Annotated in this window: 102 protein-coding genes and 3 pseudogenes (2 of these 105 cut by a window edge); 48 read left to right on the top strand and 57 right to left on the bottom strand. The window is 74.5% G+C overall.

The window, feature by feature from the left end; genetic code table 11:
• Positions 1 to 243 carry the start of an ABC transporter permease gene (locus ACFXMG_RS14200; RefSeq protein WP_383819538.1) on the bottom strand. It extends 711 nt beyond the left edge of the window, so only the first 243 of its 954 coding nucleotides appear in the window; the start codon lies at positions 241 to 243; its stop codon lies off the left edge, out of view.
• The gene (locus tag ACFXMG_RS14195; protein ID WP_383819535.1) at positions 240 to 1,877 is read right to left on the bottom strand and encodes an ABC transporter substrate-binding protein; all 1,638 of its coding nucleotides are present in this window, start codon (positions 1,875 to 1,877) and stop codon (positions 240 to 242) included. The genes ACFXMG_RS14200 and ACFXMG_RS14195 overlap by 4 nt, the downstream gene beginning before the upstream one ends.
• A gap of 265 nt (positions 1,878 to 2,142) precedes the next feature.
• Here ACFXMG_RS14195 and ACFXMG_RS14190 point away from each other — a divergent pair, with 265 nt between their 5' ends.
• A complete protein-coding gene (locus tag ACFXMG_RS14190; RefSeq protein WP_383819532.1) occupies positions 2,143 to 3,252 on the top strand; it encodes a LacI family DNA-binding transcriptional regulator in 1,110 nt (369 codons plus the stop codon).
• 164 nt (positions 3,253 to 3,416) lie between these two features.
• Here ACFXMG_RS14190 and ACFXMG_RS14185 read toward each other — a convergent pair whose 3' ends face one another.
• Positions 3,417 to 5,051, bottom strand: a complete 1,635-nt coding sequence (locus tag ACFXMG_RS14185) for an amidohydrolase (RefSeq protein ID WP_383819530.1) — start codon at positions 5,049 to 5,051, stop codon at positions 3,417 to 3,419.
• A gap of 168 nt (positions 5,052 to 5,219) precedes the next feature.
• Between ACFXMG_RS14185 and ACFXMG_RS14180 the strand changes: the two genes are divergently transcribed.
• Positions 5,220 to 5,948 (top strand): TetR/AcrR family transcriptional regulator, encoded by a 729-nt coding sequence (locus ACFXMG_RS14180; protein ID WP_383819528.1) that lies wholly within the window; start codon positions 5,220 to 5,222, stop codon positions 5,946 to 5,948.
• Between the two features lie 7 nt (positions 5,949 to 5,955).
• Here ACFXMG_RS14180 and ACFXMG_RS14175 read toward each other — a convergent pair whose 3' ends face one another.
• Positions 5,956 to 7,542 (bottom strand): IclR family transcriptional regulator C-terminal domain-containing protein, encoded by a 1,587-nt coding sequence (locus tag ACFXMG_RS14175; RefSeq protein ID WP_383819526.1) that lies wholly within the window; start codon positions 7,540 to 7,542, stop codon positions 5,956 to 5,958.
• 231 nt (positions 7,543 to 7,773) lie between these two features.
• On the opposite strand from ACFXMG_RS14175, the gene ACFXMG_RS14170 reads away from it, so the two are divergent.
• Together ACFXMG_RS14170 and ACFXMG_RS14165 are read left to right on the top strand one after the other, a co-directional pair.
• Positions 7,774 to 9,168, top strand: a complete 1,395-nt coding sequence (locus ACFXMG_RS14170) for an NAD(P)/FAD-dependent oxidoreductase (RefSeq protein ID WP_383819523.1) — start codon at positions 7,774 to 7,776, stop codon at positions 9,166 to 9,168.
• 71 nt (positions 9,169 to 9,239) lie between these two features.
• Complete coding sequence (locus ACFXMG_RS14165) at positions 9,240 to 9,899, top strand: HAD family hydrolase (protein WP_383819520.1); 660 nt, start codon at positions 9,240 to 9,242, stop codon at positions 9,897 to 9,899.
• 30 nt (positions 9,900 to 9,929) lie between these two features.
• Here ACFXMG_RS14165 and ACFXMG_RS14160 read toward each other — a convergent pair whose 3' ends face one another.
• On the bottom strand, positions 9,930 to 11,510 hold the full coding sequence (locus ACFXMG_RS14160) for a carbohydrate-binding protein (protein ID WP_383819518.1): 1,581 nt from the start codon (positions 11,508 to 11,510) through the stop codon (positions 9,930 to 9,932).
• A 118-nt stretch (positions 11,511 to 11,628) separates the two neighbouring features.
• Positions 11,629 to 12,354 (bottom strand): 2-phosphosulfolactate phosphatase, encoded by a 726-nt coding sequence (locus tag ACFXMG_RS14155; RefSeq protein ID WP_383819515.1) that lies wholly within the window; start codon positions 12,352 to 12,354, stop codon positions 11,629 to 11,631.
• Between the two features lie 157 nt (positions 12,355 to 12,511).
• Between ACFXMG_RS14155 and ACFXMG_RS14150 the strand changes: the two genes are divergently transcribed.
• Positions 12,512 to 12,943, top strand: a complete 432-nt coding sequence (locus tag ACFXMG_RS14150) for a VOC family protein (RefSeq protein WP_383819513.1) — start codon at positions 12,512 to 12,514, stop codon at positions 12,941 to 12,943.
• A 21-nt stretch (positions 12,944 to 12,964) separates the two neighbouring features.
• On the opposite strand, the gene ACFXMG_RS14145 is transcribed toward ACFXMG_RS14150, so the two are convergent.
• Positions 12,965 to 13,474, bottom strand: a complete 510-nt coding sequence (locus tag ACFXMG_RS14145) for a MarR family winged helix-turn-helix transcriptional regulator (protein WP_383819511.1) — start codon at positions 13,472 to 13,474, stop codon at positions 12,965 to 12,967.
• 170 nt (positions 13,475 to 13,644) lie between these two features.
• Here ACFXMG_RS14145 and ACFXMG_RS14140 point away from each other — a divergent pair, with 170 nt between their 5' ends.
• The gene (locus ACFXMG_RS14140; RefSeq protein WP_383819508.1) at positions 13,645 to 14,883 is read left to right on the top strand and encodes a GNAT family N-acetyltransferase; all 1,239 of its coding nucleotides are present in this window, start codon (positions 13,645 to 13,647) and stop codon (positions 14,881 to 14,883) included.
• 136 nt (positions 14,884 to 15,019) lie between these two features.
• Here the strand turns inward: ACFXMG_RS14140 and ACFXMG_RS14135 are convergent, their stop codons facing one another.
• Positions 15,020 to 15,421, bottom strand: coding sequence for an anti-sigma factor antagonist (locus ACFXMG_RS14135; protein ID WP_383819506.1), 402 nt, complete (start codon positions 15,419 to 15,421; stop codon positions 15,020 to 15,022).
• Positions 15,422 to 15,589: 168 nt separating this feature from the next.
• Between ACFXMG_RS14135 and ACFXMG_RS14130 the strand changes: the two genes are divergently transcribed.
• The 3 genes from ACFXMG_RS14130 (at position 15,590) to ACFXMG_RS14120 (ending at position 18,033) form a co-directional block, all read left to right on the top strand.
• Positions 15,590 to 15,949: an ArsR/SmtB family transcription factor gene (locus tag ACFXMG_RS14130; protein WP_383819504.1), complete on the top strand. Its 360-nt coding sequence runs from the start codon at positions 15,590 to 15,592 to the stop codon at positions 15,947 to 15,949.
• Positions 15,950 to 16,055: 106 nt separating this feature from the next.
• The gene (locus ACFXMG_RS14125) at positions 16,056 to 17,432 is read left to right on the top strand and encodes an MFS transporter (RefSeq protein WP_383819501.1); all 1,377 of its coding nucleotides are present in this window, start codon (positions 16,056 to 16,058) and stop codon (positions 17,430 to 17,432) included.
• A gap of 190 nt (positions 17,433 to 17,622) precedes the next feature.
• Positions 17,623 to 18,033 (top strand): RidA family protein, encoded by a 411-nt coding sequence (locus ACFXMG_RS14120; RefSeq protein ID WP_383819498.1) that lies wholly within the window; start codon positions 17,623 to 17,625, stop codon positions 18,031 to 18,033.
• A gap of 39 nt (positions 18,034 to 18,072) precedes the next feature.
• Here ACFXMG_RS14120 and ACFXMG_RS14115 read toward each other — a convergent pair whose 3' ends face one another.
• On the bottom strand, positions 18,073 to 18,687 hold the full coding sequence (locus ACFXMG_RS14115; RefSeq protein ID WP_383819496.1) for a hypothetical protein: 615 nt from the start codon (positions 18,685 to 18,687) through the stop codon (positions 18,073 to 18,075).
• 403 nt (positions 18,688 to 19,090) lie between these two features.
• On the opposite strand from ACFXMG_RS14115, the gene ACFXMG_RS14110 reads away from it, so the two are divergent.
• Positions 19,091 to 20,311 carry a S8 family peptidase gene (locus tag ACFXMG_RS14110; protein WP_383819493.1) on the top strand — a complete coding sequence of 407 codons (1,221 nt, stop codon included), beginning with the start codon at positions 19,091 to 19,093 and terminating at the stop codon, positions 20,309 to 20,311.
• Between the two features lie 133 nt (positions 20,312 to 20,444).
• Here ACFXMG_RS14110 and ACFXMG_RS14105 read toward each other — a convergent pair whose 3' ends face one another.
• From ACFXMG_RS14105 to ACFXMG_RS14080, 6 genes are all read right to left on the bottom strand, one after another.
• Positions 20,445 to 21,092: an L-threonylcarbamoyladenylate synthase gene (locus ACFXMG_RS14105; RefSeq protein WP_383819490.1), complete on the bottom strand. Its 648-nt coding sequence runs from the start codon at positions 21,090 to 21,092 to the stop codon at positions 20,445 to 20,447.
• A complete protein-coding gene (locus ACFXMG_RS14100; RefSeq protein ID WP_383819488.1) occupies positions 21,089 to 21,721 on the bottom strand; it encodes a carbonic anhydrase in 633 nt (210 codons plus the stop codon). The genes ACFXMG_RS14105 and ACFXMG_RS14100 overlap by 4 nt, the downstream gene beginning before the upstream one ends.
• 93 nt (positions 21,722 to 21,814) lie before the next feature.
• Entirely contained in the window at positions 21,815 to 23,143 is a 1,329-nt protein-coding gene (locus ACFXMG_RS14095) for a hypothetical protein (protein WP_383819486.1), read from the bottom strand.
• A 372-nt stretch (positions 23,144 to 23,515) separates the two neighbouring features.
• Positions 23,516 to 24,691 carry an MFS transporter gene (locus ACFXMG_RS14090; RefSeq protein WP_383819594.1) on the bottom strand — a complete coding sequence of 392 codons (1,176 nt, stop codon included), beginning with the start codon at positions 24,689 to 24,691 and terminating at the stop codon, positions 23,516 to 23,518.
• 35 nt (positions 24,692 to 24,726) lie between these two features.
• Positions 24,727 to 25,293 (bottom strand): Chromate resistance protein ChrB, encoded by a 567-nt coding sequence (locus ACFXMG_RS14085; protein WP_383819484.1) that lies wholly within the window; start codon positions 25,291 to 25,293, stop codon positions 24,727 to 24,729.
• Between the two features lie 46 nt (positions 25,294 to 25,339).
• On the bottom strand, positions 25,340 to 26,383 hold the full coding sequence (locus ACFXMG_RS14080; RefSeq protein WP_383819481.1) for an NlpC/P60 family protein: 1,044 nt from the start codon (positions 26,381 to 26,383) through the stop codon (positions 25,340 to 25,342).
• 358 nt (positions 26,384 to 26,741) lie between these two features.
• Here ACFXMG_RS14080 and ACFXMG_RS14075 point away from each other — a divergent pair, with 358 nt between their 5' ends.
• Together ACFXMG_RS14075 and ACFXMG_RS14070 are read left to right on the top strand one after the other, a co-directional pair.
• Positions 26,742 to 27,182, top strand: coding sequence for an SAV_915 family protein (locus ACFXMG_RS14075; RefSeq protein WP_383819479.1), 441 nt, complete (start codon positions 26,742 to 26,744; stop codon positions 27,180 to 27,182).
• Positions 27,179 to 27,838, top strand: coding sequence for an alanine racemase (locus ACFXMG_RS14070; protein WP_383819476.1), 660 nt, complete (start codon positions 27,179 to 27,181; stop codon positions 27,836 to 27,838). Before ACFXMG_RS14075 ends, ACFXMG_RS14070 begins: the two co-directional genes overlap by 4 nt.
• A 57-nt stretch (positions 27,839 to 27,895) precedes the next feature.
• Here the strand turns inward: ACFXMG_RS14070 and ACFXMG_RS14065 are convergent, their stop codons facing one another.
• Positions 27,896 to 28,900 (bottom strand): aminoglycoside phosphotransferase family protein, encoded by a 1,005-nt coding sequence (locus tag ACFXMG_RS14065; protein WP_383819474.1) that lies wholly within the window; start codon positions 28,898 to 28,900, stop codon positions 27,896 to 27,898.
• A gap of 119 nt (positions 28,901 to 29,019) precedes the next feature.
• On the opposite strand from ACFXMG_RS14065, the gene ACFXMG_RS14060 reads away from it, so the two are divergent.
• From ACFXMG_RS14060 to ACFXMG_RS14045, 4 genes are all read left to right on the top strand, one after another.
• Positions 29,020 to 29,322 (top strand): hypothetical protein, encoded by a 303-nt coding sequence (locus ACFXMG_RS14060; RefSeq protein WP_383819472.1) that lies wholly within the window; start codon positions 29,020 to 29,022, stop codon positions 29,320 to 29,322.
• A 120-nt stretch (positions 29,323 to 29,442) separates the two neighbouring features.
• Entirely contained in the window at positions 29,443 to 30,621 is a 1,179-nt protein-coding gene (locus ACFXMG_RS14055; protein WP_383819469.1) for an alpha-hydroxy-acid oxidizing protein, read from the top strand.
• A 141-nt stretch (positions 30,622 to 30,762) separates the two neighbouring features.
• Positions 30,763 to 32,223 carry a basic amino acid/polyamine antiporter gene (locus tag ACFXMG_RS14050; RefSeq protein WP_383819467.1) on the top strand — a complete coding sequence of 487 codons (1,461 nt, stop codon included), beginning with the start codon at positions 30,763 to 30,765 and terminating at the stop codon, positions 32,221 to 32,223.
• A gap of 88 nt (positions 32,224 to 32,311) precedes the next feature.
• Complete coding sequence (locus ACFXMG_RS14045) at positions 32,312 to 33,592, top strand: arginine deiminase (RefSeq protein WP_383819465.1); 1,281 nt, start codon at positions 32,312 to 32,314, stop codon at positions 33,590 to 33,592.
• 11 nt (positions 33,593 to 33,603) lie between these two features.
• On the opposite strand, the gene ACFXMG_RS14040 is transcribed toward ACFXMG_RS14045, so the two are convergent.
• Positions 33,604 to 35,187: a polysaccharide lyase family 1 protein gene (locus tag ACFXMG_RS14040; RefSeq protein WP_383819461.1), complete on the bottom strand. Its 1,584-nt coding sequence runs from the start codon at positions 35,185 to 35,187 to the stop codon at positions 33,604 to 33,606.
• A 410-nt stretch (positions 35,188 to 35,597) separates the two neighbouring features.
• Here ACFXMG_RS14040 and ACFXMG_RS14035 point away from each other — a divergent pair, with 410 nt between their 5' ends.
• Both ACFXMG_RS14035 and ACFXMG_RS14030 read left to right on the top strand, forming a co-directional pair.
• Positions 35,598 to 35,987, top strand: a complete 390-nt coding sequence (locus tag ACFXMG_RS14035; RefSeq protein ID WP_383819458.1) for a VOC family protein — start codon at positions 35,598 to 35,600, stop codon at positions 35,985 to 35,987.
• A 37-nt stretch (positions 35,988 to 36,024) separates the two neighbouring features.
• Positions 36,025 to 36,363, top strand: a complete 339-nt coding sequence (locus tag ACFXMG_RS14030; RefSeq protein WP_383819456.1) for a MazG-like family protein — start codon at positions 36,025 to 36,027, stop codon at positions 36,361 to 36,363.
• Positions 36,364 to 36,416: 53 nt separating this feature from the next.
• On the opposite strand, the pseudogene ACFXMG_RS14025 reads toward ACFXMG_RS14030, so the two are convergent.
• The 4 genes and pseudogenes from ACFXMG_RS14025 to ACFXMG_RS14010 form a co-directional block, all read right to left on the bottom strand.
• Positions 36,417 to 37,586 (bottom strand): annotated as a pseudogene (locus ACFXMG_RS14025) (SulP family inorganic anion transporter); the annotation flags it as partial.
• A 198-nt stretch (positions 37,587 to 37,784) separates the two neighbouring features.
• Complete coding sequence (locus ACFXMG_RS14020) at positions 37,785 to 38,264, bottom strand: carboxymuconolactone decarboxylase family protein (RefSeq protein WP_383819454.1); 480 nt, start codon at positions 38,262 to 38,264, stop codon at positions 37,785 to 37,787.
• Positions 38,265 to 38,380: 116 nt separating this feature from the next.
• Positions 38,381 to 38,845: an SRPBCC family protein gene (locus ACFXMG_RS14015; protein WP_383819452.1), complete on the bottom strand. Its 465-nt coding sequence runs from the start codon at positions 38,843 to 38,845 to the stop codon at positions 38,381 to 38,383.
• A 108-nt stretch (positions 38,846 to 38,953) separates the two neighbouring features.
• The gene (locus ACFXMG_RS14010; protein WP_383819450.1) at positions 38,954 to 40,957 is read right to left on the bottom strand and encodes an ABC transporter ATP-binding protein; all 2,004 of its coding nucleotides are present in this window, start codon (positions 40,955 to 40,957) and stop codon (positions 38,954 to 38,956) included.
• 311 nt (positions 40,958 to 41,268) lie between these two features.
• On the opposite strand from ACFXMG_RS14010, the gene ACFXMG_RS14005 reads away from it, so the two are divergent.
• Entirely contained in the window at positions 41,269 to 42,678 is a 1,410-nt protein-coding gene (locus ACFXMG_RS14005) for a TerD family protein (RefSeq protein WP_383819448.1), read from the top strand.
• A gap of 8 nt (positions 42,679 to 42,686) precedes the next feature.
• On the opposite strand, the gene ACFXMG_RS14000 is transcribed toward ACFXMG_RS14005, so the two are convergent.
• On the bottom strand, positions 42,687 to 43,928 hold the full coding sequence (locus tag ACFXMG_RS14000) for an ROK family transcriptional regulator (RefSeq protein WP_383819446.1): 1,242 nt from the start codon (positions 43,926 to 43,928) through the stop codon (positions 42,687 to 42,689).
• A 140-nt stretch (positions 43,929 to 44,068) separates the two neighbouring features.
• Between ACFXMG_RS14000 and ACFXMG_RS13995 the strand changes: the two genes are divergently transcribed.
• Positions 44,069 to 44,368: a hypothetical protein gene (locus ACFXMG_RS13995; RefSeq protein ID WP_383819445.1), complete on the top strand. Its 300-nt coding sequence runs from the start codon at positions 44,069 to 44,071 to the stop codon at positions 44,366 to 44,368.
• A gap of 125 nt (positions 44,369 to 44,493) precedes the next feature.
• Here the strand turns inward: ACFXMG_RS13995 and katG are convergent, their stop codons facing one another.
• A complete protein-coding gene (katG, locus tag ACFXMG_RS13990) occupies positions 44,494 to 46,683 on the bottom strand; it encodes a catalase/peroxidase HPI (protein ID WP_383819443.1) in 2,190 nt (729 codons plus the stop codon).
• Positions 46,684 to 46,923: 240 nt separating this feature from the next.
• Between katG and ACFXMG_RS13985 the strand changes: the two genes are divergently transcribed.
• The 8 genes from ACFXMG_RS13985 (at position 46,924) to ACFXMG_RS13950 (ending at position 55,981) form a co-directional block, all read left to right on the top strand.
• Positions 46,924 to 47,739, top strand: coding sequence for an alpha/beta fold hydrolase (locus ACFXMG_RS13985; protein WP_383819442.1), 816 nt, complete (start codon positions 46,924 to 46,926; stop codon positions 47,737 to 47,739).
• A gap of 118 nt (positions 47,740 to 47,857) precedes the next feature.
• Positions 47,858 to 49,690 carry an ABC transporter ATP-binding protein gene (locus ACFXMG_RS13980; RefSeq protein ID WP_383819440.1) on the top strand — a complete coding sequence of 611 codons (1,833 nt, stop codon included), beginning with the start codon at positions 47,858 to 47,860 and terminating at the stop codon, positions 49,688 to 49,690.
• Between the two features lie 188 nt (positions 49,691 to 49,878).
• Positions 49,879 to 50,151: a hypothetical protein gene (locus ACFXMG_RS13975; protein WP_383819439.1), complete on the top strand. Its 273-nt coding sequence runs from the start codon at positions 49,879 to 49,881 to the stop codon at positions 50,149 to 50,151.
• A 121-nt stretch (positions 50,152 to 50,272) separates the two neighbouring features.
• Complete coding sequence (locus ACFXMG_RS13970) at positions 50,273 to 52,537, top strand: MFS transporter (RefSeq protein ID WP_383819438.1); 2,265 nt, start codon at positions 50,273 to 50,275, stop codon at positions 52,535 to 52,537.
• Between the two features lie 95 nt (positions 52,538 to 52,632).
• The gene (locus tag ACFXMG_RS13965; RefSeq protein WP_383819436.1) at positions 52,633 to 53,121 is read left to right on the top strand and encodes a hypothetical protein; all 489 of its coding nucleotides are present in this window, start codon (positions 52,633 to 52,635) and stop codon (positions 53,119 to 53,121) included.
• A 77-nt stretch (positions 53,122 to 53,198) separates the two neighbouring features.
• Positions 53,199 to 53,816, top strand: a complete 618-nt coding sequence (locus ACFXMG_RS13960; RefSeq protein WP_383819434.1) for a TOPRIM nucleotidyl transferase/hydrolase domain-containing protein — start codon at positions 53,199 to 53,201, stop codon at positions 53,814 to 53,816.
• A 192-nt stretch (positions 53,817 to 54,008) separates the two neighbouring features.
• Positions 54,009 to 54,398 carry a hypothetical protein gene (locus ACFXMG_RS13955; protein ID WP_384338738.1) on the top strand — a complete coding sequence of 130 codons (390 nt, stop codon included), beginning with the start codon at positions 54,009 to 54,011 and terminating at the stop codon, positions 54,396 to 54,398.
• Positions 54,399 to 54,469: 71 nt separating this feature from the next.
• Positions 54,470 to 55,981 (top strand): SulP family inorganic anion transporter, encoded by a 1,512-nt coding sequence (locus ACFXMG_RS13950; protein WP_383818030.1) that lies wholly within the window; start codon positions 54,470 to 54,472, stop codon positions 55,979 to 55,981.
• Here ACFXMG_RS13950 and ACFXMG_RS13945 read toward each other — a convergent pair.
• Positions 55,965 to 56,534, bottom strand: a complete 570-nt coding sequence (locus ACFXMG_RS13945; protein WP_383818038.1) for a TetR/AcrR family transcriptional regulator — start codon at positions 56,532 to 56,534, stop codon at positions 55,965 to 55,967. The two genes, ACFXMG_RS13950 and ACFXMG_RS13945, sit on opposite strands and share 17 nt — an antisense overlap.
• A gap of 53 nt (positions 56,535 to 56,587) precedes the next feature.
• Between ACFXMG_RS13945 and ACFXMG_RS13940 the strand changes: the two genes are divergently transcribed.
• Complete coding sequence (locus ACFXMG_RS13940) at positions 56,588 to 57,061, top strand: DUF1707 domain-containing protein (protein WP_383818028.1); 474 nt, start codon at positions 56,588 to 56,590, stop codon at positions 57,059 to 57,061.
• A 108-nt stretch (positions 57,062 to 57,169) separates the two neighbouring features.
• Positions 57,170 to 57,733, top strand: a complete 564-nt coding sequence (locus tag ACFXMG_RS13935; protein WP_383818027.1) for a hypothetical protein — start codon at positions 57,170 to 57,172, stop codon at positions 57,731 to 57,733.
• Between the two features lie 49 nt (positions 57,734 to 57,782).
• Here the strand turns inward: ACFXMG_RS13935 and ACFXMG_RS13930 are convergent, their stop codons facing one another.
• The 4 genes from ACFXMG_RS13930 to ACFXMG_RS13915 all read right to left on the bottom strand — a co-directional run bounded on the left by ACFXMG_RS13930 (position 57,783) and on the right by ACFXMG_RS13915 (position 62,671).
• A complete protein-coding gene (locus tag ACFXMG_RS13930) occupies positions 57,783 to 58,991 on the bottom strand; it encodes a nitric oxide synthase oxygenase (protein WP_383818025.1) in 1,209 nt (402 codons plus the stop codon).
• A gap of 125 nt (positions 58,992 to 59,116) precedes the next feature.
• Positions 59,117 to 59,515 carry a hypothetical protein gene (locus tag ACFXMG_RS13925; protein ID WP_383818023.1) on the bottom strand — a complete coding sequence of 133 codons (399 nt, stop codon included), beginning with the start codon at positions 59,513 to 59,515 and terminating at the stop codon, positions 59,117 to 59,119.
• A 56-nt stretch (positions 59,516 to 59,571) separates the two neighbouring features.
• Complete coding sequence (locus ACFXMG_RS13920; protein ID WP_383818022.1) at positions 59,572 to 60,735, bottom strand: PP2C family protein-serine/threonine phosphatase; 1,164 nt, start codon at positions 60,733 to 60,735, stop codon at positions 59,572 to 59,574.
• Positions 60,736 to 60,868: 133 nt separating this feature from the next.
• Positions 60,869 to 62,671: a SpoIIE family protein phosphatase gene (locus tag ACFXMG_RS13915; RefSeq protein ID WP_383818037.1), complete on the bottom strand. Its 1,803-nt coding sequence runs from the start codon at positions 62,669 to 62,671 to the stop codon at positions 60,869 to 60,871.
• A gap of 221 nt (positions 62,672 to 62,892) precedes the next feature.
• On the opposite strand from ACFXMG_RS13915, the gene ACFXMG_RS13910 reads away from it, so the two are divergent.
• From ACFXMG_RS13910 to ACFXMG_RS13890, 5 genes are all read left to right on the top strand, one after another.
• On the top strand, positions 62,893 to 63,711 hold the full coding sequence (locus ACFXMG_RS13910; RefSeq protein ID WP_383818020.1) for a polysaccharide deacetylase family protein: 819 nt from the start codon (positions 62,893 to 62,895) through the stop codon (positions 63,709 to 63,711).
• 68 nt (positions 63,712 to 63,779) lie between these two features.
• Positions 63,780 to 64,652, top strand: a complete 873-nt coding sequence (locus ACFXMG_RS13905; protein ID WP_383818018.1) for an ABC transporter ATP-binding protein — start codon at positions 63,780 to 63,782, stop codon at positions 64,650 to 64,652.
• Positions 64,649 to 65,635, top strand: coding sequence for an ABC transporter substrate-binding protein (locus ACFXMG_RS13900; RefSeq protein WP_383818017.1), 987 nt, complete (start codon positions 64,649 to 64,651; stop codon positions 65,633 to 65,635). Before ACFXMG_RS13905 ends, ACFXMG_RS13900 begins: the two co-directional genes overlap by 4 nt.
• A 21-nt stretch (positions 65,636 to 65,656) precedes the next feature.
• Positions 65,657 to 67,720: an iron ABC transporter permease gene (locus tag ACFXMG_RS13895; protein WP_383818015.1), complete on the top strand. Its 2,064-nt coding sequence runs from the start codon at positions 65,657 to 65,659 to the stop codon at positions 67,718 to 67,720.
• Positions 67,721 to 67,770: 50 nt separating this feature from the next.
• Complete coding sequence (locus ACFXMG_RS13890; protein WP_383818013.1) at positions 67,771 to 68,442, top strand: adenosylcobinamide amidohydrolase; 672 nt, start codon at positions 67,771 to 67,773, stop codon at positions 68,440 to 68,442.
• A gap of 13 nt (positions 68,443 to 68,455) precedes the next feature.
• Here the strand turns inward: ACFXMG_RS13890 and ACFXMG_RS13885 are convergent, their stop codons facing one another.
• From ACFXMG_RS13885 to ACFXMG_RS13845, 9 genes are all read right to left on the bottom strand, one after another.
• Positions 68,456 to 69,397 (bottom strand): aldo/keto reductase family oxidoreductase, encoded by a 942-nt coding sequence (locus ACFXMG_RS13885; protein WP_383818012.1) that lies wholly within the window; start codon positions 69,395 to 69,397, stop codon positions 68,456 to 68,458.
• Between the two features lie 32 nt (positions 69,398 to 69,429).
• A complete protein-coding gene (locus ACFXMG_RS13880; protein WP_383818011.1) occupies positions 69,430 to 69,657 on the bottom strand; it encodes a hypothetical protein in 228 nt (75 codons plus the stop codon).
• The gene (locus ACFXMG_RS13875; RefSeq protein ID WP_383818009.1) at positions 69,654 to 70,583 is read right to left on the bottom strand and encodes an adenosine kinase; all 930 of its coding nucleotides are present in this window, start codon (positions 70,581 to 70,583) and stop codon (positions 69,654 to 69,656) included. The genes ACFXMG_RS13880 and ACFXMG_RS13875 overlap by 4 nt, the downstream gene beginning before the upstream one ends.
• 166 nt (positions 70,584 to 70,749) lie before the next feature.
• Complete coding sequence (locus tag ACFXMG_RS13870; protein WP_383818008.1) at positions 70,750 to 71,988, bottom strand: cytochrome P450; 1,239 nt, start codon at positions 71,986 to 71,988, stop codon at positions 70,750 to 70,752.
• A complete protein-coding gene (locus ACFXMG_RS13865; protein WP_383818006.1) occupies positions 71,985 to 73,214 on the bottom strand; it encodes a cytochrome P450 in 1,230 nt (409 codons plus the stop codon). The genes ACFXMG_RS13870 and ACFXMG_RS13865 overlap by 4 nt, the downstream gene beginning before the upstream one ends.
• Positions 73,211 to 73,840 carry an ATP/GTP-binding protein gene (locus ACFXMG_RS13860; RefSeq protein WP_383818005.1) on the bottom strand — a complete coding sequence of 210 codons (630 nt, stop codon included), beginning with the start codon at positions 73,838 to 73,840 and terminating at the stop codon, positions 73,211 to 73,213. The genes ACFXMG_RS13865 and ACFXMG_RS13860 overlap by 4 nt, the downstream gene beginning before the upstream one ends.
• Positions 73,821 to 74,177, bottom strand: coding sequence for a DUF742 domain-containing protein (locus ACFXMG_RS13855; RefSeq protein ID WP_189978806.1), 357 nt, complete (start codon positions 74,175 to 74,177; stop codon positions 73,821 to 73,823). Before ACFXMG_RS13855 ends, ACFXMG_RS13860 begins: the two co-directional genes overlap by 20 nt.
• A complete protein-coding gene (locus ACFXMG_RS13850) occupies positions 74,174 to 74,575 on the bottom strand; it encodes a roadblock/LC7 domain-containing protein (RefSeq protein ID WP_043225763.1) in 402 nt (133 codons plus the stop codon). Before ACFXMG_RS13850 ends, ACFXMG_RS13855 begins: the two co-directional genes overlap by 4 nt.
• Positions 74,572 to 76,128, bottom strand: a complete 1,557-nt coding sequence (locus ACFXMG_RS13845) for a sensor histidine kinase (RefSeq protein ID WP_383818002.1) — start codon at positions 76,126 to 76,128, stop codon at positions 74,572 to 74,574. The genes ACFXMG_RS13850 and ACFXMG_RS13845 overlap by 4 nt, the downstream gene beginning before the upstream one ends.
• 321 nt (positions 76,129 to 76,449) lie before the next feature.
• On the opposite strand from ACFXMG_RS13845, the gene ACFXMG_RS13840 reads away from it, so the two are divergent.
• From ACFXMG_RS13840 to ACFXMG_RS13805, 8 genes are all read left to right on the top strand, one after another.
• Positions 76,450 to 77,223, top strand: coding sequence for an SDR family NAD(P)-dependent oxidoreductase (locus ACFXMG_RS13840; RefSeq protein WP_383818000.1), 774 nt, complete (start codon positions 76,450 to 76,452; stop codon positions 77,221 to 77,223).
• 273 nt (positions 77,224 to 77,496) lie between these two features.
• Positions 77,497 to 79,287, top strand: a complete 1,791-nt coding sequence (locus ACFXMG_RS13835) for an NAD-binding lipoprotein (RefSeq protein ID WP_383817998.1) — start codon at positions 77,497 to 77,499, stop codon at positions 79,285 to 79,287.
• Positions 79,288 to 79,398: 111 nt separating this feature from the next.
• The gene (locus ACFXMG_RS13830; protein WP_383817996.1) at positions 79,399 to 80,685 is read left to right on the top strand and encodes an ATP-grasp domain-containing protein; all 1,287 of its coding nucleotides are present in this window, start codon (positions 79,399 to 79,401) and stop codon (positions 80,683 to 80,685) included.
• A complete protein-coding gene (locus tag ACFXMG_RS13825) occupies positions 80,682 to 81,608 on the top strand; it encodes a Rossmann-like domain-containing protein (protein ID WP_383817994.1) in 927 nt (308 codons plus the stop codon). Before ACFXMG_RS13830 ends, ACFXMG_RS13825 begins: the two co-directional genes overlap by 4 nt.
• A complete protein-coding gene (locus tag ACFXMG_RS13820) occupies positions 81,605 to 82,753 on the top strand; it encodes a PLP-dependent cysteine synthase family protein (protein ID WP_383817992.1) in 1,149 nt (382 codons plus the stop codon). The genes ACFXMG_RS13825 and ACFXMG_RS13820 overlap by 4 nt, the downstream gene beginning before the upstream one ends.
• Positions 82,750 to 83,847, top strand: coding sequence for an enolase C-terminal domain-like protein (locus tag ACFXMG_RS13815; RefSeq protein WP_383817991.1), 1,098 nt, complete (start codon positions 82,750 to 82,752; stop codon positions 83,845 to 83,847). The genes ACFXMG_RS13820 and ACFXMG_RS13815 overlap by 4 nt, the downstream gene beginning before the upstream one ends.
• A gap of 138 nt (positions 83,848 to 83,985) precedes the next feature.
• Positions 83,986 to 84,729: a class I SAM-dependent methyltransferase gene (locus ACFXMG_RS13810; protein WP_383817990.1), complete on the top strand. Its 744-nt coding sequence runs from the start codon at positions 83,986 to 83,988 to the stop codon at positions 84,727 to 84,729.
• A 178-nt stretch (positions 84,730 to 84,907) separates the two neighbouring features.
• Entirely contained in the window at positions 84,908 to 86,218 is a 1,311-nt protein-coding gene (locus ACFXMG_RS13805; protein WP_383817988.1) for a hypothetical protein, read from the top strand.
• Positions 86,219 to 86,221: 3 nt separating this feature from the next.
• Here ACFXMG_RS13805 and ACFXMG_RS13800 read toward each other — a convergent pair whose 3' ends face one another.
• The 10 genes and pseudogenes from ACFXMG_RS13800 to ACFXMG_RS13755 form a co-directional block, all read right to left on the bottom strand.
• Entirely contained in the window at positions 86,222 to 86,380 is a 159-nt protein-coding gene (locus ACFXMG_RS13800) for a hypothetical protein (RefSeq protein WP_383817986.1), read from the bottom strand.
• Positions 86,377 to 87,867: a glycosyltransferase gene (locus ACFXMG_RS13795; protein WP_383817985.1), complete on the bottom strand. Its 1,491-nt coding sequence runs from the start codon at positions 87,865 to 87,867 to the stop codon at positions 86,377 to 86,379. The genes ACFXMG_RS13800 and ACFXMG_RS13795 overlap by 4 nt, the downstream gene beginning before the upstream one ends.
• Positions 87,855 to 88,670 carry a PHP domain-containing protein gene (locus ACFXMG_RS13790; RefSeq protein ID WP_383817984.1) on the bottom strand — a complete coding sequence of 272 codons (816 nt, stop codon included), beginning with the start codon at positions 88,668 to 88,670 and terminating at the stop codon, positions 87,855 to 87,857. The genes ACFXMG_RS13795 and ACFXMG_RS13790 overlap by 13 nt, the downstream gene beginning before the upstream one ends.
• Complete coding sequence (locus ACFXMG_RS13785; RefSeq protein ID WP_383817982.1) at positions 88,667 to 89,815, bottom strand: ATP-grasp domain-containing protein; 1,149 nt, start codon at positions 89,813 to 89,815, stop codon at positions 88,667 to 88,669. Before ACFXMG_RS13785 ends, ACFXMG_RS13790 begins: the two co-directional genes overlap by 4 nt.
• Positions 89,766 to 90,881 (bottom strand): PIG-L deacetylase family protein, encoded by a 1,116-nt coding sequence (locus ACFXMG_RS13780; protein ID WP_383817980.1) that lies wholly within the window; start codon positions 90,879 to 90,881, stop codon positions 89,766 to 89,768. The genes ACFXMG_RS13785 and ACFXMG_RS13780 overlap by 50 nt, the downstream gene beginning before the upstream one ends.
• Positions 90,882 to 90,982: 101 nt before the next feature.
• Positions 90,983 to 91,759, bottom strand: a complete 777-nt coding sequence (locus ACFXMG_RS13775; protein ID WP_383817978.1) for an ABC transporter ATP-binding protein — start codon at positions 91,757 to 91,759, stop codon at positions 90,983 to 90,985.
• On the bottom strand, positions 91,746 to 92,786 hold the full coding sequence (locus ACFXMG_RS13770; RefSeq protein WP_383817976.1) for a glycine betaine ABC transporter substrate-binding protein: 1,041 nt from the start codon (positions 92,784 to 92,786) through the stop codon (positions 91,746 to 91,748). The genes ACFXMG_RS13775 and ACFXMG_RS13770 overlap by 14 nt, the downstream gene beginning before the upstream one ends.
• 60 nt (positions 92,787 to 92,846) lie before the next feature.
• Positions 92,847 to 93,719, bottom strand: a complete 873-nt coding sequence (locus ACFXMG_RS13765; protein WP_383817974.1) for an ABC transporter permease — start codon at positions 93,717 to 93,719, stop codon at positions 92,847 to 92,849.
• Positions 93,716 to 94,859, bottom strand: a pseudogene (locus tag ACFXMG_RS13760) (LLM class flavin-dependent oxidoreductase). The gene ACFXMG_RS13765 and the pseudogene ACFXMG_RS13760 overlap by 4 nt, the downstream one beginning before the upstream one ends.
• A gap of 456 nt (positions 94,860 to 95,315) precedes the next feature.
• Complete coding sequence (locus ACFXMG_RS13755; RefSeq protein WP_383817972.1) at positions 95,316 to 95,819, bottom strand: HD domain-containing protein; 504 nt, start codon at positions 95,817 to 95,819, stop codon at positions 95,316 to 95,318.
• Between the two features lie 126 nt (positions 95,820 to 95,945).
• Between ACFXMG_RS13755 and ACFXMG_RS13750 the strand changes: the two are divergent.
• The 3 genes and pseudogenes from ACFXMG_RS13750 to ACFXMG_RS13740 all read left to right on the top strand — a co-directional run bounded on the left by ACFXMG_RS13750 (position 95,946) and on the right by ACFXMG_RS13740 (position 99,010).
• A pseudogene (locus ACFXMG_RS13750) lies at positions 95,946 to 96,906 on the top strand (TIGR03564 family F420-dependent LLM class oxidoreductase).
• Positions 96,907 to 96,956: 50 nt separating this feature from the next.
• Positions 96,957 to 97,604, top strand: a complete 648-nt coding sequence (locus ACFXMG_RS13745) for an alpha-ketoglutarate-dependent dioxygenase AlkB (protein ID WP_383817971.1) — start codon at positions 96,957 to 96,959, stop codon at positions 97,602 to 97,604.
• A gap of 266 nt (positions 97,605 to 97,870) precedes the next feature.
• Positions 97,871 to 99,010, top strand: a complete 1,140-nt coding sequence (locus ACFXMG_RS13740) for a hypothetical protein (RefSeq protein ID WP_383817970.1) — start codon at positions 97,871 to 97,873, stop codon at positions 99,008 to 99,010.
• A 5-nt stretch (positions 99,011 to 99,015) separates the two neighbouring features.
• Here ACFXMG_RS13740 and ACFXMG_RS13735 read toward each other — a convergent pair whose 3' ends face one another.
• The 7 genes from ACFXMG_RS13735 to ACFXMG_RS13705 form a co-directional block, all read right to left on the bottom strand.
• Complete coding sequence (locus ACFXMG_RS13735) at positions 99,016 to 100,476, bottom strand: cytochrome P450 (RefSeq protein WP_383817969.1); 1,461 nt, start codon at positions 100,474 to 100,476, stop codon at positions 99,016 to 99,018.
• Entirely contained in the window at positions 100,473 to 101,093 is a 621-nt protein-coding gene (locus ACFXMG_RS13730) for an ATP/GTP-binding protein (protein WP_383817967.1), read from the bottom strand. Before ACFXMG_RS13730 ends, ACFXMG_RS13735 begins: the two co-directional genes overlap by 4 nt.
• Entirely contained in the window at positions 101,074 to 101,433 is a 360-nt protein-coding gene (locus ACFXMG_RS13725) for a DUF742 domain-containing protein (RefSeq protein ID WP_383817965.1), read from the bottom strand. The genes ACFXMG_RS13730 and ACFXMG_RS13725 overlap by 20 nt, the downstream gene beginning before the upstream one ends.
• Positions 101,430 to 101,837, bottom strand: coding sequence for a roadblock/LC7 domain-containing protein (locus tag ACFXMG_RS13720; protein ID WP_383817963.1), 408 nt, complete (start codon positions 101,835 to 101,837; stop codon positions 101,430 to 101,432). Before ACFXMG_RS13720 ends, ACFXMG_RS13725 begins: the two co-directional genes overlap by 4 nt.
• A gap of 1 nt (position 101,838) precedes the next feature.
• A complete protein-coding gene (locus ACFXMG_RS13715) occupies positions 101,839 to 103,338 on the bottom strand; it encodes a sensor histidine kinase (RefSeq protein WP_383817962.1) in 1,500 nt (499 codons plus the stop codon).
• Positions 103,339 to 103,786: 448 nt separating this feature from the next.
• Positions 103,787 to 105,121, bottom strand: coding sequence for an SWF or SNF family helicase (locus tag ACFXMG_RS13710; protein WP_383817960.1), 1,335 nt, complete (start codon positions 105,119 to 105,121; stop codon positions 103,787 to 103,789).
• Entirely contained in the window at positions 105,118 to 107,868 is a 2,751-nt protein-coding gene (locus ACFXMG_RS13705) for a DEAD/DEAH box helicase (RefSeq protein ID WP_383817959.1), read from the bottom strand. Before ACFXMG_RS13705 ends, ACFXMG_RS13710 begins: the two co-directional genes overlap by 4 nt.
• 541 nt (positions 107,869 to 108,409) lie before the next feature.
• On the opposite strand from ACFXMG_RS13705, the gene ACFXMG_RS13700 reads away from it, so the two are divergent.
• Positions 108,410 to 109,504, top strand: a complete 1,095-nt coding sequence (locus ACFXMG_RS13700) for a fatty acid desaturase family protein (protein ID WP_383817957.1) — start codon at positions 108,410 to 108,412, stop codon at positions 109,502 to 109,504.
• A 48-nt stretch (positions 109,505 to 109,552) separates the two neighbouring features.
• Positions 109,553 to 110,098 carry an MOSC domain-containing protein gene (locus tag ACFXMG_RS13695; protein ID WP_383817955.1) on the top strand — a complete coding sequence of 182 codons (546 nt, stop codon included), beginning with the start codon at positions 109,553 to 109,555 and terminating at the stop codon, positions 110,096 to 110,098.
• Positions 110,099 to 110,100: 2 nt separating this feature from the next.
• Here the strand turns inward: ACFXMG_RS13695 and ACFXMG_RS13690 are convergent, their stop codons facing one another.
• From ACFXMG_RS13690 to ACFXMG_RS13680, 3 genes are all read right to left on the bottom strand, one after another.
• Positions 110,101 to 110,931 (bottom strand): hypothetical protein, encoded by an 831-nt coding sequence (locus ACFXMG_RS13690; RefSeq protein ID WP_383817954.1) that lies wholly within the window; start codon positions 110,929 to 110,931, stop codon positions 110,101 to 110,103.
• 102 nt (positions 110,932 to 111,033) lie between these two features.
• On the bottom strand, positions 111,034 to 111,327 hold the full coding sequence (locus ACFXMG_RS13685; protein WP_383817953.1) for a hypothetical protein: 294 nt from the start codon (positions 111,325 to 111,327) through the stop codon (positions 111,034 to 111,036).
• 146 nt (positions 111,328 to 111,473) lie between these two features.
• Positions 111,474 to 112,344: the 3' end of a reprolysin-like metallopeptidase gene (locus tag ACFXMG_RS13680; protein ID WP_383817952.1), read on the bottom strand. 1,334 nt of this gene lie beyond the right edge of the window; the window shows 871 of its 2,205 coding nt (coding positions 1,335-2,205); its start codon lies off the right edge, out of view; the stop codon is at positions 111,474 to 111,476.

The raw sequence follows: 112,344 nt of genomic DNA, 5'->3' as shown, positions 1-112,344 counted from the left end.
GGAGCGGCCGAGGTCGCCGGTGAGGACGCCCTCGAGCCACCTGCCGTACTGGACCACCAGCGGATCGTCCAGGTGGTGCTCGGCGCGCAGGGCCGCCACGGCCTCGGGGGTCGCGGGGCGGCCGTGTAGGAGGAAGGTGACCGGGTCGCCGGGGGCGAGGTGGATGGTGCCGAAGACGACGACCGAGGTCACGAACACCACCGCCACCAGGCCGAGGAGCCGGCCGACGAGGAAGCGGGTCATGACTGTGCGGCCCCGATCGTCGCGGCCCACGGGTAGTAGAGCTGGGCGATGCCGGTCGGCGCGCCGGTGATCCGCTTGCCGAGGAACACCGAGTAGGGCGCCTCGTAGACCGGGATGATGGGCAGCTCGGCGAGGGCGATCTTCTGGACCTCCGCGGTGAGTTCGGTCCGCTTGGCGGGGTCGTACTCGGTGTTGGCGCGGTCGAAGGCGAGGTCGTACTCGGGGTTCGACCAGTTGCCGTAGTTGCCGAAGTCGCCGGTGCGCAGGTACTGGTAGAACTCCAGCGGGTCCGGCGTGTTGTCGTAGCCGTTGGTGATGACCAGGTCGAGGCCCTCGCGGGCGGCCGGGTCGACGAAGATGTTGCTGTACGCGTCCGGGGAGACCGGCTGGAGCTTGACGTCCAGGCCGATCTCGCGGCCCGCCGCCTGCACGGCGTTGGCGAGGACGCTGACCTCCGGGGCGAGGGTGCTGGTCGCGATGGTGACCTTCCGGCCGGTGGCGTGGGCCTCCTCGATCAGCTTCTTCGCGCCCGCGACGTCGTACACCGGCTCGGGCAGCGTGTCGTAGAGCGCGGCGGTCCTCTCCGGGACGAGGGCCCAGGCGCCGCGCGCGGCGGGGGCCTTGGCCGGCACGCCGACGCCGCCGGCGGCCGCCTTCACGATGTTCTTCCGGTCGAGCGCCATCGACAGGGCCCTGCGGACCCGGACGTCGCCGAGCGTGCCCTTGAAGTCGAGGACCGCGAGGTCGGCCGCGGCGGTGTTCGGGCCGAAGAGGAGCTGCCCCTTGCCGCTGCCGCGCAGCTGGGCGAAGGAGGAGGACGGCACCAGGTAGCCGCCGTCGGCGGTGCCGGAGAGGAAGGCGTTGGCGCGCGCGGCCGCGTCCTCGATGAAGGTGAACTTCACCGACTCCGACTTCGGGGTGAGCTTCTCGTCCCAGTACTCCGCGTGCTTCTTCAGGGTGATGCTGTCGCCCTGCGCCCACTTCTCCAGGGCGAAGGGGCCGGTGCAGTTCAGGTCGCCCGCGGGGGTGCCGTAGTCCTTGCCCTCCTTCGTGAGGGAGGCGGCGCTGACGACGGTGCCGGGGGAGGCGGCGAGCAGTTCGTGGAAGAGGGCGTCGGGCTTGCCGAGCCTGATCGTCACCTCCAGCGGGCCGCTCTTCTCGATCGACTCGACGGTCTTGAAGGCGGTGCCCCACGGGGAGCCGGTGGCCGGGTCCATCTGCCGCTTCAGGGAGGCGACGACGTCGTCGGCGGTCATGACCGTGCCGTCGTGGAACTTGACGCCCGGCCGCAAGGTGTAGACGAGGGTGCGCGGGTCGGGCTGCGCCCATTTCACCGCGAGACCGGGCTCGATCTTCAGGTCGGGGGTGACCCGCAGCAACTGCTCGCAGACGTTGGCGAGCACGGTGTTCGGCGGGTAGTCGTACGCGAGGGCGTAGTCGAGCGTGTACGGCTCCGCGTAGAGCGACCAGGTGAAGGAGTCGAGCGGGCCCTTCGCGGCCGGCGAGGTGGGGGAGACCTTGAAGTCGGCCCCGCCCGTGGTGCCCTGCCGCGGCTGGGTGGCGCCGGAGCAGGCGGTGAGGGAGGCCGCGAGGGCGGCGGTACAGGCGAGTGCGATGAATCTGGGCGTGCGCATGCAGACCCACCCCTTTACGGGTGTAGTGACGGGCGCTGGGGGGATGGAGCGAGTATTGATGCGGGAACGTTCCCGCACAAGGGTTTCCGGGTGCTTTGCGGGAACGGTTTCGCAATGGTCACGGGGGTGGCAGCATCAGCTCATGACCGAAGCTTCAGAGCATGACGGAGCGACCCCGGGGCGGGTCGCCGGGACCGCGGGGCCGGGCGGTGCGCGCCCGGGGTGGGACGCGAGCGCCGCGGGGCCGGGCGGTGGTGCTGCCGCCGTGCGCGACGACGCCGCGGTGGTACGCCACGACGGCGGCGCGGTACGGGGCGATGTCGGCGCGGTACGGGGCGGTGGGGCTCGCGGGAGGGCCGCAGCGGCGCCCGCGCCGCGGGTGCGGCTCGTCGACGTGGCCCGCGAGGCGGGGCTGTCCAAGACCACCGTGTCGGCGGCCCTGAACGGCACCGGCCGGCTCTCCCCCGAGGTGCGGGAGAAGGCCCGCGAGACCGCGCGCCGCATGGGCTACCGGCCCAACGCCACCGCGCGCCAACTGCGCGCGGGACGGGCCCGGCTCATCGGCTACGTGGTCGGCGAGCTGGCCGACACCCCGTGGACCTTCCTGGAGTCGCCGTACTTCGCCCGGCTCACCGGGGCCACCGCCGCCACCGCGCTCGCACGCGGCTACGCGGTGGTGCTGCTGCCCGCCGGCTCGCTCCAGAGCGAGTGGGCGGCGCTGCCCCTCGACGCCGTGGTCGTCGCCGACCCCGTCGCCGACGACCGGATCGTCGAGGACCTGCTGGCCGCCCGCATCCCGGTCTTCAGCGACCGGTCTGTGGAGGGCCGGCCCGGCGCCCACTGGGTGGACGTCGACGCGGCCGCCGTCGTCGGACAGCCCCTGGACCACTTCCACGCCCAGGGCGCCCGCCGGCCCGTCCTCGTCGTCCCGGACAGCAGCACCCGCTTCCACCGCGAGGTGGAGGCGGCGCACCGCGCGTGGTGCGCCGCCCACGGACTGCCGTGCCTGACCGCACGGGCCGCCGAGCCCGGCAACGGGCCGGTGATCCAGGCCGTCGAGACCGCCCTGGGAGCCGCCGCCCGCCCCGACGCCCTGCTGGTGGTCGCCGAGGCCAGCCCGCCGCTCGTCCTGGACGCGGCCCGCCGCCACGGCTACGACGTCCCCGGCGACCTCCTCGTCGCCTGCGTCAGCGAGGACGAGACCGCCGTGCACACCGAACCGCCGGTGACGACGCTGAGCCTGCTCCCCGACGCCGTCGCCGAGGCGGGGATCGCCCACCTCGTCGCCGTACTCGAACAGGGACTCCGCGAGACCGGCGGGGCGCTGGTCCCGGTCAGGCTCGACGTCCGGGCTTCGTCGGTGCGGCCGGGGTAGGAGCCGTACGGGCGCGCCTCCCGGAGCTTTGGGGCGGCGCGGCGCCCGTACCTGCCGGGCGGTGAGGCCGTGTGGACCTCTCCGCCGATCGGACCGTGTGGCCGGCGGGTGGTCCGACCGCGTGGACCAACCGGGCGGTCAGAGCGCGTGGACCAGGCGGGCTGTCACAGCGCGTGGACCAGCTGGCCGCCGACGTACGTGCGCTCCACGCGGGCCTCGGCGATCTCTTCGGCCGGGGCCGCCAGGATGTCGCGGTCGAGGACGACGAGGTCGGCGAGGTTGCCCGCGATCAGGCTGCCCGCGTCGTCGTGCCCGTTCACGTGCGCGGCGCCGGCCGTGTACGAGGTGAGCGCCGAGAGCAGGTCGATGCGCTCCTCCGGGTAGAAGACCTTCTCCTCGCGGGACTCCGGGTCGCGCCGGTTCACGGCGACGTGGATGCCCGCGAGCGGGTCCGGGCTGGAGACCGGCCAGTCGCTGCCCGCGGCCAGCGTCGCCCCGGCCCGCAGCAACGAGCCGAAGGGGTACTGCCACGCCGCTCGCTCCTCGCCCAGGAACGGGATCGTGAGCTCGTCCATCTGCGGCTCGTGCGCCGCCCACAGCGGCTGGATGTTGGCGATCGCGCCGAGCGCGGCGAAGCGGGTCAGGTCGCTGGGGTGCACGACCTGGAGGTGGGCGAGGTGGTGGCGGTTGCCGCGCCGCCCGTTGGCCGCGATCGCCGCCTCGACCGCGTCCAGCGCCTCCCGCACGGCGCGGTCGCCGAGCGCGTGGAAGTGCACCTGGAAGTCGAGCGCGTCCAGCTCGGCCACATGGCCGCGCAGCGCCACCGGGTCGACGAAGCTGAGCCCGGTGTTGCCGGTCGCGCAGCCGCAGCCGTCGAGGTACGGGGTGAGCATCGCGGCCGTGAAGTTCTCCGCGATGCCGTCCTGCATGATCTTGACCGAGGTGGCGCGGAACCGGCCCGAGGTCAACTGCGCGCGGCGCTCGACCAGTTCGGGGATCTGCTCGGAGCCGCGCTCGCGGTCCCACCACAGCGCACCGGTCACCCGGGCGGTCAGCGAACCGTCCCCGGCCGCCGCCATGTAGGCGTCCGCCGGGTCGGACATGCCGTTGAACGAACCGAGCAGGGCGTCCTGCCAGCCGGTGATGCCCAGCGAGTGCAGCAGCCGCTGCGCCCGCAGCAGGCCGGCGAGCCGGTCCTCCGCGGTCTTGTCCGGCACCAGCCGGGAGACCAGGCCGGTCGCACCCTCCTGGAGCATGCCGTTCGGGGTGCCGTCGGCCTCCCGCTCGATCCGGCCGTCGGCGGGATCGGGGGTGTCGGCGGTGATCCCGGCCAGCTCCAGGGCGCGGGTGTTGGCCCACGCGCCGTGGTGGTCGCGGTTGGCCAGCAGGACCGGGCGGTCCGGGACGACGGTGTCCAGGAGCTGACGGGTCGGCACACCGCCCTCGAAGCTCTCCATCGACCACCCGCCGCCGGTGATCCACTCCTGCTCCGGGTGCGCCTCGGCGTACGCGCGGATCCTCGCCAGGTACTCGGTGACGTCGACGCTCTCGGTCAGGTCGCACTCGGCGAGCTCGGTGCCGCCGCCCACCGCGTGGATGTGGGAGTCCTGGAAACCGGGCAGCAGCAGCTTCCCGGTCAGGTCCACCACCTCGGTGCCCGGCCCGATCAGCTCGCGCACCTCGTCGTGCCCTACGACCGTGATCCGGTCACCGGTGACGGCGAGCGAGGAGGCGCGGCTCCGCGCCGGATCCAGGGTGAGGACGGGGCCTCGCGTGAAGACCAGATCGGCCGCGGCCATGGGGACCCTCCAGGGGATGTGCGGGTGTGACGGGCGCCATGAAACGGGGCGGAGCGAGGAACGTCAATGCCGTTGACGTAAGAGCTGGCGGGAGAGGGGGAGGCGGTGGGTGTCGAAGGGGTGGGTGGGGCGTTTACATGTCAATCCCGTTGACGTAGGGTCCCGGCCATGTCCGCACGTGTCGTACCCGAAGGGAGCCGGCAGCGTCGCCGGCCGACCAAGCAGGGTGCCGTCCTCTCCGAACGGCTCATCGTCGACACCGCGCTGCGCCTGGTGGCCCAGCACGGCGCCGAAGCCCTCTCCGTACGCAGGCTGGGCGCGGCGCTCGGCGCCGACCCCAGCGCCCTCTACCGCTACTTCCGCAACACCGACGCCCTGCTCCTCGCGCTCGCCGACGAGCTCATCGGGCGCGCGCAGGAGGGCTGGGAGGCGACGGGGGACTGGCGGGTGGATCTGCGCGCGATGGGCCTGCGCGTCCACCGCTCCTACCTCTCCCAGCCGCAGGCCGCCCTGCTGGCCGCGCACCGCACGACGGGGCGCCCGCACGAGACACAGGCGGTCGAGAAGATCCTCGGCATCCTGCGGGACGGCGGCTTCCCCGATCAGCTCGCCGTCCGCGTCTACCACGCCTTCGTCGACCAGGCTCTGGCCTTCGCCGCGCAGGACGCGGCCGCCGCCGCGCTGCCGCAGGCCGCAGGCGAGGCGGACGACGAGGTCTGGGAGGAGGTCTACGGACGCCTCCCGGCCGAGACCCACCCGAACATCGCGGCGACGTACCCCCTCCTCGTCGCCGACATGCGCGACAGCGGCTACCCCTTCGCCCTGGAACTCATGCTGACGGCGCTGGAGGCCCTCCACCCGGGGACGGCGAAACGGGGGCGGAAGGAACGGAACTGACGTGGCGTCACGTCATCCGTAGCGGGGCGTGACGACCCACCGCCGTCAGGTCGGCGGAGATCCGGCCGGCCGTCTCCCGCAGTTGCGGGAGGAGAGTCTCCAGGCTCTCCTCCGGGGCGCAACGGCCCGCGTTCAGGGCGATGTTGAGCGCCGCGACGACCCGGCCGCCGCCGTCGCGTACAGGTACCGCGATCGACCGCAGGCCCTCCTCCAGCTCCTCCTCCACCCAGCCGAACCCCCGCTCGGCGGTCGCCGCCACCGCCTCGCGCAGCTCTGCCGGGCCGGTCAGCGTCCGGGGCGTCAGGGCCTCCGGGACGATGCGCCCGAGCCGTCCGTCCCGCTCGGCCTCCGGCAGGGCCCCGAGCAGGACGCGGCCCATCGAGGTCGCGTACGCGGGCAGGCGGGTGCCCACGACGATGTCGATGTGCAGGAGCCGGCTGCCCGCCACCCGGGCCACGTACCGGATGTCGTCCCCGTCGAGCACCGCCACCGACGCCGACTCGCGCACCGTCCGCACCAGGCGGACCAGGTGCGGGGTGGCGATCTCGGGGAGGGTGAGCGCGGAGAGCCGGGCGTGGCCGAGTTCGAGGACGCGGGGGAGGAGGACGAAGCCCCCGTCGTCCTCGCGTACGTATCCCAGGTGGCGCAGGGTGATCAGCGACCGCCGCGCGGTCGCCCGGGGCAGACCGGCGAGCCGCGCGAGGTCGGTGAGCCGGGCCGGTCCTCGTACGGCTCCGAAGGCGCGCAGCACGTCGAGCCCCCGCGCCAGGGACTGGAGGAACCCGGACCCCAGCTCCTCCTTGAGCCCGGCACCGGCGGACGGGTCGCCGGATCCCGTACGGACGTACCTGCCGCCGGCGTCGGCCAGCGCCGCCTCCATCGCCGCGACCGTCTGCGTGAGTGGCGGCAGGGCAAGGCTCTCCAGGGCGGCCGCGTCGTGGCGGCTGGTGTGGCTGACGACGCTCACGGCGCAGACGACCGCCCCGGCCGGGTCCCGTACCGGCAGGGAGACCGCCACGAGCCCCGGTTCGATCAACTGGTCGTCGACGGCCACGCCCCGCTTCCGTGCTTGCGCCACCCGCGCGAGGAACCCGGCGTCGTCCGCGCGTCCCGCCCACAGCTCCTCGTCCCAGGCGGCGGCGAACAGGGCGCCGGGCGCGCACCGTTCGGCCGGCAGCAGGTCTCCGGGACGGAAGCGGATCGCCATGGCGCGCCGCCGGTTCGCCTGCGCGAGGAACCGGACGCCGTCGCCGTCCGGCACCGCCAGCGAGACCGGCGCGTCGAGCAGTTCGGCGAGCGCGGAGGCGTGCGGGCCGAGTAGTTCGGGCAGCCCGCAGGAGTCCAGATAGGCGTTCCCGAGCTCCGCCGCCCCCGGCGCGAGCAGCAGATCGCGCCCCTCGGCGCGCAGCACCCCGAGGACGGTGAGCGTCGCGGCGACCCGGTCGACGGTGGCCCGCGCCAGCCCGGTCGTCCGCACGACCTCCCCGATCCCGAGCCGCCCGCCGTCCTTGCCGTCCCCGGCGACCACCGCGCGGAGCACGGCGAGCCCCCGGTCGAGCGGTCCGACCAGCTCGCCGGGTCGTGTCGTCGTCATGCCTTCGTCCCTCTCTCCGCCGGGCCCGGAGAACGGTACCCGGCGCGGGGCACGCCTCAGGGGCGGGGCAGTAAGGCGCGGTAGCTGGGGCGACAGCGGCCCCGCCTCCGCCGGGGCCCCTTCATCCTTACGTCAACACCATTGACCTTGTCATCCGCCGCCGGGTCTCATGGGCGGCACCTCGGAAGGAGCCCCGCGACCGGGCTTCTCCGCGATCCGGAGGACAACCCCATGGACCACCTGCACTCGCTGCGGGACGCCGAGCCCGTCCCGTTCTGGCTCGACGACCCGCGCCGCCCCCAGGCCAGCCCCGCCCTCGTCGGAGGCACCACTTGCGACCTCCTGGTCGTCGGCGGCGGTTACGCCGGTCTGTGGACCGCGCTCGTCGCGAAGGAGCGGGACCCCTCCGCCGACGTCGTCCTCATCGAGGGCCAGGAGGTCGGCCACGCGGCCTCCGGCCGCAACGGCGGCTTCTGCGAGGCGAGCCTCACGCACGGCCTCGGCAACGGCCTGGACCGCTGGCCCGGCGAGATCGGCACCCTCGAACGCCTCGGCCGGGAGAACCTCCAGGCCATGGAGGAGGCCATCGAGCGGTACGGCATCGACTGCGACTGGGAGCGGACCGGCTCCCTCACCGTCGCCACCGAACCGCACCAGGTCCCCTGGCTCGCCGAGGAGGCGGAGACCGCCGAGCGGTACGGCGCCTCCACCACCCTCCTCGACGCCGCCGCCGTCCGCGCCGAGATCGACTCGCCGACCTTCCTCGGCGGTCTGTGGAACAAGAACGACACGGCCATGGTCAACCCGGCCCGCCTCGCCTGGGGCCTCAAGCAGGCATGCCTCGACCTCGGTGTCCGCATCCACGAGCACACCCCGGGCCTCTCCCTCGACGAGCACGGCGCCGTCGTCGCCGTCCGCACCCCCTACGGCCGGATCACCGCCCGCCGCGTCGCCCTCGCCACCAACGCGTACCCGTCGCTGCTGCGCCGCCACCGCCTCTACACCGTCCCCGTCTACGACTACGCGCTGATGACGGAGCCGCTGAGCGAGGAGCAACTGGCCTCCGTCGGCTGGAAGAACCGCCAGGGCTGGTCCGACCCCGCCAACCACTTCACCTACGTACGGATCTCCGCCGACAACCGGATCCTCTGGGGCGGCTACGACGTCGTGTACCGCTACGCCGGCCGCGTCCGTGCCGAGGACGACCAGCGGCCCGAGACCTTCGCCACCCTCGCCCGCACCTTCTTCCGAACCTTCCCGCAGCTGGAGGGGCTCCGCTTCAGCCACGCGTGGGGCGGAGCCATCGACACCAGCACCCGCTTCTGCGTCTTCTTCGATACGAGTCACCACGGCAAGGTCGCGTACGCCGCCGGCTTCACCGGTCTCGGCGTCGGCGCCACCCGCTTCGGCGCCGAGGTGATGCTCGACCTGCTGGCCGGGGCCCGCACCGAGCGCACCGCCCTCGAACTCGTCCGGCGCAAGCCACTGCCCTTCCCGCCCGAGCCCGCCCGCTCGATCGGCATCGGCATCACCCAGCGCTCGCTCGCCCGGTCCGACCGCAACGAGGGCCGCCGCGACCTGTGGCTCCGCACCCTCGACCGCCTCGGCCTCGGCTTCGGCAGCTGACCGCCCCACCCCGTACCCTGACCCCCGGACCGGACCGGACCGGACAGGACAGGACAGGGGCGGAGGTGGCGATGGAGACGGCGAGGGACGGATGGCTGCTGCATGTCTTCGACATGGACGGCACCCTGCTGAGGGACACCTCGGCCGCTCTGGAGATCGCCGGCCGGCTCGGCTGCCTGGACGAACTCCGGGCCCTGGAGGGCGAGTTCGCCGCTGGGATCATCGACACGCGCGCCTTCGCCGCCGCCCTGTACGGGCTGTGGCGGGAGCTGACCCCGGCGGTCGTCGCCGAGGCGTTCGACGGGGCGCCGTGGATCGGGGGTCTCGCGGAGGTCCTCGCGGACATCCGGAGCCGGGGCGACCGGGCCGTCGTCGTCACGATGTCGCCGGACTTCTTCGCCGGACGGCTGCGCGGACTCGGCGTAGACGAGGTGGTGGCCTCCGGCTTCCCGCCGCTGCCGTTCCGGTCGGCGCCCGACCCCGCCAGGATCCTCGTCCCCGAGGACAAGGTGACGGCCGTCGACCGCCTGCGTACCGTCTACGGTCTCGACCGCGACGCCTGCGTCGCGTACGGCGACTCCGGATCCGACGTGCCGCTCTTCTCCGTCCTGCGCCACACCGTCGCCGTCAACGCGGGCCCCGGGCTCAGCGCCCTGGCGCGCGCGGGCTACGACGGGGACGACCTGCGGGCCGCGTACGCCCTGGGCAGGGAACTGCGCGCCCGTTCCTGAACGGCCAGGTACAGGCGCGCAGTTCGTGCATCACCAGGTGACGGACTTGCCCCCGAAGGTGACGGCGAGCGAGCCGTTCGAGGCGAACGACCAGCCCAGCGCGCCGCTGTAGTTCGCGCACCGGGAGCCGTTCGTACCGGACCAGAACTGGTTCGTGGCGTCGACGTCACCCACCAGCTTGTCGTTGGTGCCGCTGCTCGTGCTCCGGCAGGACGTGTTGGAGCGGAAGACCGAAGTGCCCGCCTCGAAGGTGTAGTTGCGCTGCGCGTTGTCGACCGAGATGTTCTCGGAGACCTTCAGCGAGCCCGGGTTGCTGTTGTACGTGAAGCCGTGCTTGCCGTTGCGGTAGGCGATGCTGCGCCGCACGACGTGGTCGACGGCGATGGACTCCCCGCCGAGCTTGTAGCCGTTGCGGTCGCCGTTGGCGTTCACGGTGCCGTCGGAGAGCGTGCCGTTGGTGTACGCGAGCGAGTACTCGACCGTCACCGGGTCGATCGGGCCGGTGTCCGGCTTGGTGTAGAGGTCCCAGCCGTCGTCGATGTTGTGGTGGGCGACCGCGTACCGGAAGACGTTCCCCGGCCCGGTCGTCAGCTTGGCGGCGAAGCCGTCGGCGTTCTCCCCGGCCGCGTCGGCGTTGTCGTGCGACTCGACGCTCACCATGAGGTTACGCGCCGGCCACTGGTCGCGCGGGGTGCTGGAGCCGCTCCGCCCGAGCTGGAGGCCGGTGTCGCGGTTGAAGCGGGTGACCGTGCGCTCGATGACGTTGTCGCTGCCGCCGACGTAGATGCCGTTGTCGCCGGCCCGCTGGACGATCAGCCCCTTCACGTGCCAGAAGTCGCCGTTCAGGGTGAGACCCCGGTTGGCGGACGCCTCGGCCATCGCGGCGAAGTCGAGGACGGGCGTCTCGCCCGGGTAGGCGGCGATCGTCTTGCGGGCGGCGGAGGTGCCGTTGTTGCCGGTCGCGACGGTCACGGTCTGGGAGTGCGCGTAGGTGCCGCCGCGCAGGTAGATCGTGCCGCCGGCCCCGATCCGGGTGATCGCGGAGGCGAGCGTCGTCGGATCGGCCTGGGTGCCGGAGGCGCCCGCGGTCCCGGCGGGCGACACGTAGAGGGCGGGCCCGGAGGGGGCGGGGGTGTCGGCGGTGGTCAGCTCGACGTGGTCGACGTTGGGCAGCCCGGCGGCCGTCGTCGGGCTGAGCCGGACGGTGTTGGAGCCCGCCACGACCGGCACGGTGAACGTCCTGGACGTCCACCCGGTCCAGGCGCCGGTGGACTCGAAGGAGGCTCCGGCGGCCACGGTCGTCCCGTTGACGAGGAGGTCGGCGGGACGGGCCGTCGTCGTCCCGTTGGCGAAGCGTACGGTGAGCGTCGCCGTCCCGGCGGCGGGCGCCGTGACGGTGAACTGGGCATACGCGCCTGCGGCGTTGGTCCCGTTGCAGAATCCGCTGCCGGAGAACCCGGTCCAGTCGGAGTCGATCGTGCCGGTGCAGACGGCGGGCGAGACCTCGGCCTCGTACCGCCCGGTCGCGGCGTGGGCGCCGCCGGCGGCGCCCAGCGCGACGAGGGTGCCGGCGACGAGGCCCACGCTGAGGGCGAGGGAAGTGGTGCGCATCGGTGTCTCCTGGAGGGGGAGGCGGCTCGGACACGGGGAGAAAGCGCTTTCTCGGTGCTGGCGCCGACGCTAGGGCGGGTGTCGAAGACACGTCAATATGCGTGTACGTGATTGCTGTTCATGACTGTGAACGGGAAGGAAGTGTGGTGTGGGGGCGCAGGACCATGAGGGAGTCCTCCGGGGTGGCCACCATGGCGAAGGGGAACCGGTCGAGTTCGAGGCAGAGGGCGACGTCGTCGGGGTGGACCCCCTCGCGTACCCCCGTCGTCAGCTCGAAGGCCGCGCGTGAGGCGGCGGCGCGGCGGAGGTAGTCGGCGGGGTCCGTGGTGGGCTTGGAGGCAGAGGTCGGCCTGGCGGCGGGCTCCGTGGCCCTCCGGGCGATGTACTGGGCGCACGCGAGGTCTTCGTCGGCCCGCCCGTCCTCGCCGGTGACGACGTACGTCACGCTGTCGGCCCCGCGCGTCCGCAGGAGCCCGGCCGTCGCCTCCGCCACCACGAAGCTCGCGCAGAGGACGAGCGAAGCGTCCTTGACGGCGAGCGCGCCGACCGTCCCCGCCGTGGTCTTCTGTACGACCGTCCGGCCGCCGAGGTCGCAGGAGCGCAGCATGCCGGGCGAGTTGACGAGCTCGAACCCGGGGGCGGGCGGCCCGTCCTTGAGTGCCACCCAGTCGGGGTGACGGTCCTTCAGCGCCAGGGCCTCGTCCAGCGACCCGGCCAGGACGATCTTCTCCGCCCCCTGTGCGAAGGCCCAGGCGGCCACGGTGAAAGCGCGCATGACGTCGACCACGACGGCGACGGGCGGGGTGTCGGTCAGTTCGGTGATGGCGAGGAATCGGGAGTCCATCCCGATCATGATTCCGTACGTACGGCGCCGAGCGGACGCGGAGTGACCCGGGTCACGAGGGGCGGGAAAGGCGGGAGAGGCAGGCAAGTCGCCCCGGCACAAGCGGCGTTCGGGAAATCCGTTCGCCGGGATCGGAAGCCCCCGTCAAGATGGCCCGATGCCGTCGATCAAGAAGTTCCAAGTCACCTTCGACTGTGCGGAGCCCGAGCGCGTCGCCCGTTTCTGGTGCGAGGTGCTCGGGCACGACGTACCGCCGCCGCCGGAGGGGTTCGCCGCCTGGGGCGACTTCGAGCGCGCGCACCCCGACCACCGGGGCCCGGCGTACGCGGCCATCGACCCCGCTGACGACAGCCCGCGCATGTACTTCCAGCGCGTCCCCGAGGACAAGGTCGCCAAGAACAGGGTCCATCTGTGCGTCCGCGTCGGCACCGGACTCGTCGGCGACGAGCGCCTGGCGGTGCTGGAGGCGGAGTGCGCGCGACTGGTCGCGCTCGGGGCGGTACGCCAGCGGCTGCTCAAGGCGGACGGCGTCTACGAGTCGTGCATCGTGATGCAGGACATCGAGGGCAACGAGTTCTGCCTCGACTGACCTGGGACTCCGGAGTACGGGTCAGCGCGGTCCGTCCTGTGGGCCGTCCTCCTCGGCGTTGGCGATCATCCTGCGCAGCACCTTCAGCGCCGCGACGTACTCCTCGTCGCTGATGCCCTCGTGGACCACGGCCCGCAGCTCACCGGCCAGTTCGCGCAACTGGACCCTGGCCGCCTCCCCCGACTCGGTGAGGTGCAGGCGCTGTTCGGCGTCGAGCCGCAGCCACGCGCGGTGGAGGAGCTGGTCGACGACCCGGGAGATCTCGTGCGGCCCGTCCGCGAGAGGGGTCAGCTGGTCGGCGACCTCCTGCCGACTCGGCGCGGAGGGACGGTACTTGACGTGGTTGAGCACCCAGTACTGCGGCTGCGTGGCATCGATCCGGGCCATCGCGTCCCGCAGCCTCCGGGTGACGGCCGCGTGGGCCAGCCCACTCCAGTAGCCGATGGGCTGCGCGGCGAGCGCCTCGTCGGTGGCGGCGGGGTCCGCGGGGGCCTGGTCGGGGCGCGGGCGCGTGTCGGTCGGCGATTCCATGATCACGACGCTACCTCCTCCCGGCGGCACGGGCCACGCCCCGGGGTTCGGGCGCGGGCGCCTCCCAGCGAGCGGGGGCGGTAATCCGATTGACCAGGGCGCGGGCCGGCGCTGCACTGGGGCGGGCGCCACGGGGCGTGGTGCCGGTCGGCAGGGAGGCGGCAGCAGCGATGGAGATCCGTTCGACGACCGGCGAGGACCACGACGTCTTCGTCGACACCCTGCACGGAGCGTTCGGGCTCATCCCGGAGACTCCGCGGGAGGACGGCGGGGGAGTCTGGTGGTCGGCGTTCGAGATGGACCGGAATCTGCTCGCCCTCGCCGACGACGGACGTCCCGTCGGGACCGCCGGCGCGTACTCCTTCGAGCTGACGCTGCCGGGCGAGACCGTCGTCCCGGTCTCCGGCGTGACGGCGGTAGGCGTCCTGCCCACGCACCGACGGCAGGGCGTGCTCAGCGCTTTGATGAGGCGTCAGCTGGCGGAGCTGCGCGAACGCGGGGAGATCCTCTCGGTGCTGCTGGCGTCCGAGGCCGTGATCTACCGCCGGTTCGGCTACGGCCCGGCGACGTACACGCAGCGCGTGACCGTGCCGCGCCATCAGGGCGCCTTCGCCCGCCCCCGGGCCCTCGGGGCCCCGCCCGCCCCCACGGGCAGGGTCGAGCTCCTTCGGCGCGCCGACTGCGGCGCGATCCTCGAAGAGGTCTACGAGCGGTACCGCCGCACCCAGCCCGGCGCCCTCGCGCGCCCGCACCGCTGGTGGGCCCTGGGCGCGGGGCAGCCGCCGGTCGCGGCGACACCGCGACACGTCCTGGTCCACCGGGACGCCGACGGGGTGCCGGACGGCTATGCCTCCTACGCGATCGAGGCCGGAACCCTCACGGTCGACGAGATCGTCGCGGCCCAGGACACCGTCTACGCGGCCCAGGACACCGTCTACGCGGACCTGGCCCGGACCGTCCTCGGCCACGACCTCGTCACCCGGGTCGTCTTCAAGCAGGTGCCGCCCGGCCACCCCCTGCGCCACTGGCTCGCGGACTACCGCGCCGGGGAGGTGACCCATGACATGGACTGGCTCTGGGTCCGCCTGCTCGACATCCCGCGCGCACTGGCCGCGCGCGGCTGGCTCACGGACGGCGAACTGGTCCTGGACGTCGACGACCCCTTCCTGGGCGAGCGCACCCGCCACCTGCTGACCGTCCAGAACGGCAAGGCCGACTGCGCCCCCACGAACCGAAGCCCCGACCTGACCCTGGACGTCTCCGACCTGGCCGCGCTCTACCTAGGCGGCACCCTTCCCAGCACCCTCATCCGAGCCGGCCACATCCACGCCCACCACCCCACCGCCCCCGCCCAAGCAGACGCCCTCTTCCGCACAAACCGCCCGCCCCACTGCCTGCACTGGTTCTGAGCGGGAGCGGGAGCGGGAGCGGGGCCGGGGGCCGGGAGCGGGGCCGGGACCGGCGGGCTGCCGGCCGAGGCCCGGGGGTCGGCCGACACCGCCGGCCGACACCGCCGGCCGGCCCCCGTGGCGCGGATCCGGTGGGTCAGGGGGTTCCCGGCCAGGCGTCGCTGCGCCATTCGCGTTCTTCGAGGCCCCGGTCGCGGTGGGCGGCCAGGGCGGTGGCCAGGTCTCCGTGGACCGTGACGGGGACGTTTCCGTCGCCGAAGGCGCCGTCCGCCGCAGCGGGGCTGGTTTCCGGCACTGCCGCCAGTTCGAGGCCGCGGCCCTCCGCGGCCAGCCGGAGTGCGGCTTCCGAGACGGCCAGGCGGCCGCCGTCGGACCAGCCTCGGAGGCCGGTCAGGTCCAGTACGACGGGGCCGGTGCCCCGTGCCAGTGCCCAGCCGACGGCTCCCTGGAACCGTCCCACGGCCTCTTGACCCAGGAAGCCGGCCAGGGAGAGCACACCGAGGCCGGGGTGGATCGTGTAGCGCCACTCGATGGTCATCGTCGTCTCTCCTCGCTCCCGGCCATGTCCCGGCCGTCCGCAGCATCCTCACCCGAGACCCCGTCCCCGTGCACGACGGTCCACGGATCGGTCACCCGGTCCGGAACGTGGACGGGTGAGGCCCGCCCGCCCGGGTGTCCGCGCGCGCTCCCTCCTTACGATGGGCCCATGGCGGATCCCGTGCGTGAACAGGCCGAGTCCCCCGTCCACCCGCGCACGCCGGGCGCGCCGGAGCTGGCGGCGGCGGCCGAGGTGTTCGGGCTGCTCAGCGACCCGACCCGGCTGCAACTGCTCTGGGTGCTCACCCGGGGCGAGGCCGACGTCAGCGCGCTGACGGAGGCGTGCGGGGCCGCCCGGCCCGCCGTCAGCCAGCATCTGGCCAAGCTGCGGCTGGGCGGGCTGGTGCGGACGCGGAAGGACGGGCGGCGGGTGGTGTACGCGCTGCCGGACGGGCACTTGAAGCGGCTGGTGGTCGAGGCCCTCAACCGGGCCGATCACGTGGTGACCGGGGAGCCCTGGCACGACTGAGCGCGAGTGCCCGACGGGACCGCACCCGCAGCAACATGTGCGCACCTATGCACATATCCGCTACCGTGAGACGGACCGCACCCCCGCTGCGAACGAGGGCGTCCCCATGCTGTCCGTCCTGCGCGACCGCACCTACCGGCACCTCTTCCTCGCCCAGGCCGTCGCCCTCACCGGCACCGGCCTGGCGACCGTCGCCCTCGCCCTCCTCGCGTACGACCTCGCCGGGGCCCACGCCCCCGCCGTGCTCGGCACCGCGCTCGCGCTCAAGATGGCGGCGTACGTCGGTCTGGCCCCGCTCGCCGGGGCGCTGGCCCGCCGGGTGCCGCGCCGGGCCCTGCTCGTCGGCGCCGACCTCGTACGGCTCGTCACCGCGTTGGTCCTGCCGTTCGTGGACCAGGTGTGGCAGGTGTACGGGCTCGTGCTGCTGCTCCAGGCGGCCTCGGCGGTCTTCACCCCCGCCTTCCAGGCGACCATCCCGCGCGTCCTGCCCGAGGAGCGCGACTACACCCGGGCCCTCGCCCTCTCACGGCTCGCCTACGACCTGGAGAGCCTCGCCAGCCCGGTCCTCGCCGCCGCGCTCCTCACCCTCATGCCGTACGGATGGCTGTTCACCGGCACAGCGGCCGGGTTCCTGGTCTCCGCGCTCCTCGTCCTGCCCCTGCGGCTCCCGCCGGACTCCGAGGGCTCCGGCGGCGGCGCGGCGGCGGGGCGGATCCCCGGTGCCCGGCTCCTCCTCGCCACCCCACGGCTGCGCGCCCTCCTCGCGCTCGACCTCGCGGTCGCCGCCGCCGGAGCGGTGGTGCTCGTCGACACGGTCGCCCTCGTCCAGGGCGGCCCCGACCAGGGCGGCCTGGGACGCCCGCCCGGCGACGTGTCGCTCGCCCTCGCCGCGTACGGCGCGGGCTCGATGGCCATGGCCCTGCTGCTCCCGCGCCTCCTCGGCCGGACCGGCGACCGCGCCCTCATGCTCCCGGCCGCCGGTGCCCTCGCCGCCGCGCTCGCCGTGCTGACGGCGGGGCTCGGCTCCGGCTGGGCCGACGAGCACCGGGCCGCCGCCTGGCCCGCGCTGCTCGCCCTCTGGCTCTGCCTCGGCGCCGCGACCTCGGCGGTCCTCACCCCCGGCGGCCGGCTGCTGCGCCGTTCCGCCGCCGACGCCGACCTGCCCGCCCTCTTCGCCGCCCGCTTCTCCCTCTCGCACGGCTGCTGGCTGCTCACCTACCCGCTCGCCGGGCTGCTCGCCTCCCGCGCGGGCCTCGCCGCCTCCGCCGCCACCCTCACCGCCGTGGTTCTGGCGGCGGCCTTCGCCGCCGCCCGCCTCTGGCCGTGCCCCGACCCCGAGGCGCTGGAACACACCCACCCCGAACTCCCCACCGACCACCCCCACATGACCGCCGCCTGTGCCGCCACCGGCCCCGACCGCCGCCACACCCACCCCTTCCGCATCGACCCCCTCCACCGCCACTGGCCCACCCCCACCGGCTGAACCGCAGGCCCGGAGAGCCGAGCCTGCGCGGACGCCGCCCTCGACCATGTACCCCCGACCTGTACGGGCACGTGGGCGCAGGCGCGGGAAATGCGGTCGAGGGAGAGGAGGAAGCCTGAGAGGGTGGTGTGTTCCTGTGGCCGGGGCCCTTGAGGGGGCCGCGCCGCGCCGTCGTACCGAGAGGATTCCTGTGCCCCGTGCCGTCAGCCTCATCCGTTCCGCCTCCCTTTCCGACGTCGCCGAGTACGCGTACGCGGCGACCGCTCCGGCCGAGGCGCGGCTGATCTTCCTGGCCGGTTCCTGTCCGCTCGACGCCGACGGGCGGACCGTCGCCGTCGGGGACGTCGTCGGGCAGGCGGCGGCCTGCGTCGAGAACCTGCGGACGGCGCTGGAGGACGCCGGGGCCGGGATCGAGGACGTCATCAGCACGCGCGTGCTCGTCGCGACGACCCGTCAGGACGAGCTGGTGGCCGCCTGGGAGGTCGTACGGGACGCCTTCGGTGACCATGACGTGCCGAGCACGCTGATGGGCGTCACCGTGCTCGGGTACCACGACCAGCTCGTGGAGATCGAGGCCGTCGCCGCCGTCCTCGACGCCTGACCGCACCGACGCCTGGCCGTCCCGACGCCTGGCGGCCCCTTACGCGGGGCCTCGCGTCCATAGCGTCAGGTCGCTGGACGTGGCGACGGCGAGCGTCCGTCCCGTCGGGGAGAAGCCGGCCGCGCGCAGGGTCGACCACCGCGAGTGGAAGACGTGCCACCAGCCCTCGGTGTGCGGTGGGCGGTGCCAGTCGCCGCCGTTGTCCGAGAGCAGGATCCGGTGGTTCGGCCAGTCGGGGGCCTCGACGTCCACGCACCAGCCGTCGCCGCTCGTACCGTGCAGCCCGCCGCCGTACAGTCCGGCGACCCGCACCCGTTGCCCGGCGAGCGGGCCGATCCAGGGGCACGACAGGTCGGGCGTGCCGTCCGGCCCGTCGTCCTCGGGGTCCCGGTCCCGCGCGATCCGCTCGCCCGTCACCGCGTCGAAGACGCCGTACCCCTGGTGGGAAACGACCATCACCAGGTCGTGGCCGGTGGTGGGGTGCACGCCGAAGCCGATGCCCGTCAGTCCGCCGACGGCGGCGTGGCCGCCGAACACGTCCCGCCACGGCTCCGGCGCCGGGACGACCGGAGCGGCGAGGAGCCGCCGGCGCAGCCCCTCCTGGTACGGGGGCAGGGCGGGGGTGTCGGCGTCCGGCACGGTCGTCTCTCGCATCCCCCGATCATGACGGAGCCCCGCGGGCGGCGGCGCCCGCCCGGCCGTCCGGATGGAGCCAGGCCCGCAACCTCCCCCTCACCACCCCCTCACACCCGTCCGGCTTTCGTGGCGCCCCGTCCGGTGGCCGGTCCTCGTGGGTGGCGGCCGGATCGTGACGGCGGGTGGGGCGGGGTGGTTCGTGGGGGTTCGGCGGGGAATCGGGGGAGCCTGCGTGTCGACAACGTGTCGGATGCATGACAAGCGTTCAACTTCCTTGATCCGCCCGGCCGATGGGGCACAGGCTGCTGCTCACGCCGAGCGGAGGGCGCCCTCCCCCCGGCGGTGCGTGCGACCGCACGCGACCCCCACGCAACGCGCCGCCCGACCCCGGGCGCGCCGCCAAGAGGAGGAACCCCCCACCATGGCACTCCCCACGAACCGCACCACCCGCCGGGCGCTGATCGCCTCCGCCGCCACCGTCGCCGCGCTCGCCACCGGTCTCGCCGTGGCCCCCGCGCAGGCCGCTCCGGCGCCGGCCGAGGGTGTCGTCCTCGCCGCCGGCTCGGCCGACGCCGTCGAGGGCAGCTACCTCGTCACGCTCAAGCCGGGCGCCGGCTTCGCCGCCGGATCCGCCAAGGGCCGTGGCCTGATAGCCGGTTACGGCGGCAAGGTCGGCAAGACCTTCGGCGCGGCCCTCAACGGCTACACCGTCACCCTCGACGCGAAGGCCGCCCGCCGCCTCGCCGCCGACCCTGCCGTGGCGACGGTCGAGCAGAACCAGGTCGTCCGCGCCGACGCCACCCAGACCAACGCGCCCTGGGGCCTCGACCGGATCGACCAGGCGAACCTCCCGCTCTCGGGGACGTACACGTACCCGGACAGCGCGGGGGCCGGGGTCACCGCGTACGTCATCGACACCGGTGTACGCGTCAGCCACGGCGAGCTCGCGGGCCGGGCGGTCAACGGGTACGACGCCGTCGAGGGCGATACCGTCGCGCAGGACGGCAACGGTCACGGCACCCACGTCGCCACCACCATCGCCGGCACCACCTACGGCGTGGCCAAGGCAGCGAAGGTCGTGGCCGTCCGGGTCCTCGACGCCAACGGCTCCGGCACCACCGCGGGCGTCGTCGCCGGCATCGACTGGGTGACCTCCCACCACGCCGCCGGAGCGCCCGCCGTCGCCAACCTCTCGCTCGGTGGCGGTGCCTCCACCACCCTCGACAACGCGGTCAGGCGCTCCATCGCCGATGGGGTCACCTACGCCGTCGCCGCCGGCAACTCCGGTGTGAACGCGGGCAGCTCGTCGCCCGCGCGCGTCACCGAGGCCATCACCGTCGGCGCCACCTCCAACACCGACGCCAAGGCGAGCTGGTCCAACTACGGTTCCGTCCTGGACCTGTTCGCCCCGGGCGTCTCCATCACCGCGGGCTGGCACACCAGTGACAGTGCCACGAACACGATCTCCGGTACCTCCATGGCCACCCCGCACGTCGCCGGCGCCGCCGCCGTCTACCTGGCGGGCCACGCCTCCGCCACCCCCGCCCAGGTCGCCACCGCCCTCGTGAACGGCGCGACCCCCGGCAAGGTCACCACCCCCGGCAGCGGCTCCCCCAACCGCCTCCTCCGCCTCGTCCCGTAACCCGGGAGCCCCCCACACCCGCCGTCCGCACCGTCCTCGCGGAGGCACGACCCTGGCGGGAGGCATGACCCTGGCGGAGGCATGACCGTGCCCCGGCGCCCCACAAGGGCGCCGGGGCACGGTCACAACGCGTTCAGGGGACGATCAAGTCCGGGACGAGCGCGCGGAGTTCCGCCACCGGCAGGACGCCGTCGCGGACCAGGACCGGCGTCTCGCCGCTGAGGTCGACGATCGACGACGAGACCGCGCCCGCGGTCCGGCCGCCGTCGAGGTACACCGCGACGGACTCGCCGAGCATCCCCTGCGCGGCGTCGCAGTCCTGGGGGGACGGGTGGTCCGTGAGGTTGGCGCTGGAGACGGCCAACGGGCCCGTCGCCGCGAGGAGTTCCAGGGTCAGCGGGTGGTCCGGCATCCGGACCGCCACCGTGCCGCCGGTCTCGCCCAGGTCCCAGTCCAGCGACGCCCGGTGGCGGACCACCAGGGTCAGCCCGCCCGGCCAGAAGGCGTCGATCAACGCCGTTGCCGAGGCCGGGAGTTCGTCGGTCAGCTCGCCGAGGGCGGCGGCCGAGTCGACCAGGACGGGGGAGGGCTTGTGGCGGCCGCGGCCCTTCGCGGCCAGCAGCGAGGCGACCGCCTTCGGGTCGAAGGCGTCCGCCCCGACCCCGTACACGGTGTCCGTCGGCAGGACCACCAGCTCGCCGCGGCGCACCGCGGCCGCGGCCTCGCGGAGGCCCGCCGCGCGGGCCGCCGGGTCGGAGCAGTCGAAACGGGACGACGTCACGCCGGAGTGCCCTCCTCGGCCACGACACCGCGCGTCGTCACCAGACGGGCCGTGCCCCCGGCCAGCTCGTAGCCGAGGCCCACGACGGCGGTCTCGCCCGCCGCGACCTGCTCGGAGAGGACGCGGGAGCGGTCGAGCAGCAGGTCCACGGTGTGGCGGACGTGCTCGTCGATGATGTCGCTGTCGGAGGTCAGACCGGCGGCCCTGGCGGCGAGCACGCTCGGCATGACGCGCTCGACCACGTCGCGGACGAAGCCGCCGGCGGGGAAGCCGTCGGCGACGGCGGCGCGAGCCGCCGCGACCGCGCCGCAGGAGTCGTGTCCGAGGACGACGACCAGGCGGGCCCCGAGCACGCTGGTGCCGTACTCCACGCTGCCGAGGACCTCGGGGCCGACGACGTGACCGGCGGTGCGGACGACGAACAGGTCGCCGAGCCCCCGGTCGAAGATGATCTCGGCCGCGAGCCGCGAGTCGGAACAGCCGAGGACGACGGCGAACGGGTCCTGGCCGGGCGCGAGCTCCGTACGGCGGGCGGCGTCCTGGTTCGGGTGCTCGGGCGTGCCCGAGACGAAGCGACGGTTGCCGTCGAGAAGGGCGTCGAGGGCAAGGGCCGGAGATGTTCTGGGCATGCCGCCACCCTATGCGCGCCCCCCGCCTCCCGCGCTACCGGGTCCATCCCCGCCGGGCCTCCTTGTGACGCATCGCACCCACCCCCGAAACGGTCAGACCGTCGCGTCCCAGGCGCGCGTCAGCCCGTCCAGCCAGGCCGGGGGAAGCTCGGCCGCGTCCCACTCCTCCCGCAGCTCCGTCGGGCGGACGGCGAGCCGTTCCAGGACGGCGAGGCTCGTGGGGGAGTGGACCAGGGTGTAGCGGCCGTGGATGGCGATCGCGCTGCCAGGCCCGTACGTGGCGTACAGCCGTTCCAGGTGGGGCCGGTGGTCCGCCGCGAACGACGTCAGCCGCCCCGGATAGGCCGCGCGCTGCCGCACCCCCATCGTCGCGAGCGCGGACGCCAGCACCTGCTCGGTGACCTCGGGGTCGAGCTCGGACTCCTCGGAGAAGGAGAGGTACAGCGGTACGACCGCCACCTTCGCCCGCTCGACCTCCATCCGCCCGACCCGCGACCAGGACTCCGCGCCCTCGCCCCCCTCCGCCCCCACGGCCACCCCCAACGCCCGCTCGGCCACCCCCCCAAGCCCCCGAACAACAGCCCAAGCCCCCTCCCGCCACCCCGCCGCATAAGCCCCCGGGCTCCCGGCCGCGTCCGTGTCGCCGCTCCGGGCCGCGCCCGCGACGCCGTTCGCCACCGCGTCCGTCTCGCCGCCCGGGGCCGCGTGCGCGGTGCCGTTCCCGGCCGTGTCCGTGTCGCCGCCCGGGGCCGCACCCGCGATGCGGTTCCCGGCCGGGTCGGTCTCGCCGTTCCGGGCCGCGCCCGCGACGCCGTTCGCCACCGCGTCCGTCTCGCCGCCCGGGGCCGCGTGCGCGGTGCCGTTCCCGGCCGTGTTCGTCTCGCCGCCCGGGGCCGCGTGCGCGATGCCGTTCCCGGCCGCGCCCGTCTCGCCGCTCCGGGCCGCGCCCGCGACGCCGTTCGCCACCGCGTACGTGTCGCCGCCCGGGGCCGCGTCCGCGATGCCGTTCCCGGCCGCGTACGTGTCGCCGGTCTGGGCCGCGTGCGCGGTGCCGTTCCCGGCCGCGCCCGTCTCGCCGCTCCGGGCCGCGCCCGCGGTGCCGTTCCCTGGCGCGCCAGCCTCCCCGGTCCGCGCCGCGCCCCCCTCGCCCTTCCGTGCCGCGTACGTGTCGCCGGTTCCGGCCGCGCCCGTCTCGCCGCTCCCCCCGGCGTCCGCCTCCCCGCCCGCCGGCGGGCCCTGCACGACGATGCCCGCCAGTTCCTCGTACGCGACGGCTAGGGCGCCCGCCTCGACGAGGGCGATCAGTTCTTCGGCGTCGCCGGAGTACACCCCCGCCCGTGCGAGGAGTTGAAGGAGCGTCGTCCTCGCGTTGTCGACGCTCGCGGCGTCGAGCTGGGGCCGTTCTTCCCGGGCGGCGGTCATCGGTGGTCCTCCTCCTCGCGTTGCGGGCGCGCGCGGGTGCGGCGGGCGCGCCGTCGAGGACGCGACGTCCACGGGCCCGCGCCACGCTCCCCTCGCGGCGGCGCACGTACGGGACCGATGATCGAGTCCTCAACCGCCGAGGTTTCCAGCTCTCCTGGCCCTCCGTCCAGCCGACTTCCCGGTCCCCTCCCACCAGGCACGCGGTGCCATCCGGCCGTTCCCGCCCCGGCGGGTGGCAGCGGCCCCGACCTCCCTGGGGAATTCATACCCCCTCCCCGTATCGAGGTCCGTTGCTCAGGTCGGACCGGCGCACCGCACGGAGACACGAAGTGCCAGCGCAGAGCCCCATGGCGGGCCCTACGCCGCCGCCCGTCAGCCCGCCGCCGGGCCGTCCCCGCTCGCCGCGCTCGGAGCCGTACCTCCCCGCCAGGATCTGGCGAGCCCGATGAGCGGGCCGGCCGCGATGACGGCGGCCAGTACGGCGTAGCCGGGGGCGAGGCCCGCGACGGTCGCCACGCCTGCGACGAGGAGGGGGCCGCCCGCGTCGCCCAGTTCGCGGCCCAGTTCGGCGGAGCCCATGGTCTGGCCGAGGCGCTCCTTGGGCGTCGACGTGGCGAGCGCGGCGAAGCCGAGGGGGGTGATGAGGCCGGTGCCCGTGCCGATGAGGACGGCGGCGAGGAGGATGCCGGGCAGGCCGGGGATCGCGGCGCAGCCGAGACCGGCGGCGGTGACGAGCAGGCCCGTCGTGAGGCCCGTGCCGGTGGTCAGCCGGCCCGCGTCGAGGGCGCGTCCGGCCTTCGGCTGGACGACGGCCGCGGTGAGGGCGAGGACGGAGACCGCCGCGCCGGTGGCGACCGTGCCGTACCCGGCGGCCGCGCCGGACACCGGCAGGAAGCCGACGCCGACCGACAGGGCCGCGGTCGCCGCCGCCAGCGCCGCCGTCGGCCGCAGGAAGACCGGGTCGGTGAGGCGGCGGGCGAGGTCGACGACGGTCTGGCGGCAGCGCGGCAGCGGCGGTACGCGCGGCACCGCGAGGAGCGCCCAGAGGGCGACGAGCGCGGCCAGCGCCGCCATCACCCCGAACAGCAGCCGCAGCCCGCCGAGCCACATCAGCGCGCCGCCGAGCAGCGGGCCGAGGGTGTAGCCGATCGACTTGTAGAAGCCGTACGAGCCGAAGGCGCGCCCGTGCTTGGCCGCCGGGTTGAGCCGGGCGACCAGCGCGGAGGCGGAGGGCGAGAAGGCGGAGGCGGCGGCGCCCTGGCCGAGCCGGGCCGCCCACAGCCAGCCGGGGCTGTCGGCGACGACGTACGCGGCGGAGGCGGCGGCGAAGCCGATCAGGCCCGCGATCATGACGGGACGGGCGCCGATCCGGTCGGCGAGCGAACCGAACAGCGGCTTGAGCAGCACCTCGGCCCCGTCGTACAGGGCGAGCAGCGCGCCGAGCATCAGCAGCGAGCCGACGACGTCGTCGGTGTCCCCGCCGAGCACGGCGGCGACCCCGTGGGCGCCGAACGCGGTCGTGAACCCGGCGGCGTACAGCGGCCACATCCGCCACATCCGCCACGAGGCGGCCGGCTCCCGCGTCACCGCTCCTCACCGTCCGCCTGGTGCAGCGCCCGGAAGACCAGCTCCGCGTACTCCTCGCAGACGGCGACGCAGTGCGCGAGCCGCTGCCCGGCCGGTCCGGCGAGGGCGGCGCCGAAGACGTCACGGGCCGTCAGGTCCCGGTGCCAGCGGCGCAGCCGCTCCAGGGACTGTTCCTCCTCCTCCAGTTCGGCGAGGGTGAACTTGGCCGTACGGATCTCCTTGGCGATCTCCTCCTCGAACTTCCCGCAGTCGGCGAGGAACTCCGTCCAGTCGTCCTCCCGCGCGGCCGTGAACAGCGCCGCGAAGCGGGTGGCGTCCTCGGGGCCGCGTCCGGTCGCGTCGAGGCGGATCGATTCGCCGCCGGCGCGCCCGGTGAGTTCGAGGGCGCGGGCCACCCCGCCCTCGAAGGCGGGCACGTCGGGCACGGCCCACACGCCCTGACCGAGCGAGAGCGCGCCGACCTTGCGCAGTTCGCGCCAGACGGCGACCCGGTGCCGGGAGGGTTCGGACGGCAGCTTGACCACCAGGAGCAGCCAGCGGACGGCGTGCGCTTTCTCTGTCACGCCAGGGAATGTAGCAGCCGTTACATTCCCCTGTGTGCCGTCAGCGTCAGCCGATCCGTACGCCCCACATGAACGGCATCCCGCTGCGGGCGATCGACTCGTAGCGGACCTGCGCGCCGGGCTTGGGGGAGTGCAGGATCTGGCCGTTTCCCGCGTAGAAGCCGATGTGGCTGAGGTCGGTCCGCATCACGATCAGGTCCCCGGGCCGCAGGTCGGACAGCCGGTCGATCCGGGTCCCGGCCGACGCCTGCGCCTGCGAGGTGCGGGGGAGCGAGACGTCCGCCTGGCGGAACGCCCACGAGGTCAGCCCCGAGCAGTCGAAGGACGACGGGCCGCTCGCGCCCCACACGTACGGCAGCCCGACCCGGCTCTGCGCGGCGGCGAAGGCGGCCGCCGCCCGCCCGGTGGCGCTCGGCCGGTCGCCGAGGTCCACCCGCGCGCTGGCCCGGTTCGCCCGCTCCTCCGCCTCGGCGATCCGCGCCCGCTCCTTCGCGGACAGGGTGTTGAGCAGGCGCCGCGCCTCGCGCAGCTTCCCCTGGATCTCGCCCTTCCGCTCCCCCAGTTCCCGCTGTACGGCTCCGAGGTCGCGCAGCCGCTCCGACGCCTCGTCGCGCTGCTGCCGTAGCGTCCGCCGCTCGTCGAGGAAGGTCCTGAGGGCCGCCGTCTGCCGGTCGCCGGCCCGGTCGAGGGCCGTGGCGCGTGCGAGATACGTGTCGGGGTCGGCGGAGAGGAAGAGCTGGAGCGCCGGATCGATACCGCCCGCGCGGTACTGACCCGCCGCCAGCAGGCCGATGCGGTCGCGGAGTTCGTTGAGCCCGGCCTGCTTGCGCGCCACCGCGTCCTGGAGGTTGCCGACCTCCCTGCGGAGCCCGTCGGCACGCTCCTTCGCGCCGTTGTACTTCTCCGTCGCCTGCGTCGCCTCCTCGTACAGCCGGTCCACCTGCGCCTGGACGCCCTTCTTGGTGGGGTCGGGCAGCGGATCGGCGGTGGCCGGCTGGGCGGAGAGGACCACGGCGGCGGCCGCCGCAGCGGTCACGACGCCGGTGTGATGGCGGGGGTGCGGCTGCTTCGGGCGGCGGTGCGACGGCACGGCGGAGCTCCCTCTTCCTCGGTCGGCGGCCGGAGTTCGGCAGCGGGTGCGAAGGCTCGTGAATACTAAGCAGCTTAGAGGATTAGTAGCAATGTGTGTCCGGTGGGCGGCAACGCCTGTTCGGCGAGCGGCGCACGCCTGTCCGGGGAGAGAGACACCCGCCCGAGGCCCCATCGGCGGCCCGAACGGCCCTACAGGCGCCCGGACGTGGCGAAAGCGTCAAGAGTCGTCCCGGTCGGCGTCAGGACCGCGTCAGGGACACGGAGCGGAGGCGGATGATCCGCCCCGCACCGGGCAAAGCTGCGAGGGCGGACCCCTGCGAATCTTCGCCGGGGCCGCACCCGACCAGGAGGACCCCATGCCCCGCACCCCGCTCGCCGACGACCGAGGGCCCGTGGAACCGGCTCCCGGGCCGAAGGACAACGAGCCTCTCGAACCGGTCCCGGCCGGACGCCTCTGCGTGCCCGTCCGGCCGGGAGAGCACGGCGTCACCACCCGCCTCTACCGCACGCCCGTCGGCGCCCGCACGGCCGTCGCCTTCACCACCCCCGAACGGCTCCGCGCCACCCTCGGGGACGCCCAGCCCTGGATCCCGCTCTCCGAGCCCGCCCTGCGCGCCCTCACCCGCCCCCTCGGCATCCGCGCCCTGACCGTCGACCCGGTCCTCACCGCCCCCTTCGCCTCGGAACCCCCGCCGCAGGAGGAACCGCAGCCGCCGGCGGAGGAAGCTCTGCCCCCGCTCACCGGGACGCCGTGCATGCGCCGTTCCGACGCGCCCGCGAGGGGGAGCGCCGCATGACGCTCACCGCCGACGCGCAGGGCACACCCGTCGACCTTCTCGGCCTCGGCGTCCGTTCCGCCGCCGAACTCGAACACGCGGTCTCCGCGGGCTTCCCGCCCGAACGGATCCTCCTGCACGGCATCGCGCAAGCACCGGCCGACCTCGACACCGCACTGCGCCTCGGCGTCGGCCGGATCGTCATCGACCGCCCGGCGGAGATCGCCCGGCTCGCCACCGTCGTCGGTCCGCGCGGCCGCCAGAAGGTCATGCTCCGGGTGGCCCCCGGGATCGGCGAGCAGGGGGAGCCCGGCCTCTCCCTGCGCGACGGCCACGCCCAGCACGCCGTCGTCAGCCTCCTCGGCCGGCCGGAGATCGAACTCACCGGCCTCTACTGCCACCTGGGCTGCCGGATCACCGAGACCAAGTCCTGTCTCACCGCCCTGCGGCGGCTCGTCGGACTCATGGCCCGGGTCAGGGACGCCCACGGCGTCGTCTTGCCGGAGCTCGTCCTCGGCTGCGGGCCGGGCACCGCGCACCGGCCCGGCGAACCGGTCCTCGACCCGACCGCCCTCGCCCGCCGGCTCCGCGCCGCGCTCGCCGAGAGCTGCGCCGTCGCAGGACTGCTCGTGCCCCGGCTGCTCGTCGAACCCGCCGGGTCAGCCCCCCACCCATGACCGTCTGACTGGCTGGCTGACTGACCATCTGACTGCCTGTCTGACCGTCGATGAACCTCACCACTCGTCGGCGGCGGCGAAGAGTTCCCGCACCCAGGAGGCGGCGGACTCCTCGCTGTCGCCGGTCGGCGTGCCGGGGAAGAGCCGGAACCAGGAGCCCGCCCGGCCCAGCGCCGCGAGCCGGACCGCCAGGACCGCCGCGCGCCGCAGCTCTGCCGGTGAAGGCCCGAGACCGGTCCAGTGCTCCAGATAGGCGTCCACCATCGGGGCGACGTGCTCGGGGCCGTACCGCTCCCTCACCTCCCTGACCGGCGCGGCGCAGGCGTCGCCCCAGTCGAAGAAGGTGAAGCGGCCGGGGGACGGGGCGAGGATCTGCCCGTCGTGCAGGTCGCAGTGGTCGAGGGATTCGGGCAGCCCGTACGCGTCGAGCTCGGCGCACAGGTCGACGAGCCGGGGCCGCCGCCGCAGCAGCGCGGCCCGCTCGTCCGCGTCGAAGAGGGGGTTGCCCGCGACGAGCGCGTCGAAGACCTCCGGCAGCTCCCGCGTCCGGGCCCCCGGCACCCCCAGCCCGTCCAGCCGGTCCGCGTACGGGACGAGCGCCCGCTGCATCGCGCCGTACTGGCCCAGCGCCGTCACCCACGCCTCCGGGCCCGCCCCGCCCGCGTCGAGGACGCCCCGGAACAGCGGCCCGCCGTCGGGGAGCAGCGACCAGCCGCGCCCGGCGTCCACCGCGAGCGGTGTCATCACATGCTCCGGCACCCACGCGGCGAGCGCCCCGGCGAGCCCCGCCTCGAAGGCGTTGGACGGGGCACCCGCCTTCAGCCAGACCGCGTCCCGCGCGCCCTCGCCGGTGCGGAGGCGGACGAGGACCGACCACGGGCGCACCCGCACCTCCCGCGCGCCGGTCTCCACCAGCCCGTGCCCGTCCAGGACCCCCTCGGCCCAGCCGAGCACCTCCCGCCGCCACGCGTCGTCGTCCCAAGGGGTCACCGCGTCCGCGAACCGCCCCCGGTCCACCACCGTGGTCCGCTCGAAGCCCGTCCGTCCGTCGTTCCCGTGCATCCGGCGATTCCATCACCGGCCCGCCCCCGGACGCACCGGAATATGCCCGCCGCCGGGCCGTTAGGCTCGGCCCCGCGCCCATGCCACGGCGCCCACGCCACGGAAGGAGCGGCGATCCCATGGAGCCCCGGGAGCTGTACAACGTCCGGCCGATGACCGAAGAGCCCGTGCTCTCCCCGCTGACCGACGAGGAGGAGCGGCGCTTCCGCGACGTGCTCTTCGGCGAACTCGGCCACGCGATCTCCGCCCGGGGCCGGGTGAGCTTCCCCGCCCACACGCCCGAGGACCGCCGCCGCCTCCTCGACGTCGCCCGGCGCCTCACCGACCACTGGGGCCGGCAGGTCACCGCCGTACCGGAGGACGAACTCCGCATGTGTCTCCACCTGCCCGGACACGGACCCGGCCCCGAGGTCCCGTTCTGACCGACGCCGGACCAAGGCGTGCCGGACCATGGTGTTCCGGCCGGTGGGCTGGCACCGTGGGCGCCACCGGTGGCCGGGGCGGGCCCGGTCCGGGGCGGTGAGGGAAGGGCGGGAGCCACGATGAGCGGCGCGTTCGGCGGGCGGTACGGCGACTACCAGAACGAGATCTACCTCGCCGGACTCGGCGGAGTGCTCCCCGGCCTGCCCATGACCTACGCCGAGCTGGAGGCCCGCGCGGGCGCCGCGCTGCCGCCGTCGGTGCTGTCGTACGTGGCGGGCGGCGCCGGCGACGAGTTCACCCAGCGGGCGAACGTGACCGCCTTCGAGCGGTGGGGGCTGGTGCCCCGGATGATGGTCGGGGCCGTCCAGCGGGACCTCGGCGTCGACCTCTTCGGGCTCCAGCTCCCGACCCCGCTCTTCATGGCCCCGGTCGGCGTCATCGGGCTCTGCGCCCAGGACGGGCACGGCGACCTCGCCACCGCCCGCGCGGCCCGCCGCACCGGCGTGCCCATGGTCGCCTCCACGCTCACCGTGGACCCGCTGGAGGAGGTCGCCGCCGAGTTCGGCGACACCCCCGGCTTCTTCCAGCTGTACACGCCCACCGACCGGGACCTCGCGGAGAGCCTGGTGCGGCGGGCCGAGGCCGCCGGGTTCCGGGGGATCGTCGTCACCCTCGACACCTGGGTCACCGGCTGGCGCCCGCGCGACCTCGCCGCGAGCAACTTCCCGCAGCTGCGCGGCCACTGCCTCGCCAACTACACCTCCGACCCCGTCTTCCGGGCCCGCCTCGCCAAGGCGCCGGAGGAGGACCCCGGCGCCGCGATCCTCGAATGGGTCGGCGTCTTCGGCAATCCCCTGACCTGGGACGACCTGCCGTGGCTGCGCTCCCTCACCGACCTGCCGCTGATCCTCAAGGGCCTCTGCCACCCCGAGGACGTGCGCCGCGCCCGGGACGGCGGAGTGGACGCCGTGTACTGCTCCAACCATGGCGGCCGGCAGGCCAACGGCGGACTGCCCGCCCTCGACGCCCTCCCCGGAGTCGTCGAGGCGGCCGACGGACTGCCGGTCCTCTTCGACTCCGGCGTCCGCACCGGCGCGGACGCGATCAAGGCGCTCGCGCTCGGCGCCACCGCCGTCGGCGTGGGCCGCCCGTACGCGTACGGTCTGGCGGCCGGCGGCGAGGACGGCGTCGTGCACGTCCTGCGCTCCCTCCTCGCCGAGGCGGACCTGATCATGGCCGTCGACGGCTACCCGACCCTCGCCGACCTGCGCGCGGAGGGAGCCCTGCGCCGCCTCTGACGGGCCGTGAGGGCTCCGGCGCCCGGGCGGCGTGATCGTACAAAACGGGCGTAAGTGGTGAGAGCGGCATAGAGTCTGATCGGCCCGACGCTCGTCACCTCGCGCCGCCCACCGGCGCGAGCGCACCGGTGAGGTACGCCCATGACCACAGCGGAACCCAGCGCCGAGGCCGCCTCCGGCGGAGCCTCACCGGCGGTCAAACTCAGCCTGCTCACGCTCACCGCGATGGTCGTGGGCTCCATGGTGGGCGCCGGCGTCTTCTCGCTGCCCCGGCGCTTCGCCCAGGAGACCGGCGTCGCGGGCGCGCTCATCGCCTGGGCCGTGGCAGGCACCGGCATGCTGATGCTCGCGTTCGTCTTCCAGACGCTCGCCGTGCGCCGCCCCGACCTGGACGCCGGTGTGTACGCGTACGCCAAGGCGGGCTTCGGCGAGTACCTGGGCTTCTTCTCCGCCTTCGGCTACTGGGCCAGCGCCTGCGTCGGCAACGTCACCTACTGGGTGCTCATCATGTCGACGGTCGGCGCCATCGCGCCCTCCCTCGGCGACGGCGACACCGCCCTCGCGATCGTCCTGTCCTCGGCCGGCCTGTGGGCGTTCTTCCTGCTCATCCGGCGCGGCGTGAAGGAGGCGGCGGCGATCAACCGGATCGTCACGGTCGCCAAGATCGTGCCCATCCTGGTCTTCGTCCTGCTGGCGCTGTTCTGCTTCAAGCCCTCCGTCTTCGCGGACAACTTCGGCGGCGCCGACTACGCGGGCTCCCTCTTCCAGCAGGTCCGCGGCACCATGCTCGCCACCGTCTTCGTCTTCCTCGGCGTCGAGGGCGCCAGCGTCTACTCCCGGCACGCCAAGCGGCGCGAGGACGTCGGCCGCGCCACGATCCTGGGCTTCCTCAGCGTCTTCGCCGTCTTCGCCTCGGTCACCATCGTGTCGTACGGCATCCTGCCGATGAGCGAGATCGCCGAGCTGCGCCAGCCCTCCATGGCGGGCGTGCTGGAGGCGGCCGTCGGCACCTGGGGCAAGGTCTTCGTCAGCGTCGGCCTGATCGTCTCCGTCCTCGGCGCCTACCTCGCCTGGACCCTGATGGCCGCCGAGGTCCTCTTCGTCGCCGCCAAGGACGACGACATGCCCCGCTTCCTCGGCCGCGCCACCGCGAACGACGTCCCCGCGCCCGCCCTGCTCATGACGACCGCGCTGAGCCAGGTCGTGCTCGTCGTCACCGCCTTCTCCGACGACGCCTTCAACTTCGCCCTCGACCTGACCAGCGCCCTCAGCCTCATCCCCTTCCTCCTCGCCGCGGGCTTCGCCCTCAAGATCGCCCTGCGCCCCCGGGAGAACGGGGTGGCCGGGAAGAGCACCCGCCGCGAACTGGTCGTCGCCGCCCTCGCCACCCTCTACACGGCGTTCCTGCTCTACGCGGCCGGGTTCAAGTTCGTCCTGGTCTCCCTCATCCTCTACGCCCCCGCCACCCTGCTCTTCGTCAAGGCCCGCCGGGAACAGGGCAGGCGCCTCTTCTCCCCCCGGGAGGCGGTCATCTGCGCCGTCTCCGTGGCCGGTGCCGTGGTGGGCGTCATCGCGCTCGCCGCCGGCTGGATCGAGCTGTGAGCCCGCGTACCCCTGTCCCGGAAGTCACCCCCGTCCCGGAAGCCACTCCTGTCCCGGAAGTCACCCCCGTACCGCGAAAGGCATCCCCGTGACCGACGACAGCGCCTTCACCACGCCGTCCCCCGCCGCCGCCCGCCCCCTCGGCGTCCACTCCGAGGTCGGCCGGCTCCGCAAGGTCCTCGTCTGCTCGCCGGGCCTCGCCCACCGCCGGCTGACCCCGACCAACTCCGACGACCTCCTCTTCGACGACGTCATGTGGGTGGAGAACGCCCAGCGCGACCACGCCGACTTCGTCAACAAGCTGGTCCAGCGCGGGGTCGAGGTCGTCGAACTGCACAACCTGCTCACCGAGACCATGGCCCTCCCCGAGGCCAGGGCGTGGCTCCTGGACCGCAAGATCATCGCCAACGAGGTCGGCCTCGGGCTCATCGACGACACCCGCGGCTTCCTCGACTCCCTCGCCCCCCGCGAACTCGCCGGCTACCTGATCGGCGGCCTGTCCACGGCCGACCTGCCCCAGGACGTCCGCTCCGGCTACGCGGCCCTGGCCCGCGAGGGCGTCGGCGCCCGTGAGTACCTGATGCCGCCGCTGCCCAACACCCTCTACACCCGCGACACCACCTGCTGGCTGTACGGCGGCGTCACCCTCAACCCGCTCTACTGGCCCGCCCGGCACGGCGAGACGCTCCTGATGAAGGCCGTCTACACCCACCACCCGGACTTCAAGGACGCCACCGTCTGGTGGGGCGACCCCGAACGGGACTGGGGCCAGGCGACCTTCGAGGGCGGCGACATCATGCCCGTCGGCAACGGCGTCGTCCTCATGGGCATGAGCGAACGCACCTCACGGCAGGCCATCACCCAGGTCGCCCGCGCCCTCTTCGAGAACGGCGCCGCCCAGCACGTCGTCGTCGCCGGCATGCCCAAGCTGCGCTCCGCCATGCACCTCGACACCGTCTTCACCTTCGCCGACCGCGACGTCGTCACCCTCTACCCGAGGATCGTGGACGCCGTGCACAGCTTCTCGCTGCGCCCCTCCGACCGCGCCCCCGGCGTCGAGATCACCGACGAGGGCGACACCCCCTTCACGGACGTCGTCGCCAAGGCCCTCGGCCTGCCGGGGCTCCGGATCATCGAGACCGGGGGCGACGTGTACGCCTCCGAGCGCCAGCAGTGGGACAGCGGCAACAACGCCGTCGCCCTGGAGCCGGGCGTGGTCTTCACGTACGACCGCAACACCCAGACCAACACGCTGCTGCGCAAGGCGGGCATCGAGGTCGTCACCATCGTCGGCGCGGAACTGGGCCGCGGACGGGGCGGCGGCCACTGCATGACCTGCCCCCTCGTCCGCGACCCGATCGACTTCTGACGCCCCGACCGCTACGCGTACGTCTCGAACTCGGCGACGCGCGGGGTGCCGGTGGCGCCGGTGACCTCGAAGGTGACCTTGCTCAGCGAGGTCGCCGGGAAGGAGACCGCGCCCGTGCCGACGCTGCTTCCGGTGGCGAGTACGGCTCCGGTGTCGGCGTTCAGCAGACGCCAGCCGGTGACGGTGCCCGCCCCGGCGGCCTCACGGACGCGGACCGACGAGATCGTCGTCGGGGAGCCCCACTTGACCGAGACCGCGCCGGTGGTGCCGGCCGGCGACCAGTAGGTGGTGAGGCTGCCGTCGCGGACGTTGCCGTAGCTCGTCCCGTCGGCCTTGCTGGAGCCGTCGGCACCGGCGCCGATGCTGAGGTTGGTGCCGGTCGGCGGGGCGGTGGTGGCGGTGGCCGTGGGGGTCGGGGTGGGAGTGGGGGTCGGGGTCGGGGTGGCGGTGGTGGTGACCGTGGGCGTCGGGCTCGGGGTCTGCGGGGTGCAGGAGCCGTCCGAGACCAGCAGCCCCTTGCCCGCGCCGGCCGTGCGGGCGACCACGTCCGGGACGCAGGAGGCGCTGTCCGGGCCGTAGGCGTAGGGGACGGACACGGTCGCGTTGGAGGTCGGGTTCGGGCCGGCCGGGCGGTAGTCGGTGCCGGCCGGGGACCAGGTCACGTTGTCGAAGACGTTCCCCGCGACCTGCCAGTAGCCGGCCGCGTCCGTGTAGAAGGTGCCGAGGACGTCCTTGGAGTCCTCGAAGTAGTTGTTCTCCACCTTGGCGTGGGCGCCGGCGCGGGAGTTGATGCCCGACTCGTTCAGCTGCCGGTAGTGGTTGCTGTACATGTGGGCGGTGCCGCCGCGCAGCAGCGGGGCGCGGGAGTCGATGTTGTCGTACAGGTTGTGGTGGTAGGTGATGAAGCCGTTGCTCAGCTCGGTCTCGCTGGAGCCGACGAGGCCGCCGCGGCCGGAGTTGCGCAGCACGCTGTAGGAGAGCGTCACGTACTGGGTGTTGTCCTTCATGTCGAACAGGCCGTCGAAGCCCTCGGACTCGCCGCCGGACGCCTCCAGGGTGGTGTGGTCCACCCAGACGTTGCGGACGTCGCTCTCCATGCCGATGGCGTCGCCGCCGTTGGAGGTGGGGGAGCCGGACTTCTTGACGTTCCGGACGGTGACGTTCTGGATGATGATGTTGCTCGACTCGCGGATGTGGATGCCGACCTGGTCGAAGACGGCGCCCGCGCCGACGCCGACGAGGGTGACGTTGCTGATCTGCTTGAGCTCGATGACCCCGGCGGCGGTGTTGCAGCTGTTCCCGGACACCTTGGCGGTGTTGGCGTGGTTGATCGTGCCCTCGACCTGGATGGTGATCGGGGTGCTGCTGGACGCGCGCCCGCAGAGGGCCGCGTGGATCTCGGTGCCGGTGGTGGCCCGGACGGTCTGCCCGCCGGCGCCGCCGGTGGTCCCGCCGTTCTGGGTCGCGTAGCCGGTGGCGCCTCCGGCCACCGCGGCCGATGCCTCCGGGATGGTCAGGATCACGCCGGTGGCGGCCGCGACCGCCATGGCGGCCAGAGCCGCCTGGAGCCGCGTGGAGGGGGAGCGTCGTCCCATGCTCGCCTGCCCTTTCATAAGTCGCCCGCGCCGGTCGATGGCGGCGCGTGACGTTGTCGTCGTGAGTCCCGTCCCTGGGCCGAAGCGCTAGAAAGCGCTTTCTGGCGGGTGACGATAGGGGTGGGATCGAGTACCTGACAAGACTTCGGACACGGCCGGAACGTGTGGGTCCTGGGGAGAGGTGGGATCGCTCCCACGAGAGGCGGCGATCTCGGCACTCCGACGGGCGGGGAAACGGGTGGGTGGCGGCGGGGCCTCCGTGATAGGCACGACCTGCACGGGGGAGGTGCGGTCCGGCGGCGCGGCGCGGTCACGCGACGGCACGGCATGCCGCGTACAGCGGCGGTCATCGTCATCGTCATCGCCCCTGTGGAGCCGGCACCATCGAACGGAAACACGGGAGACCCCGCATGCGCGTGAAAGCCTTCGACCACCTCGTCCTCAACGTCACCGACGTCGAGCGGGCCCTCGCCTTCTACACCGGCCCGCTCGGTCTGGCGCCGGAGAGGGTCGAGGAGTGGCGGGCGGGGAAGGTGCCGTTCCCGTCCGTGCGGATCGACGAGGGCACCGTCATCGACCTGTTCTCCCGGCCGCGCGGCGAGTCGAACGTGGACCACATCTGCCTCGTCGTCGACCCGCTCGACTGGGAGGAGGTCATAGGATCCGGCACGTTCGACGTCGTCGAGGGCCCCGTCCCGCGCTGGGGCGCCCGAGGCTCCGCCCAGTCCGTCTACGTGAAGGACCCGGACGGCAACACGGTGGAACTCCGCTGGTACCCCCAGGACGTTCCGGCCTCCTGACGGCCCCCGGAGCCGGGAGACCTGGCAGGCTGCGGGCATGAGCGACGAAGACACCTGGACCACGGTCACCCGGCTCCACGACTGGCTCACGGCCCATCAGACGATGCCGCCCGGCCAGGAGATCCTGCTGCGCGTCCTCAAACTCTCCGAGGAGGTCGGGGAGGCGGCCCAGGCGGTGATCGGGGCGACCGGCCAGAACCCGCGCAAGGGCACCAGCCACAGCTGGGAGGACGTGGAGTCCGAACTCTGCGATGTCGTCATCACCGCCATGGTCGCCCTCCGCACCCTGACCCCCGACGCCCCCGAGGTCTTCGCCGGCCACTTGCGCAGGGTGGCCCAGCGCTCCCTCCCGACCGGGGAAGCCCCTGCCTCCTGAGGCGTGTCGCACCGGTCCGCGCGGGCGGGGGGTCAGGCCGATGCGTTCGACTGTTCCGCGCGGCGGGTGGTTCGGCGCGTGAGGACGGCGGCGGCGGTGAGGGAGCCGATGATCACGCCCAGGGCGAGGTTGTGGGAGACCAGGACGCACGCCAGGGTGACCAGCATGACGACGGTCTCGCCGACGGGGGCCCGCCGCAGGGTGCGCGGGGCGATCGACTCCCAGTCGAAGGCGGCGACCGACACGATGACCATGACGGCCACCAGCGCGGCCATCGGGATCCGGGAGACCATCGGGCCGAGGACGACGCACAGGGCCATCAGGAAGGCGCCGGAGAGGAAGGTGGAGAGCCGGGTCCTGGCGCCCGCCACCTTCACGTTCATCATCGTCTGGCCGATCACCGCGCAGCCGCCCATCCCGCCGAACAGACCGGTGACGACGTTCGCGACGCCCTGCCCGACCGACTCGCGGGTCTTGTTCGACGGCGTGCCGGTGAGGTCGTCGACGAGCTGCGCCGTGAGCAGCGACTCCACGAGACCGACGAGGGCGACGGCGAAGGCGTACGGCGCGATCGTCGCCAGCGTGCCGAGCGTCATCGGCACGTCCGGCAGGCCCGGCACGGGCAGCGCCGACGGCAGCGCGCCCCGGTCGCCGACGGTCGGTACGGCGATCCCGGCGGCCACCGTGACCAGGGTCAGGACGGCGATCGTGACGAGCGGCGCGGGCACCAGGGTCGTGAGTCGCGGGAGGAGGACGAGCAGTCCGATCCCGGCCGCGATCAGCCCGTACACGCTCATCGGCACGTTCCGGGTCTCGGGGAGCTGCGCGAGGAAGACCAGGGCCGCGAGCGAGTTCACCGAGCCGACCAGCACCGGCCGCGGGACGAACCGCATCAGCTTCGCCACCCCCACCAGCCCCAGCGCCATCTGGAACACGCCGGCGAGGATCACCGTGGCGATCAGGAACGGAACGCCGTGCTCCCGGTTCACCGGGGCGATGACCAGCGCCACGGCCCCGGTGGCGGCCGAGATCATCGCCCGCCGGCCGCCGACGATCGCGGTCGTGACGGCCATCGTGAACGAGGCGAACAGCCCGAGCGCCGGATCGACGCCCGCGATCACCGAGAAGGCGATGGCCTCCGGGATCAGTGCCAGCGCGACGACGAGCCCCGCCAGCACCTCCGTCCGCCACACCCGTGGGTCACGCGTCCATCCGGGGTTCAGGGCACGGAGCCGGGACCCGGCCCTCGGGGAAGCCGGGGCGGCAGGGGTGGGAGGGGTGGGAGGGGTGACGGTGGTGGGGGAGGGCAAGAGAGGCGGGCCTGTCGTACGGGGAGGGTGAGCACCCGGGCGATCGGCCGGCGGGTGGGGACCCGGAGACTCTACCCACCCCGTTCGACCGGTGGTCCGGCCGCCCGGGGGTCAGCCCTGGCGCACCGGGTGCCTGCTGAGGATCGACACCCGGTTGAAGGCGTTGATCGTGATGGCCACCCAGACGACGGCGGAGAGCGCGGCGTCGTCCAGCACCTCGCGGGCCCCGGCGTAGGCCCGGTCCTGCGCGTCGGCCTCCGCCGGATGCGTGGTGGCCTCGGCGAGCGCGAGCGCGGCCCGCTCGCGCGGGGTGAAGACCTCCGTCTCCCGCCAGGCGGCGAGCACGCCAAGGCGGCGGGGGGTCTCGCCGGCGCGGAGGGCGGCGCGGGTGTGGGTGTCGAGGCAGTGGGCGCAGCCGTTGAGCTGCGACACGCGCAGGTTCACCAGCTCGACGAGGATCCGGTCGAGTCCGGCGTCCTCGGCGGCGGCCCGGACGGTCTGCGCCGCCCGGACGTACGCCTTGTAGGCGTCGGGGGTCTGCTTGTCGATGAGGATCCGCTGCCCTGCCGGTGCCGCGACGGCATCGCTCACTGTCCGCTCTCCTTCAGGGTCCGCCCGCGCGGGTGCGGCGGGGCGTGAGGTCCATCTTCCCTAACAAGCAGAGACATCACGGATAAGAGAGACATCCCGAACAAGCGGAGCCATCATCACCGGCGTACGTCCTCCGGGCGCAGGCGGCCGCGCCAGGCGCCGGTCGCCGCGTGCCGGTCCTCGACGAAGTCCTTGAACCGCCTCAGGTCGCCCGAGACCCGGCTCGACACGATGCCCAGCGCCGAGGCCGCCCGCTCCGCCATCCCCTCGGGCTCGACCTCCATCGACAGCCGCACGCGCGTGTGCGTGGCGTCGATCGGCTCGAAGGTGACGACGCCATGCTGGCGGACGCCGCCGCCCACGGTCCGCCAGGCGATCCGCTCGTCCGGCAGCTGGTCGACGATCTCGGCGTCGAACTCCCGCCGGATCCCGGCGATCCCGGTCCGCCAGTGCAGATGCCGGTCGTCGGTCTGCTCCACCGCCACCACGCCGTGCATGAAGCGCGGGAACTCCTCGAACTGCGTCCACTGGTCGTACACCCGCCGCAGCGGCGCGTCGACGCTGATCGTGTCGTGCACCACGTCGTCACCTCCTCGGGCGCCCGGACCGGAGCGGCCCGAACCGGCCCCACACCCCCGCGAGTGCCCCGCCCGGGGCGGAGCACTCGCGGAAGCCCGGTCCACCGCCGCTCAGCCGCCGGCCGCCCCCTCACCGCGCCCGCGGTAGCCGCCCGCCTGGAGGGCGAACATGCCCGCGTACGTGCCGCCGAGCGCCAGCAGCTCCTCGTGGGTGCCCGCCTCCACCACCCGGCCCCCGTCGAAGACGTACACGCGGTCGCACGCGGCCACGCTCGCCAGCCGGTGGGAGATCAGCACCGTGATCCGGTCGGTACGGCCCCGGTCCCGCAGCACCGCCTCGTACACGGCGTGCTCCGACGGCGGGTCCATGCTCGCCGTCGGCTCGTCGAGCAGCAGCAGCGCCGCGTCCTTGTACAGGCCGCGCGCCACCGCCACCTTCGCCCACTGCCCGCCGGACAGCTCCTGACCGCCCCGGAAACGCTTCGACAGCAGCGCCTCCCACTGCCCCGGCAGCCGCCCCACGACCCCGTCGGCGCCGGAGGCCCGTACCGCCGCCATCACCCGCTCCGGATCCGCCTCGGTGAGCGAACCCGCCGACACCGTCACGTTCGCCAGCGCGCTGAACGGGAACCGCACCGGCGCCTGGAGCACGCACGCCACCCGCGCCCGCAGCGACTCGCCGTCCAGCCTCCGCACGTCCACGCCGTCCCAGCCCATCCGGCCCTCCTGCGGCTCGTGCAGCCCGGCGAGCAGCTTGGCGCAGGTGCTCTTCCCTGAGCCGTTGAACCCGACGAAGGCGACCGTCTCGCCCGCCCTCAGCGTCATCGTCACCCCGCGCAGCGCCGGCCGGTCCTTGCCCGGGTAGGTGAAGGAGACGTCCTCCAGGGTCACCGTCCGGACCCGCGAGGGCGCCGGGAGGCCGCCCCGGCGCGGCAGCAGGCTCCGGCACCGCTCCTGCACGGCCAGCAGGTCGTCCACCCACAGCGCGTGCTCGTAGACCAGCTGGCCCGTCTCCACCAGGCGCGTCAGCGCCGACTGCCCGGCCTGGATCGCCAGGACCGCCGCCGCGCCCACCGCGGGCGCCAGCCACCCGCCGACGATCATCCCGCCCAGCACCGCGTAGGTGACACCGGTGCCCAGTCCGCCGACCCCGCGCCCGCCCAGGTGCAGCAGCGCCGCCCGCGTGCCCAGCCTCCTGTCCTCCTCCGCGATGCGCGTCACCAGCCGCCGGTGCTCGTCCAGCAGCGCCCCCTGCGCGGTGTCCGAACGGACCTCGGCCGCCGCGTCCTGGTCGAGCAGCAGCCAGGAGAAGACCCGCACCCGGCGCTGGAGCGCGTTCCACCGCTTGAACGAGTGGAACCGGGCCCGTGCGCTGCGGACCGCCGCCGCGCCCGCCGGCAGCACGGACAGCAGGACGAGCGGGAGCAGCGCCGGATGGAGGGTGCCCAGGACGCCGACGGTGCCGGCGAGCCCGAGGGCGGCGGAGGCGAGGGTGACGACCCGGCCGACGATCTGCCGGGCGTGGAACAGGCCCTGGTCGTACGCGCGGTGCACCTCGTCGTGCCAGTTCGCGTCCTCCACCGCCGCCAGCGGCACATGCGCGGTGAGCCGGAAGAACTCGCACTCCAGGGCCGTACGGATCCGGGGCGTCACCCGCGCCTGGGCCACCCCCACCCCCACCCCCGCGTCCAGCAGCGCCCGCAGCGCGAGGAGGCCCACCACGAGCAGCAGGCCCGGGACGGCCGCCCGGACCCGCTCGGGCGTCGGCCCGTGGGCGAACAGCTCCCGCAGCACCCCTACCGAGGCGAGCAGCCCGAACGCGCCGAGCGCGGCGGCGGCGAGCTGCCCGGCCGCGACCGCCGCCGTCGCGCGCGGATCGGCCCGCCAGGCCAGGCGCCCGATCCGGCCCACGATCACCGGGAGCCGCAGCAGCACCTGCGGCACCGTGGCCCGGGCGGCGGCCTCGTCGTGGGCCGTCCAGTAGGCCGCCTCCATGCCCTCGGTGAGGTCGCCGTCGCCGCCGGACGGGGGCGGGACGGCCGAGGGCGGCAGCGGCAGCGGCATCGGAGGGGGCGGGGACGGGTGGAGCGGGGGACGGGACGGAGAAGGGTGCACGGAGCCTCCCGGGAGCGGGGGTGAGGGGGTGTCACGCGGCTCAACGACCCTCTCCGTCTTTCGAACGCGTGTATTTCGGACGGGGCGAGAACCGCATGGGAGAGCGATCGGGCGCGTGTGCGGGATACACCGACCCTTGGCGCGAGAGGAGCCGGACACGTGTGGGCGGTGGCCGAAACGCCGAAGACGGTCCCGGCGGACGGTGACGGTGGACGGGGCTCCGGCGTGCGGCACTTGTCGGCGGGGCCGGGCGTCGCGGAGGATCTTCCTGTTCGACCAGGTGGGGATACGGAAAGAAGGGTTCGAGCGCGATGACGACGCTGATCAAGGGGGGCAACGGCTTCGTGCCCTCGGTGCCGTTGCGGATCGCCGTACGCGGCCGGGGGATGGACGCGATGGCGCTCCTCCTCACCGAGCGGGGGCTCGTCCGGGGCGACGCCGACGTGGTCTTCCACGGACAGCCCGCGCACCCGAACGGTGCCGTGCTCCTCACCCGGGCGCCGGACGGAATCGACTGGCTGGAGATCGGGCTGCCGGTGCTCGAACCGGACGTCACCCGCGTCCTCGTCGTCGGCTCCACGGACCGGGGCGCCCTGCGCGATGTCCCCGGACTCGCCGTCGAGGCGTTCGCCCCCGACGGCACCCCCGTCGCGAGCTACGAAGTGACGGACGCGGCGGGCGAGACCGCGATGGTCCTCGCCGAGCTCTACCGGCGCGCCGGAGGCTGGAAGTTCAGGGCCGTAGGACAGGGCTGGGCCAACGGCCTGGAGGGCCTGGCCACCGACCACGGCGTCCACGTCGCCGGAGCGGAGCCCCAGCCGTCGCCCGCACCGCTCTCACCCGCCCCGACCTCACCCGCGCCGCCGTCACCCGCCCCGACGTCGGCGGCCACGATCCCGCTGGCCTTCTCGGCTCCGGCCCCGGCGTTCTCGCTCCCGGCCCCGGCCCCTGCTCCGGCCCCGGCCTTCTCACCCCCCGCCCCCGCCCCCGCCCCCGTTCCCGCCCCCGCCCCCGCGTTCGCGCCGCCCGTTCAGGACGAGGCGTGGACGTACGGGCCGGTGTTCGCGCCGTACACGGAGACCGGGCGGGACAACGAGGTGATCACGGTGGACGGGCTGCCGCCGGGGCCCGTCGTCGTGCAGCTGGAGGTGCCGGAGGCGGGCTACACGGGGCTGACGGTGCTCGACCGGCGCAACAAGGAGAAGGAGAACCTGGTCAACAGCACCGAGGACCAGTACTTCGGGCGGGTCCTCGCCGTCGTCCCCTCCCACGGCACCCTGCGGTTCCGGCTGGAGGCCGAGGGCCACTGGCGGGTCGAGGTCTCGCCGCTCGCCGCCGCCCGGCGGGTGACCGAGGAGGAGGTGGACTTCCAGGGTCCCGACGTGCTCCTGCACACCGGCGGCGTCGCCGATCTGGCGATCCGCTACCGGGGCGACGACAACCTCATCGTCAACCTCTTCGAACTGGCAGGACACGACGACCCCGCCGCCCTCCCGCGCGACGAGAACGTCGTCAACGAGATCGGCAAGCGGCGGGAGACCGTACCGCTCCCCGAGGGGCCCCTCATCATCCAGTTCGAGGCGGCGGACGGCCCGTGGCGCGCCCGTCTCAAGCGCGTCCAGCCGCGTACCGGCCCGCTCTTCCCCGGCGCAGCCGCTGCTAACCCCTGGCAGACCCCGGCCCCGGCCGAGCGCAAGGGCTGGCTCTCCCGGGGCCGCTGAGGGGCGGGTCAGAAACTGCGTGTGACGGGTGGCGGCCCGCCGAAGACCTCTTCGCGGGCCGCCGTCAGCGCCAGGTCGAGCGCACCGGCCAGCACCGGATTCCCGGTCACGGCCGACAGCCGGATCCGGGCCCGGGAATGGGCGAGGACCCGCAGCTCCCGCTCGACCAGCGCGCGCAGCGGCTCACCGCCCGCCGCGCAGAGCCGGCCGGCGAGCACGACGAGCCCCGGATCGACGACGGTCACGATGGAGGCCAGCCCGGCCGCGAGCCGCCCCGCCACCAGCCCGAGCCCCACCCTCGCCGCCCGGACACCGTCCCCCACGCCCTCCCCGACGCCCGCCCCGGTCTCCTCACCACCCGCCCGCCGTACCGCCTCCGCCACCGTCTCCGCGAAGTCCGCGCCCGGCACCCCGTGCGCGTGCAGCAGGTCCCGCACCGCGTCGCCGCCCGCCAGCTCCTGGTAGCCGTGGCGGCCGTAGTGGTCGCCGGCCTCGCGGGCGGTGGGCGCGCCGGGGAGGGGGAGGTAGCCGACCTCGCCCGCGCCGCCGAAGTGGCCGCGGTGCAGGCGGCCGCCGAAGACGAGGGCGGCGCCCAGGCCCTCGTCGGCCCACAGGAGGACGAAGTCCGGGCAGTCGGCGGCCGCGTGCGCGCGCTCGGCGACGGCGGCGAGGTTCACGTCGTTCTCGATCCGGACCGGCACGCCGAGGGCCTCGCCGAGCGTCCGTTCCACGTCGGGGAAGAGCCAGGCCGCCATGTCCTCCTCGCTGGCGTGGGTCAGCCGGCCGGTCGTCGGGTCCACCGCGCCCTGCACACCGACCACGACCCGCCTCGGCGGCTCCGGGGTGGGCACCCGGCCGAGCGCCGCGCGCAGCGCCTCCACCAGCTCCTCCCGGCCCGCGCCGGCCGGGACGGGGGCCTCGGCCTCGCCGAGCACCGTGCCGGTGACGTCCGCCGCCCGCACGGCGATCCACTCCGGGGTCACGTCGACGGCCGCCACGTACGCCGCCGCCGGATTGACCCGGTACGTCTCCGGGACGCGTCCCGGCAGGCCGGTGCGCAGTCCGTTGCCGACCACGAGACCGGCTTCTTCGAGCCGGGCGAGGACCTGGGAGGCGGTGGGCTTGGAGAGGCCGGTGAGGCGGCTGATCTCGGGCCGGGTGAGGGGCCCCTGACGGAGCAGCAGGTGCAGGGCGGCGCGGTCGTTGACCGCCCGTACGAGTCCGGGTGTCCCGCGGACGAGCTCGGTCAATTGCCCTCCGCACGCGCGTGGCCTCGTTCGAACGGCCAGCCTACAGCGCGGGTCCGGGCCCCCGGAGGGTGCGCGTGGCCCGTTCGGAGGACGCCGGGGCGGGGCGCGTGTCCCCCGGCGGAACGTTCCGTTGTGAGGGTGTGACCTCACCTCGACGCATCTCCTCGGTCCTCGCCGTCGCCGCGGCGTTCACCTGCCTCGGCGGCGCCGCCTCGCAGGCCGTCGCCGCGCCCGCCGGCCCGCTGGGCCCGCCGATCAGCCCGATCGCCGAACTGGACGCCCTCGCCACCACCGGCATGACGGAGGAGGCCCGCGCCGGCTACCCCGGCGTCGGTGAGCAGCTCGGCGGACTGAGCCGGGTCAACGAACTGCACCAGCTGCACCAGCTCACCGACCAGGCGGCGCCGGTCATGGGTCTGCTCCCCGAGATCTCCACCTGACGCCCGTCACCCCCCTCTCTGTCTCTCCTTCTCCTCGTACGACTCCGGCGCCCGGACGGCCGCAGCACGACCGTCCGGGCGCCGGCCCGTGTCCGGACTCGCGGGACCACGAGCCCGCGCCGCCGTCAGCGCAGGTCGAAGCGGTCCAGCTTCATCACCTTCGACCAGGCGGCGGCGAAGTCACGGACGAACTTCCCGCCCGCGTCCTTCGCGGCGTACACCTCCGACAGGGCCCGCAGCTGGGCGTGGGAGCCGAAGACGAGGTCCACGGCGGTGCCCGTCCACCGCACCTCGCCGGTGGCCCGGTTGCGGCCCTCGTAGACGTTCTCGTCCCGCTCGGAGACCTTCCACTCCGTCCCCATGTCCAGCAGGTTGACGAAGAAGTCGTTGGTCAGGCTGCCGGGGCGGTCGGTGAGGACGCCGTGGCGCTGCCCGCCGTGCCCGGTGTCGAGCGCCCGCATCCCGCCGACCAGCGCCGTCAGCTCCGGCGCGGTCAGGGTGAGCATGGCGGCCCGGTCGAGCAGCAGCGTCTCCGGCGACAGCTTCTCGCCCGGCCGCAGGTAGTTGCGGAAGCCGTCGGCGCGCGGTTCGAGGACCGAGAACGACTCGACGTCCGTCTGCTCCTGGGTGGCGTCCGTCCGCCCCGGGGCGAACGCCACGGTCACCGGGTGGCCGGCGTCCTTGGCGGCCTGCTCGACCGCCGCGCAGCCGCCAAGCACGATCAGGTCGGCCAGCGAGATCCGGGTGCCGTCGTTCCGTCCGGCGGCGAACTCCTCCCGGAGGGTGTCCAGGGTGCGCAGCGCCTCGGTGATCTCGGGCAGGTCGTTGACCGCCCAGTCCTTCTGCGGCGCGAGCCGGATGCGCGCCCCGTTGGCGCCGCCGCGCTTGTCGGTGCCGCGGAAGCTCGCGGCCGAGGCCCAGGCGGTGGTGACCAGCTGGGGGACGCTCAGGCCGGAGGAGAGGATCCGCTCCTTGAGGGACGCGATGTCCTCGTCCGCGACGAGGTCGTGGTCGACCGGCGGCACCGGGTCCTGCCAGAGCTGCGGCTCCGGCACCCACGGGCCGAGGTAGCGCGAGAGCGGGCCCATGTCGCGGTGGAGCAGCTTGTACCAGGCTTTGGCGTACGCCTCCGCCAGCAGTTCGGGGTTCTCGTGGTAGCGGCGGGCGATCGGCGCGTAGACCGGGTCCATGCGCAGGGAGAGGTCGGTCGTCAGCATCATCGGGGCGTGCCGCTTCGACGGGTCGTGCGCGTCGGGGACGGTGCCCTGGGCGGCCGGGTCCTTCGGCTTCCACTGCTGGGCGCCGGCGGGGCTGGTGGTCAGCTCCCACTCGTACCGGAAGAGGTTGTCGAGGAAGCCGTTGTCCCAGGTCGTCGGGGAGTTGGTCCAGGCTCCCTCCAGACCGCTGGTGAGGGCGTCGGCGCCACAGCCGGTGCCGTGCGTGTTCTTCCAGCCGAGGCCCAGCTGTTCGAGCGGCGCCGCCTCCGGTTCCGGGCCGATGTACTCGGCGTCGACGGCGCCGTGACACTTGCCGAAGGTGTGGCCGCCGACGATGAGCGCGACGGTCTCCTCGTCGTTCATCGCCATCCGGGCGAAGGTCTCGCGGATGTCGCGGGCGGCGGCCAGCGGGTCCGGGTTGCCGTTCGGGCCCTCGGGGTTGACGTAGATCAGGCCCATCTGGACGGCGCCGAGCGGGCCCTTCAGCTCGCGGTCGCCGCTGTAGCGCTCGTCGCCGAGCCACGTGTCCTCCGATCCCCAGAAGATCTCCTCCGGCTCCCAGATGTCCTCGCGGCCGAATCCGAATCCGAAGGTCTTGAACCCCATGGATTCCATCGCGCAGTTTCCGGCGAAAACCAGAAGATCGGCCCAGGAGATCTTCTGTCCGTACTTCTGCTTGACCGGCCACAGCAGCCGGCGCGCCTTGTCCAGGCTCGCGTTGTCGGGCCAACTGTTCAGTGGAGCGAATCGCTGGGCGCCGCTTCCGCCGCCGCCCCGGCCGTCGGCGATGCGGTACGTGCCGGCCGCGTGCCAGCTCATCCGGATGAAAAGCGGCCCGTAGTGGCCGTAGTCCGCCGGCCACCATTCCTGCGAGTCCGTCATCAGGGCGATGACGTCCCGCCTCAGCTCCTCGACGTCGAGACCGGCGAACTCCGTCGCGTAGTCGAACCCCTGGTCAAGGGGGTCGGCCTGCGGGTCGTTCCGGTGGAGTACCTGGAGGTCCAGCTGGTTCGGCCACCAGTCCCGATTGTTCCGGGGCCGGGTCGGCGTGGGGCTGGGGGAGGGAATGACGGGGTTCTCGCTCTCACTGCCGGTCACGTACGGCCTTCTTCCTGTGTGCTCGGTATGTACCGCCGTCGGCCGGTATTTCCGCGACGGCGTCCGTATGGTCGCGCACCGGAGTCCTCGCGGGCGCGCGAACACGCAGAGGCGGCTCGCGCGGAATTCACCGGAACGGCCCCCGGTTCCGGCGGGGGTGTTCCTGTTGAGGCCCCGGAAATGCCTCCCTACCCTGGGAAAGTCCGTGTCAGGGAAGCGGGGGCTGAGCAGGAGGTGGCGATGGCCGGTGTCGCCGTGCACCATGCCGTCCTCGGCGGCGGGCGCCCCACGCTCCCGTACGCGGAGACGGGGCGGCCCGGGAGCGGGCTCCCGCTCATCCTCGTCCACGGGTACGCCGACTCCTGGTGGACCTTCGAGCCGATGCTGCGGGCCATGCCGTCCGCCCTGCACGCCTACGCGCCCACGCAGCGCGGCCACGGCGACGCCGGCAAACCGGAGGAGGGGTACCTCCCGGAGGACTTCGCCGACGACCTCGTCGCCTTCCTCGACCGGCTCGGCATCGAGCGGGCCGTCCTCGTCGGCGGTTCGAGCGGCGGCGTCCAGGCCCGGATCGTGGCCGGACGGCGGCCCGACCGGGTCGCCGGACTCGTGCTGCTCGGCGTCCCGGCCGTGCTCGCCGACAAGCCCGGCGTCGCCGCGCTCTGGGAGACCGTCCGGGCGATGGAGGACCCGGTGGACCGGGCGTTCGCCGCCGAGTTCACCCGGGGGCTCGCGGTGGGCCGGGTGGCGCCCGGCTTCCTGGAGACCGTCGTCGGCGAGAGCCTGAAGGCCCCGGCCCACGTCTGGCGCGAGACCCTGCGCGGGCTCCTGGAGACGGACCTCGCCGCGACGCTCACCGGGATCCTCGTCCCCACCCTCGTCGTCTGGGGCGACCGGGACCCGATCCTCACCCGTTCGGACCAGCAGCTGATCCTCGACGCGATCCCCGACTCCCGCTTCCTCGTCCACGAGGGCGCCGGCCACGTCGTGTACTGGGAGGACCCGGACCGGGTCGTGCGCGAACTCGCCGCCTTCACCGCCGCGCTGCGCCGCTGACCCGTACGCCCCCGGCCCGCCCCGGGCCCGTACCCGGCCGGAAAATCCGTGGACCGGCGCGCCCGACCTCCGCCACACTCCGTCACTCAACGTGTCGGTACGACGACGGAAGGTCGTGATGGGAACGTCTGAACAACGCGGCGGCGGACCGGGCAAGGGCTCGATCCGCCTCGCGCTCCGCCATTACGGAGGAGAGCTGGTGCGGCTCAAGCGGGTTGCCGTGCCCGCGCTGCTGATGCCGGCCCTCGGCAACATCGGCATCCACTACCTCGCCCCCCTCGTGGTCGCCAAGCTCGTCGGCCGGGTCGCCGACGGCGGCCCGACCGCCCTCGCCTCGGTCCTGCCCTACGCCCTCGCCTTCGCCGGAGTCCTGCTGCTCGGCGAGGCGCTGTGGCGGGTCGGGTTCCACTGCCTCAACCGGCTCGACGCCCGCGGCATCGAGCACCTCTACGTCGTCGGGATGGACGAACTCCTCGCCAAGGACGCGGCGTTCTTCCACAACAACTTCGCCGGCTCCCTCACCAAGCGGGTCATCAGCTTCGCCTCCCGCTTCGAGGACTTCGTCGACACCCTGACCTTCCAGGTCATGGGCAGCCTCGTCCCGCTGCTCTTCGCGTCGGTGGTCCTCTGGCAGTACGACCCGGCGCTGGTCGTCGGCCTGCTGGTGATGATCACGCTCACGGGCCTCGTCGTGTTCCCGCTCGTCCGGCGCCGCCAGCGCATCGTCGCCGACCGCGAGCAGGCCATCGCCCGGGTGTCGGGGCACGTCGCCGACGTGCTCACCAACATGGACAGCGTCCGCTCCTTCGCCGCCGAGGAGCGGGAGGCCGCCGAACACCGCGCCCGCGCCGCCGAGTCGCGCCGGATCACCCTGCGCTCCTGGGACTACGGGAACCTGCGCATCGACACCCTCGTCGCGCCGCTCTCCGTCCTCACCAACGTCATCGGGCTGGTGCTCGCGCTGATGCTGGGGGCGGGGGAGCGGGGCGTCGAGGCGATCATCGTGGCGTTCACGTACTACGCCAACGCCACCCGGATCATGTTCGAGTTCAACCAGATCTACCGGCGGCTGGAGAGCTCCATGACGGAGGCCGCCCAGTTCACCGAACTCCTCCTGGAGCCGCCGACCGTCGTCGACCCGCCCGACCCCGAGCCCCTGCGGGGCCGGTCCGGGGAGGTCCGCTTCGAGCGGGTGCACTTCGCCCACCAGGGCGCGAAGCCGCTCTTCGAAGGGCTCGACCTGGACGTGCCCCACGGCACCAAGGTCGGCTTCGTCGGGCGCTCCGGCGGCGGCAAGACCACGCTCACCCGGCTGCTGCTGCGGATGACCGACGTCGACGGCGGCCGGATCCTGATCGGGGGTCAGGACATCAGCCGCATGCGCCAGTCCGACCTGCGCGGTCTCATCGCCTCCGTACCGCAGGATCCGGCGATGTTCCACCGCACCCTCAGGGAGAACATCGCCTTCGCCCGGCCCGGGGCCACCGAGGCCGAGATCCGAAGGGCCGCCGAGGCCGCGCACGTCACCGAGTTCGCCGACGCGCTGCCCGAGGGCTTCGACACCCTGGTCGGGGAGCGCGGGGTGAAGCTCTCCGGCGGGCAGCGGCAGCGGGTCGCGCTCGCCCGCGCGATCCTGCGCGACGCGCCGATCCTCCTCCTCGACGAGGCGACCAGCGCCCTCGACTCCGAGAGCGAACTCCTCGTCCAGGACGCGCTGTGGCGGCTGATGGAGGGCCGGACCGCGCTCGTCGTCGCCCACCGGCTCTCCACCGTCGCCGGCATGGACCGGCTCGTCGTCCTCGACCGCGGCCGGGTCGTCGAACAGGGCAGCCACCACGAACTGCTCGCCGCGGACGGCGCCTACGCCAAGCTGTGGCAGCACCAGTCGGGCGGCTTCCTCGACGAGGCCCCCACCGGCGGGACCGGACCGGAGGCCACCGTGTCCCGCTGACCCGTCGACCGCTCCCACCAGCGGATTCGTCGGGAATGTGCCGGTCCGGGGGCTGCGGGCGGTGCGGGTGCGGACACGGTCCGCGTCTGCCAGCCTGGAGCCAGCGTGCCCGGCACAACGCCTTGACGGAAACCGCCCGTCCCACCGCCCGCCGGCGGTGGGACGGCGTACGACGGAAGGAGGCGGTCATGCTCATCGGCCACGCCTTCGAAGACGGCGTCCTGCACCTGTCGCTCCCGGGCGACCTCGCTCTCGCCAGCCGCTCCGCCGCCGACCTGGAGGCCCAGGCACTGGCCCTCGCGCACCGGCCCCGGCACGTCCGGGTCCAGCTCTCCACCGCCGACCCCTCGCCCGCCTCGCTGAGCGTGCTCTCCCGTGTCCGCCGCTTCTGCGAGAACGTGCGGATACCCCTCACCGTCGTCGGCCCGGTCGTGGCCGCGGCGGCGCCGCTCCAGGAGTGACCCCGCCTCCCGGAGACTCCATTGATACGACTTTAGGGTCTTTTGTCCCTATAGAGACATATCTCTTCGCTGGGACCATCGTGTGGGGAAAACCACGGGGGAACACGAGGAGGTCCTGTCGATGACCGGCACCACCACGCCGTACGGGGCGGGTGCCGCACCGGCGTCGGGGAGCGGCCATGCCGTCTCCCCCCGGGTGATCGGGCTGGTCCTGGCCCTGGTCGCCGCCCTGTACGTCGTCGCCCCCGCCATGAACGCGGCCGTCGCGCCCCTGGTCCACACCGACCTCGGGGTCACCGCCGAGGACGGCGCCGTCGCCCAGATCACCGGAGCCTGCCTGGCCATCGGCGTCCTCGCGGCCACCGGCCGCGCCGGCGACCTCAAGGGACGCCGGATCACCCTCACCGCCTCGCTCGCGGCGCTCGGCCTCGGCTCCCTGGTGCTGGCCGCCGCCTTCGGCCCCGCCACCTACGTCCTCGGCCGGATCCTGGTCGCGGCCGCCCTCGCGGCCGTCTTCGTCTCCTGCCTCGCCTTCATGACCACCGTCTCCATGCCCGGCCGGATCCGCCGGATCATGGGCGGCTGGCTCGCCGCCATGTCCGCGGGCTTCGTCCTCGCCGTCAACCTCGCCCCGCACGCGGCCGCCCTCACGGGCTGGCGCGTCACCGCCGCCCTCATGGCCGCCGCGGCGGGCACCGCCCTGTTCCTCGTCCGGCGCCTGCTGCCCGAGACCGGGCCGCTCGCCAAGGAGTCCCTGCCCGACCCGCTCCGCACCGTCTGCCAGGTGCTGTGCGCCGTCACCCTGGTCGCCGCCCTCCAGCTCGCCCCGCTCTGGGGCTGGGGCGACGCCCGGATCGGCGTCCTGCTCACCACGGCCGTGCTCACCTGCGCCGCCGCCCGGGCCCGCGCCCTGCGCCCCACCGGGCGCGCCCGGGCGCGGCTCGTCCCCGGCGCCGTGTGGAGCGGAGCGCTCGTCGCGGGCCTCGCCCTCGGCTTCACCCAGGTCGTCCTCACGATGTCGGTGCCGCCGCTCGTCTCCGCCGTCGGCCTCTCCACCGGCGCCGCGGCCCTGGTGCTGTCCGCCTTCGGCGCGGGCGGCGCGGCCGCCTGTCTGCTGATCCGGTACCGGTCCGTCTCCCCGCTGGCCGGGGCCTCCCTCGGGCTGCCGCTCGCCGCCCTCGGGCTCGCCCTGCTGCACGCCCTGGTCGACCATGTCACGCACGCCCTCGCGGGCGGCATCGCCGTCGTGACCCTCATCGGCTTCGGCACCATGCTGGCCGCCGCCCCGCAGATGGCCCGCTACCTCGCCGCCGTGCCCCGCCACCACCTCGGCGCGCACGCGGCCGCGCTCCCCACGGCGATCCTGGTCGGCACCGCCGCCGCGCAGTCCCTGCCGTACACCTCGGCCCTGGGCCCGCTGCCGCTGCCCGCCGAGGCGCGCGAGCTGCTCTGGGTCGGCACGGTCGTGGTCGCCGTCGCCGCGTTCGCCCTCGGGCGGCCCGTCGTCGCCGCCGCCGTGGCCGCCGCCTCGGGCCTCCAGTACGTGATGGTGGACGCCGAGACCAGCCAGCCCATGAGCGTGATCGTCGCGCTCGCCGTCGGCGCCGCCGCCGGTGCCGTCGCCTGGTCGCGCCGCGAACAGGCCGAGCGGCTGTCCCGCACCCGGGAGAGCGCCACCGCCCTCCAGTGCGCCGTGCTCCACCCCATCCCGCCCCGGCTGGGCGGCCTGCGCCTCGCCGGCCTGTACCGTCCCGCGACCACCGGCACCGCGATCGGCGGCGACTTCCTCGAAGCCCTCGACACCCCCTACGGCGTCCGGCTCCTCATCGGCGACGTGCGCGGCAAGGGCCTCCAGGCCGTCCAGACCGTCACCGACCTCCTCGGCTGCTTCCGCAGCCAGGCCCACGAGACCGAGGACCTCGGCGACGTCGCCGCCTGCCTCGACCGGCAGGTTCAGCGAGCCGCCCTGGCCCGCGACGACGAGGAGCTCTTCGCCACCGCCCTCCTCCTCCAGCACGGCGGCCCCGCCGAGGACCTCCAGGCCGTGAACTGCGGCCACCTCGCCCCGCTGGAGGTCGGCCCGGAACGGACCCGCGAGCTGCACGTGCCCGCCGTGCTCCCGCTCGGCTTCGGCCTGCTCGACGCCGCCGGAGCCGTACGCCCCCACCGGGTCGCCCTCGACCCCGGCGCCACCCTGCTCACCCACACCGACGGGCTCAGCGAGGCGCGGAACTCCACCGGCGAGTTCTACCCGCTCGCCGAGCGGCTCGCCGCCGCCGGGCCCCGTACCCCCGACGACCTGGTCCGCCACCTCGACGACGACGTCCGCGACTGGACCCACCACCTCGCCGACGACATCGCCGTCATCGCCCTCGGCGCCCGCTGAACGCGACCACCGGCCGCCGGTCCCGGGATGCGGGGCACCCGGGGCTGTCGTTGACTGGGGCCGACGATCACGTGTGAGGCGAGGGAGACCACGACATGACCGGACGCTGGGTACGGGGCGCCGCCGGCGGACTGCTGGCGGGAGCCGTCCTGATGGGCACGGCGGGCTGCTCGGACGACGGCGACAACCCCGTGTCGGGAGCGGTCAGCGAGGCCGCCTCGGCGGTCGCCTCCGCCGCCGAGGGCGTCTCCGAGGCCGCCTCGCAGGCCGCCGAGAAGGCCCAGCGGCAGATGGCGGAGATCAAGGACGGTGTCGACGCCGAGGACGAGGTGGAGCTCGGCGACCCCGCCACCGACGCCGACGGACGCACGACCGTCCCGGTCACCGTCGAGAACACCGACGACAAGGCGAAGTCCTTCGCGGTCCAGGTGCGGTTCGAGGACGACGAGGACAAGCTCCTCGACGCCGTCGTCGTCACCATCTCGGACGTGCCCGCCGGCAAGTCCGGCGACGGCACCGCCCGCAGCACCCACAAGCTCTCCGGCTCCGTGACCCCCGAGGTCGAGAGCGCCCTGCGCTACTGACCCGGCCGCCGACCCGGCCGCGCGCGGCGGCGGAAAAACCGGTACCGCCCCGGCCGGCCGGCGCCCAGACTCCTCCCATGACCGACATGGACGCCTTCCGGGACGCCGTCACCGCCTGGGCGGCCGGCGGCCCCGGCGACACCGCGCGCGAGCTCGCCGCCCACCTGCCCGTCCGCACCGTGGTGCTCCTCGAAGGGCGCAGCGACGTCGCCGCCGTCGAGACGCTGGCCGCCCGCCGCGGCCGCGACCTCGCCGCCGAGGGCGTCTGCGCGCTGTCCATGAACGGCGCCACCAACGCCGCCCGCCACGCCCGGCTCCTCGGCCCCACCGGCCTCGGCCTGCGCCTCACCGGCCTCTGCGACGACGCCGAACGCGCCCACTACGCCCGCGGCCTGGCCGCCGCCGGGGCCGACCCGGACGCCTTCTTCGTCTGCGTCGCCGACCTGGAGGACGAACTGATCCGCGCCCTCGGCGTGGACCGGGTCGCCGAACTGGTCGACGCCGAGGGCGAGGGCCGCCCCCTGCGCACCTTCCTCAACCAGCCCGCCCAGCGCGACCGGAGCCCCCTGCTGCGGATGCGCCGCTTTCTCGGCACGACCGCGGGACGGAAGATCCGCTACGGCCGCGTCCTCGTCGAGGGCCTGGACCTCGCCCGCGTACCGGCGCCGCTCGACGGCCTGCTCGCCTCCCTCTGAGTCACGCCCGACGGCCCCCGAGTCGCCCCTTCGGGTGACTCTTTGAGCCGAACCGTGACCGGTTCCTATCGAAAACCCTTCGCACAAGCGCTTGTTGCGCGGTGCCGCCGACCTGCGCGGTTTACTCTTCCTTGACCTGTGCGCGAACGTGGCACGGGCGAACGGCATACAGGCCCCAGGGAGAGGAGGACGATGGTCAGGTCGTCCACTCTCCGGTCCCGCGGGCTCCGGTCCCGCGCCCTGGCGCGCTCCCTCGTCGTCCTGCTCCTCGTCGTCTGCGGAGCCCTCGCGACGCCCACCGCACCCGCCGGCGCCGCACCGCAGCCGCGCGTCGAGACCTCCCCGGGGTACGCGTACGAGCCCTCCCCGCGCGGCGCGGGCGAGATCGAGGCCGCGCGCGGCGCCGTCCTCCACCGCGACCGCCGCCGGCCCGCCACCGTGCCGGCCGGCCCCGCGGGCGCTCCGGCCCCGGCCGCCCACCGGCCGGCCGGCGGCCCCGACGGCTGCCGGGGGAGTCCTCCCGCGGGCGCCCGGCCGCCCGAGGCGCCCGACGTGACGGCCCTCCAGGTCTTCCGGTGCTGACCGGGGGCGACGCCCCCCGACGCCCCGTCAGACCGACGCGCGCCCCACCGCGCGCCAGTGAGGAACCGCCCGTGCCTTCCTTCCCGTCCGTCTCCGCACGCTCCTTCCCCCACCTCCGCCAGGACTTCGCCGCCTCGCTCGTCGTCTTCCTGGTCGCCCTGCCGCTGTGCGTCGGGGTGGCCGTCGCCTCCGGCGTCCCCGCCGAACTGGGCCTGGTCACCGGCATCGTCGGCGGCCTCGTCACCGGCCTGATGCGCGGCAGCAGCCTCCAGGTCTCCGGCCCGGCCGCCGGGCTCACCGTCCTCGTCCTGGAGGCCGTCCACGCCTTCGGGCTCGCCACCCTCGGCGCGATCGTGCTCCTCACCGGACTCCTCCAGACCGGGCTCGGCCTGCTGGGCTGGGGCCGCTGGTTCCGGGCCATCTCGCTCTCCGTCGTCGAGGGCATGCTCGCGGGCATCGGCCTCCTCCTCATCGCCGGCCAGGCGTACGCCGCCGCCGGTCTTCCCGCGCCCGCCTCGGGTCTCGCGAAGGTCACCGGACTGCCCGCCGCCGCGGCCCAGGCCGTCCGCAGCACCGAGGCGCTGGCCTCCCTCGCCCTCGCCGCGGGCACGGTCCTGGTGCTGGTGGCCTGGCGCCGGATGCCCCGCCGCGCGCGGGCCGTCCCGGGCGCGCTCGTCGCCGTCCTGCTGGCCTCCCTCGTGACCGCCCTCGCCGGACTGCCGGTCGCCACCGTCGAGGTCGACGGCGTCCTGGAGGCCGTACAGCCGCCCGGCATGGACGGGCTCGCCTCCCTCGCCTCGCCCGCCGTGCTCGGCACGGTCCTCGCCTTCGCGCTCATCGCCTCCGCCGAGTCCCTGTTCTGCGCGGCGGCCGTCGACCGGCTCCACCCCGGCCCGCGCACCGACTACGACCGCGAACTCCTCGCCCAGGGCGCCGGGAACACCGTCTGCGGCCTGCTCGGCGCCCTGCCGCTCACCGCCGTCATCGTGCGCAGCTCGGCCAACGTCGAGGCCGGCGCCCGCACCCGGGCCTCCCGGGTGATGCACGGCGGCTGGCTGCTGCTCTTCGCCGTGCTGCTCCCGGCGGTGCTCGCGCTCGTCCCGCTCGCCGCCCTCGCCGGCGTCCTCGTCCACGCCGGGTGGAAGCTCATCCCCTTCCGGGACGTGGCGGTGCTGTGGCGGGCCCATCGGGGCGAGGCGCTGGTCCTGCTGGTCACGGCGGCGGCGATCCTCGCGGTCGGCATGTTCGAGGGGGTTCTCATCGGGCTCGTCCTGTCGGTGGCGAAGGCCGCCTGGGAGGGCTCGCAGCTCCGGGTGGAGCGCGCCGACGACGGGCGCGGCACGGTCCGTGTCCGACTGCTCGGCACGGTCACCTTCCTGAGGCTGCCTCAGTTGCTGGACTCGCTGGAGGCGCTGCCCGGGGACCGGAGGGTCGAGCTGGACCTCTCCGGGGTGTCCCACCTCGACCACGCCTCCCGCGCCGCCCTCGACGCCTGGGTCGAGCGGCGCGGCACGGCGGGCGAGGACGCCGTCCGGCTCCGCGAGCCGGCCGCCCAGGGGCCGGGCGCTAGTCCGCGGGCGTGAGGACGTCGAGGGCGCGGTCGAGCGCGGCGAGCAGGGCGTCCGCCTCCCCGGGGGCGTAGAGCATCCGCAGGGCGAGGCCGTCGCAGACGCCGATGAGGGCGTCGGCGGTGGCCCCGGGGAGGGGGCTGCCGGCGGCGCCGAGCCGCCGGGCGAGCGCGTCGCGCAGCTCCCGGTCGATCCGGCGCCGGGCCTCGGCCAGGCGCGGGTGGTGGGCGGCGTGCACGGCGAAGGCCATTTGGGCGGCCGCCTCGGCGCGCCGCTCCTCGTCCAGCGGCAGGGTGGTGAGCACCAGGGCGCGCAGCGCCTGACGCAGCGGCAGCCCCGGGTCGACGGTGCCCATCCGCCGTTCGATGCGCTCCCCGGCGAGTTCGGAGGCGAAGAGGAGCAGGTCCTCCTTGGAGCGGAAGTACTTCTGGACCGCGCCCGGGGAGCGGCCGCTGGCCGCCGCCACGGTCCGCACGCTGACCTGGTCCAGGCCCTCCTCGCCGGCCAGCCGCAGCAGGGCGGCGCCGATCTGCCGGCGCTGTTCCGACCGGTCGACGGTCCTGGGCATCGTCACGCTCCACGCTTTAGGATACGGTTGTATCTTAACGAATGGGGGAGCACATGGAAGACCAGCCCGAACGGCCCGCCGACCCGATGCGGAAGCCCGACCGCCCCAAGCCGAAGAAGGACGCCGCTCCCGCCGTGCGCGTCTCCGACCAGGAGCGCGACGCCGTCGTCGGCCGCCTCGCCGTCGCCCTGACCGAGGGACGGCTCGACCCGTACGAGCACGCCGAGCGCGTCGAGGCCGCCCTGCGCGCCCGCACCGCGGGCGAACTCGCCGTCCTCACCGCGGACCTGCCCGCACCCCGCCCCAGCGCCGAGGAGCGCAAGCGCAAGGAACTCGCCGAGTGGTACGCCGAATGGCGCCACTGGCTCGGCGGTCTCGTGATCATGACCGCGATCTGGGGCGTCAACGGCCTGGGCGACGGGGACGTCGGCTTCTACTGGCCGGTGACCCCGCTCGCCATCTGGGCGGCGGTCCTCGTCGCCGCGGCGCTCCGCCCACGCGGCAAGAAGGACGACGACCCGGCCTGACACGCCCCGTCAGGACGCGTCGAGACCCCGACTTCGGGGTAAACAGAGATCGAACGCCTCCTCTCCCGAACGGACTTGTGCGCGTTGAGCATGCCACTCGGATCCCGTGTGCCAGGCAGGACCTGGACCATTCGCCTCACCGGCCACCACGACCACTCGGCGCGGGTCAGCTGCACCACCACGGGCTGCCGCATGCCCGACCGCTCCAAGGACGTGCGCGCGCTGCGCGCCTTCGCCGCCGAGCACGTGCGGGCGCACGCCCGCCTCGCGACCCCGCGCCCCAACGCCTCGTGCGCCTGCGGGGGCGCCGGCTGCCGCCACCACCAGGCCCGGGCGCTCTGCTCCGGCCGGACCCTCCTCGTCCTCATCCACAACCCGGCCGTCGCCGAGGTGTGGACGCTCGCCGAGATCTGCGAGGCGTGCGCGCCGCTGATCACCCACGCCCGGATCGTGGCCCGCGCCGCGAACCCGGCCGAGACCCGCAGACCGGAGCGGGTGCCGGAGCCGCGGACCGCGGCCCCGGCCGCCCCGGCCGCCACCGCCCCCGGCGTCCCCATGCTGTTCTCCTCCCCGGAGGCCGCGGGCGGCGCCACCGACTCCGCGGGACCCCGCCAGGGCCGCCGCCCCCGCAGGGGCGGGCGCGGCAACCGCACCGGCGGCGGCCGGTACTGACCCCGGCGGGTACTGACCCCGGCGGCGGAGCGGGCCCACCGGGCCCGCCTCACCCCTGCCGGGGGACGAACGCCGGGCGCGCGGCCGGATCGACCGCGTCGTAGTAGCGGTGGAAGACCGGCGTGGCCGCGCCCGACAGCGGCGGGACGATCCAGCTCCAGTCGGCCGGCGTCGGCCGGCCGTGCCGCCGCTCCCGCGCGATGTGCTTGAGGAACCGCTCGGACTCCGTGTGGTGGTCCGCCATCGTCACTCCGGCCTCCTGGAAGGAGTGCAGGACCGCCACGTTCAGCTCCACCAGGGCCCGGTCACGCCACAGCGTCCGCTCCGAGGACCGGTCCAGGCCCAGCCGCTCCGCGACCAGCGGCAGCAGGTCGTACCGGTCCGCGTCGGCGAGGTTCCGGGCGCCTATCTCCGTGCCCATGTACCAGCCGTTGAACGGCGCCGCCGGATACCGCACCCCGCCGATCTCCAGGACCATGTCGCTGATCGCCGGCACCGCGTACCAGCGCAGCCCGAGCCCGGCGAACCACGCGTGCTCGGGATGGCGCAGCGCCACCTCCAGCACCCCGCCGTCCGGCAGCTCGTACCACTCCGGGCGGGCGCCGGGCCGCTCCCGCACCATCAGCGGCAGCACCTGGAAGGGCTCCTCCTCCCGCTTCCACCCCAGCTCGCGGGCGAGGGCCGTGACCGCCGCCGCGCGCGGATCGCCGACCCAGCGGCCAGAGGGGGTGCGGTGGCCCGCGTACCGGACCAGCTGGTCGTTGACGATCCGGGGCGCCGGGCGGCCGGGCCGGTCCGGGGCGAAGACGGTGAGGACCGGGCGGATCCGCCCGCCGTTGCCCGCCACCCGCAGGTGCTCGGCGCAGGCGGCGGCGATCCCGTCGGCGGACGACACCCCGCGCAGGTCGCGCACGACCAGGCTGCTCCAGTAGAGGCGCCCGATGCAGCGGGCCGCGTTGCGCCAGGCCACCCGGGCGCCGAAGGCCAGCTCCTCCGGCGTGTGCTCGTAGGTGCCGGTACGGGCGATCTCGGCCCGCACCTGACGCACCCGGCCGTCGGCGTCCCCGGCCCCCGGGGTCTCGGCGTGGAACTGCCGGACGAACTCCTCCGCCTGCCGCCGGTCCACCCGCTCCGCCCGCTCGGACGCGCGCGGAGCGGCCTGGGCCGGAGGGGCGGCGGGGGTCTCGGCGGTGGCCGAGTAGGGGCATGGGGCGCCGGCGGGGGCGGACGCGCGGCGACGGATCAGACTGAAGACCAAGGTGTTTCCTCCCTGGCCCCATGACTACCGTACGGAGTCGTCCGGCTGTGGAGAGTGTTCGAACTTCACCGAAACGGACGGTCCGTCCTGGTAAGGTGCCCGGCCCCCGCGCCCGCCCCCGCGCCTCACGCCTCGGTCAGGACGTCCCCGCGCACCCGCTCCAGGACCAGCCCGCCGTCGAGCCGGACCCGGGCCGTGACCACCGGACGGCGGCCCCGGTACGCGTTCCACGCCGGTTCCAGCGCGCGCACCTGCTCCTCCAGCCGCTCCCGGCTCGCCGACGGCATCTGCGCCCCGAACGCATCGAGGAGCGAGGACAGGCGCTCGTACTCGGCCGCCTCCGGGTCCGGCCGGGGCTCCTCCGGCTCGTCCACCCGCTCGACGACCCCCTCCGTCCCGGCCCCCAGCAGCAGCGCCCCGGCCACCGCCTCGGGCTCCTCGGCCGGGTCGCCGGCCACCGTGACCGCGCCGGCCACCCTCAGATCGACCGCAAGGCGTACCCGCCGGCCCCGTGTGAGCGTCATCCGGCCTTCTTAGCACGGTGGGGACCCGCCCGGATCCGGGGCCCCGGGCGGGCGGCTCACGCCGCGAGGGCCCGCGGCTGGGACGGTATCCGCAGCACCGGGGTCCCGGTCACGTCGCGGACCACGAGGAGGGCCGTGGTGTCGTCCTCCAGGCCATGGGCGCCGAACCGGGCCAGGTCCTCCCTCAGCAGCTCCGGGATCCGGTCGGACGGCTCGTCGGCCCAGGCCCGCAGCCGCTGCTCCAGCGGGTAGAAGGCGCCGGCGCGGTCGCGGGTCTCCGAGACGCCGTCGGTGAACATCAGCAGCCGGTCGCCGGGGCCGAAGGGGACCTCCTCCACCGTGAACGGCTCGTCCACCGGCACCGGCAGATGGATCGGGACCGACGGCGAGGACAGCTCGACCGTCTCCACCGTCCCGCCCCGCTGCACCACCGGGGCGGGGTGACCGCAGCTCAGCAGCCGGATCACCGGCCGGTCGTCGGGGATCTCGGCGAGCAGCACCGTCGAGAAGCGATCGGCCGACTGCGACTCCGGCGCCCGCTCCGCGTACCGCGCCATGCTGGCCTCCAGGCGCTGGGCGATCGCGGGCAGGTCGGGGGCGGTGTACGCGGCCTCCCGGAAGGAGCCGAGGAGCAGCGACGCGGCCTCCACCGCGGGCAGCCCCTTGCCCTGCACGTCGCCGAGCATGATCCGGACGCCGTCGCGGACCTTGAGCGCCTTGTAGAAGTCGCCCCCGACGTGCGCGCCTGCGGCGGACGCCTCGTACAGCAGGCGCAGCTCGACCGCGCCGAGGCGGGGTGGCAGCGGGCGCAGCACGGCCCACTGGGCGGCCTCCGCCACGGCGCTGACCTGGCGCAGTTCGGCCTCGCGGCGCTGCCGGGCGTGACTGGCGACGGCCGACGCGAGGACGACCACGGCGAGCACGGTCTGGCCGGCGAGGAGAGGGGAGAGGGCGTCGCCGCGCGCGACCGAGAGGACGGCGGACACGCCCATGGCCAGGCCGCCGATCGCGGCCGTGCCCCGGGCGCTCCAGGTGGCCGAGGCCAGCGCGGGGGCGGCGATGAGGAAGCGGTCGAACCGTTCCTCCGGCGTCGTCAGGACGTCCGCGAGCGTGGCGAGGACGATCACCAGGAACGGCAGCGCCCGGCCGAGGACGTAACGGTGCTCCGCGCCACCCGGGTCGGGGGCCCGCCGCGGGGGCGCGGTCGGATCCGCACGCATGGCACTCCTTCGTAGGACTCACGCGCGGCGGCGGGCCGCGACGGCCTTCGACTGCCACGATGCCCGCCGCCGGACCCGATCGGCAGGGCCGGAGGTCACCGGGGGCCGGGACGTCCGACCCGGCGCCCCGGGCTCAGGTGGGGAGGTTCTGTTCGGCCCACACGACCTTGCCGCCGGAGGTGCGGCAGGAGCCCCAGCGGCGGCACAGCATGTTGACGAGCTGGAGGCCGCGGCCGCCCTCGTCGCTGAGGTCCGCGTGCTGGATCTGCGGCAGGTCGGGGCCGGTGTCCGAGACCTCGACGACCAGCCGCTCGCCGCGCAGCAGCCGCAGCTCGCCCGGCCCGTTGCCGTACCGCAGGGCGTTGCCGACCAGCTCGGAGACGACCAGCTCGCACACGTCGGCGAGGTCGTCCAGATCCCACTCGGCGAGCTGGCGGGTGACCAGCCGCCGCGCCTCGGACGCGGCCCGGCCGTCGCCGGAGAGCGGCCACACCCGCAGCCCGGCCTCCGCGCCGAGCGGGACCGCGCGGGCCGTCAGCAGCACCGCCTCGTCGAAGCGGCCAGGACCGGCCGGGGCCGCCGCGATCAGCCCGCCGCTCTCCAGGGCGCCCGGCGGCAGGGCGAGCGCCGCCGACCGCAGCCGCTCCAACTGCTCCTCCAGGTCGGCGCCGCGCGCCTTCACCAGCCCGTCGGTGTACAGCACGAGCCCGCCGCCCTCGGGGACGGTCACCGTCACGGGGTCGTACGGGATCACCCCAGCGCCCAGCGGTGCCCCGGCCGGGAGCGGGACGAACTCGGCCCCGCCGCGCCCGTCGAGGAGGAGCGGCGGCAGCAGTCCCGCGCCGGCCAGGGTGCAGCGGGAGTCCGCCGGGTCGTAGACCGCGCACAGGAAGGTGGCGACCTGGTCGTCCTCCAGGTCGCGGGTGGCGAGGTCGAGCCGGGCGAGGACCCGCTCGGGCGCCATGTCGAGGGTCATCAGGGTGCGGGCGACGGCCCGGAGCCGGCCCATCGTGGCGGCGGCGGGCAGCCCCTGGCCCATGACGTCGCCCGCCATCAGGGCCGTACGCCCCCCGGGCAGGGACATCACGTCGTACCAGTCGCCGCCCACCGGGTGGCGGGCGGCGGAGGGGGTGTACTCGGCGTGCACCCGCAGTCCGGGGGTGACCGGCGTGGCGCGGGGCAGCAGGCTGCGCTGGAGGGACACGACGCGCTCGCGCTCCCGGCCGTACAGCCGGGCGTTGTCGATGAAGACGGCGGCGCGGGACGCGAGCTGCTCGGCGAGGGCCAGGTCGGTGGGGGAGAAGGGCGGGCTGCCGGGGCCGCGGACGAAGTCGGCGCTGCCGAGGAGCAGCCCGCGGGCGATCAGCGGCACCGCGAGATAGCTGTGCACGCCCAGGGCGCGCATCTTGGCCGCGCCGCTGGCGGTGGGGGAGACGCGGGCGAAGTCCTGCTCGCGCATCCGGCCCACGAGCACCGGCTTGCCCTGCCGCAGGCAGTACTCGTGGAGCAGCGTCTCGTGGCGCTTCTGGTCGCGGACGAAGGTCTCGCCGACCGGGGTCGCCTCCAGCGTCTCCATGGTGTCGACGGCGGAGAGCGCGACCGCCCGCATCGGCGGGACGCCGTGCCCGGTCCAGCGGGATCCCTCCTCGCCGTGCAGGACGCTCTCCATGATGTCGACGGCGGCGCCGTCGGCGAAGCCGGGCACGGTGAAGTCGGCGAGCTCCCGGGCGGTGTTCTCCAGGTCCAGCGTGGTCCCGATGCGGGTGCTCGCGGCGTTGAGCCAGGCGAGCCGTCCCTCGGTGCCGGGCCGGTCGAGCGGAATCCCGCTGTCGGCGCGGTCGCGCCGGGCGCGCAGCGCCGCCGACCGGTGCACCGCCGAGGTGCGCACGGCCGAGACCCTGCCGGTCAGGCGCCGTCCGCCGCTGCCGCCGCTCACTCTTCCGGCCTCCAGACGGGAACTCGACCAGGTGTGTTGCACAGTCTGCACCGGAAGACCGTCCGGCGCACCATCCGAACAGCAGCGGAATCGCAGCCGAACGGTAGCTGTGTCACATCCGCCGAACGGGTGAAACCTGTTCGGGTTCTGTTTCGTCCTCATTGCCGGGAGCGCGTCGGAAGGCGCGGGTTCGCATCGGGAACGTGAGGATCGGAGGGCGCATGCGCCGGATGGGCAAGTACACCGCGCACGTGGCCGTGTTGGCGTCGGCGGTCGGGATCAGCCTGGCCGCGTGGGGGGCGACGGCGCTGGTGGGCGGCGAGGACGAGGCCGCCACGGGGGCCGGGGGAGTGGCCCGGCCGGGGGTGCCGGCGCAGCGGGCCGAGGAGCCGGGCCGGCCCGTGAAGCCGACGGTGCGGGTGCCGGTGGGGATCGCGCACGCGGCCGAGGCGGGCGGACGGGCCGTCAACATCACCATCGACGACGGGCCGGACCCGCGCTGGACTCCGCAGGTGCTGGACCTCCTGAAGCAGCACGACGTCAAGGCGGTGTTCTGCATGATCGGGCCGCAGGCGAAGCAGCACCCGGACCTGGTGCGGCGCGTGGTGGCCGAGGGGCACCGGCTGTGCGACCACACCATCACCCACGACACGGCGATGGACCGCAAGCCCGTCGCGTACCAGAAGCAGCAGATCCTCGACGCGCGGAAGATGATCGAGGAGGCGGCGGGCGGGGTGGAGGTGCAGTACTACCGCGCGCCGGGCGGGGCGTTCACGCCGGACAGCCGGAAGATAGCCGCGGCCGCCGGAATGCGGCCGCTGGGGTGGAACGTGGACACCAAGGACTTCGAGCGGCCGGGTGCGGCCGCCATCGTGGCGACCGTCAAGGCGGAGCTGTCGAACGGGCCGACGATCCTCTTCCACGACGGCGGCGGCGACCGCTCGCAGACGGTGACGGCGCTGCGGCAGGTGCTGCCGTGGCTCAAGGAGCAGGGGCACACCTTCAGCTTCCCGGTCCGCACGGCTCCGGACGCCCCGTAGTACCGGATCGGAACGGAAGGAGGGAACCCCCTGTTCGGCCAAACTGAGCTTAGGCTAACCTAAGCGTCGTGCAAGCAGGTGAGAAGACCTCCACGGTCCCCCGCCCGCACGGTCACGAGCTGTCGGCCACCGCCGTCACCGTCGCCTACGACGGAGTCGACGTCGTCCACGACGCCTCCCTGACCCTGCGGCCCGGCCAGGTGACCGTCCTCGTGGGACCGAACGGCAGCGGCAAGTCGACGCTGCTGCGCACGGTCGCACGCCTCCAGCGTCCCCGTAGCGCCAGCCTCGTCCTCGACGGCGACACCGACGGGCTCGCCCTGAGCCCCCGTGAGTTCGCCCGCAAGGTGGCCCTCCTGACGCAGGGACGGCCCACCCCGGGCGGACTCACCGTCCGCGACCTCGTCGAGTTCGGCCGCTACCCCTACCGCGGCCGGTGGGGCAAGTCCGACCCGGACGGCCCCGCCGCCGTCGAGCGCGCCCTCGCCCTCACCGGCGTCGACGAACTCGCCGACCGGGGCGCCGAACACCTCTCCGGCGGACAGCTCCAGCGGGTCTGGCTCGCAGGCTGCCTCGCCCAGGAGACCGGCGTCCTCCTCCTCGACGAGCCCACCACCTACCTCGACCTGCGCTACCAGGTCGAACTCCTCGACCTCATGCGCGACCTGGCGGACCACCACGGCATCGCCGTCGGAGCGGTCCTCCACGACCTCGACCAGGCCGCCGCCGTCGCCGACCGGATCGTCCTCCTCCAGGCCGGACGCGTCGTCGCCGACGGCCTCCCCGAGGACGTCCTCGACGGACCCCGCCTCACCGAGACGTACGGCATCCGCATCGAGGTCGACACCGATCCCCTGACCGGCCGGCTGCGCACCCGCGCCCTCGGCCGGCACCACACGCGAACCCCCGCTCGATCCGAAAGGCTCACCCCCACCCCATGAGAAAGCACCTTCTCACCGCCGCGGCCCTCACCACGGCGGCCCTCGCCCTGACCGCGTGTGGCACCACCGAGCCCGCCGCCGACGCCAAGTCGGACACCAAGGCCCAGCCGATCACCCTCACCGACGACACCGGCACCGAGGTCAAGCTCGACGGCCCGGCCACCAAGGTCGTCGGCACCGAGTGGAACGTCGTCGAGCAGCTGATCTCGCTCGGCGTCGACCCGGTCGGCGTCTCCGACGTCAAGGGCTACAAGACCTGGAACACCGCCGTCCCGCTCAAGAACGAGCCCAAGGACGTCGGCACCCGCGGCGAGCCCAGCATGGACACCATCGCCGCCCTCAAGCCCGACCTCATCCTCGCCACCTCCGACCTGCCGCCGGCCGCCGTCAAGCAGCTCCGCGCCGTCGCCCCGGTCCTGGAGGTCAAGGCCGCCGACGCCGCCGACCCGATCGGCCAGATGACGAAGAACCTCGACCTCATCGCCAAGGCCACCGGCAAGACCGCCAAGGCCGACGAGCTCAAGAAGGACTTCGAGGCGAAGCTGGAGGCGGGCAAGAAGTCCCTCGCCGACGCCGGTCTCGCGGGCGCGAAGTACGCCTTCGCCGACGGCTACCTCGTCTCCAACCAGGTCTCCATCCGCCCCTTCACCAGCGGTTCGCTGATCGGCGGCGTCAACGAGAAGCTCGGCCTGAAGAACGCCTGGACCGTCAAGGGCGACCCGGCCTACGGCCTCGGCACCACCGACGTCGAGGGCCTCACCAAGCTCGGTGAGGGCGTCCACTTCGCGTACATCGGCAACGACGGCGACCCGAGCGCCACCCCGTTCTCCGGCGTCCTCGCCAAGGACAAGGTGTGGACCTCCCTCCCCTTCGTCAAGAAGGGTGACGTCCACCGCCTCCCCGACGGCATCTGGATGTTCGGCGGCACCGAGTCGATGAACCACTACGTCGACTCCCTGGTCACCGCGCTCACCAAGAAGTAGGACACGAGGAAACACAGCACCATGGCCGTCACCGCGACCACCCCCGCCGCCCGTCCCCAGGCCGCAGCCACCCGCACGGGCGCGGCAGCGGTGACGGCCGCACTGCTCCTCCTCGTCGTCTGCCTCGCGCTCGTCGACATCACCCAGGGCACCGCCTCCGTCGGCGCGGCCGAGATCGTCAAGGCGATCACCGGCCACGCCGACCCGGCCGACGCCTCCGTCGTCGTCGCCTCCCGGCTGCCCCGCATGTTCGCCGGACTCCTCGTCGGCATCGCGCTCGGCATGGCCGGCGCCACCCTCCAGGCCGTCAGCCGCAACGTCCTCGCCGCGCCCGACACCCTCGCCGTCAACTCCGGCGCCTACTTCGCGCTCGGCCTCGCCGCCGCCACCGGCGTCTCCCTGCCGTTCCTCGCCTCCTCCGGCATCGCCTTCCTCGGCGGACTCATCGCCGCCGGCGTCGTCCTCGGCCTCTCCGGCCTCGGCTCCGGCACCGTCCGGCTCGTCCTCGCCGGCAGCGCCCTCACCCTGGGCCTCACCGCCCTCACCGAGGGCCTGCTGCTGCTCTTCCCGCAGCAGACCGAGGGCGTCTACCACTGGAACCAGGGCAGCATCGCCCAGAACGGCTTCGACGGCGTCCTCCAGATGCTGCCGATCGCCGCCGCCGGCCTCGTCGGACTGCTCCTCCTCGCCCGCCGCGTCGACGCCCTCGCCCTCGGCGACGAGGCCGCCCGCGGGCTCGGCGTGCCGGTCCGCTCCACCCGCGTCACCGCCGTCGTGCTCGCCGCGCTGCTCGCCACCGCCGCCGTCACCCTCGCCGGGCCCGTCGGCTTCGTCGGCCTCTGCGCCCCGGCCCTCATGCGGCCGCTCGCCCGCCGCTTCCGCGGCTACGCCCGCAGCCGGGTCTTCATCCCCGCCGCCGGGCTCGCGGGTGCCGCCCTCGTCCTCGGTGCCGACGTCCTGCTGCGGACCCTCGTCCCCGCCGACACCGCCGTCGCCGTCCCGACCGGCGTCGTCACCAGCCTCGTCGGCGCCGTCTTCGTCATCGTCATGGCCGCCCGGCTCCGGGACCCCGGTGACGTCGTCGTCGACCGGATCCGCATCCGCAGCCGCACCGCCTTCCTCGCCACCACCGCCGTCCTCGTCGTCGCGCTGGTCGGCGTCACCATCGGCGGAGTCCTCCTCGGCGACGCCAAGCTCCTCCTCGGAGACGTGACCAACTGGGTGGCGGGACAGGCCGGCCAGACCGTCTCCTTCGTCCTCGACACCCGCGTGCCCCGGGTCCTCGCCGCGCTCCTCGCGGGCGCCGCCCTCGCCCTCGCCGGCACCCTCGTCCAGGCCGTCACCCGCAACCCGCTCGCCGAACCCGGCATCATGGGCGTCTCCGGCGGCGCGGCCCTCGGCGCCATCCTGCTCGTCACCACCGTGCCGATGGCCGGGTCCTGGAGCGTCGCGTTCGCCGCGTTCGCCGGTGCCGCGGGCGCCGCCCTCATCGTCTTCGGCTTCGCCGCCCGCGGCGGGTTCAAGCAGACCCGGCTCGTCCTCGTCGGCTTCGCCGTGCACACCGCCACCGCCGCAGTCGTCGCGCTGCTCATCATCCTCACCGACCCCTTCAACGCGACCAAGGCCCTCACCTGGCTCTCCGGCTCCACCTACGGCCGGACCATGCCCGACATCATGCCGCTCGCCGTCGCCGTCGTCGTGGGCCTCGCCCTCGCCCTCGTCCGCCGCACTGAACTCGACCTGGTCTCCCTCGACGAGGACACCCCGCGCCTCCTCGGGCTTCCGCTCGGACCCGGCCGGCTCGGCTTCCTCGTCCTGAGCGTGGTGCTCAGCGCCACCGCCGTCGCCGCCGCCGGAACCATCGGCTTCGTCGGCCTGGTCGCCCCGCACGCCGCCCGCGCCCTCGTCGGGCGCCGCCACCACCGGGTGCTCCCGGTCGCGGTGCTCCTCGGCGCCGTCCTCGTCTGCGTCGCCGACACCGTGGGCCGTACCGTCATCGCCCCCGCCCAGCTCGGCGCCGGCACGATGACGGCCATCATCGGCACCCCGTACTTCCTCTACCTCCTGGTCCGCAGCCGCCGCTGACCGGCCCGTAGGATCACCGGGACGTACGGGTGAGCGAGGAGCGCGCTGCTGTGACCGCCGTGGTGGAACCGACCCTGCCGGGCCTCCCGGCGCCCCCCGAGTTCCTGGAGCGGGACGAGGACGGACAGCGGCTCGGGGCGCTCCTTTGGCGGCCCGGGCCCGGCTGGCGGGCCGTCAGCAGCGCGGTCCTCGGCGGCGGGATCGGCGAGCGGGCCTGGGTGATGAACGTCCAGGTCGCGCACGGCTACACCCGCACCGACCCCGCGGCGCACCTCGCCGCGCTCGCCCGCCGGGCCGGACTCCACGGGCCCGGCGTCGGCCTGATGACCGCCGCCGAGGTCGGCGGCCACGGGACGGCCGCCGACGGCGGCGTCGACGCGGTGGCCACCGCCGGGATAGAGGTACGCGGCTGGGCCGCGGCGCCGGGCCCGGCCGTACCGCCGCCGCAGACTCCCGGCACCATCAACATCGTCGTCACCGTCCCCGCCCCGCTCACCGACGCCGCCCTCGTCAACGCCGTGGCCACCGCCACCGAAGCCAAGGTGCAGGCCCTGCTGGACGCCGGCCACGACTGCTCCGGCACCCCGACGGACGCGGTCTGCGTCCTCGCCCGCGCGCCTCGGCCCGGCGGCCCCTCCGAACCCTTCGCGGGGCCGCGCTCGCTCTGGGGCGCGCGCCTGGCGCGCGCGGTGCACGGGGCGGTCGGCGCCGCCCTCCGGTGACGGGGGCGGCGGGTCAGGGCAGGGGGGTGCCGCGCGCGGCGGTCCAGAGCGCGTACCACTCCTCGTGGCCGAGGCCCGGGGCCCGTACCACCGCGTCGCGGCAGGCGCGGATCCGCTCGGGGCGGGAGGTGCCGATCACCGGCACGATCCCCGCGGGGTGGCGCTGGAGCCACCACAGCAGCACGGTCTCCGGGGTGGTGCCGTGGGTCTCGGCGAGCCGGCCCACGAGCGCCGCGGCCGGTCCGGCCGCCGGGTCGGAGTACCGGCCGCCGGCGAGCGCGCCCCACGCCTGGAGCTCGATGCCGCGCTCGGAGCAGTACTCGACCGTCCCGGAGGGGAAGCCGACGGCGGCCCCGGCCGGGGTGTTGACCAGGACGCCCTCCTCGACCCAGGCGCGGCTGCTCAGGCTCATCTCCAGTTGGTCGACGGCGAGCGGCACGTCCAGGAAGGACTGGAGGCGGGCGATCTGGGCGGCGTTCATGTTGGAGACGCCGAAGCGCCCGACCAGGCCCTGCCGGTGCAGGGACGACAGCGCGGCGGCCAGCTCCCCCGGGTCGGCGAGCGGGTCGGGCCGGTGCAGCAGCAGGACGTCGAGCCGGTCGGTACGCAGCCGGGTCAGCGACTCCTCGACGCGGCGCAGGACGCTCGGGCCACGCAGGTCGTAGAAGCCGGGCCGGTCGCCCTCGGGGAGGCGGATGCCGCACTTGGACTGGAGGGTGATCCGTTCGCGCAGGCCCGGCGTCCAGGCCAGCACCTCGCCGAAGACGGCCTCGGACTTGCCGTGGCGGTAGATGTCGGCGTGGTCGAAGGCGGTGATGCCGATGGCGAGCGCCGCCTCGACGGCCGCCTCGGCGCGGTCGATGTCCTCGGGGCCGTACGGCAGGCTGTCCCAGCCGCCGCCCAGGCCCATGCAGCCGTAGACCAGACGTCGGCCCCGGGCGGGCTGCTGTGTCACGGGGGAGGCTCCTTCGTCGGTACGGCCGCCGGTCATGCGCGGGGGCCGGGGGTGAGGGCGGCGGCCGGCGGCTCGACGGTGGCGAGCACCGGGAGCTGGGCGGGGGCGGCCGGGCCGGGGCCGTGGTCGGGGCCGGCCTCGACGAGGCGGACGGGCCGGCCGGGGTCCTCGCTCGGCCGGGCGGACGGCGCACAGCCGGCGACGCCGCCGAGGTCGACGCCGCAGCCGAGGACGACGACGTCGAACGCGTCACGGCTCACGCGCTCGCCCCCCGCGCGTCCAGGGCGGCTACCTCGGCCAGCAGGGTGGCCCGGTCGATGGCGTCGCCGCCGGTCGCGGGGACGGTGCAGGCGAAGGCTCCGGCCACGGCGCCGTAGCGGGCGCACCGGTCGAGGGGCTCGCCCGCGAGTCGGCCGAAGAGGAAGCCGGCGGCGTAGGCGTCGCCCGCGCCGTTGGAGTCGACGACCGGGCCGCGCGGGGCGACGGCCGGGACGTGGACCGGGGTGCCGCCGTCGCGGGTGAGGAGGGAGGAGCCCTCGGCGCCCGCGGTGGCGACGACCGCCTCGGCCCGGCCCCGCTCCAGGATCCGCCGCATGGTGGCCTCGGGGTCCTCCAGAGCGGTGGTGGAGACGAAGACCAGGTCGGAGCCGTACGCGAACTCCTCGTGGTAGGGGTTCTTACCGTCCCAGTCGTGCAGGTCGGTGGAGACGGTGAGCCCGGCCTCGTGGAGCAGCGGCAGGGCGTGGGCGCACGGGTGGGTGAGGGACACGTGCGCGTGCCGGCTGACGGCGGCCAGCTTGCGGACGGTGTCCTCGGGGAGCCGGTCGGACGCGTGCGAGCGGCTGTCGTCGTAGAGGGAGAGCCGGCGCCCGTCCGGGCCGACGAGGTTGACGGCGCGCTTGGTGCCGCCGGGCAGGAGCACTTCGGTGAAGTCGATGCCGTGGTCGCGGTGGAAGGCGCGGACCAGGTCGCCGGAGGGGTCGTCGCCGATCATGTCGAGGTGGTGGGTGCGCAGGCCGAGGGAGCTGAGGCCGAGGGCCACGAAGTCGCCGGTCTGGCCCGCGCGGGTCTCGATGCCGGGCCGGATCATGTAGCTGTCGGCGTACGGGAGCGGGAGCTCGGGGACGTACACGATGGTGTCGACGCCCGACCCTCCCAGGACGAGGACGTCGTACGCGCTGCTCATGGCTGTTCCTCTCGGGCACGGAGTGCTGAGGAGTCAACCAGCCCGCCGATCACGTCGGCAAGCTCTTGCAGGATATTTCAGAAAGCAGAGCGTCTCAGAAAGCGGAGAAGCCCGCCCCCGAGTGGGGAGCGGGCTTCGCTGTCCGCCGCGTACCGGCGGACGTGGATCAGGCGAGGACGACCGGCAGGTCGAAGAGGTCGTTCTGGGTCACCACCGGCTTGTTGCGCAGCTCCTCGCGCGGGACCGCGAGCCGCAGCTCCGGGAAGCGCGCGTACAGCGCCGGCAGCGCCACCGACGCCTCCAGGCGGGAGAGCGCCGCGCCCGGGCAGACGTGCGGGCCGTGGCCGAAGGAGATGTGACGGATCGTCTCGCGGGTGATGTCGAAGTCGCCCGCCGTCGGACCGTGCTGCGTCTCGTCCCGGCCGATCGCGCCGTGCGACACGATCAGCGCCTCGCCCTTCGGCAGGACGCGGTCGCCGACCTGGATGTCCTCGCTCGCGAACCGGATCAGCACGTGCGAGGTGGGCGTCGACCAGCGCAGGGTCTCCTCGATCACGTTCTCCCACGGCACCTCGCCCTTGAGGACCAGCGCGCGCTGCTCCGGGTGGGTCTCCAGGGCGACCACGGCGTTCACGATGAGGCTGATGGTCGTCTCGTGACCGGCGGCCACCATCAGCTGGAGGGTGTTGGTGATCTCCTCGGTGGAGAGCCGGTCGCCGTCCTCCGACGCCTCGATCAGCGCGCTCGTCAGGTCGTCGCCGGGCGATTCCTTCTTGCCCGCCACGATCCCGGCGAAGAGCGTGCCGAGGTCCGCCATCATCTGCGGCACCTCCTCCGGCGGCGTCTGCGTCGAGAAGAACTTGTCGAACAGCGCCTTCATCCGCGGGTGGTCCGCCGCGTCCACACCCATCAGCTCGCTGACGACGCGCATCGGCAGCGGGTACGCGAACTCGGCCTTCAGGTCCACCGTCCCGCCCGCCGGGCGCTCCGCGAGACCGTCGAGCAGACCCGTCGTCAGGGCCTCGATCCCGGCCCGCAGCCGCTCCACCCGGCGCGCGGTGAGCGCCTGGGCGACCAGCGTGCGCAGCCGGCGGTGCTCCTCGCCGTCCACCGTCAGCATCGACTTGCCGGGGTTGGCCAGGCCGATCAGCGGCCAGTCCAGGGGTATCTCGCCGCGCTGCCAGGCACCCCACTGGTCGATGTCCTTGACGAGCCGGCTGTCGGTGAGGAGGGCGCGGGCCTCGGCGTGCCGGGTGACGGCGAAGCAGGGCACGCCGCCGGGCAGCACGACCCGGGCCAGCGGGCCCGCCTCGCGGAGCCGGGCGCTCTCGCCGTCGAGGTCCGAGACGAAGGGGTCGAGGACGACGGGCTCGGCGCCCGCGGTGTGGTCGATCGGGCAGCTCATGCGGTCCCTCCAAGTGCGGGGGTCGGGGTGTAGGTCACGGGCAGGGCGCTGAGGCCGCGCAGCCAGGGGGAGGGGCGGCGGGCGAGCGCGGACTCGGCGACGGCGAGGTCGACGTCCGGCAGCCGGTCGAGGAGGACCTCGATGCCGGTCCTGGCGATGGTCTCGGCGACCTCCTGCGCGGGGAACGGGCAGCGGTGCTCGCCGTGGCCGAAGGAGAGGTGGGCGTTGTTGCCGCCGGTGAGGGCGGCGGCGTCGGCCCGGACGTGCGGGTCGGCGTTGGCGGCGGCGAGACCCAGCAGGACCAGGTCGCCGCGCTCGATGTGCCGCCCGCCGAGGTGGGTGTCGCGCGAGGCCCAGCGCCCGGCGACGTTCTGCGTCGGGGTGTCCTCCCACAGGACCTCGTTCATCGCCTCGCCGACGCTGTGCCGGCCGCCGGAGAGCGAGGCGGCGAAGCGGTCGTCGGTCAGCATCAGGCGCAGCGAGTTGCCGATCCAGTCGGCGGTGGGCTGGTGGCCCGCGGCCATCATCACCATGAGGTCCTGGGCGACCTCCTCGACGGTGAACCCGGCGGTGTTGCCGAGCATCCGCGACGCGACGTCGTCACCGGGGGTCTCCGACTTGGCGGTGAGCAGGGCCACCATGGACATGGCCAGGTGCTGCTGGCCCTCCAGCGCGCCCGGACCGCCGTTGATCATGTCGTTCATGGCGGTGACCAGCGCCGGGCCCTGCTCGTCGGCGAAGCCGTAGATGCTGGCGAGGACGCGGACCGGCAGCAGCATCGCGTACTCGGCGATGATGTCGCAGCTGCCCTTGCCGCACAGCGTGTCGATGAGCTCGTCGGCGAACCGCTCGGCGCGCCGCCGCAGTTCGAAGGGGTCGACGGACTCCAGCGCCGAGGAGATCACCTCGGCCCGCTCGCGGTGGCGCTCGCCGACCGTGTACAGGATCGACGGCTGCTTGCGGCCGATCATGGGCAGCAGAGGCCAGTCGGCGGGGATGGCGTCCCACTGGTTCCACAGCTCGGAGTCGCGGGAGAAGAGCACCGGGTCGCTGGTGACCTGGTGCAGTTCGCGGTAGCCGAGGACGAGCCAGGCGGGCACGTCGCCGTCGAGGACGACCGGGGCGACGGCCCCGTGGTCCCGCCGGATCCGCCGGTACAGCTCGACGGGGTCGGTGTGGAAGCGCGGGCCGCTCAGCGGGACGGGCGCGGGCTCGGCAGGGTTCACGGGGTGGGCTCCGGGACGGGCCGCCGGCCGTGTTCGGGGCCGGCGGCGACGACGTTCTTCAGGTGCTCGACGAGCGAGATGAGGACCTGCTTGCTGGACTCCCGGGAGCGGGCGTCGCAGAAGACCAGCGGGACCTCGTCGGCGAGGTCGAGGGCCTCGCGGATCTCGTCGGGGGTGTGCGCGGTGCCGCCGAAGTCGTTGCAGGCGACGACGAACGGGGTGCCGTGGTGCTCCAGGCGGTCGACGGCGTACCAGGAGTCCGAGATCCGCCGGGTGTCGACGAGGACGACCGCGCCGAGCGTCCCGGAGAAGAGCCGGTCCCACAGGAACCAGAACCGCTCCTGGCCGGGCGCGCCGAACAGGTACAGCACGTTGCGCGCGTCGAGCGAGATCCGGCCGAAGTCGAAGGCGACGGTGGTGGCCGTCTTGGCGGCGACGCCGACGGTGTCGTCGATGCCCTCGCCCGCCTGCGACATGGTCTCCTCGGTGTTCAGCGGACGGATCTCGCTGACCGAGCGGACCAGGGTGGTCTTGCCGACGCCGAAGCCTCCGACGACGACGATCTTCAGTCCGTTGTCGGCGGTGCTGCTCAGGGTCTGGCGCTGCTCAGAGATTGCGGAGTCCAACGAGCACCTGCTCCAGGATGTCGTGATCGGGAAGGCGGTACGAGGTGGGGCGCGGGTGCCGCGCGCTGATCCGGCCGGTGTCGTGCAGGTCGGCCAGGAGGATGCGGGTGATCGACACAGGCAGTCCGAGCCCGGCGGCGACCTCCACCACGGCGGTCGGGAAGCGGCACATGCGCAGGATGGCGGCGTGCTCGGACTGCATGCCGGGCACCGGATCGCTCTCCGCCACGACGAGCGTGACCACGTCGAAGGCGGTGGACCCGCTGCTGCTGCGGCCTCCCGTCAGGGTGTAGAGACGGTCGGGGGAGTCGTCGCGACCCGGCCTGACGCGGCTCATCCCCGCGGCCTCGCGACGAGGTGCTCGCCCAGCTGCTCGACCAGTTCGGTCATGTTGTGCCCGACGAGCCCGGCGTCGGCGTCCTCGTCCGCGACGAGCGCGAGGTGGGCGCCCTCCCCGGCCTCGACGATGAAGAGGATGCCGCCGTAGAACTCGGCCATCGCGGAGCGGACCCCGCCGGTGCCGTCGCCGAACTCCACGGACGCCCCGTGCGACAGGCTCTGGATGCCCGCGGCGATGGCGGAGAGCTGGTCGGCCTGGTCGACGGAGAGCCCGGAGGTGCGGCAGAGCTTCAGGCCGTCCCGGGAGAGCACCAGGGCGTGCCGGGTGCCCGGGGTCCGTTCCAGCAGGCCCTCCAGGAGCCAGCTGAGCTTGTCGTCGGTGGTCGTGCCGGTCATCGCGGGTTGCCTTCCGAATGGGGGTGGTCCGAGGGCGGCGTGGTCGGTTCCGCCGCGGGGGGAGCGGATGCGTCGGGGGCGGCGGGGGTCGCGCCGGGCCTGCCCTCGGTGCCGCGCGTGCCGCTCTGGAAGCCGCCGAAGCGGGCGCGGGCCGCCTCGCCGGTGCGGGGGGCGGCCGGGCGGGCCGGATCGGCCGGGGCCTTCTCCTGGTGCGCGGCGAGGGTCCGGCCGCGGCGGCGGCGCGGCAGCAGGATCCCGGACCCGTCGCCCTCGGCCGGGGCCTCGCCCGCCGTCTCGCCCGCCGTCTCGTGCGCCGCCTCCGGCTCGGCCGTGGCCGTGGCCGCGGGGGTGGCGGCCGGGGCGGGCGCGGAGCGCGGGGCGGGGATCTGCGCGGTGGCGGCGGGCTGGACGGCCGTCTCGGCGCCGCGGGTGATGATCTCCTGGGGCACCATCAGGACGACGCCGGTGCCGCCGCGCGCGGAGGGCCGGAAGGAGACCGACAGGTTGTGCTTGCGGGCCAGCCGGCCGACGACGTGGAGGCCGAGGCGGGTGCCGGAGAGGCCGGCCAGGTCCTGGGCCGACGCGTCGACGGCGGACTCGGCGCGCCGCAGCTGGACGTCGCTCATGGTCAGGCCGCTGTCCTCGACGGTGATGACGACACCCGCCGGGACCTCCTCCACGTAGACGTGGACCTCCGCGCTGGGCGGGGAGAAGTTGGCGGCGTTGTCGAGGAGCTCGGCGAGCGCGTGCATGACACCCTCGGCGGCGTGCCCGGCGACGGCCGCCTCGCACTTGGAGTGCAGCCGGACGCGCTGGTAGCCGGCGATACGGCCCATGGCGCCGCGCAGGATCGACTCCATGACGATGGGCCGGGCCCAGCGGCGGCCGGAGCGGGCCCCGGTGAGGACGGCGACGGAGTCCGCGAGCCGGCCGGCCTGCGCAGTGCGGTGGTCGAGGTGGAGCAGGTCGGCGAGGACGTCCTCGTCGGCGTGCCGGTGCTCCATCTCGCGCAGGTCCGCCATCATGCTCGTGGCCAGCGCCTGCATGCGTCCGGCCGCGTTCGCGGCGGCGGCGAGGGCGGCGGAGCGGGCGGACTCTGCGCGCCGCAGCCGCTGCTCCAGGCCCGCGACCGCGGCCGCGTGGCCGGCGGCGAGCCGCTCGGCCTCGGCCCGCTGCGAGCGGACCAGTTCGTCGGTGCGGGCCGCGTGGGCGGCCGTCTCGGCCGCCGACTGGGCCTCGTGACGCTCCCTCAGGGCCGCGACCTCGCGCTCGGCGGCCGCCTGGCGCTGGGAGGCGTACGTGTCCTGGGAGGCGACCTGGGCGGTCAGCCGTTCGGCGTGCTTGGTCAGGCCGCGGGCCGTGCGCGCGTACCAAGTGACGGCGAAGGCGGCGGCCGCGAGGAGCAGCACGCCGCAGACCGCGAACCAGGCCAGCGAGGGGCGGACTTCGGCCGGTGCGGCGCTCGTCGCGGCGGCGGTGAGCGCACCGCCCGCGGCGAGGGTCAGCACGGAGGCGATCAGGGCAGGGCGGAACGGGGTGGGCGACGCCGACATCAACCGGACTCTCGAGAGGCAGGCACAGGGGAGGTTCGGAACGACCGCACTATAGAGCCGTACTTGATCGGTTCGGAACTCACCCTGACCGTATCGGTATCCGGACTGACACAAAACCTTCCAAATGGTGGCGCTGATTCCGCCGGGGCGGGGCGCGGGGCGGCGTCAGGGGCGGGAAGGGGCGGGCCGTCGTGCCCATCCCCCGTGCGGGGCGGGCAGAATGACGGATCGTAGGGTGCGGACCCGGCTCGGCCGGGTCAGGGACGGGCCTTACGCGTTCCACTCCCGCGTCCCGACTCGACCCGACCGGAAGGCACTGCGGTGAAGCTGTCCGAAACAGGCCGTGGCGTCCTCGTCAGCGGCGCCTCCCGAGGGCTCGGCCGGGCCCTCGCCCAGGCGTTCGCGGCCAACGGCGACCGGGTGGCCGTCCACTACGGCACCCGCGCCGACGAGGCCCGCGCCACCCTCGCCTCCCTCGAAGGGACCGGGCACGTCCTGGTCGGCGGCGACCTCGCGGACCCCGCCGGAGCGGCGGAGGTCGTCGGCGCGGCGGTCGAGGGGCTGGGCGAGGGCGGCATCGACGTCCTGGTCAACAACGCCGCCGTGGCCGCCCCGCACCCGCTGGCGGAGACCCCGTACGAGGAGTGGGCGGCGATCTGGCAGCGGCACGTCGCCGTGAACCTGCTCGCCACCGCGAACCTGAGCCACCTCGTGGCCCGGAGGCTGATCGACCGGGGCTCGGGCGGACGGGTCGTCAACATCGGCTCCCGGGGCGCCTTCCGGGGCGAGCCGGACCACCCCGCCTACGGCGCGACCAAGGCCGCCGTCCACGCGCTCGGCCAGTCCCTCGCCGTCTCCCTCGCCCCGCACGGCATCGCCGTCGCCTCGGTCGCCCCCGGCTTCTTCACCACGGAACGGGTCGCGCCCCGCCTGGAGGGCCCCGAGGGCGAGGCGATCCGCGCGCAGAGCCCCTTCGGCCGGGTCGCGGACGCGGACGAGATCGCCGCGGCCGTCCTCTGGCTCGCCTCGCCCGCCGCCGAATGGGCCTCCGGGACGGTCCTGGACCTCAACGGGGCCTCGTACCTCAGGACCTGAGGATCTGTGGCCCTGAGGGCCTGACACCGACACGTGCCCCGGCGTGCGCGCGCCGGGTGAACGGTTCGAACGCGTGCCTCCCGCGCGCTTGCCCGAAAGGATGAACGGCGGGCGTCGGCGGCGTTTCGCACCGAGGGCCGCCGTCACCCTGCTGGCGTGCGTAAGGAGCGCGAGTTCACGTTCCCCTCCCCGCGGGCGCCCCGGCGGGCCCGGCCGGGACCGGGCGGCCGGGCGCCGCGACGACCGGCGGCGCGGTCGGGTGTGCGACAGGGTGTGCGGCCGCGCGCGCGGCCGGGTGTGCGGGACCGGGCGCGGTACTGGGTCGACCGGACGGTGGTGCGCGGGGCGGCGGCCCTCACCGCCTGGCTCGCCCTGGCCTGCCTGACGCTGGTGGCGCCCGCGAGCGCGCTGCTCGTGTGGACCGACAGCAAGGCGCCCGACACCCTCCAGGGCAAGGCCGCCACGGTCTGGCGGACGGTCGGCCAGACCCTCCGCCTCGGCGGCGAGGTCGGTCCGCCGCTGCGGATCGCCCTGTCGGTCTTCCTGGCGCTGGTGTCGCTGCTGTACGTCTCCACCCTGGTCGGCATCGTCACCACCGCGATCACCGACCGGCTCGCCGAACTGGAGCGCGGGCAGACCACGGTGGTCGAGCGCGGCCACACGGTGGTGCTCGGCTGGTCCGACCAGACGCCGACGGTCGTCGCGGAACTCCTCGCCGCCCACGCCCAGCACGGGCGCGGCGCCGTGGTCGTCCTCGCGGACCGCGACAAGACGGAGATGGAGCGGGAGCTGCGGGACGCGCTGCCGCCCCGCGCGCGCGTGCGGCTGCTGTGCCGCCGGGGCCGCCCCGCCGACCCGGCCGCGCTGGCCCGGGTCACCCCCGCCGCAGCAGAGGCGGTCGTCGTGCTGCCGCCGGACGGCCCCGGCGCCGACGCGCGGGCGATCAGGACGCTCCTCGCGCTCCGGGCGGCGGTGGGGGAGGGCTGTCCGGTACGGATCGTGGCGGCGGTCCGGGACGGCGCCCACCTGCCGGCCGCCCGCCTGGCCGCCGGTCCCGGCGCGGTGGTCCTGGACGTCGACGACCTGGCGGCCCGGCTGCTCGTCCAGTGCGTCCTGGAACCCGGGCTCGCGCTCGTCCTGGAGGACCTCCTGGACTTCGCGGGCGCCGAACTCCACACCCTCCACCGGGCCGCTCTCGCTGGCCGCCGCTACGCCGAACTCGCCGCCGCCTGCCCGGACTCCTGCGCGATCGGGTTCGTACGCGCCGACGGCACCCCGCACCTCGCCCCGCCCCCGGACACCGTGGCGGCCCCGGGCGACGACCTCGTCGTCCTGGCCGAGGACCACCGCGCGACCCTCCTCCCCGCCACACCGGACTCCGGGCGGCAGCCCTTTCCCAGCCGGCCCCCGTCGGCCCCCGCTCCCCGCCGGGCCCTGATCCTCGGCTGGAACCCCCGGGGCGAACGCGTGCTGGAGGGCCTGGCACGGGGCGGGGTGACGGCGGTGCAGGGCGACGGAGGGGGAGGGGGAGAGGCAGGGGGAGGCGCCGGGGCGGCGGAACCGGGGGCGTACGACCACGTGGTGGTCCTCGCGGGCCCGGACGGGGACGGGCAGCCCGACCCCGACGGCCGGGTGCTGGTCGACCTGCTCCATCTCCGGGCGTGGGAGGGGCGGTCGGGTCGGACCGTGCCGACGGTGGCCGAGCTCACCGACGCCCGCAACCGCCCGCTCGCCCCCGCCGGCGCCCGCACCGACCTCCTCGTCACCGGTCGCCTCGTGGCCCTCCTCATGGCCCAGGTGTCCCGGAACGGACACCTCGCCGCCGCCTTCGACGAGCTCTTCGCCCCCACCGGCAACGGCGTCCGTCTCCGCCCCGCCACCGACTTCCTCCCGCCCGGCACCGAGGCCCCCTTCGCGACGCTCGTCGCGGCCGCCGCCCGCCACGGCGCCGCCGCCATCGGCTACCGCCCCCGCGACTCCGCCCGCCCCCGCCTCAACCCGCCGAAGACGGAGCCCCGTCGGTGGTCGGCCGGTGACGTCCTGATCGTCATCGGCCCGCCCTGATCCTCCCCTCGACGCATGCCACCCGCCTGGCCCCGCCCGTAGTTGGAAATGAAAACGATTTCCGATAACGTCGCGGCGCACGGAACCGACGGCAGTCTGAGAGGAATCCCGGTGGGACATCTGCTGGTGATCGAGAGCTGGGTGGGGTCGATGAGCAGGCTCCTGCCCGCCGCCATCCACCAGGACGGGCACGAATTCACCTTCGTCACCCGCGACCTGCACCACTACCTGCGCGCCGCCCCCGCCGGCGAGGGCCCGCACCCGCTGCTCACCGCCCGCACCATCGTCACGGCCGACACCAACGACCTGTCCGCCTTCCTCCCGCGCCTGGAGGCCCTGCACGCCGTCCTCCGCTTCGACGGTGTGGTGTCCTCCTGCGACTACTACCTCCCGGCCGTCGCCCGGACCGCCCGCCGCCTCGGCCTCCCCGGCCCCGAGCCCGAGGCCGTCGAGGCCGCCTGCCGCAAGGACCTGACGCGCCGTACGCTCGCCGCCGCCGGAGTCCCCGGACCCCGGTACGCGCTCTGCGACGGCGCCGCCGAGGCCACGGCCGCCGCGCGGGAGATCGGCTACCCGCTCGTCGTGAAGCCCGTCGACCTGTGCGCGGGCATGCTGGTCCGCGAGGTGCGCGACGCGCGCGAACTGGAGCGCGCCTGCCAGGATCTCGCCGCGTTCCCCGTCAACGCCCGCGGCCAGGAACGCGACCCGGCCGTCCTCCTCGAAGAACGCCTCCACGGCCCCGAGGTCAGCGTCGAGACCGTCACCGCTGCCGGAACCACCCACGTCGTCGGCGTCACCGACAAGAGCATCGGGGGAGCCCCCGCCTTCATCGAGACCGGCCACATGTTCCCCGCCGGGATCGAGGAGACCGCCGCCGCGGAGGCCGCCGCCACCGCGCGTCGCGCCGTCGAGGCGCTCGGCCTCGACCACGTCGTCTGCCACACCGAGCTCAAACTGACCCCCGAGGGCCCCCGGGTCATCGAGGTCAACCCCCGCCCGGCCGGCAACCGCATCACCGAACTCGTCCGCCACGTCACCGGCGTCGACCTCGCCGCCGCCTGCGTCGACGTCGCCCTCGGCCGCACCCCGGACCTCGCGCCCCGCCCGACCGGCGTGCGCAGCGCCGCCATCTCCTTCCTGCTGCCCGACCTCCCGCCGACCGACACCGGCGGCGTCCTCGCGGGCATCGACGGAGCCGAGGCGGTACGCGACCGGCCCGAGGTCCTCGAACTCACCCTCGCCGCGCCCGGCCGGGCCGTCCACCCCGCCACCAGCAACAACGCCTACCTCGGCCACATCATGACCGCCGACCCCCACGGCCTCGGCGCCCGCGCCACCGCCGAGCGCCTGCTCGCCGCCCTGCGCCCCCGCTACACCACGGCGACGGTGCCCGCGTGACCCACCCCGCCCCGCACCCGAACCTCCCTGCGCACGCGCACCCGCACCCGTACGCGTACGAGCGCGGGAACGCGACGCGTACCGTCCCGCCCGCCCGGACCCACGGCGACCCGTCCGTCCGGACCCTCGCCGACCTCTTCCATCTCGTCCGCGCCGGGGCGTACGGCCCCGATCCCGCCCGCACCCGGATCGCGCTCGCCTTCACCACCGCGCAGGCCGTCCGGCACGAAGGCCGCGCGCACGGCTACCGCAACGAGGTGCTCAGCCTGCGGCTCGACGCCGCCGTCGGGTCCTGCGCGGTCGAACCGGGGACGCTGCCGCCGGGCGCCCTGGACGACTGCGTCGGCGCGACGGTCGCCGAACTCCTCGGGCACCCCCAGACGCCTGTACGGATCGCCGCCCTCGACGCCTACCTCGCCCATGTCCGCCCGCACACGCCCGCGTACGGAGCCCGCCCCCACCCACTCCCGGCGGGCGACAGCCTCACCCGCTCCCGGGCCCGCGCCCGTGCCGTCGTCGACCTGCTGCCCGACCCGGCACCCGGCCGCCCTGTCCTGGTCGTCGGCGTCGTCAACTCGCTCCTGGAACGGCTCCGCGCCCGTGGCCTCGCCTCTCTGCCCTGCGACCTCAAGGGCGGCACCACCGAGTGGGGCGAACCCGTCCGCACCGACGCGGCCGCCCTGCTCGACCACTGCGGCGCGATCCTGGCCTCCGGGATGACCCTCGGCAACGGCACCTTCCAGGGCCTCCTCGACCACGCCGCCCGCACCGGCAAGCCCCTGGTGATGTTCGCCCAGACCGGCAGCGCCGTCCTGCCCCGCTTCCTCGGCGCGGGCGTGACCGCCGTGTCGGCGGAGCCGTACCCCTTCTTCTGGCTCGACGGCGGTCCCGGGACGGTCCACCTCTACGGAGACCGCGCATGACACTCGCCCCGCCCCTTCCCCCGACCCGATCCGACGTGCAGAGCACCGAACCCGCCGCCGAACCGGGCCTGTTGGCCCTCCTTGGTCGGACCCCCGTCGCCCGGATCCACACTCCACTGCCCCACCAGCACCCCGGCTTCTGGGCCAAGCTCGAATGCCTCGGCGCCGGCGGGATGAAGGCCCGCTCCGCCGTCTCCCTGCTCACCGGCGCCCGGCGGCGCGGCGAACTGCGCCCCGGGGCAACGGTGGTGGAGTCCACCTCCGGCACCTTCGGCATCGGGCTCGCCTTCGCCGGACAGGCCCTCGGCCATCCCGTGGTCCTCGTCGGCGACACCGAACTCGAACCGTCCATAAGGCAGTTGCTCCGCAGTTACGGCGCCCGTCTCGAACTCGTCGACCGGCCCGCACCGCGCGGCGGCTGGCAGGCGGCCCGCCTCGCACGGCTGCGGGAGGTCCTGGAGTGCACCGAGCACGCCTACTGGCCTGATCAGTACAACAACCCCGACAATCCCGCCGGTTACCGCTCCATGGCCGCCGAGCTCGTCGCCCAGCTCGACCACGTCGACGTCCTGGTGTGCAGCGTCGGCACCGGCGGCCACAGCGCCGGACTGATCGGCCCGCTGCGCCGCCGCTGGCCCCGGCTCAGGGTCGTCGGCGTCGACTCCGTCGGCTCCGCGCTCTTCGGCCAGCCCGCCCGGCCCCGGCTGATGCGCGGCCTCGGCAGCAGCATCCACCCCCGCAACGTCCGGCCCGAACTCTTCGACGAGGTGCACTGGGTGGGCCCCGCCGAGGCCGTCGACGCCTGCCGCCGGCTCGCCCGCGGCAGCTTCGTCTCCGGCGGCTGGAGCACCGGGGCCGCCGCCCTGGTCGCCGCGTGGGCCGCCCGGGCCGAACCCGGCGCCGTCGTCGCCACCGTCTTCCCCGACGGCCCCCACCGCTACCTCGGCACCGTCTACGACGACGACTTCTGCCACGCCCACGGACTCACCGGCACCACCCCCGCCTCCCAGCCGCAGGAGATCCCGCACCCGCGCGCCGCCGAAGCCGTCGGCTGGACCCGCTGCCGTAACCCCACCCCAACTGCCGCCCCTGCCGCAGCACTTGTACCCACGCCCCGCCCGAAGGCCGCCGGAGGAGCCGTATGAGACTCACCTGGACCACCACGACCCTCCACCTCGCCGAGCCGCTCCGTATCTCCCGCTCCGTGACGGCCCGGCGCGGCGCCGTGCACGTCCGCCTCGCGCACGACGGGCTCGACGGCTGGGGCGAGGCCGTCAGCAGCCGCTACCTCGGGCTTCCCACCCGGGAGATCCTGCGGCACCTGGCCGCCGTGCGCCCGGCCGTCGAGCGGCTGCCGGACCCGGAGACCGCCTGGGCCGAACTCGCCCCCGCCGGGCCCGTCGGCGCCGCACTGCCCGCCGGGGTCCTCGCCGCCGTCGAGTCCGCCGTCCTCGACCTCACGGCCCGGCGCGCGGACGCCCCCGCCCACCGCCTCCTCGGCAGCCCCCGGCCGCCCTCCGCGCGCACCGCCCGCACCCTCGGCATCGTCCCACCCGCCCGCGCCGCCGCCGAGGCCGCGCGGCTGGCCGCCGCAGGGTTCACCGTCCTGAAGATCAAGGCGGGCGCCCCCGACCCGGCGGACGACCTCGACCGGGTCGCGGCCGTCCGGGAGGCCGCGCCCGCCGCCGAGCTGTTGCTCGACCCCAACGGCGCCTGGACCGAGGCGCGGGCGCTCGCCCTGCTGCCCCGCTTCGCCGCCCTCGGGGTCGCCTCCGTGGAGCAGCCCGTCCCGCCCGGCCGGCCCGAGATCCTGGCGCGGGTCGCCGCCGCCTCCCCGGTACCGGTCGTCGCCGACGAGGACGCCGTCACCCACGCGGACGCCCTCGCCCTCGCCGGACGCGTCCACGGAATCAACGTCAAGCTCGCCAAGTGCGGCGGAGTCCGCGCCGCGCTCCGCATCCTCGCCGCTCTGCGCGGCAGCGGCACCGACCTCATGCTCGGCTGTCTGACGGCGAGTTCGCTCGGGATCGCGCCCGCCGTCCACCTCGCCGACCGGGCCCGCTGGGTCGACCTCGACGGCCACCTCCTCCTCGCCGACGACCCCTGGACCGGCATCGGCGGCACCGACGGCACGGTGAGGACCACCACCCGCCCCGGACTCGGCGTCCACCCCCGAACGGCCAGGACGGCCCGGACGGCCCGGATGTCCCGGACGGCCTCCGGAAGGTCAACGCCCTGATCAGGGCGTTTCCTTGGGTGATACGAGCGCGGGCCGTCTGCCTTCTCGTGTCATCCGCCAGTACGAAGCCCGGCCGGGGGCGACGCAGACTCGGTGCCTGACGGAAGTACCACCCGGAGAACACGAGGGGGCGGCACGATGACGGTGCAGCAGTACGACGGGATCGGCGAGGCGTTCGAGGGGTTCAAGGCCCTGCCTCTGACCCGTTACGGAGAGGTGCCCAGCGTCCTGGAGCTGGTCGGGGACGTCACCGGGAAGTCGGTGCTCGACCTCGCCTGCGGCACGGGCTTCTACAGCAGGGAGCTGAAGCGGCGGGGCGCCACGGACGTCCTCGGTGTCGACATCTCCTCCGAGATGATCGCCGCCGCGCAGTCCATCGAGGGCCGCGACCCGCTGGGCCTGCGCTACGAGGTCGGCGACGTCGCCGAACTGCGGGAGTTCGACGAGCCGTTCGACCTCGCGCTCGGCGTGCAGTGTCTCAACTACGCGGGATCCATCGCGGAGCTGGAGCGCATGTGCGCCCGCGTCCACCGCAGCCTGGTGCCCGGCGGCTGGTTCCACGTCTTCGCGCAGAAGCCCGACTACGCCTTCGACTGCGCGTCCCTGGAGTCGTACGGCTTCCGCTGCGAGCCGACGGGTGAGGAGATCGAGACGGGCCCGCGGGTCCGGATCACCGCCCTCCTCGACCCGCAGCCCATCAGCATCGTGGGCTCCGCCCCGCGCCGCGAGGTCTACGAGGACGCCCTGGCCGCGGCCGGCTTCCGGGACGTGGAGTGGGTGCCGCTCCGGATCTCCGAGGCGGGCTACAAGGCGTACGGCGAGGAGTTCTGGGCCGACCTCCTCGCCCACCCGCCCCTCGAACTCCTCCGCTGCCGCGCCTGAGCACCCCCCGAACCCCCTGAGAGGCCCGGAGCGGCCCGCCGCCGCCCCGCGCCCCTCAGGGCCCGGCCCCGACCAGCCCGCGCCCCCGCATACCTGCGGTGGCGTGTGAGCGTCCGATGTTCGGTATGTCCGGTGTGTCTCCGGCCGGGGAGCGCCCGTGATCGGCTAGGGAGGGGGCATGGGTACTTCGGAGGACGGGCGCCGGTCGATGGGCCGCCGCGCCTTCACGGCGGCGCTGACGGGCTCGGCGATGACGGCGATGAGGGGGATGACCGTCATGACGGGGATGGCGGCGATGACGGGGATGCTGGGCGGCTGTTCCTCGGGGGCGTCCGGTACCGGCGGCGCGGCCACCCCGGGACCCGGCGTCGACGCGGCGGAGGCGGTCGCGCGCGCGTACACCTTCCTCGACCGCCGGGTCGACGAGGCCGCCGGCGGGGCCCGACAGGGCCTGCCGCGCAGCTACACCGGCGGCTGGATGGAGACGCACCACTCCACCGTCGCCTTCACCTACGACGTCGCGCTCACCGTCATCGCCTACTGCGCCCGCGCGACGGACGGCGACCTCGACCGGGCCACCGCCCTCGCCCGTACCCTCCTCGCCCTCCAGGACGGCGACGCCGAGGGCGACGGCCGGATCCGCCAGTCGTACACCTCTGGCAAGGTCACCGCGCCGGACGGACTGCCCGCCGTCGCCGCCGACGACTCCTACACCGGCGCCCAGGCGTGGACCGGACTCGCCCTCCTCCACGTCCACCGCCACGCCGGCGGCGACGCGTTCCGCTCCGGCGCGCTGCGGCTCGCCCGGTGGATCCAGGACCACACCGCGGACGACCGGGGCATCCCCGGCTACACCGGCGGCCTCACCGCCTCCGGCACCGCCCTCACCTGGAAGGCCACCGAGCACAACATCGACGTCGCCGCGCTCTTCCGCGGCCTCGCCGACGCCACCGGGGACAGCGCCTGGTCGGACCGGGCGGGCGTCGCCACCGCCTTCCTCGGCGCCCTGTGGGACGGCGACGGCGGCGCCTTCTGGACCGGCACCGGCACCGACGGCTCCACCGTCAACCGCACACCCGTCCCCGAGGACCCCCAGAGCTGGTCCTACCTGGCGACCGGCGACGCCCGGCACGCCGCCTCCCTGGACTGGGCGCTCACCCACCTCGCGGCCGAGGACGGCGGGTTCAGCGGGGTGTCGGTCAGCGACGCCGACACCTCCAAGGTCTGGTTCGAGGGCACCGCCCACATGGCGGCCGCCCTGCGCCGCCGCGACGGCGACGGGGACCGCGACCGGTCCGACCGCCTCCTCGCCACCCTCCGCTCGGCCCAGGCCCACGCCCCGAACGCCGACGGATACGGCATCGTCGCCGCCTCCTCGGACGGGCTGCGCACCGGCGAGGGCGACACCCTGTACGCCAGCCTGCACACCGGGACCACCGCGTGGTTCGCGCTCACCGCCCGGGGCGCCGACCCGTTCCTCACCGGCTGAGGCTCAGTCGAGCCAGAGCGCGCGCGCCGTCAGCGCCGCCGCGACGAGCAGCAGCACCAGCAGCTCCCACCAGAAGAGCCGCCGGTCCCGCCGCCGGTCCCCGGCGGTCAGCTCCGCCACGTGCCGCCGCAGCTCCTCCCCGGAGTCCGGGTCCGCCGTCATCCCGCCGCCACCTTCCCGGTCTTCTCCGTCTTGTCCCACGTCAGCTCCGCCTTCCTCCGCTCCTGCACCCAGGCCGCCACCAGGCACGCCGACAGCAGCGAGCCGTACCCGACCAGCGTCAGCAGCACCGGCGACAGGAACCGCAGGCGCGTGCCGCTCAGCAGCTTCGCGCCCCACGCGAGCGGCAGCGACAGACCCAGCCAGGCGTAGACACAGGCCATGAGGAGCCGCGGCGCGCCGTCGTCCGTGAGCAGCCCGCCGCTCTCCAGCAGCGGGCGGAGGACGCCCGGCAGGGCGGTGAACACCAGCACGCACGTGGACACCAGGCCCGGATAGATCAGGGCCTCCCACCAGCAGCGCCGGAAGGTGCCCGGATCGACCGCCGCCGAGAGCCCCAGGATCAGCAGGTAGCAGACGAGGTTGATCAGCCACAGCCAGTGGAACAGCTGCCACGAGCGGTCCGAGTCGGTGAAGTAGAGGAAGAGCAGCGCGGCGGAGCAGACCGTCTGGAGGACCGGCGTCGCGAGGAGCGCGTACCAGATCAGACCGAAGAGGACCGAGCCCAGCCGATGCCCCTCCCGTCGCTTCCACGGCCGGAACCACAGACTCCGGTAGCGGTGCGTCACCTGGAGGTTGCCCCGCGCCCAGCGCATCCGCTGCTTCCACAGCCCCTTCACGTCGCCCGGCTCCTCGGCGAGCACGGTCGCGTACCCGTCGAAGACGACCCGGCGCCCGGCCCGCTGCGTCTCGAAGGTGGTGACGGTGTCCTCGGCCAGCGTGGACGTGTCGATCCGGCCGCCGATCGCCTCCAGGCTCGCCCTGCCGTGCAGCTGCGCCCCGCCGGCCAGACAGGCGACGACGCCGAGGACGTTCTGCGCGCGCCGGGCGGCCGCCTGCGCGGTGATGTACTCGAAGGCGATGTAGCGGGTCAGGTAGTTGCCCTGCCGACCGCTGCCCTCCTTGATGTACGCGGTGACGGCGCCGACCGCCGGATCGGCGAGGTGACGCGTCATCCGCAGCAGCGCGTCGCGGTCGAAGACGACGTCCGCGTCCATCACGAGCACGGCCTCCGCCCAGTCGTCGCCGAGGACGTGCGCGAGCCCGTGGTTGAGCGTGTGGGCCTTGCCCTGGCCGCCGTCCTCCCGGCGCAGGTGCACCACCCGCCCCGGATGCCGGGCCATCAGCTCCCGCATCACCGCGGGCGTGTCGTCGGTGCTCGCGTCGTCGATCACGACCACTCGCAGCCGGTCCGGCGGATAGCGCATGCGGAGCAGCCCCTCCACGGAGGCGGTGAGGACGGGGGCCTCGTTCCACGCCGGGATGAGGACGGCGGTACGGGGCACGTGCGGGGGCCCGTCCTCGTACAGGTGCCGGAAGCGCTGGAGGCCGACCAGCAGGAACTGGACCATCGCGACCACCAGCGGTACCGCGCCGAGGAAGACCGCGACGGTGGCGAGGACGTGCAGGATCTGGTTCAGGAGGTGCACCGTTCCTCCGTCGTCGCGTCGGCGAGCGCCCCGGCGACCCAGGGGAAGCGGCCGACGGCCTCCGCCCGGTGGGCGTCGCTGCCGGCCGCGAGCCGGACCCCCGCGCGGTGCAGCAGCCGGGCCGTGCGGACGGAGGGGCACCGCCACTTCTCGTTCAGCTCGACCGGGACGCCGCGCTCCCGGCAGGCCCGTACGAGGGGGTCGAGCAGCGCCGCGTCGACGCCGTCCTCGTCGAGCCCGGCCTTGGGCAGCACGCTGAACAGGTGCGCCACATGGGCGGTCAGGTGAGGCGGGACGCGCTCGATCGCCCGCGCCGTCGCGAGGACCAGCAGCCGCAGGGCCTCGTCCGGCGCCAGCCGCCCCTCGTCGAGCAGGGCCCGTACGGCATCGGGGTGGGCGGGCCCGTCGGGCAGCGGGAACCGGTGGTCGGCCAGCGCGACGTGCTCGATCCCCGTCAGGTCCTCCGGGAGGTCGATCCGGCCCTCGGTGTCGAGGATCTTCGCCTCCACCCCGCACACCAGCGCCAGCGGCGCCGCGTCCCGTGCCGCGCGGACGGCCTTCACGTACGCGGGGAGGTAGGTGGTGTCCGCGCGCACGTGGTCGGTGAGCACGAGCGTGCGGAGCCCGGCGCCCTCGGCCGCCGCCACGACGGCGGCGAGCGGATCGCGCCCGTCGGAGAAGTCGGTGTGGGTGTGCAGATCGGTACGCAGCGGATCGGGGCCGGGGCCGGGGCCGGGGCCGGGGTCGAGGTCGGGGTCACGCCCGGTGAGGTCCGGGTCCTCCGTCGCCCCCTCGCCGGTCACGCCGCCGCCTGCCCGGGCGCCGCCTGCCCGTTCGGCGCCTGCCCGGGCGCCGTCGCGTCCGGCGGGGCGGCCTCGGTGGTGTCGCCCATGGCGCCGAGTTCGCGCGGGGAGAGGACGACGTCCTGCCAGTGGCGGACGATCGCGGTCTCGCGCTGGACGATCCGGTCCGGCAGCTCCATGCCCAGCAGCGAGGCGACCGCCCACTTCGGCATGTCCACCCCGGCGGCCACCGTCAGCGACATGCCGCCCGGCGGACGGGGGTTGACCTCCAGCAGCGCGGCCTTACCGGCCCGGTCCTCGCGGACCTGGACGTTCAGGACGCCGCGCAGCCCGAGGGTGCGGACGGTGTCCTCCGCGATCCCGGACAGCTCCGGCAGGTCGAGCACGCGCCCGGCCACGACGATGCCCGAGTCCGTCTTGTCGCGGGCCCGGGGCACGGCGGCCACGACCCGCCCCCCGGCGTCCGTCAGCACGTCGACGGAGTACTCGGTGCCCGGCAGGAACTCCTGGAGCAGGTAGGAGCCGTCGCGCGGCAGCCCGGCCAGGTCCGCCGCCGAGCGGACGAGGACGATGCCCCGGGAGCCGGAGCCGGTGCGCGGCTTGGCGATCGCCGGGAAGCCGCCCCCGGGCTGCTCCGCCGCGCCCGGGGCGCCGAGGAGCCGCGTGTCCGGCAGCCGTACCGCGCCCTGGCACGCCTCGGCGAGCCGCCACTTGTCCAGGCACGTCTCCAGGGCGTCGGCGGGGGAGACCAGCACCCGGACGCCCGCCGCGGCGAAGGCGCCGGCCGCGTGGGCGAGCGCCACCAGCTCCGCGTCCACGGTCGGCACCAGCACGTCGATCTCGTGCCGCGCGCACAGGCGCAGCAGCGCCTCGGCGTAGCCGGGGGCGGCGCCGGGCGGCACCAGCATTCGGTAGGCGCGCGGGACGAGGTACAGCCCGGCGCCGTTGGGGTCGAGGTCCGCCGCGTACCGCTCGGCCACCCCGTCCAGGGCGCGCAGGAAGCACACGCCGGAGGGACCGCCCGCGCCCGTGACCAGGACCCGGGGCGGCCTGCCGAGGGGCAGGGCGAGATCGGGTACGGGGGCGGGCGCGGGGTCAGGGGTGGCAGTCGCCGTCGTGGGGGCGGCCGAGGGAGTAGCGCTCATGGACGAGCTCCAGGGGTTCGGCGTAGCGGGTCTGGGAGAAGCGGCCCCAGTAGCGGGCGGTGGACCGCAGCAGGTCCTCGTCGAGGTACCAGCGGCTCGACGCCTGCGAGTGGTGGGCGGCGATCGCGGCGAGCTTGGCCGCGACGTCGGCCTCGCTCAGCTCGACGAACCGGTTCGGCTTGTACGACACGGTGGCCGAGGGCGACTGGTAGCAGGCGAGCCGCGTCACCTTGCGGCAGGCCACGAGGGTGGCGCGGTGGACCGCGCGGTGGTCCTGGTGGGTGTCGCTCTCGGAGTGCACGACGACGACGTCCGGGGAGACCTCGGCGACGGCCCGCTCGACCGCCTCCACGGTGGACCGGTCGTCGACCATGGAGCCGTCCGGGAGGTCCTCCATGAGGAGCCGGGCGCCCAGCGTCTCGGCGGCGCGGTGCGCCTCCTTCCGGCGGCGCGCGGGATCGCCGCCGCCTCCGCCGCGCGACATGGTGAGGACGGTGACGTCCCAGCCGCTGCGGGTGCGCCGGTGGATGGTGCCGCCCACGCCGATCTCGACGTCGTCCGGATGGGCTCCGACGACCAGCATCCGCAGCGAGCGCTGGCCCGCGCCCTCGATGCCGAGCGGGTCGGCCCGTTCGGTCATGGCCCGCGCCACGGCGGTCGCCAGGCCCTCCGCGTCGGAGCGTTCGACCAGGTCGGCGGCCCGGCCGCGCAGCGCGGCGACCGCGAGCCGGGCGCTGGGAGCGTCGTCCGTCACGACGACGGGGACCCCGGGGAGCCGCCCCCGCCACTCCTCCAGCAGCTCGGCCAGCGCGCCGTCGCCCCCGCCGAGCCCGGTGTGCCACACGGCCGCGTCCCAGAGCCGTACGGGCTCCTGCGGGTCGGCCCCGAGCCGCAGGAAGGCCGCCGGGGAGTCGACGGTGCACACCGAGGCCGCCCCGCGGGCGCGCAGGGCCGTGACGATGCGCGCGGCGGTGTCCGCGTCCGCCTCACCCAGGAGGATGTGCGCTCCGGCGAGGGGTGCGGCGTCGGCGTCGGGGTGGGCTCCCCCGTCGTCAGTACCAGGCATTTCGGACATAAAGGCACATTACAAGGGTCGCGGACCCCTCTCGACCGGGAGCACCTTTCTCGACGGCCCCGGCCCGCACGGGACCGCCGCACGGGACCCGGTCACCCCCCGGCGGCGGCCTCCCGGGTGGCCCGGGCCAGTTCGGCGCGCAGGGCGGCGAAGTCGGCGGCGCCCCGCAGCGCGGCCACGTCGACGCCGGGGCCGCGCGGCAGGGGGACGGCGACCTCCTCGACGACCCGCCCCGGGCCCGCCGCCATGACCAGGACGCGCGAGCCGAGCAGGACGGCCTCCTCGGCGGAGTGGGTGACGAAGACGACGGTCGTGCCGGTGACCGCCGCCAGCGTGCGCACCTCCTCCTGGAGCCGCTCCCGCGTGAGGGCGTCCAGCGCCGCGAACGGCTCGTCCATCAGCAGGATCTGCGGCTCGCCGGCGAGCGCGCGGGCGATCGCCACCCGCTGCCGCTGCCCGCCCGACAGCTCCCAGGTGCGGCGCCGGCCCATGCCGGGCAGGCCCACGAGCCCCAGCAGCTCCTCGGTGCGCGCGGCCCGGGCCGTGCGCGGGACGCCGTGCCGGGCCAGGGCGAAGGCGAGGTTGCCGGCCACGGTCCGCCACGGGAAGAGCCGCGGCTGCTGGAAGACCACGCCGACCTTCCGGTGCACCCGTACCGCCCCCGCGGCGGGCCGCTCGAAGCCCGCCACCAGCCGCAGCAGCGTCGTCTTCCCGCATCCGGACGGCCCGACCAGGACGACGAACTCGCCCGGGGCCACCTCCAGCGACACGTCCTCGACGGCCGTCACGGGCGCCTTCGCCGTCCCGTACCGGACGCTCACCCCCGCCAGCTCCACGTCCACCGCGACGGCGGTGTCAGCGGGCGCCACGGGCCAGCTCCTCGACCGCGAGCGCCTTCTCGAACACCGACCGCTCGGGCACCGCGTCGATCGCCTTCTGCCCGTGCAGGAAGACCGCCGCGTCCCGCAGATTCCCCGCCAGCGCCCCCGGCTTCCCGGGCGTGCCCAGGTACGCGGGCGCCTGCTGCTCCTTCGCGGTGAGCAGCACCAGCTCCTTCAGCTGGGCCAGCGCCTCCTCCGGCGTCAGGTTCAGCTCCGCCCCGATGGCCGCCGCGGCCTTCGCCGGGTCGCTCTTCGCCAGCTTCACGGCCTGGTCCTCGGCGGACAGCCAGGCGTCGACCACCTCGGGGTGCCGGGCGGCGAACGCGTCGGTCACGACGCCGAGGTCGGCGGTCGGCTTCCCCCGCTCCGCGATCTCCCGGCTGGTGACCAGCACCTTCCCGGTCCTGCGCAGTTCGGTGAGGCTGGGCGTCCACACATAGGCGGCGTCGATGTCGCCGCGCTGCCAGGCGGCGAGCGCGTCCTGCGGCTGGAGGTCGACCAGCGACACGTCCGTGGCGCCCAGCCCCGCCGCGTCGAGCGCGGCGAGGAGCGAGTAGTGCGCGGTGGACCCGAACGGCGCGGCGACCTTCCGGCCCTTCAGCGCCGCCACCGATCCGATCCCCTTCCGGGCCACGAGCGCCTCGTTGTCGCCGATGAGGTCATGGATCCACAGCACCTTGTACGGGATGTCCAGCGGCGCGGAGAGCCCCTTGGTGACGGGACTGGAGCCGAGCAGGCCCAGGTCGACGGCGCCCGCGATGACGGCCGTGTTCACGTCGCCGCCCGAGTCGAACCGCACCCAGCGGATCTCCGCGTCCGGCAGCGCCTTCTCCAGCAGCCGCTGGTTCTTGACGACCAGGTCGGCGTTGGGGATGGACTGGTACGCGATCCTCACCCTGACCTTGCCCGCCCCCTCCCCGTCGGCCGTCGCGGCGCCGCCGCAGGCGGTCGCGGCCAGGGCGAGCAGCGCGGTGGCGCCGGCGGTCAGGACGGTGCGGCGGGGATGCAGGGGCATGGGACTTCCTTGGCTGTGAGGTGGGGGCGTACGGAGAAGGGGAGGGGCCTGCTCGTGGGGTCAGGCGCGGCCGCGCCAGGGCACGGCGGCCCGCTCGACACCCCGGAAGAGCGCGTCGAGGACGATGCCGGAGAGCCCGATGGCCAGCAGCCCGGCGATGACGAGGTCGGTCTGGTTGTAGCGCTGCGCGTCGCGGATCATGCCGCCGATGCCGGGCACCCCGTTGATGGTCTCGGCGGCGACGACCGAGGTGTAGGCGATGCCGACCGCGATCCTGACCCCCGTCAGGATCTCCGGCAGCGCCGCCGGCAGCCGCACCGACAGCAGCACGGACACCGGCCCGGCGCCCAGCGCGCGGGCCGCCTCGACCAGATCACCCGGCACGCCCCGTACGGCCGCGGCGGTCGCGGCGGCGATCGGCGGGAGGGCGGCGATGACGAGCAGCCAGATCTTCGGGGACTCGTCGATGCCGAACCAGATGACGAGCAGCGAGAGGTACGCGAGCGGGGGCAGCGTCCGCAGGAAGGTGACAGCCGGCTCCAGGACCACCGCCAGCGGTCGGACGACCCCGATCAGCAGGCCCAGCGGGACGCCGGCGAGCGCCGCGTAGGCGGTGCCGGTCGCGATCCGCCGCAGGGACACGGCCAGGTGCTCGACGAGCAGGTGCCCGCTGACGCCCCGTACCCCCTCGTGGACGGTGGAGGCGCGGACCAGGGCCCGCCAGACGTCGGCCGGGGCCGGCACGAGCACCCGGGGCCAGACCTCCGCCGCGACCACCGCCTGCCAGGCGGCGACCAGCACGACCAGGGCGGCCAGTCGCAGCGCGGTCCACGTGAGCACCCGCCCGCCGCGCCGCTGTCGGCCGCCGGGGAGCCCGTCCGTCGCCTTCGCCGTGCGGGAGGACGTCTTCGCGGGGGCGTCGAGGACCGTCACGCCGCCGCCCCCTCGGACGGTACGGGCTCCGCCGCGCCGGCCTCGGCCAGGGCGCGCAGCCGGGGCGCGACCTCCTCGCCGACCCGGTACGCCTCCTCCAGGTGCGGGTATCCGGAGAGGACGAACTCGTCGACGCCCAGCAGCCGGTACTCCCACAGGCGGGCGGCGACCTCGTCGTGCGAGCCGACCAGCGCGGTCCCCGCGCCCTCCCGGACGAGCCCGATGCCGGCCCACAAGTTGGGTGCGACGGTGAGCCGCTCGGCCGAGCCGCCGTGCAGCGCGGTCATCCGCGCCTGCCCGGTCGAGTCCATCCGGGCGAAACGCTCCTGCGAGGCCCGTACGGCCTCCGGGTCGAGACCCGCCAGGATGCGGTCGGCCTCGCGCCACGCCTCGTCCGCGGTGTCGCGGCTGATGACGTGGAGGCGCAGGCCGAAGCGCGGGGCGCGGCCGAGGAGGGCGGCCTTCGCCCGGACCCGGGCGATCCGTTCGGCGACGGCCGCCGGGGGCTCGCCCCACAGCAGCTGTACGTCCGCGTGGCGGGCGGCGACCTCCTCGGCGGCCGGGGAGGCGCCGCCGAAGTAGAGCGGGACGGGCGCGGAGAGCGCCGGCTCGTGCAGCCGCGCGTCCACCACCCGCACGTGCGGAACCCTCCGTGTCGACCCGCCGCCCTGCCAGCAACTCCCTTACGACGTGCATGAGTTCACCGGTGCGCGCGTACCGCTCGTCCTTCGGCAGGTGGTCGCCGTAGGCCCGCTGCTCGGCCGGGTCGCCGCCGGTGACGATGTTGAGCGCGATCCGGTCGCCGTACAGCCGGCGGAAGGTGTCGGCCTGCTGGGCGATGAGGGTCGGCTGGGACAACCCGGCGCGGAACGCCACGAGGAAGCCGATGCGCTCGGTGAGGGCGGCGAGGGCCGGAGTGAGCACCCACGGATCGACGCAGCCGAGACCGACGGGCGTCAACAGCTTGGCGAACCCGGCCCGTTCGGCGGCACGGGCGACCTGGGCGAGGTAGTCGACGTCGGCCCGCCGCCGGGTGGCGGCGGCGGTGCGGCCCTGGACGGCGGTGACGCCGCCCGGATCGCGGCCGTCGCCGCCGGTGGGCAGGAACCAGTGCAGCAAGGGAGGGGCGGACGGGGACATGCGGAGGACACCTCGGAGGAAACGGGGACGCGGAGGGACACCGCCACGACCGGTTCCGGGGACGGCGATACGCGTCCCGGGGAGACCGGCGGGCGGCGGTGCACGGCCGCGACGACTGCGGCGGGAGGGAGCGGGGGGTGCCGGCGGCGGCCGACGCGGTGGAAGGCGTCGGCGTGCTCACGGACGGGCCGTCAGGAACCGTGGCGCGACGAGGGCGACGGTCCGGGACGGACGGAAGTCAGTGGCGTGCGGCGGCGGGACGGCAGGGCCGACACAGCATCCCGGCGACACGCATGAGGTCCACGTGTCGGCGGCGGATGATGTCGGGATGCATGCCCGCATCCTGACGGCCGGGTCCGCCCACCGACAACCGTGTTCCGTGATGTGGACATGTGGATCTCGCATGCCGAACACCCGGGCCTTCGGCGCACGGATACCCGGGAGGCCCAGCGGCCCCTACGCCTCCGTCAGTTCGGGCAGCAGGTCCGGGTTGACGACTCGCAGGATCGCCGCGACCTGTGCGGGGTCGGCCGCCGCCCACAGCACCCGCCGCGCCGCCCGGTACTTGGCGGCGAGCCGCTCGCGCTGGTCCGGCGCGAGCCCCGCCGCCCGGTCCGCGCGGCTGTTGTGCGCGTTGTCGGCGATCTTCACCAGCGTGGCGTCCGGGTCTTGGGCGACGCGCCGGATCTTCTCCTCGTACGAGCCGCCGGGTTCGTTCGTGACCGCCTCGACGAGGCGGACCACCCGGTCGGGGACCCCGGCGGCCCGCAGCCCTTCCGCCGTCCACGCGGTGTCCTCGACGACGTCGTGGAGCAGTCCGGCCATCGCCAGCTCCGCCCCGAGCGGTGCGAGCCCGGCGGCGACCGCCCGCACGTGTTCCACGTACGGGACACCGATCTTGTCGACCTGACCGGCGTGCGCGCGGTCGGCCAGTGCGTCCACCTCGGCGAGCGTCATCATGCCCCCATCATCCCGGTGCGCACGCGCGCGTGCGGGGGAGCGGCCCGCCACGAGCCGCCACGCGTTGCCACACAGTGTTCACGCGGAGCCGGAATTCCCCCGGGGGAGCCGTCCGTTGGCGCCTGCATGACTCTCGGCGCAACGCTCAGCTCGACCCACCGGCAGCTCCCCGTCGACGACACCGTGCGGCTCGCGCGCGAGGCCCGCGACGCCGGGCTGCACTCCGCGTGGTTCGGCCAGTCCTTCGCGTACGACTCGCCCACCCTCGCCGCCATCGTGGGCCGTGAGGTGCCCGGGCTGCACGTGGGGACGGCCGCCCTGCCGGTCTTCGGCCGGCATCCGCTGCTCGTCTCCAGCCAGGCCCAGACCGCCCAGGCCGCCACCGGCGGCCGCTACCACCTCGGGCTCGCCCTCGGCACCCGGCACCTCACCGAGACCGGCTTCGGCCTCCCGTACCAGCGGCCCATCGGCCTGCTCAGGGAGTTCCTCACCGCCCTGCGGCCGCTCCTGGAGACCGGCGAGGCCGACTTCCACGGCGAGCTGCTGACCGCGACGACGCCCTACTCGGCGGCCGTCCCGGGCGCCTGGCCCCCCGGTGCCCGTCCTGGTCGCCGCGATGGGGCCGCAGGCCCTCCGCGTCAGCGGTGAGCTGGCCGACGGCATCCTCCCGTTCCTCGCCGGGCCCCGGGCCCTCGCGGAGCACCTCGTGCCCGCCGTGACCGCCGCGGCGCGGGCGGCGGGCCGCCCCGCGCCCCGGATCGTGGCCCTCGTGCCCGGCGCGGTCACGGCCGACCCCGAAGGGCTGCGCCGGCGGGCCGCCGAAGCCCTCGCCCTCTACGAACGGATCCCCTCCTACCGGCGCGTCATCGAGCTCTCCGGCGCCGAGGGCGCCGCCGACCTGGCCGTCCTCGGCGACGAGGAGGCCGTCGCGGCCGAGGTCCGCCGCTACTTCGACGCGGGGGCCACCGAGGTCGTCTTCACGGCGACCGACCTGGGCGGCGAGGATGCCCGCCGGCGCACCTGGAGGCTCCTCGGCGAACTCTCCCGGGACCGGTCAGGCGGCGGCCCCGGAGCGCGCCCCTCCTGAGCGGAGCGCGTATTCGCTCATCTGTTCGGTTCCGTGGGTATGCTGGATCCATGACCGCGGTACCACCGGACCTCCCCGGCCTCCAGGGCTCCCTGTTCGATCAGGGCGACGACCCCTGCCCCGGACCCCTGGACGGCCTCCGGCGGACCCCGCTGGCCGGCGGGGCGTGGGTCGACCACCTGCCGGGCTGGTTCCGCGGCGCCGACACGCTCTTCGAGGAGCTGGCCGGGCGGGTGCCCTGGCGGGCCGAGGAGCGCCGGATGTACGACGACGTGGTCGCCGTACCCCGCCTCCTCGCGTACTACCGCGAGGGCGACCCGCTCCCGCACCCCGCCCTCACCGAGGCGCGCACGGCCCTCGGCGCGCACTACGCCCCCGAGCTCGGCGAGGAGTTCGTCACCGCCGGCCTCTGCCTCTACCGCGACGGGCGGGACAGCGTCGCCTGGCACGGCGACCGGACCGGCCGCTCCTCCACCCGCGACACCATGGTCGCCATCCTCTCCCTCGGCGACCCCCGCGATCTCGTGCTCCGCCCCCGGGGCGGCGGCCCCGTCGCCCTCCGCCTCCCGCTCGGCCACGGCGACCTCGTCGTGATGGGCGGCTCCTGCCAGCGCACCTGGGACCACGCCGTCCCCAAGACCAGCCGCGCCGTCGGCCCGCGCATCAGCGTCCAGTTCCGCCCGCGCGGCGTCCGCTGACCCTCCGGGCCGTCAGCCGGAACAGGCCATGGTCGTCCCGCGCGCGCGGACCGCGCGGCGGCGTACCGCGAGCGTTCCCGTGACTTCAGGAGAACACAACTGCCCAGTAAGACGCCAGGGTTACCGTGATCCGGACGCGTCCGGTCCGGGGGTTGTGCGGCGTTTCGGGCGGGCAGGTTTGCAGCGTTGCGTGGCGGGAATTGTCGGCTGTCAGTGACAGCGGCAACATACAACGGATTCCGAGGACTGAAGGAGGTGGAGCGACCATGCCCCTGCATGCCGTCGAGATCCCCGAGTTGTGGATGCCTCATCCACTCAAGGTCAATCCACACCTGCCGGGACTGCGCGCGGAGAGCGAGACGTGGGCACGCGAGATGGGCATGCTGGGCGACGGCGACGGGCGGCCCGACCGCCGCCCGATCTGGACCCGGACCCAGTTCCAGGCGATGACGGTGGACCTGCTCACCGCCTGGACCCTGCCCGACGCCTCGCCCACCGCCCTCCGACTCAACCACCGTTTCAACATCTGGGCCCTGGCCTGGGACGACTACTTCGCCCACTCCTTCAAGCGGACCAGCGACCTCCAGGGCGCCCACGAGTTCACCACCCGGCTCCACGCCTTCCTGCGCCCGGAGGAGGGCGTCCGCCCGCCCGAGCCGGTCAACGCCGTCGAGCGCGGCATCGCCGACCTCCAGCGCCACCTCTTCCCGCCCCGACTCGCGCACTGGCGCCAGGAGTTCAGCCGGGCGCTGGCCCGCTACGTCGACGCGGGCGTCGAGGAGCTGGCCAACAGCCGCACCGGCCGCGTCCCCCACCTCATCGACTACGCCCCCTTCCGGCGCGAGAGCTTCGCCGCCCACACCGCCCCCTACTCCGTCGAACTCGCCACGGGCGCCCGAATACCCGAGCGGATCCGCCGCAGCCGGGCCGTCCGGGGACTCACCGCCGCCTTCATGGACGTCATGGGCCTGGCGAACGACATCGCGTCCTACGAGCGGGAGGTCCACGAGGAACACGACGTGAACAACCTCGTCGTCGTCCTCGGCACCTCCCTGGGCATCCCCCTGCGCGAGGCCGTGCCGGCCTCCGTCCACCTCGTCAACTCCCGCATGCGCGACTTCGAACAGCTCCGCGAGGAGGACGTCCCGCTGCTGGCCCGCCGCGCCGGGCTGAGCCCCGAGGAGCAGAAGGAGCTGGACACCTGGCTGGGCGGGGCGTGCAGCTTCCTCTCCGGCCTCCACGCCTGGTACACCGGCGCACCCCGGTACGTCCCCACCGAGCCGGCCTTCCCGGAACAGCGCGCGCCCTCCGCCGTCCCCGCCGAGGAGTGGTACGGAAGGGGGGCCGGCCGGCACGCGGCGACACCCCCCTCCGCCGTCGGGCTCGGTCTGGACACCGAGCCGTGACCGGCCTACTTGATCCGCAGCGACCGCAGCAGCCGCTCCCACCATGACGGCCCCGCCGCCGGCCGCCCGGCCGGCACGGGGGCGGTCACCGGATCCGCCTCCGGTGCCACCGGCTGATCGGGGATCTCCGCCAGGTGCGGCGGCGGGGCCGCCGGCAGCGGTGCCTCGATGTGGTGGGCCTGCGGGGCCCGCGGGGCGAACGAGACGGGCAGCGCGGTCAGATGCCGCGCCCAGGTGGAGGAGCGCCAGCTGAGGGTCTCCTCCGGAACGGACAGTTCGATGTCGGGCAGCCGGGTCAGCAGGATGTCGATGCCGGTGTCGGCGATGATGCGGCCGACCTCCTGCCCGGGGCACTCGTGGCTGCCGGCGCTGAAGGAGAGGTGCGCGCGGTTGTGGTGCACGGCCGCGTCGGGATCCGGGCGGACCACCCGGTCCATGTTCCCGGCCGCCAGGCCGAGCAGCAGCATGTCGCCCGCCATGATCCGCTGACCGCCCAGCGTGGTGTCCCCCGTGGCGTAGCGGGACGGACACACCATCAGCGGCGGCTCGTCCCACAGGACCTGCTCGACCGCCTCGGGCAGCGTCATCTGACCACCGGCCAGCGAACCGCGGAACCGCGGGTCGGTGACCACCATCCGCAGCACGTTCGACATCAGGTTCGCGGTGGTCTCGTAGCCGGCGAGCAGGATCAGGCGCAGGTGGTGCACCACCTCCTCGTCGGTGAGCCCCGCCGGGTGGGCCAGCAGCGCGGAGGCGATGTCGTGCCCCGGAGTCACGTGCTTGTCCCGGACCAGCTGCTCCAGGCTCTCCACCACGAACGCGTTGCTCGCGAGCGAGGTCTCGGTGGCCTTGAAGAGGTCCCTGGCGGCCTGGACGAGCTTCGGCGCCGCCTCGTCGGACATCCCGAGCAGATGGATGAGGGTGAGCATCGGCAGGTGCTCGGTGAACCGGTCGACCAGCTCCGCCTCGCCGGCCTGGCAGAACGTGTCGATCAGCTCGTGGGCGAAGAGGTTGATGCGGCGCCGGATGCCCCGGTGGTCGAACTGGTCGAGCGAGGCGGTGACCGCGCTGCGCAGCCGCTGGTGCTCCTCGCCGTCCGCGCAGACGCAGTCGGGTCGCCAGCCGATCATCGGCATCAGCGGGGAGGTGGCGGGGTCGATCTCCCCGCTGGTCCAGCCGTGCCAGACCCGCGGGTCGCGGGAGAACTGGGTGGCGCGGGAGGCCACGTCCCGGTTCTCGTTGTAGCCGAGGACGAGCCAGGCGCGGACGTCGCCGTCGAGGAGGACGGGCGCCACCGGTCCGTGGGCGGCGCGCAGGTCCTCGTACAGGCCCATGGGGTCGGTCTCGGCGACCGGGCCGTAGAGCCGGGCCGCGCCGCCGGGTCCGGTGGGCGCGTGGGCGGGGCAGCCGGGCGGCGGGACGGGCCCGGGTTCCCGTGCGGCGTGCTCGTGGGCGGGGAGGGTCATGCTGTCTCCTGGGCGGCGAGGGTGCACAGGTAGACCATCAGCGAGAGCAGGGCGTCCCGGCAGGACGCCCGGTCGCGGGCGTCGCAGGTGACCAGGGGGACGGAGTCGCTGAGGGCCAGGGCCATGCGCAGTTCGGGGAGGGGGTACTGAGGGGCCTCGGGGAAGGTGTTGACGGCCACCACGAACGGGACGCGGCGGTCCTCCAGGCGGGTGATGATCTCGAAGCAGACCTCGATCCTGCGGGTGTCGACCAGGACCACGGCGCCGAGCGCGCCCTGGAAGATCCCGTTCCACAGGAACCAGAAGCGCTCCTGTCCGGGGGTTCCGAACAGGTAGAGGATCAGTTCCTCGTTGATGCTGATGCGACCGAAGTCCATCGCGACGGTCGTGGTGTTCTTGAGGGCCACGCCCGGGTTGTGGTCGATCCCGATGCCGGCCTGCGTCATGCGTTCCTCGGTGGTCAGCGGCGGGATCTCGCTCACCGCTCCGACCATCGTGGTCTTGCCGACGCCGAAGCCGCCGACGACGACGACCTTGACGCCCCTGGCGCCGTGCGGCAGCAGCAGGTCGGCGTCGCGCCGAACTGCCATGAGCGTGTCAGAGTCTGCGTAGTCCATGGATCACCGCCTCCAGGAGGTCGCGGTCGGGGAAGGCCGCGATGGGCACGGGTGCGATCGCCTCGACGCACGCGTCGCCGACGAGCTGGGAGAGCAGCACGGTGACGACGCTGAACGGAAGGCCGAGGTAGGCCGAGACCTCCGCCACCGACAGCGGGTACTCGCACATGGAGAGGATGGCCGCCAGCTCGGGCTGCATCGAGGACTTCGGCTCGGACCGCGTCGCGATCAGGGTGACCAGGTCGAAGGACTTGGCCGAGGGGGAACCCTCGCCACCCGTGATGACGTACAGGGGTACGGGATTGACCTCCGCCCAGGGCGTCGGGTTCTCCGAGGTCACATCGCCTGCCGGACGTCTTCACGCGGAGGGCTGGTCATGGCCCGGCCGATCCTGGCCACGAGCGTCCGCATGCGGTCGCCGAGCAGCCCCGCGTCCACCTCCGCGTCGGCGAGGACGGCGAGGTAGGCGCCGGGTCCGGCCGCCATCAGGGAGAAGTAGCCGCAGTCGGCCTCGATCCCGACCATGTGGGTGGTGCCGTTCCCCTGCGGGAACATCTGCGCGATGGCACGGGCGAGGCTCTGGAGGCCGGAACAGGCGGCGGCGATGGCGTCGGCGGTGTCCGGCGCCGTGTTGGCCTGGCCGATGCTCAGGCCGTCCGCGGAGAGGACGACCACGTGCCGTACGTGCGGAACGCCGCCCACGAGCTCGGTGAGCATCCAGTCGATGTTGGGCAGTGGCTGCATGTTATTCGACCTCATCAGACGGCTGGCTGTGCGGAGTGGAGGATTCGGTGCCCGAGCGCTTGGTGCCGTTGAAGGCTTCCCACATCAGCCCGGGCGGGCGGGCGGGCTGCCGGGAGGGCGGGACGGGCTCGGGGCCGGTGCGGAGCACCGGCTGCTGGAAGGGCACGTCGCGGCGGCGCTTGGGCAGCCCGTTGAGGGTCTGTCCGTCGATGTACGGCGCGGCGCCTTCGTCGAAGGAGGTGGGGAGGAGGGGGGTGGGCGGCGGCACGGGCGGCGGGGCCGGGGCCGGCGGCGGCACCGACGGGCCGCTGCGCGAGGACATCGAGCGGCCCTGTGCGGCCAGGCGCTTCCGGTGGGCCTCGGGAATGCGCAGGACGGGTTCCTCCATCGTGGTGATCAGACGCCGGGGCACGAGGATCACGGCCCGTACGCCTCCGTAGGCGGAGGGACGCAGGTCGACGTCGCAGCCGTGCTCGCGGGCCAGCCGGGCCACGACCGGCAGACCGAGCTGGGTCACCTCGCCCAGACCGGCGAGGAACAGGCCCGACATCGAATCGCTCATCACCCGGTTGACGCGGTGGCGGACCTCCTCGGTGAGGCCGATGCCGCGGTCCTCGATCTCGATCGCGATGCCGGAGGGCACCTCGACGGCGCTCACCTCGACCGGCGAGTGCGGGGGCGAGAACGTCGTGGCGTTGTCGAGGAGTTCGGCGAGCAGGTGGATCAGCGGCTCGGAGCCGGGGCCGGTCACCGAGACCTTGGTGATGGACTGGAGCTTCACGCGCGGGTACTCCACGATGCGCGACATGGCGCCGCGCAGCACGTCGTACAGGGGGATGGGCTTCGACCACTGGCGGCCGGGGCGGGCGCCGCCGAGGACGGCGACGCTGGCCGCGAGGCGGCCGATCAGCGCGTTGCGGTGGTCGACGTCCTGGAGACCGCGGGCGAGCACGAGGTCCATGCCGTGGACCATCTGCATCTCGCGGAGGTCCATGGCGAGCTGGTGCACGATCGCCTGGACGCGGCGCGCGATCGCCACGAGGGCGCGCTGGGAGGAGTCCCGGATGTTCTCCTCGACCTCGACGGCTTCCAGGAGGGCCTTCAGGGCCGCCTTGATCGCCTTGGCGAACCCCTCGTCGAGATGGTCGCCGAGGCGGACGGACCTGACGATCTCCGCGGCGGTGCTGCCCTTGTGGAGCCGGGTGATGGCCTGGGGGATCAGCTCGTCGGCCATCCACTGGATGGTCGTCCGCTGGTCGGCCATGCGCGCGAGCAGCGCGGCCTCGCGCTCCGCCGTGGCCTGCCGCGCGGCCTGGAGCGCCGCCTTGTGCCGGGCCTCGTCGGCCTTCCGCGCCAGACGCAGGGTCAGGACCGTGCTGCCGAGGGTGAGGGAGACCGCCGCGAAGCCGTACCAGGCCACCGGTGTCCGTATCTGCGCCGGCGCGAAGAGCAGCCCTATGGCGAAGAGGGCGGTCAGCACCCCCGGCGGGACGAGCCACACCGGGGCCGACGCACCCGGCCTGGCTCTGGACGTGGAACCTGCGCGAACCATCAACGGTTTCCCTCAGCAGTCTGGAAAGGGGAAGCGGACTGAAGTGGCGCGACGAACCGATTAATAAGAATGGATATTCGATCGGTCGCGTACACGTGCTGCTTCGGCGCCCGCTCTCAGCGTTCATGACTCGCTGTGAGCGAGGCGCAACACATCTGCGGAGCATAGTCAGTTCGGGATTGGCGTGTGACCGCGATGGAAGGAAGGGTTCTATCAGTCAACCCAGCCTTAAAAGAGGTCTGGAATGCCTATCGAAAATGACATCAAGTGATCAGACTCGATGCTTTATTCCACTCATTCCGAAGCCGCTCCAGGACAGCCCACACAGCCGCCCGCCCACCCGGTCGGGACCGGATGGGCGGGCGGCTGCGCATGAGGAAACTGTCGTACGGAGGCTCTACTCGTCCCGTTCGCCCTCGGCCGCCGTCAGCGCCGCCGCAGGGTCCCGGTCCGCCGGGCCCACGGGGGTCCACGCGTCCCCGGTCCGGCGGTACGGCCACCAGCGGCCGTCCTCGCCGAGCCGCAGCTGCGTCTCCGTGCCCGCCACCGTCCAGCGCGCCCCCGACCGGCTCAGCTCCGGGCGCTCGCCGTCCTCCCACGCCTCGGCGAGCCGCGCCGCCGCCCACGTGAGGGCCTCCTCGTCCGGCGCCCAGGACTCCTCCAGCACCGCGAGGGCCGGGGCCCCGCCCCACCGCCACGCGCGCGTGGCGAGGTCCAACTCGGCCCGCGAGCGCCCGGTGCGCGAGGCGAGACGCCCCGCGACCCACGACGGCGGCCGGCCGGCCGCGAGCCGCACCGCGTCCTCGGCGACCGACAGGGCCGCCGCGGAACCACCCGCGGAACCCCCCGCGGAACCGCCCGGAGGCACCGGCCGGCCGGCGAGGAGTTCGGTGAGCAGCCGGTGGGCGCGGGCCGCCGTGTCCGCCGCCAGGAACTCCAGGGCGGCGGGCTCGACTCCCGGCTCCGGATCCGTCTCCGTGTCCAGCGACTGCGCCTCCCCGGGCTCCGCCTGTGGCACCGGCACGGCGGGCAGCGGCGGCAGGATGTCCCGCAGCGCGTACGCCTCCGCCGCCGACACACCGGCCGGGGCGTCCCCGGCCCCGGCGTCGGGCGGCGCGCCGGCCTCCGTCCCGCTCCCCGCGCGGGCCGCGCTGCGGGCCTGGAGCGCGTCCACGACCGCCCGCTGGCCCCGGCCCCGCATCAGCAGCAGGACGAACGGGTCCTCGTCCAGGATCCGCGCCATCTGGTGACAGAGCGCCGCCGTGTGCGGGCAGTGGTCCCACGCCTCGCAGCCGCACTCCGGGTCGAGGTCTCCGATGCCCGGCAGCAGGTCGACGCCGACCCCCGCCGCGTCCTCCACCAGGTGCGGCGGCATCTCGTGGTCGAGCAGCGCGGCGATGTGCCCCGCGCTGTCGACGGCCAGGTCGAGCAGCCGGTCCCACTCCTCGTCGCTCAGCGTGCGGACCAGCACGTCGCTGCGGTACGCGGAGCCGTCGGGGTCCTGCACGACGGCGGTGATCCGCCCCGGCCGCACCGAGACGGCCCCGACGGCACCGGCCCGCGCGTGCCGCCGCCCCGCCTTCACCTGCTGGCCGTCGAGCGCCGTGTCCTCCAGTGCCTTCAGCCACGCCCGGCCCCACCAGGTGCGGGTGAACGCCCCGCCCTTCACCGGCGGCGGCGCCGCGAAGGTCAGCTCCTCGGGCTCCCGGCCCGTCGTCCCGTACCCGCTCATCGTCCGCCCCCGTTCGCGACGTCGTCCCCGCGCAGCGAGACCAGCTCCGCCAGTTCCGCGTCGGTCAGTTCGGTCAGCTCCGCCGGCGCGTCGCCCGAGCCGCCGAGCACCGCGTCGGCCAGCTCGCGCTTGCGGTCGAGCAGGGCCGCGATCCGGTCCTCGACCGTCCCCTCGGCGATGATCCGGTGCACCTGCACCGGCCGCGTCTGCCCGATCCGGTAGGCCCGGTCGGTGGCCTGCGCCTCCACGGCCGGGTTCCACCACCGGTCGTAGTGCACCACGTGCTCGGCCCGGGTGAGGTTGAGGCCCGTCCCCGCCGCCTTCAGCGACAGCAGGAAGACCGGCACCTCGCCCTCCTGGAACCGGGCGACCATCGCCTCCCGCTCGGCGACCGGGGTGCCGCCGTGCAGGAACTGCGTCCGCACCCCGCGCTCCGCCAGGTGCGCCTCCAGGATCCTGGCCATCCCCACGTACTGGGTGAAGACCAGGGTGCTCGCGCCCTCGGCGAGGATCGTGTCGAGCAGTTCGTCCAGGAGTTCCAGCTTCCCCGAGCGGCCGGCGATCCGCGGCCGCTCCTCCTTCAGGTACTGGGCGGGGTGGTTGCAGATCTGCTTGAGCGAGGTCAGCAGCTTCACCACCAGGCCGCGCCGGGCCATGCCCTCGGCCTCCCCGATGGCCAGCAGGTTCTCGCGCACCACCGCCTCGTACAGGCCGACCTGTTCCGGCGTCAGGGAGACGGCCCGGTCGGTCTCGGTCTTCGGCGGCAGCTCCGGCGCGATCCCCGGGTCCGACTTGCGGCGGCGCAGCAGGAACGGGCGGACGAGCGCGCCGAGCCGTTCGGCGGCCGCCGGGTCCGTGCCCTCCTCGACGGCGGAGGCGTACCGGCGCCGGAACGCCCCGAGCCCGCCGAGCAGTCCCGGGGTCGTCCAGTCGAGGATCGCCCACAGCTCGGAGAGGTTGTTCTCCACCGGGGTCCCGGACAGCGCCACGCGCGCGCGTGCGCCGATCGTCCGCAGCCGGCGGGCCGTCGCCGAGTACGGGTTCTTCACGTGCTGGGCCTCGTCCGCCACGAGCAGCCCCCACGAGCCGGTGGCGAGCCGCTCGGCGTCGAGCCGCATCGTGCCGTACGTGGTGAGGACGACGTCCCCGGCGGCGAGCCCGTCCAGGTCGCGCGCGGTGCCGTGGAAGCGGCGCACGCGCGTGCCGGGCGCGAACCGCTCGAACTCCCGCTGCCAGTTGCCCATCAGCGAGGTCGGGCAGACGACGAGGGTCGGGCCGGCGGTCGCCGGCTCGTCCTGCCGGTGCAGATGGAGCGCGATGACGGTGATGGTCTTGCCCAGGCCCATGTCGTCGGCGAGGCAGCCGCCGAGGCCGAGCGAGGTCATCCGGTGCAGCCAGTTCAGTCCGCGCAGCTGGTAGTCGCGGAGGGTGGCGGCGAGCGCGGCGGGCTGCGGCACCTCCCGGACCCCGCCCTCGGGGTCGGCCAGCCGCTCCCGCAGCCGCTCCAGGGCGCCGGTCGCGACGACCTCGACCTGACGCCCGTCGATCTCCGTGCTCCCGGTGAGGACCGCCGCCAGGGCGTCCACCGGGTTCACCTTGTGGTCCTGCCGCTCCCGGGCGCGCAGCACCTCAGCCGGATCGACCAGGACCCACCGGTCGCGCAGCCGGACGAGCGGCCGCCCCGCCTCGGCGAGCCGGTCGAGCTCGGCGCGGGTCAGCTCCTGGTCGCCCAGGGAGAAGCGCCAGTTGAAGGCGAGGAGCGCGTCGGCGGAGAGGAAGGACGGGACTCCGCCGCCGAAGCCGTCGCTTTCGGCCCCCTCACTGTGCGGGGCGTCGTCGGCGGCCCGGGGCTCTGACATCGTTTCCGCCGGCACCACCGGCCCGATCACCGCCTGCGCGGTCAGCCGGTCCGTCAGCTCGCGCGGCCAGTGCACGCGTACGCCGGTGGCGGCGAGGGCCCGGGACGCGGGGCCCAGCAGCTCGACGACCTCCTCGTCGGCCAGCTCCACGGTGTCGGGGACGGCAGCCGTCAGCAGCGGGGTGAGCGGCGGCCAGGCGCGGGCGGCCCGCCGCAGCGCGAGCAGGGCGTCCATCCGGGCGCGCGGCCCGAGCGCGGCGGCGACCGGCCCGGCACCCGACCAGGCGTCGGCCGCGTCCAGGACCACGGTCGGATCGGCGGCGGAGTGCAGCTGGAGCACCGCGCGGAAGCCCGGCGAGTCCGAGGCGTCGGCCCCGTGCCCGGGGCCGGTCAGTTCGAGGCGGAGCGACAGCCGTACGCCCGCGTCGTGACCGGCCGCCAGATCGGCGGCCCACGCCCGCTGTTCGGTGACGTCCTGCGGCTCCTCGGCCGCGAACGCGGGCCCGCCGGCGGCGAGCGCGGCGGCAGGGGTACGGGGGAGGGCGTCGGCGACCGCGTCGAGGAAGGCCCGCAGCAGCGCCTCGGGCTCCGGCAGCAGCCAGTCCCCGTCCTCGTGCGCCACGGGCACGGCGTGCGCGGTGGGCGGCATCGACGCGGCGAGCGTCCGCAGCCGTTCCAACTCCTCACCCCCCAAAGGCCCGGCCCGCCAGGCGTCCTGCCCACGCGCCGTCACGCCGGGCAGCAGCAGCCCGCGCGCTGTGAAGTCCAGGGCGAGCAGGGCGGCGCCACCCCAGAAGGCGGCAGCGGGGTCGCCCCCGCCGGAGAGCCTGACCCGGGCGAGGAACGCCAGGGCGTCCCGTACCGGCAGGAGGAGCGCGGGCACGGACACGGCGTGAAGCTCAGCCCCGTCCACGACCGTGACCTCCCCCGCGACCGCCCCCGGCGGTCCGGAAAGGGGGTCGCCGTCCGGCGACCAGAGTGCGATCCAACCCGCGCGCGGCGGATCGGCGGGGAGAAAGACGGCGGCCGGGACGGCGGCGCCGGAAGGCGTGGCGGGCGGAGTCGAGGGTTCGGAAGCGGGACCGGAAGAGCGGAACGACGACGTCAACACATTCCCCACATGTGACTACCTGTGAGCAGAGCGGCCGACCCTACCTCACCCGCCCTCCATACCACCCCCACCCACACGTGACACCCGCCACATGCGCATTCCCTCGACGAGCGGGCGGAGTCCGTGCCCCGCCCCGGTCGGGAGCGCCGCCCCCGCCGGGGGTGGGGAACGCCCCACCCCCCGGACCCCGCTCGCCCCCGGTCGGGGTCGGGTGGTGACGTCATGGTTGCGGGGGGTCACGGATTCGTACGGTGAAGACCGCCGCCGCCCGCTCGGTGCGGACGGCAGTCGCCCTACTCACAGAAGCCGGAGCCCTCCCATGCCTCAGGCCACCGCCATCGCCCCCGCCCCGGCGCCCGCCGCCGCACGGACGCGGGGCGGGGGCAGCGAGTTCTCTCCGCTTCTGCGGCTGGTGAAGGGGCAGGGGCTGCTCGACCACCGGCCGGGCTGGTACGCCCGGGACATCGCCCTCACCCTCCTCGGGTTCGGCGCCGTCGCCGCCGTCCTCCTCCTCGCCGGGCCTGCCTGGTGGTCGGTCCTCCTCGCCGTCCCCCTCGCCGTGCTCTCCGCCCGCGCCGCCTTCATCGCGCACGACGCCGGCCACGCCCAGATCACCGCGGACCGCCGCGCGGGCCGCGTGATCCAGCTCGTCCACGCCAACCTCCTGCTCGGCATGAGCCGCGAGTGGTGGAACGACAAGCACAACCGCCACCACGCGCACCCCAACCACCTCGACAAGGACCCGGACGTCGCCGCCGACGTCCTCGTCTTCGCCGAGCACCAGACCGCCGGCCGCACCGGCCTGCGCGGCTTCCTCACCCGCCACCAGGCCCTGCTCTTCTTCCCGCTGACCACGCTGGAGGGCCTCGCGCTCAAGCTGTACGGCGTCCAGGCCCTGCTCGCGAAGGACGGCCCGTACCGCACCCGGGGCGAGCGCCTCACCGAAGGCGCCCTGCTCCTCCTGCACTTCGCCGGGTACGCGGCGCTGCTCCTCACCGCCCTCACCCCCGCCCAGGCCCTGGTCTTCGCGCTCGTGCACCAGATGCTGTTCGGCGTCCACCTCGGCCTGGCCTTCGCCCCCAACCACAAGGGCATGGACCGGCCCGACGAGCACGAGGACGGCGACAGCTGGGGCCATCTGCGCCGCCAGGTCCTGACCTCCCGCAACATCCGGGGCGGCGCCCTCACCGACTGGTTCCTCGGCGGCCTCAACTACCAGGTCGAGCACCACCTCTTCCCGTCCATGCCCCGCCCCCACCTGCGGCTCGCCCAGCCCGCCGTCCGCGCCCACTGCCGGACCCTGGGCATCCCGTACACCGAGACCGGCTTCGTCGACTCCTACCGGCAGGCGCTCGGCCACCTCCACGACGTGGGCTCCACCCTCCGCGAGGAGCACGCCGGACGCCCGGAGTAGGCTCGCACGCGCATCCGGTCACCGAAGAGCACCAGGGGGGTCTCTCGTATGAGCGACGGCACCGTCACCACCGTCAGCAGCAACGGCACCTACTCCTTCACCAAGACCAACCGCGAGGCCATCACCCTCCTCGCCGGCCTCGGCGTGGACGGCGACGTCCACGCCGGCGTCACGGTGAAGCACCGCTCGCGCGTCGCCCAGGACCCCACCCAGCCGAACCTCCGCCAGGTCCACCTCATCCACGGCGAGCTCTTCACCGAGGTCGCCGAGGCCGGCTTCGAGGTCGCCCCCGGCGACCTCGGCGAGAACGTCACCACCCACGGCGTCGACCTGCTCGCCCTGCCCACCGGCGCCCTGCTCCACCTCGGCGCGGACGCCGTCGTCGAGGTCACGGGACTGCGCAACCCCTGCGCCCAGATCGACAACTTCCGCCACGGTCTGCTCAAGCAGGTGGTGGGCCGCGACGCCGACGGCGAAGTCGTCCGCAAGGCCGGGATCATGGGCGTCGTCCTGACCGGCGGCGAGGTGCGCCCCGGGGACGCGATCCGCGTCGAACTGCCGGCCGGCCCGCACCGCCCCCTCGAGCGGGTCTGAGCCTAGGAGGGGCGTACGGCCATGGCGTCGAGCCCTTCGAGCAGCGCGGGCAGGCGCGTGCCGCGGCTCACCGGGAGCACCTCGCGCGGCAGGTCGTCGAGCAGGACGAAGGCCATGTCGTCGGTGCGGGCCACCAGCGACCAGCCGGGCCCGTCCGCGCGGAGCATCCGCGCCCCCTCGCCGGCGAAACCGGACCGCACCCGCCCCACCGGCGGCGCCTCCTCCAGGTACCCGCGCAGCTCGTCCAGGGCGCGGCGCACCTCGTCGTACGGATCCGATACGTCGCCCGCCACGGCGGCCGGCGGCTCCGGCGCGGGTTCCTCGCCCGCGGCCTGGTCCCCGGCCGGTCCCGGCTCGATCTGAGCCCGCCACTCGTTCCAGTGCAGCGCCACCTCGTCGGCGCCGAGCCGTCGCTGGGCGGGTCCCCACGCGTCCTCGTCGGGCGGGGTCAGCGGGGCGGGGTCGCCCTCCTCGGGCTCGGGGTCGTGCGGGTCGGGGACGCCGGGGGCCTTGGTGGCGACGGGGAGCGGCCAGCCGGGCAGCCCGGCGACGACGGACTCCTCGTCGGGGGAGAGGTCGTAGGCCATGCCGCAGTCCCAGGAGGCGATGGCGACCGCGACCAGCGACACGTCGTCGATGACGACCGTCCAGCGCGCCCCGAGCCCGTCCTGCCCGAAGACGAGCCCGTACCCCTCCTCGTACGGTTCGAGGCCGAGGGCGGCGCACGCGGCCGGGTAGTCGTCGCCGAGCACGCTGGGGAAGCGCGCGGGCGTCAGCAGGCACGCGGTCAGCACGTACAGCGAGTCGTCGGCCTCCGGTTCACCAGCCGCCACGGCATCCTCCCCAGCTCGCGCCCGATCGCGCTCCCGATCGGATCGTCGGCGCACCTTAACCAGTGAGTAACCCGTGCGTCGAGGGTCCCCGGAGGGTGAGACTCAGCTCTCGCGGACCCCGAGGAGCGAGCGGGCGACGGTCTCGGGGGTCTGGTTCCGCTCCCGGGCGAGGGTGAGCAGGGCGCGGGAGGCCAGCTCGTTGACGCCGAAGCTGAGCTGGCCGGGGGAGACCCAGGTCGCGGCCTCCTCCATCCGCGCCTGGTCGTCCTCGGCGCAGGCGGCGACGTAGACCGCGGCCGCCTCGAAGAGGTTGCGGCCCTGGCGCCCGGCGCGGGCCGGGGGTGGGGCGGCCCCGCTCCCGGACGCGCGTCGGGCGGAGGGGAGGAGCTTGCGCATGCGTTCCGCTATCCGTGCCACGGCCGGCCGCCTTTCCCCGGGCACGACTGCCCGGCACGTCCACCGTAGACAGTGAAGTGCCGGGACAGAAGGGGGCGTTGAGGACGGACCCGCGTCAGGCGCGCCGGGGGTGGTGAGGGTTCCGGCTAGGGGCGGGCGCGGTCCTCGGAGCCGTAACCGTGTTCCGCGTCGGGGTGGTGGTGGGCGCGGCTGAAGACCGCCGTGAGGGTGTGGCCGGTCTCCTCGAAGGAGACGGCGGTCTCGCCCTTGGCGTTCTCCTCGTCGCCGCCGTACGGTTCGCCGTCGAGCAGCCAGTCGGTGAAGACGTATCCGGGTGCGGGCACGGCGGTCGCGGTCACGGTGTCGCCGTCGGAGTACGGCCCGCTCTGCGAGAGCTCCACGCTGCCGTGGCCCCGCTGTTCGACCTTCAGCTCGTGGCGACGCTGCTCGAAGACGGCGGTGACCTCCATGTCGTCCTGGCCGACGTCGAGCGTGAGGCTGTCGTCGTCACCGGCGTGCGAGCCGTCGAGGCGCCAGCCCGCGAAGTCCCAGCCCGGGGCGGGCACGGCCTCGTAGAGCACGTCGGCGCCCTCCTGCTCGGCCCGCTTGGCCGGGGCCTTCTTGACCGTGCCCTGTCCGGTGGACTGCGTGGTCACCTTGGAGGTCGGCGTGGTGCCCTTCTTGAAGACCGCGACGACGGTGTGGTCGCCCGCCGGGACCCGGAAGCCGGTGGCGCCGCCCTTGGCGGCCTTGCCGTCGAGCTTCCAGCCGCTGAAGACGTACCCCTTCGCGGCGGTCGCCGTGTAGCTGGACGCGGTGCCCTGGGGGTACGGGCCGGGCATCGCGGCCGTGACCGTACCGGCGCCCCTGGGGGTGACGGAGGAGGACACGGCGCACAGCGCGTCGGCGGTCTTCGCGGCCCGGTAGGCGGCGACGGCCTTGCCGGTGACGCTGAGCACGTCGGCGGTGTCGGCCGGGTCGGGCTTGTCGAGGGGGATGCCGAGCTGCTCGCCCCGG

The organism is Streptomyces sp. NPDC059201, from assembly GCF_042754585.1.
GTDB lineage: Bacteria > Actinomycetota > Actinomycetes > Streptomycetales > Streptomycetaceae > Streptomyces.
The sequence above is the reverse complement of the archived record's forward strand: the minus strand, read 5'-3'. Positions and strand labels throughout refer to the sequence as shown.

Excerpts from the sequence above, each read along its gene's own strand:
- ACFXMG_RS13810 (WP_383817990.1), top strand. The coding sequence starts at position 83,986 with ATGACGGTGCAGCAGTACGACGGGATCGGCGAGGCGTTCGAGGGGTTC.
- ACFXMG_RS14125 (WP_383819501.1), top strand. The coding sequence starts at position 16,056 with ATGCTGTCCGTCCTGCGCGACCGCACCTACCGGCACCTCTTCCTCGCC.
- ACFXMG_RS13900 (WP_383818017.1), top strand. The coding sequence starts at position 64,649 with ATGAGAAAGCACCTTCTCACCGCCGCGGCCCTCACCACGGCGGCCCTC.
- ACFXMG_RS14095 (WP_383819486.1), bottom strand. The coding sequence starts at position 23,143 with ATGACCGCCGCCCGGGAAGAACGGCCCCAGCTCGACGCCGCGAGCGTC.
- ACFXMG_RS14185 (WP_383819530.1), bottom strand. The coding sequence starts at position 5,051 with ATGGCCGCGGCCGATCTGGTCTTCACGCGAGGCCCCGTCCTCACCCTG.
- ACFXMG_RS14070 (WP_383819476.1), top strand. The coding sequence starts at position 27,179 with ATGACGCTCACCGCCGACGCGCAGGGCACACCCGTCGACCTTCTCGGC.
- ACFXMG_RS14155 (WP_383819515.1), bottom strand. The coding sequence starts at position 12,354 with ATGGACTCCCGATTCCTCGCCATCACCGAACTGACCGACACCCCGCCC.
- ACFXMG_RS13910 (WP_383818020.1), top strand. The coding sequence starts at position 62,893 with ATGCGCCGGATGGGCAAGTACACCGCGCACGTGGCCGTGTTGGCGTCG.
- ACFXMG_RS13800 (WP_383817986.1), bottom strand. The coding sequence starts at position 86,380 with ATGACGGCGGACCCGGACTCCGGGGAGGAGCTGCGGCGGCACGTGGCG.
- ACFXMG_RS14115 (WP_383819496.1), bottom strand. The coding sequence starts at position 18,687 with ATGCGAGAGACGACCGTGCCGGACGCCGACACCCCCGCCCTGCCCCCG.
- ACFXMG_RS13955 (WP_384338738.1), top strand. The coding sequence starts at position 54,009 with ATGGTCAGGTCGTCCACTCTCCGGTCCCGCGGGCTCCGGTCCCGCGCC.
- ACFXMG_RS14175 (WP_383819526.1), bottom strand. The coding sequence starts at position 7,542 with ATGACGACGACACGACCCGGCGAGCTGGTCGGACCGCTCGACCGGGGG.
- ACFXMG_RS14090 (WP_383819594.1), bottom strand. The coding sequence starts at position 24,691 with ATGTGGCCGCTGTACGCCGCCGGGTTCACGACCGCGTTCGGCGCCCAC.
- ACFXMG_RS14005 (WP_383819448.1), top strand. The coding sequence starts at position 41,269 with ATGACGACGCTGATCAAGGGGGGCAACGGCTTCGTGCCCTCGGTGCCG.
- ACFXMG_RS13815 (WP_383817991.1), top strand. The coding sequence starts at position 82,750 with ATGAGACTCACCTGGACCACCACGACCCTCCACCTCGCCGAGCCGCTC.
- ACFXMG_RS14160 (WP_383819518.1), bottom strand. The coding sequence starts at position 11,510 with ATGCGCACCACTTCCCTCGCCCTCAGCGTGGGCCTCGTCGCCGGCACC.
- ACFXMG_RS14110 (WP_383819493.1), top strand. The coding sequence starts at position 19,091 with ATGGCACTCCCCACGAACCGCACCACCCGCCGGGCGCTGATCGCCTCC.
- ACFXMG_RS14035 (WP_383819458.1), top strand. The coding sequence starts at position 35,598 with ATGCGCGTGAAAGCCTTCGACCACCTCGTCCTCAACGTCACCGACGTC.
- ACFXMG_RS13870 (WP_383818008.1), bottom strand. The coding sequence starts at position 71,988 with ATGAGCTGCCCGATCGACCACACCGCGGGCGCCGAGCCCGTCGTCCTC.
- ACFXMG_RS13855 (WP_189978806.1), bottom strand. The coding sequence starts at position 74,177 with ATGAGCCGCGTCAGGCCGGGTCGCGACGACTCCCCCGACCGTCTCTAC.
- ACFXMG_RS14060 (WP_383819472.1), top strand. The coding sequence starts at position 29,020 with ATGGAGCCCCGGGAGCTGTACAACGTCCGGCCGATGACCGAAGAGCCC.
- ACFXMG_RS14195 (WP_383819535.1), bottom strand. The coding sequence starts at position 1,877 with ATGCGCACGCCCAGATTCATCGCACTCGCCTGTACCGCCGCCCTCGCG.
- ACFXMG_RS13850 (WP_043225763.1), bottom strand. The coding sequence starts at position 74,575 with ATGACCGGCACGACCACCGACGACAAGCTCAGCTGGCTCCTGGAGGGC.
- ACFXMG_RS13945 (WP_383818038.1), bottom strand. The coding sequence starts at position 56,534 with ATGCCCAGGACCGTCGACCGGTCGGAACAGCGCCGGCAGATCGGCGCC.
- ACFXMG_RS13845 (WP_383818002.1), bottom strand. The coding sequence starts at position 76,128 with ATGTCGGCGTCGCCCACCCCGTTCCGCCCTGCCCTGATCGCCTCCGTG.
- ACFXMG_RS13700 (WP_383817957.1), top strand. The coding sequence starts at position 108,410 with ATGCCTCAGGCCACCGCCATCGCCCCCGCCCCGGCGCCCGCCGCCGCA.
- ACFXMG_RS14065 (WP_383819474.1), bottom strand. The coding sequence starts at position 28,900 with ATGCACGGGAACGACGGACGGACGGGCTTCGAGCGGACCACGGTGGTG.
- ACFXMG_RS13975 (WP_383819439.1), top strand. The coding sequence starts at position 49,879 with ATGCTCATCGGCCACGCCTTCGAAGACGGCGTCCTGCACCTGTCGCTC.
- ACFXMG_RS14180 (WP_383819528.1), top strand. The coding sequence starts at position 5,220 with ATGTCCGCACGTGTCGTACCCGAAGGGAGCCGGCAGCGTCGCCGGCCG.
- ACFXMG_RS14040 (WP_383819461.1), bottom strand. The coding sequence starts at position 35,187 with ATGGGACGACGCTCCCCCTCCACGCGGCTCCAGGCGGCTCTGGCCGCC.
- ACFXMG_RS13805 (WP_383817988.1), top strand. The coding sequence starts at position 84,908 with ATGGGTACTTCGGAGGACGGGCGCCGGTCGATGGGCCGCCGCGCCTTC.
- ACFXMG_RS14050 (WP_383819467.1), top strand. The coding sequence starts at position 30,763 with ATGACCACAGCGGAACCCAGCGCCGAGGCCGCCTCCGGCGGAGCCTCA.
- ACFXMG_RS14075 (WP_383819479.1), top strand. The coding sequence starts at position 26,742 with ATGCCCCGCACCCCGCTCGCCGACGACCGAGGGCCCGTGGAACCGGCT.
- ACFXMG_RS14170 (WP_383819523.1), top strand. The coding sequence starts at position 7,774 with ATGGACCACCTGCACTCGCTGCGGGACGCCGAGCCCGTCCCGTTCTGG.
- ACFXMG_RS13980 (WP_383819440.1), top strand. The coding sequence starts at position 47,858 with ATGGGAACGTCTGAACAACGCGGCGGCGGACCGGGCAAGGGCTCGATC.
- ACFXMG_RS13685 (WP_383817953.1), bottom strand. The coding sequence starts at position 111,327 with ATGCGCAAGCTCCTCCCCTCCGCCCGACGCGCGTCCGGGAGCGGGGCC.
- ACFXMG_RS13730 (WP_383817967.1), bottom strand. The coding sequence starts at position 101,093 with ATGGACTACGCAGACTCTGACACGCTCATGGCAGTTCGGCGCGACGCC.
- ACFXMG_RS13965 (WP_383819436.1), top strand. The coding sequence starts at position 52,633 with ATGACCGGACGCTGGGTACGGGGCGCCGCCGGCGGACTGCTGGCGGGA.
- ACFXMG_RS13720 (WP_383817963.1), bottom strand. The coding sequence starts at position 101,837 with ATGCAGCCACTGCCCAACATCGACTGGATGCTCACCGAGCTCGTGGGC.
- ACFXMG_RS14145 (WP_383819511.1), bottom strand. The coding sequence starts at position 13,474 with ATGGAATCGCCGACCGACACGCGCCCGCGCCCCGACCAGGCCCCCGCG.
- ACFXMG_RS13820 (WP_383817992.1), top strand. The coding sequence starts at position 81,605 with ATGACACTCGCCCCGCCCCTTCCCCCGACCCGATCCGACGTGCAGAGC.
- ACFXMG_RS13740 (WP_383817970.1), top strand. The coding sequence starts at position 97,871 with ATGCCCCTGCATGCCGTCGAGATCCCCGAGTTGTGGATGCCTCATCCA.
- ACFXMG_RS13770 (WP_383817976.1), bottom strand. The coding sequence starts at position 92,786 with ATGCCCCTGCATCCCCGCCGCACCGTCCTGACCGCCGGCGCCACCGCG.
- ACFXMG_RS13735 (WP_383817969.1), bottom strand. The coding sequence starts at position 100,476 with ATGACCCTCCCCGCCCACGAGCACGCCGCACGGGAACCCGGGCCCGTC.
- ACFXMG_RS13785 (WP_383817982.1), bottom strand. The coding sequence starts at position 89,815 with ATGAGCGCTACTCCCTCGGCCGCCCCCACGACGGCGACTGCCACCCCT.
- ACFXMG_RS13940 (WP_383818028.1), top strand. The coding sequence starts at position 56,588 with ATGGAAGACCAGCCCGAACGGCCCGCCGACCCGATGCGGAAGCCCGAC.
- ACFXMG_RS14055 (WP_383819469.1), top strand. The coding sequence starts at position 29,443 with ATGAGCGGCGCGTTCGGCGGGCGGTACGGCGACTACCAGAACGAGATC.
- ACFXMG_RS13920 (WP_383818022.1), bottom strand. The coding sequence starts at position 60,735 with ATGCGTGCGGATCCGACCGCGCCCCCGCGGCGGGCCCCCGACCCGGGT.
- ACFXMG_RS14140 (WP_383819508.1), top strand. The coding sequence starts at position 13,645 with ATGGAGATCCGTTCGACGACCGGCGAGGACCACGACGTCTTCGTCGAC.
- ACFXMG_RS13875 (WP_383818009.1), bottom strand. The coding sequence starts at position 70,583 with ATGAGCAGCGCGTACGACGTCCTCGTCCTGGGAGGGTCGGGCGTCGAC.
- ACFXMG_RS13960 (WP_383819434.1), top strand. The coding sequence starts at position 53,199 with ATGACCGACATGGACGCCTTCCGGGACGCCGTCACCGCCTGGGCGGCC.
- ACFXMG_RS14135 (WP_383819506.1), bottom strand. The coding sequence starts at position 15,421 with ATGACCATCGAGTGGCGCTACACGATCCACCCCGGCCTCGGTGTGCTC.
- ACFXMG_RS13925 (WP_383818023.1), bottom strand. The coding sequence starts at position 59,515 with ATGACGCTCACACGGGGCCGGCGGGTACGCCTTGCGGTCGATCTGAGG.
- ACFXMG_RS14030 (WP_383819456.1), top strand. The coding sequence starts at position 36,025 with ATGAGCGACGAAGACACCTGGACCACGGTCACCCGGCTCCACGACTGG.
- ACFXMG_RS13780 (WP_383817980.1), bottom strand. The coding sequence starts at position 90,881 with ATGCCTGGTACTGACGACGGGGGAGCCCACCCCGACGCCGACGCCGCA.
- ACFXMG_RS14150 (WP_383819513.1), top strand. The coding sequence starts at position 12,512 with ATGCCGTCGATCAAGAAGTTCCAAGTCACCTTCGACTGTGCGGAGCCC.
- ACFXMG_RS13970 (WP_383819438.1), top strand. The coding sequence starts at position 50,273 with ATGACCGGCACCACCACGCCGTACGGGGCGGGTGCCGCACCGGCGTCG.
- ACFXMG_RS13710 (WP_383817960.1), bottom strand. The coding sequence starts at position 105,121 with ATGAGCGGGTACGGGACGACGGGCCGGGAGCCCGAGGAGCTGACCTTC.
- ACFXMG_RS13745 (WP_383817971.1), top strand. The coding sequence starts at position 96,957 with ATGACCGCGGTACCACCGGACCTCCCCGGCCTCCAGGGCTCCCTGTTC.
- ACFXMG_RS13695 (WP_383817955.1), top strand. The coding sequence starts at position 109,553 with ATGAGCGACGGCACCGTCACCACCGTCAGCAGCAACGGCACCTACTCC.
- ACFXMG_RS14100 (WP_383819488.1), bottom strand. The coding sequence starts at position 21,721 with ATGCCCAGAACATCTCCGGCCCTTGCCCTCGACGCCCTTCTCGACGGC.
- ACFXMG_RS14130 (WP_383819504.1), top strand. The coding sequence starts at position 15,590 with ATGGCGGATCCCGTGCGTGAACAGGCCGAGTCCCCCGTCCACCCGCGC.
- ACFXMG_RS13895 (WP_383818015.1), top strand. The coding sequence starts at position 65,657 with ATGGCCGTCACCGCGACCACCCCCGCCGCCCGTCCCCAGGCCGCAGCC.
- ACFXMG_RS14165 (WP_383819520.1), top strand. The coding sequence starts at position 9,240 with ATGGAGACGGCGAGGGACGGATGGCTGCTGCATGTCTTCGACATGGAC.
- ACFXMG_RS13985 (WP_383819442.1), top strand. The coding sequence starts at position 46,924 with ATGGCCGGTGTCGCCGTGCACCATGCCGTCCTCGGCGGCGGGCGCCCC.
- ACFXMG_RS13755 (WP_383817972.1), bottom strand. The coding sequence starts at position 95,819 with ATGATGACGCTCGCCGAGGTGGACGCACTGGCCGACCGCGCGCACGCC.